This is a genomic window from Ornithinimicrobium sp. INDO-MA30-4 (genome assembly GCF_021535045.1).
Taxonomy (GTDB): domain Bacteria; phylum Actinomycetota; class Actinomycetes; order Actinomycetales; family Dermatophilaceae; genus Ornithinicoccus.
Genome location: NZ_CP091056.1, coordinates 2,061,382 through 2,176,724, shown reverse-complemented (window position 1 = coordinate 2,176,724; position 115,343 = coordinate 2,061,382). Strand labels below are relative to the sequence as shown.

General features: G+C 60.7%; 112 protein-coding genes, 2 tRNA genes, 15 pseudogenes and 1 riboswitch (2 of these 130 only partly in view). Of the genes and pseudogenes, 58 read left to right on the top strand and 71 right to left on the bottom strand.

Features of this window, described 5'->3' with window-relative positions; all coding sequences use genetic code 11:
- The 3 genes and pseudogenes from L0A91_RS13070 to sfnG all read left to right on the top strand — a co-directional run.
- Nucleotides 1–941: the 3' portion of an MATE family efflux transporter gene (locus L0A91_RS13070; RefSeq protein ID WP_235244831.1), read on the top strand. 400 nt of this gene lie to the left of the window's left edge; only the last 941 of its 1,341 coding nucleotides appear in the window; the start codon falls outside the window, past its left edge; the stop codon is at nt 939–941.
- 156 nt (nt 942–1,097) lie between these two features.
- Nucleotides 1,098–1,190: riboswitch (SAM riboswitch) on the top strand.
- Nucleotides 1,191–1,194: 4 nt separating this feature from the next.
- Nucleotides 1,195–1,722, top strand: coding sequence for a flavin reductase family protein (locus L0A91_RS13065; protein WP_235244830.1), 528 nt, complete (start codon nt 1,195–1,197; stop codon nt 1,720–1,722).
- A pseudogene (gene sfnG / locus L0A91_RS13060) lies at nt 1,719–2,842 on the top strand (dimethylsulfone monooxygenase SfnG). The gene L0A91_RS13065 and the pseudogene sfnG overlap by 4 nt, the downstream one beginning before the upstream one ends.
- Nucleotides 2,843–2,917: 75 nt before the next feature.
- Here the strand turns inward: sfnG and L0A91_RS13050 are convergent.
- Nucleotides 2,918–3,649 (bottom strand): response regulator transcription factor, encoded by a 732-nt coding sequence (locus tag L0A91_RS13050; RefSeq protein ID WP_235244827.1) that lies wholly within the window; start codon nt 3,647–3,649, stop codon nt 2,918–2,920.
- 147 nt (nt 3,650–3,796) lie between these two features.
- Between L0A91_RS13050 and L0A91_RS13045 the strand changes: the two genes are divergently transcribed.
- The 5 genes from L0A91_RS13045 (at nt 3,797) to L0A91_RS13025 (ending at nt 6,580) form a co-directional block, all read left to right on the top strand.
- A complete protein-coding gene (locus L0A91_RS13045) occupies nt 3,797–4,105 on the top strand; it encodes a hypothetical protein (RefSeq protein ID WP_235244826.1) in 309 nt (102 codons plus the stop codon).
- Entirely contained in the window at nt 4,102–5,277 is a 1,176-nt protein-coding gene (locus tag L0A91_RS13040; RefSeq protein WP_235244825.1) for a sensor histidine kinase, read from the top strand. The genes L0A91_RS13045 and L0A91_RS13040 overlap by 4 nt, the downstream gene beginning before the upstream one ends.
- An 85-nt stretch (nt 5,278–5,362) precedes the next feature.
- Nucleotides 5,363–5,617: a hypothetical protein gene (locus tag L0A91_RS13035; protein WP_235244824.1), complete on the top strand. Its 255-nt coding sequence runs from the start codon at nt 5,363–5,365 to the stop codon at nt 5,615–5,617.
- 19 nt (nt 5,618–5,636) lie between these two features.
- The gene (locus L0A91_RS13030) at nt 5,637–5,963 is read left to right on the top strand and encodes a hypothetical protein (RefSeq protein WP_235244823.1); all 327 of its coding nucleotides are present in this window, start codon (nt 5,637–5,639) and stop codon (nt 5,961–5,963) included.
- A gap of 23 nt (nt 5,964–5,986) precedes the next feature.
- Nucleotides 5,987–6,580, top strand: coding sequence for a hypothetical protein (locus L0A91_RS13025; protein WP_235244822.1), 594 nt, complete (start codon nt 5,987–5,989; stop codon nt 6,578–6,580).
- A 277-nt stretch (nt 6,581–6,857) separates the two neighbouring features.
- On the opposite strand, the gene rplI is transcribed toward L0A91_RS13025, so the two are convergent.
- The 4 genes and pseudogenes from rplI to rpsF all read right to left on the bottom strand — a co-directional run bounded on the left by rplI (nt 6,858) and on the right by rpsF (nt 8,589).
- Nucleotides 6,858–7,304 carry a 50S ribosomal protein L9 gene (rplI, locus tag L0A91_RS13020; protein WP_235244821.1) on the bottom strand — a complete coding sequence of 149 codons (447 nt, stop codon included), beginning with the start codon at nt 7,302–7,304 and terminating at the stop codon, nt 6,858–6,860.
- A 24-nt stretch (nt 7,305–7,328) separates the two neighbouring features.
- Complete coding sequence (gene rpsR, locus L0A91_RS13015; protein WP_220122269.1) at nt 7,329–7,565, bottom strand: 30S ribosomal protein S18; 237 nt, start codon at nt 7,563–7,565, stop codon at nt 7,329–7,331.
- Nucleotides 7,566–7,649: 84 nt separating this feature from the next.
- Nucleotides 7,650–8,245 (bottom strand): annotated as a pseudogene (locus tag L0A91_RS13010) (single-stranded DNA-binding protein).
- Between the two features lie 56 nt (nt 8,246–8,301).
- Nucleotides 8,302–8,589 carry a 30S ribosomal protein S6 gene (gene rpsF, locus L0A91_RS13005; protein WP_220122267.1) on the bottom strand — a complete coding sequence of 96 codons (288 nt, stop codon included), beginning with the start codon at nt 8,587–8,589 and terminating at the stop codon, nt 8,302–8,304.
- A gap of 217 nt (nt 8,590–8,806) precedes the next feature.
- On the opposite strand from rpsF, the gene L0A91_RS13000 reads away from it, so the two are divergent.
- On the top strand, nt 8,807–9,679 hold the full coding sequence (locus L0A91_RS13000) for an alpha/beta fold hydrolase (protein ID WP_235244820.1): 873 nt from the start codon (nt 8,807–8,809) through the stop codon (nt 9,677–9,679).
- A gap of 84 nt (nt 9,680–9,763) precedes the next feature.
- Here the strand turns inward: L0A91_RS13000 and L0A91_RS12995 are convergent, their stop codons facing one another.
- The gene (locus L0A91_RS12995) at nt 9,764–10,033 is read right to left on the bottom strand and encodes a hypothetical protein (RefSeq protein WP_235244819.1); all 270 of its coding nucleotides are present in this window, start codon (nt 10,031–10,033) and stop codon (nt 9,764–9,766) included.
- On the bottom strand, nt 10,015–11,175 hold the full coding sequence (locus tag L0A91_RS12990; RefSeq protein WP_235244818.1) for a C45 family autoproteolytic acyltransferase/hydolase: 1,161 nt from the start codon (nt 11,173–11,175) through the stop codon (nt 10,015–10,017). Before L0A91_RS12990 ends, L0A91_RS12995 begins: the two co-directional genes overlap by 19 nt.
- Nucleotides 11,176–11,354: 179 nt before the next feature.
- On the opposite strand from L0A91_RS12990, the gene L0A91_RS12985 reads away from it, so the two are divergent.
- Nucleotides 11,355–12,695, top strand: a complete 1,341-nt coding sequence (locus L0A91_RS12985; protein WP_235244817.1) for an NAD-dependent succinate-semialdehyde dehydrogenase — start codon at nt 11,355–11,357, stop codon at nt 12,693–12,695.
- 105 nt (nt 12,696–12,800) lie between these two features.
- Here L0A91_RS12985 and L0A91_RS12980 read toward each other — a convergent pair whose 3' ends face one another.
- Together L0A91_RS12980 and L0A91_RS12975 are read right to left on the bottom strand one after the other, a co-directional pair.
- Nucleotides 12,801–13,586 carry a putative hydro-lyase gene (locus tag L0A91_RS12980; protein WP_235244816.1) on the bottom strand — a complete coding sequence of 262 codons (786 nt, stop codon included), beginning with the start codon at nt 13,584–13,586 and terminating at the stop codon, nt 12,801–12,803.
- 69 nt (nt 13,587–13,655) lie between these two features.
- A complete protein-coding gene (locus tag L0A91_RS12975; RefSeq protein ID WP_220122261.1) occupies nt 13,656–13,871 on the bottom strand; it encodes a biotin/lipoyl-binding carrier protein in 216 nt (71 codons plus the stop codon).
- Between the two features lie 181 nt (nt 13,872–14,052).
- Here L0A91_RS12975 and L0A91_RS12970 point away from each other — a divergent pair.
- Nucleotides 14,053–15,355: pseudogene (locus L0A91_RS12970) on the top strand (UDP-glucose dehydrogenase family protein).
- Here the strand turns inward: L0A91_RS12970 and L0A91_RS12965 are convergent.
- The 3 genes and pseudogenes from L0A91_RS12965 to L0A91_RS12955 all read right to left on the bottom strand — a co-directional run bounded on the left by L0A91_RS12965 (nt 15,352) and on the right by L0A91_RS12955 (nt 18,409).
- A complete protein-coding gene (locus L0A91_RS12965; protein WP_235244815.1) occupies nt 15,352–16,266 on the bottom strand; it encodes an ABC transporter ATP-binding protein in 915 nt (304 codons plus the stop codon). The pseudogene L0A91_RS12970 and the gene L0A91_RS12965 overlap by 4 nt on opposite strands.
- Nucleotides 16,253–17,152, bottom strand: a complete 900-nt coding sequence (locus tag L0A91_RS12960; RefSeq protein WP_235244814.1) for an ABC transporter permease — start codon at nt 17,150–17,152, stop codon at nt 16,253–16,255. Before L0A91_RS12960 ends, L0A91_RS12965 begins: the two co-directional genes overlap by 14 nt.
- Nucleotides 17,149–18,409 (bottom strand): annotated as a pseudogene (locus L0A91_RS12955) (nucleotide sugar dehydrogenase). Before L0A91_RS12955 ends, L0A91_RS12960 begins: the two are co-directional and overlap by 4 nt.
- Nucleotides 18,410–18,525: 116 nt before the next feature.
- On the opposite strand from L0A91_RS12955, the gene L0A91_RS12950 reads away from it, so the two are divergent.
- Nucleotides 18,526–19,692 carry a UDP-N-acetylglucosamine--LPS N-acetylglucosamine transferase gene (locus tag L0A91_RS12950; protein ID WP_235244813.1) on the top strand — a complete coding sequence of 389 codons (1,167 nt, stop codon included), beginning with the start codon at nt 18,526–18,528 and terminating at the stop codon, nt 19,690–19,692.
- Entirely contained in the window at nt 19,689–20,111 is a 423-nt protein-coding gene (locus tag L0A91_RS12945; RefSeq protein WP_235244812.1) for a hypothetical protein, read from the top strand. The genes L0A91_RS12950 and L0A91_RS12945 overlap by 4 nt, the downstream gene beginning before the upstream one ends.
- A 153-nt stretch (nt 20,112–20,264) precedes the next feature.
- On the opposite strand, the gene L0A91_RS12940 is transcribed toward L0A91_RS12945, so the two are convergent.
- Entirely contained in the window at nt 20,265–20,987 is a 723-nt protein-coding gene (locus L0A91_RS12940; protein ID WP_235244811.1) for an ATP-grasp fold amidoligase family protein, read from the bottom strand.
- A gap of 623 nt (nt 20,988–21,610) precedes the next feature.
- Here L0A91_RS12940 and L0A91_RS12935 point away from each other — a divergent pair.
- Nucleotides 21,611–23,149, top strand: coding sequence for a hypothetical protein (locus tag L0A91_RS12935; RefSeq protein ID WP_235244810.1), 1,539 nt, complete (start codon nt 21,611–21,613; stop codon nt 23,147–23,149).
- On the opposite strand, the gene L0A91_RS12930 is transcribed toward L0A91_RS12935, so the two are convergent.
- From L0A91_RS12930 to L0A91_RS12905, 6 genes are all read right to left on the bottom strand, one after another.
- Nucleotides 23,146–24,117: an ATP-grasp fold amidoligase family protein gene (locus tag L0A91_RS12930; protein WP_235244809.1), complete on the bottom strand. Its 972-nt coding sequence runs from the start codon at nt 24,115–24,117 to the stop codon at nt 23,146–23,148. The genes L0A91_RS12935 and L0A91_RS12930 overlap by 4 nt on opposite strands.
- Before the next feature lie 349 nt (nt 24,118–24,466).
- Nucleotides 24,467–24,760: a hypothetical protein gene (locus L0A91_RS12925; protein ID WP_235244808.1), complete on the bottom strand. Its 294-nt coding sequence runs from the start codon at nt 24,758–24,760 to the stop codon at nt 24,467–24,469.
- Nucleotides 24,761–24,828: 68 nt separating this feature from the next.
- Nucleotides 24,829–25,242, bottom strand: a complete 414-nt coding sequence (locus L0A91_RS12920) for a glycosyltransferase (protein ID WP_235244806.1) — start codon at nt 25,240–25,242, stop codon at nt 24,829–24,831.
- A gap of 108 nt (nt 25,243–25,350) precedes the next feature.
- Entirely contained in the window at nt 25,351–25,911 is a 561-nt protein-coding gene (locus tag L0A91_RS12915) for a hypothetical protein (protein WP_235244804.1), read from the bottom strand.
- The gene (locus tag L0A91_RS12910) at nt 25,833–27,398 is read right to left on the bottom strand and encodes a glycosyltransferase family 2 protein (protein ID WP_235244803.1); all 1,566 of its coding nucleotides are present in this window, start codon (nt 27,396–27,398) and stop codon (nt 25,833–25,835) included. The genes L0A91_RS12915 and L0A91_RS12910 overlap by 79 nt, the downstream gene beginning before the upstream one ends.
- Before the next feature lie 70 nt (nt 27,399–27,468).
- A complete protein-coding gene (locus tag L0A91_RS12905) occupies nt 27,469–27,807 on the bottom strand; it encodes a hypothetical protein (protein WP_235244802.1) in 339 nt (112 codons plus the stop codon).
- Between the two features lie 132 nt (nt 27,808–27,939).
- On the opposite strand from L0A91_RS12905, the gene L0A91_RS12900 reads away from it, so the two are divergent.
- The 3 genes from L0A91_RS12900 to L0A91_RS12890 are packed head-to-tail and all read left to right on the top strand — an operon-like array spanning nt 27,940 to nt 29,911.
- Nucleotides 27,940–28,440, top strand: a complete 501-nt coding sequence (locus L0A91_RS12900; RefSeq protein ID WP_235244801.1) for a hypothetical protein — start codon at nt 27,940–27,942, stop codon at nt 28,438–28,440.
- Nucleotides 28,441–28,448: 8 nt separating this feature from the next.
- Nucleotides 28,449–29,081, top strand: a complete 633-nt coding sequence (locus L0A91_RS12895) for a glycosyltransferase family 2 protein (protein WP_235244800.1) — start codon at nt 28,449–28,451, stop codon at nt 29,079–29,081.
- Nucleotides 29,018–29,911: a hypothetical protein gene (locus L0A91_RS12890; RefSeq protein ID WP_235244799.1), complete on the top strand. Its 894-nt coding sequence runs from the start codon at nt 29,018–29,020 to the stop codon at nt 29,909–29,911. The genes L0A91_RS12895 and L0A91_RS12890 overlap by 64 nt, the downstream gene beginning before the upstream one ends.
- A gap of 10 nt (nt 29,912–29,921) precedes the next feature.
- Here L0A91_RS12890 and L0A91_RS12885 read toward each other — a convergent pair whose 3' ends face one another.
- The 6 genes and pseudogenes from L0A91_RS12885 to L0A91_RS12860 form a co-directional block, all read right to left on the bottom strand.
- Nucleotides 29,922–30,839 carry an SGNH hydrolase domain-containing protein gene (locus L0A91_RS12885; RefSeq protein WP_235244798.1) on the bottom strand — a complete coding sequence of 306 codons (918 nt, stop codon included), beginning with the start codon at nt 30,837–30,839 and terminating at the stop codon, nt 29,922–29,924.
- Nucleotides 30,815–31,993 carry an acyltransferase gene (locus tag L0A91_RS12880; protein WP_235244796.1) on the bottom strand — a complete coding sequence of 393 codons (1,179 nt, stop codon included), beginning with the start codon at nt 31,991–31,993 and terminating at the stop codon, nt 30,815–30,817. Before L0A91_RS12880 ends, L0A91_RS12885 begins: the two co-directional genes overlap by 25 nt.
- Before the next feature lie 37 nt (nt 31,994–32,030).
- Nucleotides 32,031–33,476 (bottom strand): hypothetical protein, encoded by a 1,446-nt coding sequence (locus L0A91_RS12875; RefSeq protein ID WP_235244795.1) that lies wholly within the window; start codon nt 33,474–33,476, stop codon nt 32,031–32,033.
- Entirely contained in the window at nt 33,473–34,102 is a 630-nt protein-coding gene (locus tag L0A91_RS12870) for a hypothetical protein (protein ID WP_235244794.1), read from the bottom strand. The genes L0A91_RS12875 and L0A91_RS12870 overlap by 4 nt, the downstream gene beginning before the upstream one ends.
- A gap of 286 nt (nt 34,103–34,388) precedes the next feature.
- A pseudogene (locus L0A91_RS12865) lies at nt 34,389–35,485 on the bottom strand (inositol-3-phosphate synthase).
- A 71-nt stretch (nt 35,486–35,556) separates the two neighbouring features.
- Nucleotides 35,557–36,072, bottom strand: coding sequence for a PadR family transcriptional regulator (locus L0A91_RS12860; protein WP_235244793.1), 516 nt, complete (start codon nt 36,070–36,072; stop codon nt 35,557–35,559).
- 147 nt (nt 36,073–36,219) lie between these two features.
- Here L0A91_RS12860 and L0A91_RS12855 point away from each other — a divergent pair, with 147 nt between their 5' ends.
- From L0A91_RS12855 to L0A91_RS12840, 4 genes are all read left to right on the top strand, one after another.
- Complete coding sequence (locus tag L0A91_RS12855) at nt 36,220–38,556, top strand: transglycosylase domain-containing protein (protein WP_235244792.1); 2,337 nt, start codon at nt 36,220–36,222, stop codon at nt 38,554–38,556.
- Nucleotides 38,557–38,627: 71 nt separating this feature from the next.
- Nucleotides 38,628–38,801: a hypothetical protein gene (locus L0A91_RS12850; protein WP_235244791.1), complete on the top strand. Its 174-nt coding sequence runs from the start codon at nt 38,628–38,630 to the stop codon at nt 38,799–38,801.
- Entirely contained in the window at nt 38,798–39,013 is a 216-nt protein-coding gene (locus L0A91_RS12845; protein ID WP_235244790.1) for a hypothetical protein, read from the top strand. Before L0A91_RS12850 ends, L0A91_RS12845 begins: the two co-directional genes overlap by 4 nt.
- Nucleotides 38,959–39,906 (top strand): glycosyltransferase 87 family protein, encoded by a 948-nt coding sequence (locus tag L0A91_RS12840; RefSeq protein ID WP_235244789.1) that lies wholly within the window; start codon nt 38,959–38,961, stop codon nt 39,904–39,906. Before L0A91_RS12845 ends, L0A91_RS12840 begins: the two co-directional genes overlap by 55 nt.
- Here the strand turns inward: L0A91_RS12840 and L0A91_RS12835 are convergent.
- Complete coding sequence (locus L0A91_RS12835; protein WP_235244788.1) at nt 39,864–41,279, bottom strand: acyltransferase family protein; 1,416 nt, start codon at nt 41,277–41,279, stop codon at nt 39,864–39,866. The genes L0A91_RS12840 and L0A91_RS12835 overlap by 43 nt on opposite strands.
- Before the next feature lie 575 nt (nt 41,280–41,854).
- Between L0A91_RS12835 and L0A91_RS12830 the strand changes: the two genes are divergently transcribed.
- The 3 genes from L0A91_RS12830 (at nt 41,855) to L0A91_RS12820 (ending at nt 43,370) form a co-directional block, all read left to right on the top strand.
- Complete coding sequence (locus L0A91_RS12830) at nt 41,855–42,040, top strand: hypothetical protein (protein WP_235244787.1); 186 nt, start codon at nt 41,855–41,857, stop codon at nt 42,038–42,040.
- A 32-nt stretch (nt 42,041–42,072) separates the two neighbouring features.
- Nucleotides 42,073–42,342 carry a hypothetical protein gene (locus L0A91_RS12825; RefSeq protein WP_235244786.1) on the top strand — a complete coding sequence of 90 codons (270 nt, stop codon included), beginning with the start codon at nt 42,073–42,075 and terminating at the stop codon, nt 42,340–42,342.
- A gap of 872 nt (nt 42,343–43,214) precedes the next feature.
- Nucleotides 43,215–43,370: a hypothetical protein gene (locus L0A91_RS12820; RefSeq protein ID WP_235244785.1), complete on the top strand. Its 156-nt coding sequence runs from the start codon at nt 43,215–43,217 to the stop codon at nt 43,368–43,370.
- A 1,080-nt stretch (nt 43,371–44,450) separates the two neighbouring features.
- Here L0A91_RS12820 and L0A91_RS12815 read toward each other — a convergent pair.
- On the bottom strand, nt 44,451–44,690 hold the full coding sequence (locus tag L0A91_RS12815) for a hypothetical protein (protein WP_235244784.1): 240 nt from the start codon (nt 44,688–44,690) through the stop codon (nt 44,451–44,453).
- Nucleotides 44,691–44,800: 110 nt separating this feature from the next.
- Here L0A91_RS12815 and L0A91_RS12810 point away from each other — a divergent pair, with 110 nt between their 5' ends.
- From L0A91_RS12810 to L0A91_RS20005, 5 genes are all read left to right on the top strand, one after another.
- Nucleotides 44,801–45,091, top strand: a complete 291-nt coding sequence (locus L0A91_RS12810) for a hypothetical protein (RefSeq protein ID WP_235244783.1) — start codon at nt 44,801–44,803, stop codon at nt 45,089–45,091.
- A gap of 208 nt (nt 45,092–45,299) precedes the next feature.
- Nucleotides 45,300–45,440, top strand: a complete 141-nt coding sequence (locus L0A91_RS12805) for a hypothetical protein (protein ID WP_235244782.1) — start codon at nt 45,300–45,302, stop codon at nt 45,438–45,440.
- A gap of 351 nt (nt 45,441–45,791) precedes the next feature.
- Complete coding sequence (locus L0A91_RS12800; RefSeq protein ID WP_235244780.1) at nt 45,792–46,163, top strand: hypothetical protein; 372 nt, start codon at nt 45,792–45,794, stop codon at nt 46,161–46,163.
- Between the two features lie 29 nt (nt 46,164–46,192).
- A complete protein-coding gene (locus L0A91_RS12795) occupies nt 46,193–47,170 on the top strand; it encodes a TniB family NTP-binding protein (protein WP_235244778.1) in 978 nt (325 codons plus the stop codon).
- A gap of 1,326 nt (nt 47,171–48,496) precedes the next feature.
- A complete protein-coding gene (locus L0A91_RS20005) occupies nt 48,497–49,063 on the top strand; it encodes a TniQ family protein (protein WP_397333729.1) in 567 nt (188 codons plus the stop codon).
- Between the two features lie 560 nt (nt 49,064–49,623).
- On the opposite strand, the gene L0A91_RS12790 is transcribed toward L0A91_RS20005, so the two are convergent.
- Nucleotides 49,624–50,001 (bottom strand): hypothetical protein, encoded by a 378-nt coding sequence (locus L0A91_RS12790; RefSeq protein WP_235244777.1) that lies wholly within the window; start codon nt 49,999–50,001, stop codon nt 49,624–49,626.
- Between the two features lie 459 nt (nt 50,002–50,460).
- Between L0A91_RS12790 and L0A91_RS12785 the strand changes: the two genes are divergently transcribed.
- From L0A91_RS12785 to L0A91_RS12775, 3 genes are all read left to right on the top strand, one after another.
- Nucleotides 50,461–51,822, top strand: coding sequence for an XRE family transcriptional regulator (locus L0A91_RS12785; RefSeq protein ID WP_235244776.1), 1,362 nt, complete (start codon nt 50,461–50,463; stop codon nt 51,820–51,822).
- A gap of 424 nt (nt 51,823–52,246) precedes the next feature.
- Nucleotides 52,247–52,420 carry a hypothetical protein gene (locus tag L0A91_RS12780; RefSeq protein ID WP_235244775.1) on the top strand — a complete coding sequence of 58 codons (174 nt, stop codon included), beginning with the start codon at nt 52,247–52,249 and terminating at the stop codon, nt 52,418–52,420.
- 254 nt (nt 52,421–52,674) lie between these two features.
- Nucleotides 52,675–53,313: a hypothetical protein gene (locus L0A91_RS12775; RefSeq protein WP_235244774.1), complete on the top strand. Its 639-nt coding sequence runs from the start codon at nt 52,675–52,677 to the stop codon at nt 53,311–53,313.
- Between the two features lie 265 nt (nt 53,314–53,578).
- Here L0A91_RS12775 and L0A91_RS12770 read toward each other — a convergent pair whose 3' ends face one another.
- The 8 genes and pseudogenes from L0A91_RS12770 to L0A91_RS12735 all read right to left on the bottom strand — a co-directional run bounded on the left by L0A91_RS12770 (nt 53,579) and on the right by L0A91_RS12735 (nt 59,665).
- Complete coding sequence (locus L0A91_RS12770; RefSeq protein ID WP_235244773.1) at nt 53,579–54,019, bottom strand: hypothetical protein; 441 nt, start codon at nt 54,017–54,019, stop codon at nt 53,579–53,581.
- A gap of 17 nt (nt 54,020–54,036) precedes the next feature.
- Nucleotides 54,037–54,741, bottom strand: a complete 705-nt coding sequence (locus L0A91_RS12765; RefSeq protein WP_235244772.1) for an HIRAN domain-containing protein — start codon at nt 54,739–54,741, stop codon at nt 54,037–54,039.
- Nucleotides 54,742–54,959: 218 nt separating this feature from the next.
- Entirely contained in the window at nt 54,960–55,184 is a 225-nt protein-coding gene (locus tag L0A91_RS12760; RefSeq protein WP_235244771.1) for a hypothetical protein, read from the bottom strand.
- Nucleotides 55,184–55,393, bottom strand: a complete 210-nt coding sequence (locus L0A91_RS12755) for a hypothetical protein (RefSeq protein WP_235244770.1) — start codon at nt 55,391–55,393, stop codon at nt 55,184–55,186. The genes L0A91_RS12760 and L0A91_RS12755 overlap by 1 nt, the downstream gene beginning before the upstream one ends.
- Before the next feature lie 698 nt (nt 55,394–56,091).
- On the bottom strand, nt 56,092–56,574 hold the full coding sequence (locus tag L0A91_RS12750; protein WP_235244769.1) for an acyltransferase: 483 nt from the start codon (nt 56,572–56,574) through the stop codon (nt 56,092–56,094).
- Nucleotides 56,567–57,073, bottom strand: a complete 507-nt coding sequence (locus tag L0A91_RS12745) for a hypothetical protein (RefSeq protein ID WP_235244768.1) — start codon at nt 57,071–57,073, stop codon at nt 56,567–56,569. The genes L0A91_RS12750 and L0A91_RS12745 overlap by 8 nt, the downstream gene beginning before the upstream one ends.
- 74 nt (nt 57,074–57,147) lie before the next feature.
- Nucleotides 57,148–58,147: pseudogene (locus L0A91_RS12740) on the bottom strand (quinone oxidoreductase family protein).
- Nucleotides 58,148–58,235: 88 nt separating this feature from the next.
- Nucleotides 58,236–59,665 (bottom strand): annotated as a pseudogene (locus L0A91_RS12735) (CCA tRNA nucleotidyltransferase).
- Nucleotides 59,666–59,779: 114 nt separating this feature from the next.
- Between L0A91_RS12735 and L0A91_RS12730 the strand changes: the two are divergent.
- The 11 genes and pseudogenes from L0A91_RS12730 (at nt 59,780) to trxA (ending at nt 69,574) form a co-directional block, all read left to right on the top strand.
- Nucleotides 59,780–60,262 (top strand): NUDIX hydrolase, encoded by a 483-nt coding sequence (locus tag L0A91_RS12730; RefSeq protein ID WP_220122239.1) that lies wholly within the window; start codon nt 59,780–59,782, stop codon nt 60,260–60,262.
- A gap of 97 nt (nt 60,263–60,359) precedes the next feature.
- Nucleotides 60,360–60,977, top strand: coding sequence for a DUF6049 family protein (locus L0A91_RS12725; RefSeq protein WP_235244767.1), 618 nt, complete (start codon nt 60,360–60,362; stop codon nt 60,975–60,977).
- Complete coding sequence (locus L0A91_RS12720) at nt 60,974–61,762, top strand: hypothetical protein (RefSeq protein WP_235244766.1); 789 nt, start codon at nt 60,974–60,976, stop codon at nt 61,760–61,762. The genes L0A91_RS12725 and L0A91_RS12720 overlap by 4 nt, the downstream gene beginning before the upstream one ends.
- A 38-nt stretch (nt 61,763–61,800) precedes the next feature.
- Nucleotides 61,801–62,649 carry a DUF6049 family protein gene (locus tag L0A91_RS12715; protein ID WP_235244764.1) on the top strand — a complete coding sequence of 283 codons (849 nt, stop codon included), beginning with the start codon at nt 61,801–61,803 and terminating at the stop codon, nt 62,647–62,649.
- The gene (locus tag L0A91_RS17660; RefSeq protein ID WP_260115222.1) at nt 62,646–62,948 is read left to right on the top strand and encodes a lipid II flippase MurJ; all 303 of its coding nucleotides are present in this window, start codon (nt 62,646–62,648) and stop codon (nt 62,946–62,948) included. The genes L0A91_RS12715 and L0A91_RS17660 overlap by 4 nt, the downstream gene beginning before the upstream one ends.
- A complete protein-coding gene (locus tag L0A91_RS17655) occupies nt 62,945–63,265 on the top strand; it encodes a lipid II flippase MurJ (protein ID WP_260115221.1) in 321 nt (106 codons plus the stop codon). Before L0A91_RS17660 ends, L0A91_RS17655 begins: the two co-directional genes overlap by 4 nt.
- A pseudogene (locus L0A91_RS12700) lies at nt 63,262–66,596 on the top strand (lipid II flippase MurJ). The gene L0A91_RS17655 and the pseudogene L0A91_RS12700 overlap by 4 nt, the downstream one beginning before the upstream one ends.
- Nucleotides 66,597–66,604: 8 nt before the next feature.
- On the top strand, nt 66,605–67,138 hold the full coding sequence (gene sigM / locus L0A91_RS12695) for an RNA polymerase sigma factor SigM (protein WP_397333877.1): 534 nt from the start codon (nt 66,605–66,607) through the stop codon (nt 67,136–67,138).
- Between the two features lie 111 nt (nt 67,139–67,249).
- Nucleotides 67,250–68,071, top strand: coding sequence for a hypothetical protein (locus L0A91_RS12690; protein WP_235244760.1), 822 nt, complete (start codon nt 67,250–67,252; stop codon nt 68,069–68,071).
- Between the two features lie 139 nt (nt 68,072–68,210).
- Nucleotides 68,211–69,215 (top strand): thioredoxin-disulfide reductase, encoded by a 1,005-nt coding sequence (gene trxB, locus L0A91_RS12685; RefSeq protein ID WP_235244759.1) that lies wholly within the window; start codon nt 68,211–68,213, stop codon nt 69,213–69,215.
- A 35-nt stretch (nt 69,216–69,250) separates the two neighbouring features.
- Nucleotides 69,251–69,574 (top strand): thioredoxin, encoded by a 324-nt coding sequence (gene trxA, locus L0A91_RS12680; RefSeq protein ID WP_235244758.1) that lies wholly within the window; start codon nt 69,251–69,253, stop codon nt 69,572–69,574.
- A 1,079-nt stretch (nt 69,575–70,653) separates the two neighbouring features.
- Here trxA and L0A91_RS12675 read toward each other — a convergent pair.
- The 8 genes from L0A91_RS12675 to rpmH form a co-directional block, all read right to left on the bottom strand.
- A complete protein-coding gene (locus L0A91_RS12675) occupies nt 70,654–71,835 on the bottom strand; it encodes a ParB/RepB/Spo0J family partition protein (RefSeq protein ID WP_235244757.1) in 1,182 nt (393 codons plus the stop codon).
- Entirely contained in the window at nt 71,828–72,742 is a 915-nt protein-coding gene (locus L0A91_RS12670; protein WP_235244756.1) for a ParA family protein, read from the bottom strand. Before L0A91_RS12670 ends, L0A91_RS12675 begins: the two co-directional genes overlap by 8 nt.
- Before the next feature lie 292 nt (nt 72,743–73,034).
- Nucleotides 73,035–73,235 carry a hypothetical protein gene (locus L0A91_RS19145; RefSeq protein WP_311197825.1) on the bottom strand — a complete coding sequence of 67 codons (201 nt, stop codon included), beginning with the start codon at nt 73,233–73,235 and terminating at the stop codon, nt 73,035–73,037.
- A complete protein-coding gene (rsmG, locus tag L0A91_RS12665; RefSeq protein ID WP_311197824.1) occupies nt 73,232–73,723 on the bottom strand; it encodes a 16S rRNA (guanine(527)-N(7))-methyltransferase RsmG in 492 nt (163 codons plus the stop codon). The genes L0A91_RS19145 and rsmG overlap by 4 nt, the downstream gene beginning before the upstream one ends.
- A 51-nt stretch (nt 73,724–73,774) precedes the next feature.
- Nucleotides 73,775–74,344, bottom strand: a complete 570-nt coding sequence (locus L0A91_RS12660) for a R3H domain-containing nucleic acid-binding protein (RefSeq protein WP_235244754.1) — start codon at nt 74,342–74,344, stop codon at nt 73,775–73,777.
- An 80-nt stretch (nt 74,345–74,424) separates the two neighbouring features.
- Nucleotides 74,425–75,684 (bottom strand): membrane protein insertase YidC, encoded by a 1,260-nt coding sequence (gene yidC / locus L0A91_RS12655; protein WP_311197823.1) that lies wholly within the window; start codon nt 75,682–75,684, stop codon nt 74,425–74,427.
- Nucleotides 75,681–76,049, bottom strand: coding sequence for a ribonuclease P protein component (gene rnpA / locus L0A91_RS12645; RefSeq protein WP_260115220.1), 369 nt, complete (start codon nt 76,047–76,049; stop codon nt 75,681–75,683). Before rnpA ends, yidC begins: the two co-directional genes overlap by 4 nt.
- Before the next feature lie 28 nt (nt 76,050–76,077).
- Entirely contained in the window at nt 76,078–76,215 is a 138-nt protein-coding gene (gene rpmH, locus L0A91_RS12640; RefSeq protein ID WP_220122227.1) for a 50S ribosomal protein L34, read from the bottom strand.
- A 490-nt stretch (nt 76,216–76,705) separates the two neighbouring features.
- Between rpmH and dnaA the strand changes: the two are divergent.
- From dnaA to L0A91_RS12585, 12 genes and pseudogenes are all read left to right on the top strand, one after another.
- A pseudogene (gene dnaA, locus L0A91_RS12635) lies at nt 76,706–78,197 on the top strand (chromosomal replication initiator protein DnaA).
- A gap of 542 nt (nt 78,198–78,739) precedes the next feature.
- Nucleotides 78,740–79,873, top strand: a complete 1,134-nt coding sequence (dnaN, locus tag L0A91_RS12630; RefSeq protein ID WP_235244752.1) for a DNA polymerase III subunit beta — start codon at nt 78,740–78,742, stop codon at nt 79,871–79,873.
- 53 nt (nt 79,874–79,926) lie between these two features.
- The gene (gene gnd / locus L0A91_RS12625; RefSeq protein ID WP_235244751.1) at nt 79,927–80,820 is read left to right on the top strand and encodes a phosphogluconate dehydrogenase (NAD(+)-dependent, decarboxylating); all 894 of its coding nucleotides are present in this window, start codon (nt 79,927–79,929) and stop codon (nt 80,818–80,820) included.
- Between the two features lie 230 nt (nt 80,821–81,050).
- Entirely contained in the window at nt 81,051–81,407 is a 357-nt protein-coding gene (locus L0A91_RS19140) for an AAA family ATPase (protein ID WP_311197822.1), read from the top strand.
- Nucleotides 81,408–81,494: 87 nt separating this feature from the next.
- Nucleotides 81,495–82,286, top strand: coding sequence for a hypothetical protein (locus L0A91_RS19135; protein WP_311197821.1), 792 nt, complete (start codon nt 81,495–81,497; stop codon nt 82,284–82,286).
- A 208-nt stretch (nt 82,287–82,494) separates the two neighbouring features.
- Nucleotides 82,495–82,833 (top strand): DUF721 domain-containing protein, encoded by a 339-nt coding sequence (locus tag L0A91_RS12615; RefSeq protein ID WP_235244750.1) that lies wholly within the window; start codon nt 82,495–82,497, stop codon nt 82,831–82,833.
- 207 nt (nt 82,834–83,040) lie between these two features.
- Nucleotides 83,041–85,129, top strand: a pseudogene (gene gyrB, locus L0A91_RS12610) (DNA topoisomerase (ATP-hydrolyzing) subunit B).
- Nucleotides 85,130–85,219: 90 nt separating this feature from the next.
- A pseudogene (gyrA, locus tag L0A91_RS12605) lies at nt 85,220–87,788 on the top strand (DNA gyrase subunit A).
- Complete coding sequence (locus tag L0A91_RS12600) at nt 87,785–88,570, top strand: DUF3566 domain-containing protein (protein WP_235244749.1); 786 nt, start codon at nt 87,785–87,787, stop codon at nt 88,568–88,570. Before gyrA ends, L0A91_RS12600 begins: the two are co-directional and overlap by 4 nt.
- A 121-nt stretch (nt 88,571–88,691) precedes the next feature.
- A tRNA-Ile gene (locus L0A91_RS12595) sits at nt 88,692–88,765 on the top strand.
- A 47-nt stretch (nt 88,766–88,812) separates the two neighbouring features.
- Entirely contained in the window at nt 88,813–88,938 is a 126-nt protein-coding gene (locus L0A91_RS12590) for a DLW-39 family protein (RefSeq protein ID WP_235244748.1), read from the top strand.
- A gap of 20 nt (nt 88,939–88,958) precedes the next feature.
- Nucleotides 88,959–89,031, top strand: a tRNA-Ala gene (locus L0A91_RS12585).
- Nucleotides 89,032–89,097: 66 nt separating this feature from the next.
- On the opposite strand, the gene L0A91_RS12580 is transcribed toward L0A91_RS12585, so the two are convergent.
- The 22 genes and pseudogenes from L0A91_RS12580 to L0A91_RS12490 all read right to left on the bottom strand — a co-directional run bounded on the left by L0A91_RS12580 (nt 89,098) and on the right by L0A91_RS12490 (nt 107,641).
- Nucleotides 89,098–89,370 (bottom strand): CBS domain-containing protein, encoded by a 273-nt coding sequence (locus tag L0A91_RS12580; protein ID WP_235244747.1) that lies wholly within the window; start codon nt 89,368–89,370, stop codon nt 89,098–89,100.
- Between the two features lie 10 nt (nt 89,371–89,380).
- Nucleotides 89,381–89,836, bottom strand: a complete 456-nt coding sequence (locus tag L0A91_RS20000) for a CNNM domain-containing protein (RefSeq protein WP_397333728.1) — start codon at nt 89,834–89,836, stop codon at nt 89,381–89,383.
- Nucleotides 89,776–90,123 (bottom strand): CNNM domain-containing protein, encoded by a 348-nt coding sequence (locus tag L0A91_RS19995; protein ID WP_397333727.1) that lies wholly within the window; start codon nt 90,121–90,123, stop codon nt 89,776–89,778. Before L0A91_RS19995 ends, L0A91_RS20000 begins: the two co-directional genes overlap by 61 nt.
- On the bottom strand, nt 90,120–91,490 hold the full coding sequence (locus L0A91_RS12570) for a hemolysin family protein (protein ID WP_311197820.1): 1,371 nt from the start codon (nt 91,488–91,490) through the stop codon (nt 90,120–90,122). Before L0A91_RS12570 ends, L0A91_RS19995 begins: the two co-directional genes overlap by 4 nt.
- A 208-nt stretch (nt 91,491–91,698) precedes the next feature.
- A complete protein-coding gene (locus L0A91_RS12565) occupies nt 91,699–92,334 on the bottom strand; it encodes a hypothetical protein (protein ID WP_235244746.1) in 636 nt (211 codons plus the stop codon).
- Nucleotides 92,335–92,375: 41 nt separating this feature from the next.
- The gene (locus L0A91_RS12560) at nt 92,376–96,404 is read right to left on the bottom strand and encodes a cell wall-binding repeat-containing protein (RefSeq protein ID WP_235244744.1); all 4,029 of its coding nucleotides are present in this window, start codon (nt 96,402–96,404) and stop codon (nt 92,376–92,378) included.
- Nucleotides 96,368–96,982: a peroxidase family protein gene (locus L0A91_RS12555; RefSeq protein ID WP_235244742.1), complete on the bottom strand. Its 615-nt coding sequence runs from the start codon at nt 96,980–96,982 to the stop codon at nt 96,368–96,370. The genes L0A91_RS12560 and L0A91_RS12555 overlap by 37 nt, the downstream gene beginning before the upstream one ends.
- 379 nt (nt 96,983–97,361) lie before the next feature.
- Nucleotides 97,362–97,988, bottom strand: a complete 627-nt coding sequence (locus tag L0A91_RS12550) for an LUD domain-containing protein (RefSeq protein ID WP_235244740.1) — start codon at nt 97,986–97,988, stop codon at nt 97,362–97,364.
- Nucleotides 97,975–99,444: pseudogene (locus L0A91_RS12545) on the bottom strand (lactate utilization protein B). The gene L0A91_RS12550 and the pseudogene L0A91_RS12545 overlap by 14 nt, the downstream one beginning before the upstream one ends.
- Complete coding sequence (locus L0A91_RS12540; protein ID WP_235244739.1) at nt 99,441–100,166, bottom strand: (Fe-S)-binding protein; 726 nt, start codon at nt 100,164–100,166, stop codon at nt 99,441–99,443. Before L0A91_RS12540 ends, L0A91_RS12545 begins: the two are co-directional and overlap by 4 nt.
- A 120-nt stretch (nt 100,167–100,286) precedes the next feature.
- The gene (locus tag L0A91_RS12535; RefSeq protein WP_220122215.1) at nt 100,287–100,856 is read right to left on the bottom strand and encodes an NYN domain-containing protein; all 570 of its coding nucleotides are present in this window, start codon (nt 100,854–100,856) and stop codon (nt 100,287–100,289) included.
- Nucleotides 100,857–100,941: 85 nt separating this feature from the next.
- Nucleotides 100,942–101,667: an esterase family protein gene (locus L0A91_RS12530; protein ID WP_235244738.1), complete on the bottom strand. Its 726-nt coding sequence runs from the start codon at nt 101,665–101,667 to the stop codon at nt 100,942–100,944.
- Between the two features lie 37 nt (nt 101,668–101,704).
- Nucleotides 101,705–101,950 carry a hypothetical protein gene (locus L0A91_RS12525; protein WP_235244737.1) on the bottom strand — a complete coding sequence of 82 codons (246 nt, stop codon included), beginning with the start codon at nt 101,948–101,950 and terminating at the stop codon, nt 101,705–101,707.
- Nucleotides 101,951–101,988: 38 nt separating this feature from the next.
- Nucleotides 101,989–102,123 carry a hypothetical protein gene (locus L0A91_RS17650; RefSeq protein WP_260115219.1) on the bottom strand — a complete coding sequence of 45 codons (135 nt, stop codon included), beginning with the start codon at nt 102,121–102,123 and terminating at the stop codon, nt 101,989–101,991.
- Nucleotides 102,120–102,716 carry a Type 1 glutamine amidotransferase-like domain-containing protein gene (locus L0A91_RS12520; RefSeq protein ID WP_235244736.1) on the bottom strand — a complete coding sequence of 199 codons (597 nt, stop codon included), beginning with the start codon at nt 102,714–102,716 and terminating at the stop codon, nt 102,120–102,122. Before L0A91_RS12520 ends, L0A91_RS17650 begins: the two co-directional genes overlap by 4 nt.
- Before the next feature lie 336 nt (nt 102,717–103,052).
- A complete protein-coding gene (locus L0A91_RS12515) occupies nt 103,053–103,730 on the bottom strand; it encodes a hypothetical protein (protein ID WP_235244735.1) in 678 nt (225 codons plus the stop codon).
- Nucleotides 103,731–103,825: 95 nt separating this feature from the next.
- Nucleotides 103,826–104,272, bottom strand: a complete 447-nt coding sequence (locus tag L0A91_RS12510) for a hypothetical protein (protein WP_235244734.1) — start codon at nt 104,270–104,272, stop codon at nt 103,826–103,828.
- Complete coding sequence (locus tag L0A91_RS12505) at nt 104,269–105,060, bottom strand: hypothetical protein (RefSeq protein WP_235244733.1); 792 nt, start codon at nt 105,058–105,060, stop codon at nt 104,269–104,271. The genes L0A91_RS12510 and L0A91_RS12505 overlap by 4 nt, the downstream gene beginning before the upstream one ends.
- On the bottom strand, nt 105,048–105,869 hold the full coding sequence (locus tag L0A91_RS12500) for an acyltransferase family protein (RefSeq protein ID WP_397333876.1): 822 nt from the start codon (nt 105,867–105,869) through the stop codon (nt 105,048–105,050). Before L0A91_RS12500 ends, L0A91_RS12505 begins: the two co-directional genes overlap by 13 nt.
- Before the next feature lie 23 nt (nt 105,870–105,892).
- Nucleotides 105,893–106,264 carry an acyltransferase gene (locus L0A91_RS17645; RefSeq protein ID WP_260115218.1) on the bottom strand — a complete coding sequence of 124 codons (372 nt, stop codon included), beginning with the start codon at nt 106,262–106,264 and terminating at the stop codon, nt 105,893–105,895.
- A 580-nt stretch (nt 106,265–106,844) separates the two neighbouring features.
- On the bottom strand, nt 106,845–107,048 hold the full coding sequence (locus L0A91_RS12495; RefSeq protein WP_235244732.1) for a hypothetical protein: 204 nt from the start codon (nt 107,046–107,048) through the stop codon (nt 106,845–106,847).
- Between the two features lie 20 nt (nt 107,049–107,068).
- Nucleotides 107,069–107,641 (bottom strand): hypothetical protein, encoded by a 573-nt coding sequence (locus L0A91_RS12490; protein ID WP_235244731.1) that lies wholly within the window; start codon nt 107,639–107,641, stop codon nt 107,069–107,071.
- Nucleotides 107,642–107,753: 112 nt separating this feature from the next.
- Here L0A91_RS12490 and L0A91_RS12485 point away from each other — a divergent pair, with 112 nt between their 5' ends.
- Complete coding sequence (locus L0A91_RS12485; protein WP_235244730.1) at nt 107,754–108,275, top strand: peptidylprolyl isomerase; 522 nt, start codon at nt 107,754–107,756, stop codon at nt 108,273–108,275.
- 72 nt (nt 108,276–108,347) lie between these two features.
- Nucleotides 108,348–109,247: a rhomboid family intramembrane serine protease gene (locus L0A91_RS12480; RefSeq protein ID WP_397333726.1), complete on the top strand. Its 900-nt coding sequence runs from the start codon at nt 108,348–108,350 to the stop codon at nt 109,245–109,247.
- Between the two features lie 140 nt (nt 109,248–109,387).
- Here the strand turns inward: L0A91_RS12480 and L0A91_RS12475 are convergent, their stop codons facing one another.
- Nucleotides 109,388–109,669, bottom strand: coding sequence for a cell division protein CrgA (locus L0A91_RS12475; RefSeq protein ID WP_235244728.1), 282 nt, complete (start codon nt 109,667–109,669; stop codon nt 109,388–109,390).
- Between the two features lie 110 nt (nt 109,670–109,779).
- Here L0A91_RS12475 and L0A91_RS12470 point away from each other — a divergent pair.
- A pseudogene (locus tag L0A91_RS12470) lies at nt 109,780–110,564 on the top strand (DUF881 domain-containing protein).
- 63 nt (nt 110,565–110,627) lie between these two features.
- Here the strand turns inward: L0A91_RS12470 and L0A91_RS19990 are convergent.
- The 4 genes and pseudogenes from L0A91_RS19990 to L0A91_RS12445 all read right to left on the bottom strand — a co-directional run.
- A pseudogene (locus L0A91_RS19990) lies at nt 110,628–111,350 on the bottom strand (PASTA domain-containing protein); the annotation flags it as partial.
- Between the two features lie 282 nt (nt 111,351–111,632).
- Nucleotides 111,633–112,553: pseudogene (locus L0A91_RS19985) on the bottom strand (protein kinase); the annotation flags it as partial.
- Between the two features lie 113 nt (nt 112,554–112,666).
- Nucleotides 112,667–114,208, bottom strand: coding sequence for a penicillin-binding transpeptidase domain-containing protein (locus tag L0A91_RS12450; RefSeq protein ID WP_311197818.1), 1,542 nt, complete (start codon nt 114,206–114,208; stop codon nt 112,667–112,669).
- On the bottom strand, nt 114,120–115,343 hold the 3' portion of the coding sequence (locus L0A91_RS12445) for an FtsW/RodA/SpoVE family cell cycle protein (protein WP_235244725.1). Its footprint extends 300 nt past the window's final position; the window shows 1,224 of its 1,524 coding nt (coding positions 301–1,524); its start codon lies off the right edge, out of view; the stop codon is at nt 114,120–114,122. Before L0A91_RS12445 ends, L0A91_RS12450 begins: the two co-directional genes overlap by 89 nt.

Sequence of the window (115,343 nt, the reverse complement as noted above, 5' to 3'; positions counted from 1 at the left end):
TTTACTTGAGAATTAGCGCTCTGGGAATCCCCTCAATGCTGCTCGTGCTCGCAGCCACCGGTGTGCTGCGCGGGTTGCAGGACACCAGAACTCCCCTCATCGTGGCCACTATTGGCTTCACCGCCAACGCCATCCTGTCTTTGCTCTTTGTGCACGCATTTAGCTTTGGTATTGCGGGCGCTGCTTGGGGCACCGTGGTCGCACAGACAGGCATGGCTCTTGCCTTAGCCTGGGTCGTTCTTCGTGGCGCAAAGAGACAGTCCGCCTCCTTGGCCTTTCACCCAGCTGGCGTTCTTCGCTCAGCCCTGGGCGGCATACCCCTGCTTATTCGCACGTTGTCACTGCGCGCGGCGCTTGTGGCAACAACCTGGGTCGCTGCCGATTTGGGCGATGCCCAACTCGCCGCATTCCAGGTCTCCCTCACCGTCTGGAGCGCCCTGGCCTTCGCGCTCGACGCCTTGGCCATCGCAGGTCAAGCCATCACCGGCAAATACCTCGGTGCAACAGATGTGAAGGGCGCACGTGAAGCAACTTCCACAATGGTGCGCTGGGGCATCTGGTTTGGCGTCATCCTCGGCCTGCTGCTGATTGCGTTCCACCAAGTGATCCCGCTCGGCTTCACCAATGACCCTGCCGTCCACGCGGCCCTGGCTGCGGCCCTCATCGTCGTCGGGTTAGGCCAGCCAATCGCCGGCATTGCGTTCGTCCTCGATGGCGTGCTGATTGGTGCCGGAGACGCTAAATGGCTCTCGATCGCGCAAACGGTGATGCTCGTTGCCTATCTCCCTCTGCTGGCGATCGGCCCGCTGATGGGCGCAACCGGTACGACAGGTCTGGTCATCCTGTGGTGCGCTTTCACTGCCTTCATGGGTATGCGGGCAGCAGGGTTGACCTGGCGCGCGCGGGGAGATGCCTGGCTCGTGACAGGCGCCACCCGATAAATTTTCTTCGGCTATAGCGCAAGCCAGCATCCAGCACGAGCCACGTCTCCCGCTATCGACGAGGATTCCGCGCCCCATTGGCCTATCTGACAAACCGCTGTCGCAGATTCTTCATTTTCATGGTTGACAGGCTCTCTGGCTGGTGCAAATCTAAAGTCACCATCCAGAGCGGCTGAGAGATCTGGCTCCTTGACGCCGCAGCAACCCACGACGGCTTGTCAAGGGTGCTCACGCCAGGATCGATGGAGGAATCATGCCACTCGCCACTTTGCCCGCCCGAACCGCAGCCGATGCTGACGTCGACATCAAGCACTGCTTCCGCAACGTCGCCTCGAGTGCCTGGGTCATCACCGGCACCGGCAGCCGCGGACCCGTTGGCTTCACCGCAATTTCGGTGGTTTCGGTCTCGATGGAGCCGGCACTGGTCTCCTTCAACATCTCGCGCACCTCGTCGAGTTTGTCCACCATCGCCCGTAGCGGGTCAGCCGCACTGCACCTGCTGAGCGAGGGTCAAGACGACATCGCCACGCGGTATGCCCGCGACCGCTCAAAGCGCTTCGTCCACGACGGCGTCTGGGGTTTCGGCGCCGAAGGGCTACCCGAGATCCACGGCGCAGCATCCCGTCTCGTCGTCACCATCCATGACCTCGTCGATGCCGGCGACAGCCTGCTCGTCATTGGCCGCGTGACCTCACAGGTCACCAACCCAAATATCCGACCGCTTGTCCATCACGCTGGTGAGTTCGTGCCAGTTCACCGCTCGAATGGAGCCTCCGAATGACCTTGTCGCCCTCATCGGACCCGTTGAAGTTTGCCTACTGGGTCCCCAACGTCTCAGGTGGTTTGGTTGTCTCGACCATCGAACAGCGGACAAACCACACCCCCGACTACAACATCGAGACGGCTCAGATCGCCGAGCAAGTTGGTTTTGACTATGCCCTGACTCAAGTCCGTTACCTCGCCTCGTATGGCGCGGATGCCCAGCACGAGTCGGTGTCCTTCTCCTTGGGCTTGCTCTCCAAGACCGAGAAGTTGAAGGTCATCGCCGCCGTTCACCCCGGTCAGTGGCCACCGACGATCTTGGCCAAGCTGGGCGCGACGGCTCAGGAGTTGCACGACAACCGACTTTGTCTCAACGTGGTCTCCGGTTGGTTCAAGGACGAATACACCAAGCTTGGCTTGCCGTGGTTGGACCACGAGGAGCGCTACCGCCGTGCCGAAGAGTTCATCGACGTGCTGCGCGGCCTGTGGGCCGAAGACGACTTCACCTATCGCGGGGACTTCTATCGCACGCGCGATGTGACGTTCAGGCCAGCACCGAAGTTTGCACCAGAAATCTTCCAGGGCGGCAACTCGACGTCGGCTCGCGCGATGGCCAGCCGCGTCTCGGACTGGTACTTCATGAATGGCGGCAGCATCGAGAAGACCGCCGAGCAGATCCAGGATGTTGGTGCCCAGGCAGCCACCAACGGGCGCGACATTAAGTTGGCCTCAACGGCTTCGCCGTGGTACGCGACACCGAAGAAGAAGCCGTTGCCGTGGTCGAAGAGATCATCGCCAAAGCTGACGTCGAGAAGGTCAACAACTTCGGCACCGCGGTGAAGCAAGCCGGGGCTGCTACGGCAGACAAGAAGGGGATGTGGGCCGACTCGGAGTTTAAGGACCTGGTCCAATACAACGACGGCTTCCGCACTGGCCTGATTGGCACCCCGCAGCAAGTCGCCGAGCGGATCATCGAATACCGCAAGGTTGGTGTCGACCTGATGCTGCTGTGCTTCCTGCACGTCAAAGAAGATGTCGAACGCTTCGGCCGCGACGTCATCCCGCTGATTCGTGAGTTGGAGATCAAGGAAGGCATCGAGCCCAGCCCTGAGTTCTTACAGGTGCCGGTCGGCGTCTAGTCCCCGGCATACCGTTAAGAAACCCCGGCTCCCCCATCCAAGGGCAGTCGGGGTTTCTCGGGTCTTCGACCCAGGCTAAGAAAGTCTGTCCCAAGCTGTCTCCGGGCGGGCCAGCGATGGGGTCACCATCCCCAGCTCGACAGCTCTGACCAGCAATTGCACTCGGTCACGGGCACCCAACCGGTCGCAAGCCTTGCCGAGGTGCAGTTTCACCGAGCCTTCTGAAAGGAAAAGATCCTGCGCGATTTCTTTGTTGCTAAGTCCCCCCGCCAGGCGCTCTAGAACCTCCAACTCGCGGGTCGTCAGTTTTGGCGTGCCGTCATCTCCGGGCGATTTCGATCGGGCCTGCGCCATGTCAGCGGTCACTTCATCCACCAAGAGTTGAGTGACCGCAGGTGATAAAACGGTCTCGTCCTGCATCACTCTGGCAATCGCCTGCAGCAACTCTTCAGGCGCTGCATCTTTGACGAGATAGCCCGAAGCGCCCGCCCGTAGTGCGGCACTCACTTTGTCCATCACCGAAAACGTGGTGAGCATGACAATTCGTGAATGGTTCTGGTGCTGGCTGATCTCACGCGTCGCATCGATGCCGTTCAGTCTGGGCATGTCGATGTCCATCAGAATCACGTCGGGCTTCAGCTCACTCGCTAACTCGACCGCCTCTACCCCATCGGCGGCCACACCCACCACCTCATGCCCAGGCTCTCCCCCATAGAAATCGGCGAGTGCTTGGCGCATCAGTGGCTGGTCTTCTGCTATCAAGATGCGAACGCGCTCAGGCACCGTCTCACTTGATGAATCAACCATGGGCCCAGCCTAGTGACGCCTTGAGCTCTACGGGCCACCCAGATCGCTAACAATCTCTAGACGAACGTCTATTGGTCCGAAGCCTCAAACCTGCCAGCCTGGTAGTCCATGCAGAAACGCCGCTCAGAACACGAAGAGGGAGCACCGTTGAACACTGTCCACCGGATATCTGTTGGCTTCATCGCTTCGATCGCTTTGACCGCGAGCGCTGCGGCACCGAGCCACGCCGTTGAGCAACTCCCAGCATCTGAAGCGGGCGCCAATGACATCGACCCGTGCTGGCTACTCGGCCCCTCTGGGGTGAGCACTGCTAGCTCTGAAGCTCACGCCCAGCGAGTCAAGGAAGCTCCCAACTGCCGCGAGGATCTACGTGTTGTGACTAACCGGGCGTTCGTGATGAGCGGTGATACCTTCGAACGCATGGCTGGCCGACCGAGCGTTCTCTGCGCCAGATGAGCAATACCCGTTTAGCCCAGGGCATCAATTTTCTGCGCGCCACCTACCGGGTCCCCAACTGGTTAGTTGCCGTCGTTGCTGGGGTCGCAATCGTCAGCGTGATCGATGAGTTCGTCCGGGGCTCAGCCGTAGGTGGCCCCGCTGGTTTGCTCGCATTCTTCTTGCTGCATGCCTCCTGGCCTGTCGTGCTGCGTTTGCCGACGTTGGGCGCGCTTATCGGATTGGCCGGAAGCTTCGGCGCGGTCCTTTACATAGACAGAGTCGGCATAGCCATCATGTCCGCCATGATTGTTCTAGTGGCGGGCACCGCACTGAGCCGTCCGGCCTTTTCAATTGCCACCCTGACGGGATTCGTTGGCTGGACCTGGTGGGCGACCAATTACTTCGGTGAAGAAGCACCAGTCTTTTGGGGGCAGGTGCTGCTGTTCCTCCTCAGCGCTGCTCTGGGAACTTTCATCCGTGTCGTGGTCCTCGAGCTCGCTCTCACCAAGCGCCGACTGCACCGCGAGGAGGAACGTGCTGAGCAGGCGCGCAGTGACGAACGAACAGCGATCGCACGAGACCTGCACGACATCGTGGCCCACGAGCTCACTCTGATCTCCCTGCAAAGCGTGAGCCGTCGCCGAAGCGATGACCCACAAGAGCTACAGGCGGTCCTACGCCAGGTCAATGAGACTTCGCGCTCCGCCCTTACTGAGCTGCGCGCCCTGCTCGGCGTGCTCCGCTCCGAAGGGGACGTTGGAACACGGCACAGTCTGGACGCAACGTTCACCACCTTGGGACTTCCCGGGGCCCTTGAGACCCTGGTCGCACGAGTCGCTGCTGTCGGATTCGACGTCAAGGCCGAGTACGCGCTGACGGGCTGGGAGAGCCTGCGCCCCTCAACGAAGCAGGCCACCTTCCGGATTGCTCAAGAAGCACTCACGAATGTCAGCAAACACGCTCCGGCTGGCAGCCGCTGCGATTTTGCCGTCAGGCTGGACAAAGAACAGGTCACGGTCCTGGTTGAGTCCCAGATCGCGCTCGCTCGCAAACGGGAGTCCCTGCATCCCTCCCTCACCTCGGGGCAGGGAATCATCGGTATTGGTGAGCGCGCCTCAGCTTTGGGTGGATCGGCAACAGCGGGTCCGGTCAATGATCACTGGGTGGTTGAAGCCCACCTGCCTGCCTAGACCACCTTTCGGGCTCATCTGGCCCAAAACCTAGACAAATGGTTAGACCCTTTGGCCCTGTCGCCTCAGGTGCTCAATTCATAACGTGAGTGACATCAACATCACCGCCCTCGCAAACTGCTCCCTGAAGGAGGTCGCGATGAAGACGCCATGGCTACTTGTGATCTGCGTGGTCGGACTAGCAATATCCGGCGCCGCACTGATCTGGATGGTCCCGTCACTCTTTGACGCCACCCGACAAAGCAATGGCTGGCTGATGATTGCGCTCGCCGGTTTGGGTATCACCTTTAGCGTCGCTGCTATTCGACTGCGACGTGCAGAATCGTCGTTTCGCCCGTAGTCGGCCAACGCTGGGGTGGATGGCCACCAACATTCGTTTCTCAATACGAAGTACCGAGAAAGAGGTGAACAACTTGACAACAAAACTGAGCAAGTGGCTGGGCCTTGATGGACCAGATGAGCAAGCAGTATTCGGTGACAACCAATCCACGGAGAAGGACACCAAAAGGGAAGCCAAGGTAATACTTCTTGGCATCATTCTCGGGGCTTGCGCATACATCCTGTTCTCCATGGGCATGCCACCTGATGATGGGTTCGGTGGATACATACCGCTGATCATTGCTGCATCTGCCGCGGGGAACGGCATCTTGGCAGGGATCATGCTGACCGGTGAGAAAACACTCTGAAAGAACATTGAAGGGGATCAACGATGCAGACACACCTACGAAACGGGCTGGTCACACTGACCGCTGCGGCGTTCTTGATGACAGCTACTCCTGGCGCCTCCATGGCTAGCGAAGATGCCTCTGGGGCGTCCAGCAATAATCAAACTTTGGCTACTGTGCACAACACTCCTCACCAAGCAGCGAATTTTCCCGGTGCAGCGGAGTCAGTTCATGACGCAGAAGTTCTGACACCCTCCATGGTGGAGACCATCAATACTGGATTGGCTTCGTACGGCAAGGCCACGCTTCCGGACTCAGCACAAGAGTTACAGTATGAAGAATCGGGTGTCATCAGTGTCCTGAACGACCAAAACGAGGTCGTGGCCGAACTTGGCGGGACATTGCCGAGCACCACCACGGTTGGCAAGGACACTATGACCGCTAACGGGATTCTTAACCCCACGGTGAAGAGAGTCATTGGCGCCTGCCTTGGGTTCGGGGGTGCCGGCGCTATGTCATTTGAAGCCCTCGTCCGCTACCTTGCAACCCCTAAGAACGCCGTAAAGTTCGTCGTTAGGCGTCTCGGTGTGTTTGGCGCGGTGAGTTGCGCTGGGGGAATTGTATGGGAGTTCATCTGAGGACCCAACTCCCAAAATGAGGACATCTGGGCAATAACCGCAGTCCAGGGAAGAGGTAAATCCGCGAGGTTTCTCGCGTATCTACTGACTTACTCGCGATAGTGACTGCAGACTAGGTTCTCGCGACCACAGGTGTCGGTGCTTTTGGCAGGCAAGCGTAGGCTCGTCGGTCCTCTTATGCCCCGGATCTCCGTGGAACCGAGAAGTCGCATACGCAACAAGAAGCCCGCCTGACCAAACGGATTGGTCAGGCGGGCTTTTGCATGCAATGCAGCTATCAGCTAGCGACAACCTCGACGGTCACCGTGGCGACAACGTCATCGTGCAGACGAACCATTGCGGTGTGGTCACCGGTGATGCGGATCGGGGCCGGAACCTCGATGCGACGACGGTCAACCTGCGGGCCACCAGCGTCAACGATTGCGTGAGCAATCTCAGCGGAGGTCACAGCACCGAACAAACGACCAGCGGCACCAGACTTGGCGCTCACGACAACGGAGTTGGACTCCAGGCGAGCCTTAGCTGCCTTGGCCTCTTCTTCGTTGTGGTGGTCGCGCTTGGCGCGAGCGTTGGTGATGTCGTCAACCTGCTTCTGACCACCCTTGGTCCAGGGGGTGCCCAACTTGCGGGGCAGCAGGTAGTTACGAGCGTAGCCATCCTTGACGGTGACAACCTCGCCGGCAGTGCCGAGCCCGCTAACGGGCTGAGTCAAGATCAACTTCATGATGTCCTCTCCTTAGTTTTCTGCTCAGCGAGACGAGCTGGAGTAGGGCAACAAGGCCATTTCACGGGCATTCTTGACGGCGTTCGCAATGCGACGCTGTTCCTGCACCGAAACACCGGTCACCCGACGGGCGCGGATCTTGCCGCGGTCCGAGATGAACTTCCGCAGCAGCGGCGTGTCCTTGTAGTCAATTGCTTCGATCTTGGCGGCCTTGAGAGGGTTCGCCTTCTTTTTTGGCTTGCGCACAACGGGCTTTGCCATCGTGGTGCTCTCCTTCAGGAGAGCCCGAGCACAATGCTCGGGATGGGGTAATTCAGGAATGGTGTTGCTGGTGGTGCTCAGTGATCAGAACGGGGGCTCGTCATAAGACGGGCCGCCACCCCAACCGCCGCCGCCGTTGCCACCCTTGTTGCCGCCACCGGAGTTGCCTCCAGTAGCCCACGGGTCCGCGTCGGGCTGGCTGCGCTGAGCGCCACCGGAATTGCTTGATCCAGATCCGCCGGAGTTGCCGCCACCAGAGAATCCTGGTTGCCGCCACCACCGGAGTTGCCTCCGCCGAAGCCACCGCTGCCACCACGGGTCGCCTTAGTGACCTGTGCGGTTGCGTACTTCAACGACGGGCCAACTTCGTCAGCCTGCATTTCCATGACGGTGCGCTTCTCACCATCGTTGGTCTCCCACGAACGGGACACCAAACGACCGGAGACAACAACACGGGTGCCACGGTGCAGCGACTCTGCGACGTTCTCGGCTGCTTCACGCCAGATTGAGCAGCGCATGAACAGCGTGTCGCCGTCCTTCCACTCATTGGTCTGACGGTCGAACTGCCGCGGCGTTGAAGCCACGGTGAAGTTCGCCACGGCGGCACCTGAGGGCGTAAAACGCAACTCGGGGTCACCGGTGAGGTTGCCGACAATCGTGATCGGAGTTTCGCCTGCCATGCTCAGTCCTTTGGTTGATCTGGAAATTCAGCCGGATTCGAGACCCGGCTTAGCAATCAGGAGTCGAGGCGCAGGACCTTGGTGCGAAGCACCTGCTCGTTCAAGCTGAGACGACGGTCCAGTTCCTTGGCGGTGGCAGACTCCGCGGTCATCGTGATGACTGCGTAGATGCCTTCAGCGTTCTTCTTGATCTCGTAGGCCAAACGGCGACGGCCCCAAATGTCGGTCGAGTCAATCGAACCGCCATCCTTGGTGACGACTTCGAGCATCTTCTCCAGCGTGGGCTGCAGGTTGCGCTCGTCCATCTCGGGGTCGAGGATCATCATCATTTCGTACTGACGCATGCGTGAACCCACCTCCTTCGGTCTTAGCGGCCACGGTCTCTCCGTGGCAGGAGGGTTACAAGCGTCCCACCGCGCTTCCAGGCTGCCATGCCTTGAGCTTTCAAGGCGGCAGTTATCCACAGAAAACTTACGGCGAACCCGATCACGATACCGGGCCAATCCGAGCCGGTCCAATCACCAGTTACACCGCGAGCGCCCGAGGTGGGAACATCGAGGTATGCCTGCACTTCCCACCCCCGCCGGGCACGTCCGGTATGCCGTCTCTGGGCCGACCGCCTCGGGTCGCCCTGATCTTGTCTTGCTGCATGGTTGGTGCAACGAGTCGACGTCCATGGCGACCCTGAAGGAAGCCTTCGGCACCGAGCACCGCATACTCGAGATTGATTTGCGTGGGCACGGTGAGAGTTCACGGGTTGAAGATGACGGGTCGATGGGCGTTGGTGGCGTACGCACCGGCGAACTTGGCGAGCCGGTCCCTAAGGCGCTGCGTGAAGTCAAGGTTGGCGACTACACCGATGACCTATGGGAGATCCTGCGCAAAACTCGACTGCGCGACCCGATCTTGATTGGCCACAGTCTCGGCGCGTTGATCGTGCTTGATGCGCTGGCTCGTGGCTATTCGGGACCGCAGGCACCCATCGCTGGTGTGCTGCTCGATCCAGCGCCAGTGGTCAATGCCGAGGTCAAGGCTAAGTGGGTGGAGATCGCCGAGAAGGTTGCAGTCGATCGCAACGGCCGTTTTCGCGCTGATTTTGCCAACAGCCTCTTTTTGCCGACTGACACCGTCGCGCGGCATGCCATCACCGAAACAATGGCCCGATTCCGGCCGGCCGTTGCTGCTGGGTCGGCCCGAGCGATTGCTGACTTCGATGGCGAGGCCGCAGTCCGCAAGGTCAACCACCCTCTGCTGGTGCTGCGGGCAACCACCGTTGAGCGCCAGCTCGTCATGGCAGCCAAAGAGGCTGGGGTGCCATTGACAACCGGCCAGACGGTTGGCGCCGGGCACTTCCACCACCTGGAAGTCCCCGAGCAGGTCATGCCGATGATCCGTCAATGGATGCGGGTCAACGAGTTCGTGAACCCTGACTAGCGGCTGGGCTTGTCACCGACGCTGAGAATCAACAGACCCTGGAATGGCACCGTAGCTAGCGGGTCCCCTCGGAAACGACTGTCATCAGTGCCAGCGCGACCAGGCCGCCTGCTTGCTGGTGCTCGCATACCCGGCGACTTGGCCCCACGACCCTTGTTGGGCCACCGTCCGTGCCGACTCACCGATAGCCAGACCCAAGTGCTCGCTCAGAGCTAGCAAATGCTGGAATCCAGCAGGGTCTGGCCAGGCTGCCAGGGCGTCAATCGCGGCTCGAGCCTGAGCCGCCCACTCTTGCGCCTCGCCCTGCGCATCAGCCTGACCTGGACCGTTTTGCTCTACTTCTGGCTCACCCATACATCCACTTTATCTTCACCGTCATCGAACGTCCGACGCCAAACGGCATCCGGCCATAGATAGGTGACTTCGCCACGGGCCGGGCGATACACGGCGGTGTACATCGTGCCGAAGCCAACACCATAGCCCTCCTGGCGCAGCGGCGCGCTCGTGAACGCCTCGCTCAACACGTCAACATCAACCCAAGCACCGGAGCACGCTTGCTTCAACGTGCTTTGTGCAACCTGCTGACGGGTCACCGAGTCCAGCGGTATCGCGATCTCTGGGAACTCAACCTCTTCCAGGCGGTGGTTCGTCGTGGCCCGCAGGTCGCTGACCAGCGGCTCTTCGCCGGGAGCAACATAGACCGACGCCGCGCCGCCGGCCGTGTCAACCAACGCCAAAGTGTAAGCCTGAGCGATCGGCAGCCGACGCAAGGCCTCAATGGCCGCTGGCACATCAGCGCAGGTCTCCAGCAGGTAGCGCAGGACGAGGGGAATTGCGAAGCCCGGTGCATCATCAGCGCGCGCTGGCCGACCGCCATAGGTCAGCGACACCGCCAGACCGTCTTCATTGGTGCCATCGAGCAAGCCCCACAGCAGATCACTCGTGCCGATGACCTTGCGGCCACCCGAATAGTTCGTGCTCGCAACGACCGACTCAAACAGCGCCGGGTCGTAGTCATAGTTGCGGATCAGCACCGGGTCGGGGCCATCCACGATCACTTGGGTGCAGCCCGCGGCAAAGATCGGCGCGCGCCACATCGTCAGAAACGCGGCCGCGACACTGTCGCCATCGGTCAGGCGGACCAAACGCTTCCACGTCGGCAGCAGCTCGGGCATGTGCTTGCTCAGCGCGGCCTTCGCTTCAGCCAATTCGGGGCGCGCATCAAGTCCGTCGGAGGCCCACCAGGCACGATATGCGGGCCATGTCGCGTCGTAGAGCGCCTTCCAGCGAGCACCGGGTTGGCTCTCGCGGTAGCCCGTCATGCTCAGGTGCTGCTGGCGCGCGCTGGCTGGCGTCTCCCACTTCGCCGGGGACACGACCTCCTGAGCCAGCGTGCGGTTAGCGGTGACCTCTGCCCAGGCCAGTCCGTATTCGATCCAGGCTTGCCAGTCGCTGGGGACGGTGGGCAACTGCGGCTTGTTCGTCAATGTTTGCATGACGTCAAGTCTGCATTGACGATCGCCCTCTCGTCAAGTTTCGATTGACGAGTGGAGCTGAAGGTGCCCGCCAGGCATACCCCACGGCAGGGACAGGCATACGGGAAGAGAGGCGCGAGTCTTGCGCGTTCACCTGGGGAGGGGTTGACTGATCGCAACGCTATAGAAAGGGCAAAACAATGGAGTATGCCGTTACTAACCCGGCCACTGGTGAAGTGGTGGAGACGTATCCCACCGCCACCGACGAGCAGGCAGCAGCCGCGCTCGACAAGGCCGCGGGCGCCTTCCCAACTTGGTCCAAGCAGACCAGCCGCGAAGAGCGCGCGCGCCTCATCTCGCGTGTCGCTGAGATCTACACCGAGCGCCTGGACGAGCTTGCTGACCTCATCGTTCTTGAGATGGGCAAGCCTCGCGAAGAGGCCGTTGGCGAGATTGAGCTCAGCGCAGCCATCTATCAGTACTACGCAGACAACGCCGAGAAGTTCCTGGCCGACGAGCCGATTGAACTGCTCGCTGGCACCGGCGACGCACTGATCCGCCGCTCCGGCATCGGCACACTGCTGGGCATTATGCCGTGGAACTTCCCGATGTATCAGATCGCTCGGTTCGCAGCACCCAACTTGGTTTTGGGCAACACCATCCTGCTCAAGCCGGCTCCGGAGTGCCCGCGCTCGGCTGCGGTGATTGAGCAGATCTTCCACGACGCTGGATTGCCCGAGGGCGCCTACGTCAACGTCCTGGCCACCATCGACCAGGTCTCGACCTATATCGCTGACCCCCGCATTCAGGGCATCTCGCTGACTGGCTCCGAGCGCGCCGGCTCATCGGTTGCTGAGCAGGCTGGCAAGCACCTCAAGAAGGTCGTCTTGGAGTTGGGCGGCTCCGACCCGTTCATCGTGCTGAGCACCAACGACATGGATGCAACCGTCGAGGCCGCTGTTGGCGCTCGAGCTGGCAACACCGGCCAGGCCTGCAACGGTGGCAAGCGAATGATCGTCGTCGAGGACCTCTATGACGAGTTCCTGGAGAAGTTCAACGCTGCCATGAAGGTCGCCATCGAAACCCCCATGGTCAACGAGGCCGCGGCCAAGAACCTGGCCAAACAGGTCGACACCGCTGTAGAGCAAGGCGCAACGCTGACCAGCGGCGACGGCGAGCGCAAGGGTGCTTGGTTCCCCGGTGGCGTGCTCACCGACATCACCCCCGACGACGACGCCTTCACCCAAGAGCTCTTCGGCCCGGTCGCCATGGTCTTCAAGGCTGCCAACGAAGAGGATGCCGTCGAGTTGGCCAACAACACGCCATTCGGCCTGGGTTCGTATGTCTTCACGACCGACGCAGAGCAAGCGCAGCGAGTGGCAGACCAGATCGAAGCGGGCATGGTCTTCATCAACGGCATCGACGCTGATGGCGCAGAGTTGCCCTTCGGTGGCGTCAAGCGCTCGGGCTTTGGCCGCGAGCTCGGCAAGTACGGCATCGAAGAGTTCGTCAACAAGAAGTTGATCCGCACCGTCGAGTAGTCCTCAGCGGAGCAGATGTCTCCTGGCGGAGCGATTTGAGCGATACAAGCATGGTTTCGCTCAAATCGCTCCGCCAGGCGCGCTTTCACCCGCCCATCCAGCCAGTCATGGCACCAGGTAGTCGCTATCCCGCGCATCCGTGATCAGCATGTGCCCCGGCGCATGGGTGATCGCCAACTCTGGAGCGCTCGCAGCAACAGCGGCCTGAGGCGTGACCCCACACGCCCAAAATACCGGCACATCGCCGGGCTCCATCAGTGGAGCATCGCCATATTCAGGCTTTCCTGGGTCACCAATCCCCAACTCACCCGGGTCGCCAATGTGCACCGGCGCCCCATGCACCGCCGGATAACGGCTGGTGATCCGCACTGCATCAACCACCTGATCTGCCGGGATAGCCCGCATCGACACGACGAGCGGCCCGTGAAAACTCCCCGCCGGCCGGCACTCACGGTTAGTCCGATACATCGGCACATTGGTCCCCGCGCTTAGATGCCGCACGGGCACTCCGGCCTCCATCAGCGGGTGCTCAAAGGTGAAACTGCAGCCGATGATGAACGTCACCAGATCATCGCGCCACACTTCACGAGCGTCGTTGACCTCATCCACCAGATGCCCATCGCGAAACACTCGATACTGCGGGATATCGGTGCGGATATCGCCGTCCAGCAATGGCCCCGAAACCTCACCAGCATCAAGCACATCAAGCACCGGGCACGGCTTGGGATTGCGCTGCGCAAACAGCAGGAAGTCGTATGCGAGGGCGCGGGGCAAGGCAATGATGTTGGCTTGGGTGTAGCCACGGCTCCAACCAGAGGTCGGCCTCACGAGGCCATCGGCAAACCGTCGCCGCGCTTGGCTGGGGCTGAGGTCAGCAAACTCTGTGCTCATGCGATCACCCTTGCGCTCGCACGCTGGCCCATTCGTCAAGGCGCTGACCGCCTCAGGACTGTGGCCGCGCTAGTCGATGACGACGAGGACGTCGCCCTCTTGGACAACATCGCCGGGGGTCACGCGGACATCTGTCACCGTGCCGGCATCTTCAATGATCATCGGGATCTCCATCTTCATGGACTCCAAGAGCACGACCTCTGCTCCGGCTTCCAGCTTTTGGCCGACCTCGACATGCACTTGTGCGACGTTGGCGACCAACTCGGAGGCGATGTGCTGCGTCATACCCCGATCTTGTCAGACTCCCGGCTGCCCTTGGGCAAATTGGGCCAAACTGGTGACGCCCGTCACTTATCGAGGTCACAGGCGTGTCAGTCGCATCACAATCAACGCTGCTGGCTAACAGGTTGCGACACGCCCCAGGTAGCGTCAATTTTGTCATTCTCGAGCGTCACGAAGGACTTTCATGCGTATTGCAGTTATCGGAACTGGCTACCTAGGTGCGGTGCATGCCGCTGGGATGGCTGAGTTGGGCTATGAGGTCGTCGCAGTCGACGTCGACGAGTCTAAGATCGAATCTCTACGCAACGCCAAAATCCCCTTTATGAGCCTCACTTCGAACCGCTCTTGGGCAAGCACGTTGACGATCGCTTGACGTTCACCACCGACTTCGCCGAAATCGCAGATGCCGATGTGCACTTCATCTGTGTTGGCACCCCTCAGCAACCAGGCGCTATGGCTGCAGATCTCACGTATGTCGATGCTGCCGTTGACTCCATGCTCCCCTTCCTTAAGGACGGGGCCCTCGTCGTCGGTAAGTCGACTGTGCCAGTGGGCACGGCTCAACGTCTCGCAGACCGCATCAATGAGATCACGCCTCGCGACGTCGATGTCGACCTGGCCTGGAACCCAGAGTTCTTGCGTGAAGGGTTCGCGGTTCACGACACCTTGCACCCCGATCGCCTCGTCCTTGGCGTGACCAACGATCGCTCTGAGCAGATCCTGCGCGAGGTCTACCAAGCCACGATCAGCGGCGACAGCACCCCCGTCGAGGTGACGAACCTGCCAACGGCGGAATTGGTCAAGGTCGCCGCAAACTCGTTCTTGGCCACCAAGATCTCCTTCATCAACGCCATGTCTGAGATCTGTGAGATCACTGGTGCTGATGTCACCAAGTTGGCCGACGCCATCGGGCATGACGACCGCATTGGTCGCAAGTTCTTGAATGCCGGCGTTGGCTTCGGCGGCGGTTGCTTGCCTAAGGACATTCGCGCCTTCTCGGCCCGCGCCGGTGAGCTAGGCGCTGCCTCGTCGCTGGCCTTCCTGGCCGAGGTCGATGCGATCAACCTGCGCCGTCGCGAGCACGTTGTTGAGATGGTTCGCCGCGAGTTGGACGGTCTGGCTGGCCGTCGGGTCGCCATCTTAGGCGCAGCTTTCAAGCCCAACTCAGACGACGTTCGCGACTCACCGGCCCTGGCGATTGCTGGCCAGTTGCACCTCAGCGGAGCCCAGGTCAGCATCTATGACCCCAAGGCTATGCCCAGCGCGGCCCAGATCTTTCCGACGCTGAGCTACGCCGACTCTGTCGAGGATGCTCTCCGGGATGCTGAGATCGTGCTGCACCTAACCGAGTGGAGCGAGTTCCGCGAGTTGGACCCCACCACTTTGGGAGATCTGGTTGCTTCAAGTTGATCATCGATGGCCGCAACTGCCTCGATGTCGATGCCTACCGCGCTGCCGGTTGGATCTATCTAGGCCTCGGTCGCTAGCGAAACACCACTCCAACAGCGAAATGCTCCGGCTGAGTCATCGACTCGGCCGGAGCATTTTTATGATGCTTGAGAAAACTACGGTGCGTCGTCCACGGCCGTGGCAGCCTCTTTGCTGGCGCCGCCTTCTTAGCAGGACGCTTCTTGACTGGATACTTCTTGGCGTAGGCCGAGGCCACTTCTTCGGCGGGACCGTCCATGATCAAGTGCCCCTTGTCCAGCCACAAGCCGCGGGTGCACATGCTCTTAATTTGGCTGGCCGAGTGGCTCACTAGAAAGATGGTTCCGGCACCCTCTCGGATCTCTTCGATCCGCGCCGATGCCCGCGCCTTAAACTCAGCATCGCCCGTCGCCAGCGCCTCATCCACGACGAGAATGTCGGGGACCTTGACGGTGGAGATAGCGAACCGCAAACGAGCAGCCATACCCGAGGAGTAGGAGCTCATCGGCAAGTTGATGAAGTCGCCGATATCCGCGAACTCAACGATCTCGTCAAACTTCTCGCGCACCTCACGGCGGGTCAGGCCCAAAGCTTGGCCACCGATCATGATGTTGCGGGCCCCGCTGAGATTCTTCATCAGGGCAGCGTTAACACCCAGCAATGACGCTGTGCCATTGAGATAGATGCTGCCGCCCGTGGGTGGAATCAACCCGGCCACAGAGCGCAGCAGGGTGGACTTGCCCGAGCCGTTGCGCCCGATCAGACCAACCGCTTCACCCTTGTATGCGGTGAAGGAGACATCTTTGACTGCATGGATTGTGCGGGTTCCGACTTGGGATTTAGCCCGGTTCTTGGCTCGGGATAAAACACCGGTGACGGTCTCGTCCCTACTCTGCGAGCCAGCACCCAGGACTTGATAGCTCACGTCAACATTGTTGGCGATGACGGCCGGGGTCCTACTTATGTCCATAGGTTGCCTCACCTTGCCAGAAAACGATCGTCCCAATAGCCATCAGAGCAACTCCCCAGCCAGCCGCAATAGCCCACATGGTCCAATCCACAGGGAACTGCTCCATCAGCGATTGCCTCAGGATCGACAGACACAGAGCGACGGGTTGATAGTCCAACAGAATCTGCACCCAGCCAGTGGCATATGCGGAGATGACGAAGAACACGCCGGAGATATATCTGAGGACACGCGTTAGCAGTGGGACGAAGTTGCCCGCATCACGAACGGCGTAGACCAGACGTGAGAACAGCAACGCCAGACCGGTGGTCACCATAAACGTAATCAGGATGCCCACCGGGAAGAGCAACCACGACGTGGTCGGGCGCTCTCCCGAAAGCAGAGCCACCCCCACAGCCATGGCGAACGCAGGCAGAGTGGCAAATAGCTCGGTGATGGCCACGGAGATGGGCAGGATGACGCGTGGAAAACGCAGCGCACGCACCATGCCCATGTTTCCGGTGATGGCCTTAGACCCAGCGTTCATGCCGGCGGAGATGAAGATGAAGCTAAAGAGCCCGATGATCAAGAACGTGGGGTAGGTACCCGGCTCGAGACCCCGATCAGTCCCCAGGAGTAACCCAAAAATCAAGTAGTACGCTGCGCCGACCATCAGCGGGTTCAGCACGCCCCAGATCTGACCAAGCACGTTCTGCTGATGCCGGGACGCATAGTCTGCGGTCGACATGGTGATCAAGAACGAACGGTGCCGCCACAGGTCGACCAGATACTTACCCAGCGGCGGGCGTACCCCGACCTGTTCCATCCCGTGATCCTTCGCCAAGGCGGCAGCCTGGGCCGGAGTCATACCCGGGATAGAAGTTTCTTGGTCGGGGCCGCCTAATGTCACAGTCGCGTGACCTTCTCGCCCTCAGTCACCACACCGCGGGTGTCGAAGAAGACGTTGGCCTGCGAGGCCAAGTCATCAACGTCGTAGCCCTTATGGTTTTGCACCAAGACGGTCAGGTCTGCGGCAGCAGCACCGGCACCAGGCTCTTCGACGCGGTCTACAGCGTCGCCGAGTGCCTTCCACTCGCTCACGTGCGGGTCGTGGAACTGGACCGTTGCGCCCTTGGCCACCAACTGCTTGGCCAGCGGAACAGCCGGGCTTTCGCGCTGATCAGCGATGTTTGGCTTGTAGGTCACGCCGAGCAGCAGCACGGTGGATCCCTTCAGCGACTTGCCCTCGTCATTCAAGATGTCCTGAATGCGCGAAACCACGTAGGCCGGCATGCCCGAGTTGATTTCCTGAGCCAACTCGACAAAGCGGAAGGGTAGCCCAAACGCGAGCGCACGTTGTGCGACAGGTAGTTGGGGTCAATCGGGATGCAGTGACCGCCGACGCCAGGGCCGGGGTAGAACGCCTGGAAACCGAACGGCTTCGAGGCGGCTGCATCGATGACATCCCACAGGTCAATGTCCAACTCGTGGCAGAACCGAGTCATTTCGTTGACCAGGGCAATGTTGATGTGGCGGTAGGTGTTCTCCAGCAACTTGGCCGTTTCGGCCTCCTTGGTGCCCTTGGCGCGCACCACGGTGTCGACGAAGTTGCCGTAGAAGGCAGCCGCAATCTCAGAGTCTTCGGGGTGTAGCCACCGACGACCTTGGGGGTGTTCTTGGCGCCGAACTTGGCGTTGCCGGGGTCAATACGCTCGGGTGAGAAGGCCAGGTGGAAGTCCTTGCCAGCGACCAAACCGCCGGCCTCCAACTTGGGCTTCACAACCTCATCGGTCGTGCCCGGGTAGGTGGTCGACTCAAGAATGACCAGCATTCCTGGCTGCAAGTTGCGCGCAACCGCGTCAACAGCACCCTCCACGGCGCGCAGGTCCGGTCCGCCGTCTTCGGACAGCGGGGTCGGCACGCAGATCACGGCCACCTTGGCCTGAGCGATCTCGGACTCATCAGTGGTGGCGCGGAAGCCACCCTTAATCATGTCGGAGATGTCGTCGTTAGACAGGTCGTCCACATGGGACTCACCGGCGTTGAGGGCGTCGACGACGCCCTGGTTGATGTCGAAGCCGAGCACAGTCATGCCTGCCTTGGTGGCTTCTTCAGCCAACGGCAGACCGACGTAGCCCAGTCCGATGATCACAGCGTCAACAGCCACGATTTGTGCTCCTCAGTTTGGGGTCAGACGGGTGGACCGCGTCATCACACATACTCACAGACCAGTCCACATCAACGTGCAGCATATCCCAGGCGGCCCGTGAAATAGTGAATTCAATGAGTGCCAACGACCCCCTCCACCACGATTCGCAGCGTCGCGCTGAGGGCTTGGCCACACCTTTCGGCTTGGACCCTGACCTGCATGTCTTCGCTCAGCCCCTACCGGAGCCGCCATCACCCCTGTCACCTGCACTGATGATGTCTAGCAACGGCACTGGCATGGGGCACCTGATGCGTCTGTTAGCGATCGCCATGCGCATGCCCGCCCAGCAAGCTGTGTCATTCATGTCACTCTCGGGCGCAGCGGATGTGATTGAACGCACCCGGTATGCCTGGGAGCACATGTCCTCCTACCGCCCCGGTTTCTCTGGGTCGGCGTGGGAGCGCCAACTAGCTGCCCGGCTGCGGACCGCGCTCGACCAGTCCGGCGCCGGGGCGCTGATCTTTGATGGCGCTGCGCCGTACCGCGGCTTGCGGATGACCGCCGCTGAGCACCCAGACGTGACGTCAGTATGGATGCGGCGCGGGTTGTGGAAAGAGGGTTTGGGTGGGCGACACCTGCGGCACAGTGACGCCTTTGATCTCATCATTGAGCCAGGCGAGTTAGACGGCCGCCTGAGCGTGCCTGATGGTGGGGCTATCTCGGTGGGACCGGTGACCCTCGTCAGCCACGATCAAGTGCTGTCTCGCGCCGAAGCCAGGCAAGTTTTGGGGCTTGATCCAAGTCGACCAACGCTCTTGCTCTCTCTCGGCGCCGGCAAGATCAACGACACGAGTTCGGTGGCTCGCACGTTGATCGATGCGATTGCCGAAACTGACTGGCTGGTGATGGTACCCAGCAATCCCCTCGCGGTCGGCCAAGCCCCCGACAACGTGCGCACCTTCCGCTCGCTGCCCATGGCACACCTGATGCCAGCCTTTGACGGTGCGGTCGCTGCCGCTGGCTACAACTCCGCTTATGAGTTGCTCAATGCTCGAGTCCCCAGCCTTTTCCTGCCCAACACCGCGACTGGCATCGACGACCAGACCGCCCGAGCGCAGATGTTCGCCGATGCCGGTGTGGGTCTCATCGCCCAGAACGATCCCACGAGCGCCCTAGAGGGCTTGCAGCAACTCCTCGATATCTCCGTCCGGACCGAGATGAAGCGCAACCTCGACAGCCTCAACCTGCAAAACGGCGCGGCCGCTGCTGCCCGCCTCATCACGGAGGCGGTGGCCCGATGATCACTCGCTACTCCTCCGCCATTGTTCGACGCATTCGTTGGCGCATAGAGCTGCAGCGCACAGCGTGGACCGTGGTCTTAGCTATGGATGTCGATGACCCGCAGATTCGAGCTGAGGCCGCCGATGCCTTGGGCGATCAACCGACAATGTGGGTGACGACCTCAGCCACGTTGGGTCCGACGTTCCCCGATACCTGGATCGTTCAGCGCCTCGACCCGGACAACCTGCCCGCTGATGTTGTGCACACCGTGATGCGTTGGGCGCTGGGCACCATGCGGGTCACCAAACTTGTTGACCTGCGCGACCTGGACAGCGACAAGCCAGTGAACTCAGCAGCCATCCGGCTCGCCTGGGCCGCGGCAACGGCGCCTCCGCCCATCCCCCGCGACCCTCTGCTTCAGCGGATCAAGCGTTTGTAGCCGCGTCACTCGCAGAACCACACCAAACGTCACACTTTCGAGTGCGTCCTTCCTCCAAGGGCATCAGCGAATGCGACCAGTGATCCGCCGGATAGAGGTTTTCTGCGGGATGGTCGCCATACGAGCGACCTGCTGGTCTGCCTCGCAGAACGTCTAACTCAAGGCGGGCCGTGGCCTCGTCCCAAACCCGACCCATGTATTCGTCGTGCTCGGGCCGATAGGTCTGTGGGTCTCCCGGGCTCTCGTTATTTCACCCAGAACAGGCCCTACCGTGGTCTGATAGAGGTCCACTCGGGCGAAGGGGACTCCTAGAGCGCGGCTGAGATGGCTGGCGATCTGCACCATCTCGGCATAGTCGACTGGCATTTCGATCGTGTCATCGACATCCATCGCCAACATCACCGCCCCCAAGTCTGTGCCCTCCGCTGACACGTAGCGTCGCCGGTGCTCACCCTGCAGCCCGTGCGTGTCCACGTGTCGCAAGAGCGTCATCATGACTTCTCCATGGCAGACATAAATTTTGACGTCATCCGGAAGCGGCCCGCTATGCGCCTGATCCAAGAATTCTTCAGCAAAGTACGGTCCCGCAATCTTGCCGGTTCCCTCGCGTGCCTCAAAATGTTCAACCACCGACGCCATCGTGAAGCTGCCCTGACCGTCCACCAACTCATACGAGTCGAAGCCGATTCTGCGCAGCGGCAAGACTCCCCGCCCGCTCGATCCTTGATCTGACTTGAGCACAAATAGGTCGGGCATCTCCGCAAGGTCGATGGCACTGGGCGTTGGCCAGACCTCCAGGACTCTCGGGACAGATACACCATGACTCTGGCCAAATCGGTAGTTGTGCAACTTGTATTCGATCTGGTTATAAGGCATGAGGTGCTCTGGGTCCATTTGTGCCCAGGGCAAGACAAAGCGACGCCACCTTCGAAGCGACCGGTGAAATGATGGGGCTTTTGAATCGCCTTGAGCGTCGACTTTTCAGTTTCGGCTTTAGCCCTAGCAACCGCTTCTTTGCGACGAGCCGCGTTTTCGGTGCGCTTCTCTCTGGCCTCAGCCAACCGCGCACGGGTCTTGACCAGCTTGGCGCTTTCTTCGGCTAACGCGGTGCCACGCTGTTCGTGTTGCTGTCGGATCTTTTCATTCGCCTGCTCTAACCGCACGACGTCAGCGCGTAATTGGCGTCGCTGCTGATCCAGGTCGCGTAGTTGGGCACGAACTTCATTCAGTTGAGTCCGTTGCTCCTCCAACTTTTCGTCACGCCAGCCGATAGCGGGCAAGCCACGGACGAAACTACGGGGCAGCTTGCTCATGAAACCTCTTCACCTTGTCCACGGATAGACCCCCATTGTGCTTGGAACAGTAGCCCAGAAAAAGGGGCTCAGCACGCGAGTTTGGGGCACGTGGCGTGGACTTGCGTGCACCACAGCCCTGATGGCACTAGCCTCGGTCGTGACTCCGGTTGACCATAGAAGGAGAGTCCGATTAGCGACATCACGATGGATCCTCAATGGCAACACGCCGTCACCCAGGGCGCGTTTGGCCACGGCTATCTACTGACGTCGGGGGCGCTGTCGTCGTCAATCTTGGTTCAGGGATGGGCGCACCGCAAGGTTGAGGGGCTCCACCTTCATACCAATCCACGCACCAAAGTCACCACCTCAACTGAGCGCTCGCTGGGCACGGTGATCTTCCTCGGCGACCCGCTTGACGTGGATCACGATGAGAACGATGCAACGATCATCGCCGACGCCATCTTGTTCACTCTGCGCACGTCAGGCCCCGAGGCAGCGGTGCGACAGGCCGCCTATCTGAGCGGCCGATGGACCTTGATCCTCCTGCACGGACGCAAACGACTGTCGATCGCTGATCAGGTGCGCTCTCCGTTGTGCTGGATAGTCCCGGACACCATGGGGAGCCAAGGCTCGTACTACAACACAACCCCTCAGAGCTTTGCCTACGCTTCATCTGCATCCCTGGTAGCCATGGCAGCAGGTTCGCCGACCTTGGACAACCTTGAGGGCATCCGCGATGAGATCAAGCGGATTCGCCCCAAGGGCGTCACCTACTTGCCGGGCACGATGACGGCGTACGAGGGTGTGCAGCCCATCCTGCCCAACTGCCTCCTCGAAATTGACCGGCGAGCGCCCGACCAATCACGACACCGTCGCTTTTGGCCGTGGAAACCCAATGAACCTACCGATGACATCGACGAGGTCTACGGACAATACAAAGAGCAGTTCGGCGCCTATCTACGGCTCGCCGCTCGCGATAGGAGAGTGGGCGTAAGCCTGACTGGTGGCCAGGACAGCACTGGCATGTTGGCCCACCTGTTTCCATACCTGGGCAAGGACGCCTTCGCCTTCACCTATTTCAACCCCAACAATACGGAGCCCGGCACCGCCAGCGATGTCTTCTTGGCAAATGAACTTGCGGGCAGACTCGGTCTACAACATCGGGTCCTGCAGTGGCGTGGCCCGGAACCTGAGTCGCCCTACAACGAGATTCACCGGCGAATGAATCCGACGCACTACGTTTCCCATGGGGCAGCCCATGCCATGTGGGCTGATCTGCCGAGCAACTTCACCCACATCAACTCCCTCGGTGGCGAGATCGGAACCACCTACGCGCGTGCCCGCGACTACCGGGAACCGGACCCCATCTGGTTCACCAGGTTTTGGATGAGCGACAAATTCACCAAGTACCGTCGCTACCTCAACAGCTTTGAGCACTACTTGGACTACACCGACTTCTCGGTCGAGAACATGGCTGACTACGACCAGCACAACGTCGCTTACTGGGAGTTGCGGGTCGGCAAGTGGGGATACACCAAATTCCTCGACGCCGACCAGGGGCACCGCTGTATCCCGGCCTTTAATGATCGCCGGTTGATCGAGATCATGCTTCGTCTGCCTCAAGAGCACTTAGAAGGTAAGGCCCTCTATCAGCGGACCTTCGCCGAGCGACCGCGATTTCAGCCTGTCAGCGCACCCTCAGCCGGGCGCAAGGTATGGCTCACCGGGGACGACAGCCTCTAGTCAGGGACTCCGCACCAGCGACCGCAGGCTTGAGTGTGTTCTGCCGTTTCACGAATATCGAGGCGGTGGGACCAATGTTGGGGTGGGTAGCGATTAGGTGCATGATGCTCGCCATACAGACGGCCGTATGGACGCCCGTGGGCGACATCAAGATCGACGTAGTAGCGCGCTGCATCCCATGCCTCACCTAGCGCCTGATCGACCTGAGGTACATAGGCGAACTCACCGCCTGGACCGCGGGTCAACTCCCCAAGCACTGGACCAGTGCGCGTTTGATAAAGGTCAACCCGGACGAAAGCGGTGCCAATCGCCCGGCTCAGATGCCTCGCGATCTCAACCATCTCTTCGTAGTTGGCCGGCAGTGGGATGTCTGCATCGACCGGCGCACCCTCCATCGCCTGTCCCACATCATTTCCCTGCGCATCGACATACCGCCGACTCACGCTCGATGGGTCTCCGTGGCGGCCGACTCGGCGCAGCAGCGTGTGCCCGATATTTCCATAGAAGGCATAAATCTTGATGTCATCTGGGATGTCGCCACCACCGGGCTGATCCAGAAATTCCTCGGCAAAGTAAGGTGCCATCACACTGCCCTTGGCCGCCTGAGCCGCAAAGAAAGCCCTGATCCCCTCGGCCGAGTAGACCTTACTGCCATCAGCCATCTCGTATGTGTCGTCACCAACGCGAATCAATGGCAGCACGCCCTGGCTTCCGGCTCCTCCATCTGCCTTAATCACAAACCTGTCTGGGAGAGCATCCACCTGAATCGAGGCTGGGTTGGCAAAGACTTCAAAGACTTCCGGAACAGGCACGCCGTGGCTCATAGCAAGCCGGTAGTTGTGCAGCTTGTTCGGCATCTGTCGCAACGGGTGGACATGCTCTCGGTCCAGGGTCCGCAGCATGGCCGTCGTGCGACGAAACTCGAACAGTGAGCGAGTGAACGAAGAGGCCTTCCCAGTTGCTACCAAACCTGGAGCCAGCGCTTGTGACCGGCTCTTGCTGAGTTCTTTTCCAGAGCCCCCAGTTCACGGTGGAGTTCTTTGCGATCTGCCACCAACTCCTCAAGCCGGCCCTGGCGCGTCCTCGCATGCTCTCGCAGCTCGAGAATCGTGGCTTTCCGCTTGGCCAGCTGCTCGTCGCGCCAGCCGATACCCGGCATCGACTTGAGGACTCTATCTGGCAATTTGCTCACGGATCACTCACTTCACAGCGCAGGGGAAACCTCTAACGACAGTATCTCGATGGTCGCGAGGCCGCACTCGCGGCACCCGCAGACGCCAAGCCACGCCAGCGTGTGGCGCTCCTTCAAATCACCCGTCAGGAGAGGGTGAACATGCGCGGCAGATCACTCAGCCAGTAGATCTTCGTTGACCAGCCATCCGCCACCGAATCGTCTCGCAGCATCAACGTGGCAAGGCCATCGCGGCAGGCCAGGAACGCGAATGCCTCGGGCGGTGCGGAAGATCTCAAATCGAGCGCTAGGTCGTCGCGGGAGAAGTCAACAATCTGCGCGCTAGCCCACTTCAAGACAACCTGCTCTGAGCCTGTATGCACCACGGTGAACGAATCGGCTAGCTCGGCATCTGCCAGCCGTCTGACGGGGATATTCACCAATGCGAAATCGGCGGGCGCGCCCGCGAACTGAAGTTCAGCGGTGCCGGGCAAAGTCGGTGATCGACTTACCTCGACGGTGACCGAGGGTCGACCCATATCCGCCCTGGGCGCACACCACCAGCGACCGAGTCCGATCGCTCTGGTTCGGTGAGGGAGGCGAGACGGTCTGCAAAACCGGCGCGCCCATACCGGCGCCGTACTTCGGCCAGCGTGCGCTCGACGCGTTCTTGGTAGGCGACAGAATCTGCGGCATACCTCCCGATCAGGGCTTGCGCCTGCCCGGGCAGCGCGTAATCCACCGTGTCCCCAAAAGTGCTGCGGTGCTTGGGGTGAACGATCGTGAGCACGCCACTGGCCGCCGCTTCCAAGATGACCCGGCCAAAGGCTTCGTTGGCATCGGCGTGATCGAGGTAGAGGAAGAAGTCCAATTCCGCAGAAAGTCGAGAGTTTCCATGCTGCGGTGGGGCACGAGCTGCCAATTATCCGGCAGGTCATCCAGGGTCTGCTCTTCCAGAGCCGCTAACTTTTCAGCGTCGCCTGCGCGCCCATCATCCGGACTTCATATCCTGGACCAAAGGCATAGCCTTCTAGGACCTCGGCAAAGGTCTCACCGAACTTGATCCGGTCATCACGGGAGTAGCGACCGATGACAATCGGATCGCCCATGGGGCGGGCTGGGCGGGCCAGCCACTCAGCGGGATCGATGAGCCCTGGGTTGTCCCAGTCAGTGAGTTGCACATCCGGGTCTTGAGCTTGCAAAACACCCCTAATGTGCGGGCTCTGCGGCACCCAAGTGGGCTGACTGCCAAAGAGCTCAGCGGTGCGATGCGTGACATCGGAGACGACGTAGCGCTGGTCGCTTCCATCCGGCTCAAGGGAGCCTGGTTAGCCATCACCAGGACGTGCTTGGCCCGGACAGTCCGCGCAGCATACGGGGGGTATTGCAGGATTGGCGGGTATCGGATCATCAACACGTCGATGTCCACATCGTCGTCCAGTTGCAGCCAGTCCACTTCACCAGCCGCAATCTTGGCCAGCACGGCATCACACAGGGGCAGGTCGCTGGTGGTCATAAACCGCAACGCCTCAAGGTGCATGATGCCGACGCGCAGGCCTGCGGCTTTGGCGGCCTCGATCTCTTCCAGCATTGAGCGCTGCGGGCCGCCATAGCGTCGCCAGTCACCAGCGAACACCACGTCGTAGCGGCGCGCTGGCCCCATGCCCGCCCGGGTGGGGCGGTTCCAACGCCGAGGTTGAGTGAACTGACGCGGCGCGTCCGGGTCCAGGAAAGGACGGCAAGGCCAGTCGCGATCTGTTTATGCCAGGGGCCATAGCTCGACTTGTATTCGTGCCGGGCGCCGTGCCGCCAGCCATTGGAGAACTCTGCTGCCGACAACGTGTCGCCGCCGCGCACGATCGTCAATACTTCGCTGATGTCCCGCAACCGTTTGGGGCCGAAAGCTGCTTCCATCCGGCGCAGGTATTCGGTATCAGCACCTTTGTATGTGGTGTCGAAGAACCCGATCCGGCTCACCACACCGGCAAACCGAAACATCAACGATGTAGCGACGGTGAAGCGCGGCCGGTAGCCCGGACGCGTGAACTCCAGGTTCTCCGAAACCCGGACTCCCATCGCGCGGGTAGCAAGTAAGTGGTCGCGTTTGAGCAGGGGCCTGACGAGGACCTCTACAGCCTGGGGGTGCAGGTAGTCATCTGAGTCGAGCACCATCACAAAGTCACCAGTGAGCTGCCGCAAAGCCGTGTTGCGAGCGCGATAGGTCCCGCCATTGACGGCCTTGCGGATCACTCGCACCCTGGAGTCCAAAGCCCCCGCTGCGTCCAGCGTTGCTGCATATTCGGGGCCTGAGCCGTCATCAATCACGAGCAACTCGATGTTGCTCCAGGTCTGCGCCATCGCGGAGCGCACCGCCGTGAGTAACTGGAGACCCGGCTTGAACGCACTCATGATGATGGTGACCTTGGCTGGAGCGGTGACCGCTTCAGCACCCTGCACGGTCAGTCGGTCAAACAGCGTGTCTTCACCCAGCCGGCGTGGGTCATCGCTGGCCATCAACGTCAGCGGCAGCAAACGCTCGGTGTTCATGAGTCGTTCAACCGCAGCGAACCACGCCTGCGGCTCTTGGTCCGCGTGCGACCACGGATTCATCAGGTCTGCTTCAGAACTTGCCCGGACATCGGATCGGACCTTTGGATGATTGAGCAGAGACAGCGCAGCCGTGCGCTCACCCAACACGACATGCAGGTTCAGAAGCAGTTCGACGTAGTTGGGCTTTAGGTCCTCTTCGGCCGCTTCACCCACTGCGAGCGCCAGGATTATTCTCGCCAAAGCGCGGTTCTCTTGGCTAGCCACCTGAACGGCTACCAGTCGCGCGTAATCCATCAATGAGCGAGGGTCCATCTCCGGCTCCAGCCCGGAGGGCTGTTGGGCTGCCCAGCCATCCAGCTCGGCTGGTGTATGCCCTGGCCATGCGCGTTCAGCAACAATTTCGCGCGCATACAGCGACTTAGTCCGCAGTGCCGTCGCCACTAACGCGTTCGTGCCAGCTGTCGCTAGACGCGCGTGGTCAGCAGCAACGGCGCCAGTAGTGCTGCGGGCTGGCTGACCGGAAGTCATTGAGCGTGAGCGTTGTGCTGGGTCCGCTGATCGGCAGGAGCGTTGGCTGATGCGCTGGCTTCTAGTTGCCTTACTGCCTGGTCAAGCTGGCCTGCATCCGGTCCAGCCGACCGACATACTGCGCCTGCATGAGACGGACCGAACCCACCACATCAACATCGGCCACCGTTGGCCCAGGTATCTCTTTGGACTCAGTGACAGCAAGGCGACGGACCTCTTGTCGCACGAAGCGACGCATTTGGCGCACCCGGCGCCAAGAGTCCAAAGCAACGACCAAGATGAGATTGAGGACAACGGCAAATGCCACGCCCGCTAGCACCCATTGCTCACCTGACACCGCAAAGATCGCGACGAGAGAAAGTGCTAGCGATCCGGCCACCAGCACGGCAAGCATCAATGTGGATCGCACGTGGCAACTCCTGTTCTGCGTGATTGGCCCCCATGAGAGGGCGCATAAAATCCGTTCTCAGCAACCACACAATACCGCGTAGGCTCCTGGCCAGAGCAAAAGCAGGAAAATGGTCGTGGCGCATTTCGTGAGGTGAGAGACATCAACAGCACAGCATCGTGGTTTGGGTTCAACCGAGGCATTGCCGCACCAGGGGCGGCGACGAAGGCCACTTTCGTTGCGCAAGCAGCGAAGTCACCCGATGCAGTGGCTCAAGTTGGGCTTCGTTTCGGCACTGAACTTAGCACCGATGGGCTAGCCATGCAGGCCACCCATGGACTGCATACCGCTGAATCTTTGCTTGAAATCGTGCGACCGGGCGCAGGCCGAGCACCCCGATCAGCCGGCTGGGACCACCGCGCGTTGGCCTCCCTAGCGCTCCTCTGGTGCGGACGAGGCCGGACTGAGCGCGAATTAGCTGCCGGAGCCGAGATCTATACCTGGCTTGAGTCGATTCAGGGCACGTGGGCCCAATTGCCCGCCAACCACCATCAGGTCGCTGCCCAAGCGATGTTTTTAGTGGGGCGCAACCAAGAGCTAAGTGCCATGATGGCCAGCCTCACCAAGCTTCCGGGGTTGTCGCCGACTACCTGAAAGTCGATTTGTTAAACCCAACCCAGGTTGAATCTCCTGACAACAATGCTTGGCAGACCTGGGTTAAAGCGCTCTCCGCCCCCTTCATCGAGGCTGGCCTGGCTCCGCTGGCGATCCCCCAGCAGGAGCAGTTTGGCTCGCTGCACTACTTCGATCGCCTCAGTGCCCCCGACGCCGTCGCTGGTCGCGCAACGGGTGAGTTAGTGACGGTGATCATTCCCTGTTTCAGCCCCGATGAAGGCCTGTTGACCTCCGTCGATTCGATCATCAAACAGACCTACCGCAACCTCGAGATCATCATTGTCGACGATGCCTCAGGCCCAGCCTTCCAAGACGTCATCGCCCAGGCGGAAGCGATGGACGAACGGGTCTCGGTGTTGCAGATGGAGCACAATGGCGGCAGCTATATCGGACGCCGTGCGGCTCTAGCCCTCACGAAGGGCACCTATGTGACCACCCAAGACGCTGATGACTGGTCACACCCCCAACGCATCGAGCATCAAGTGGCCGCCTTCACCGACGAGGCCGCTGCTACCCGCAGCGACGCGGTCCGCGCCAAAGATGACCTGACGCATCAGTGGCTGGGCTACCCGGCGATCCGCAACAACGCCTCGTCCCTGATGTTCCGACGCTCCTTCTAGCCAAGATTGGCTCGTTCTTGCCCCTGCGTAAGGGCGCCGACTCCGAGTATGCCGAGCGCCTCGTCGCGTTGGCAGGTCCAGTGATCGACACCCGGACGCCGCTAGCCATCACTCGGCTTCGGATGGGGAGCCTGTCTCGAGGCGACTTCACCTACGGTTGGAGCACCCCGGACCGCAACGCCTTCCGAGGGGCCTACCGGGCCTGGCATCGAGAGCTGCTGGCTCACCCCGAACAAACTCCCGATTCGACACTGGGCGATGACCTCCCGATCGGCGTGCCCACCAGTTTTGTACGAAATTTGCCTGGCCATCCGGTCCCTCGCGATCTCGATGTCGCAGTGCTCGGTGATTTCCGCACGGCAAACCACAAGTCCGGCATCGATGAAGCGGTGCGCAATGTGCTCGCAGCGCTTCCTGCTGAGCAACGCATTGGCGTGTGGCACCAAGAAGCCTTTGGGCGAGCCGGAGCCAAACGGGCCGACATGCATACCGCATGGTGGGACATCGTTCAGTCAGACTCCCGGCTCTCGCCCCTGACTCGACTGACTCAGGCCAGGGTTGGGCGTTTGATCATCACTGACCCGGCCGCGCTATTGCTGCTCGGGCATGCCGACTGCACCGTTACCGTTGGCAGCATCGAGATGTGGCTCACCCCTGCGCCTCTTGAGGTTGCTGCCGGAGAGCCACCACTGGATCTCTTAGCCGCCTCAGACGTGTGCTTCGACTGGTTTGGCCGGCGACCGCGTTGGGTCTTTGCGCCCCACCTCTCAGCGGATCAGCGTGAAGCCGTCGCCGAGGCGATGCCACAGTTGGACGTGTCAGGCAGCTAGACAGCAGCGCCTAACTCAACGACGCTTCAACTGCCGGCACCAGCTGATCGGCGAGAGTCTCGCGCAGCAACTCCACGAAGGTGACGGTGATGTGCGAGCCCTGACGGTAGGTCAGAACGTTTCGATAGACCGGGGAACAGACGTCCTGCTGGCAGACGAACTGATTCATATCGAGGTATGTCGCGGTGGGCACCTGGTCAACGGCAGCGAGGAGGGTGTCACTACCGCTGCCTCCATCGGAGGGCCACGAGCAAGCCTCGTTCGGGTTGTCCATATTCTCTGCCACACACTCATACGGAGTAACCCCTGGCTCCGGCTGCGGGGTGTCAGAGATGACCACCACCGGTATGCCCAGTTCACCCATAGTGTTCCACTTCTCGACATACCCGGCGCTCATCGCCTCTTGGCTTTTGCCGTCGCCGTCCACCGCTTGCGAAACCACCCCGCTCGTCACGATGAAGTCAGGTTCTGCTCCGACCAACAGCCCCTCAAGCTCCTCGTTCCAAGTCACGCACTCGGGGTAGGTGTCGTCGCCGACGGTTTGTGTGGCGCTACTAAACGCACAACCACTCTTGGTGTAGCTCGTCAACTGCCAGCCCTGCTCAACAGCAATCGCATCGAGAGCCGGCAGCCACTGAGCAATTTTGGAGTCGCCAACAACCGCCACCGAAATATCACCCGTCGTGGCACTCTCACTCAAGCACGGAACGACCTCGGTGTCCTCAACTGCGACCTGGCACCCACGTGCGTACACGTCTGGCACGTCGGCAGTTGCTTGACCAGGGTCAGGGGTGATCACTGGAAACAGCGGGGTGTCATCCGGTCCAGTGCCCAGACCGAAGTCGGCCTCCGCCACCTGAGTTACTTCTTGTTGCTGGGCGCCCACAGCAGCGGCGCTCAACACTAAACCAGCCACAGCACCCAACAAGGTGAAGTTGGCGCCGATAGAAAGTGCGTATCGAGGGGAATCAGACATCGCCTTCGAATACCGGAAACGCTTCTCCACCAGGTGATATCCAGCCCAGGCCGGCACCACGGAGGCTGCAGCAAGCACGAGGCCTTGCAGCAAGCCCGCATCGCCCCAGATCCAGACGCCAGCGGAGAGAATCGGCCAGTGCCACAGATACAACGAGTAAGACAGCCCACCAATCCACACCAGGGGCTAAGCCCCAGCACGCGCACCGGCCCTTGCTCTTCGGCCTTGAATCCACCGACGATGATCAAGGCGGTCGCTAGCGTCGGGGCCAAGGCTGCCGCTCCGGGCCAGGGAGTTTCAAGAGTGATGAGTGCCAGGCCAACAAACAACAGCAGCAAGCCGAGCCACGCGACGATGGCGCCAACCCGCTGACTCAACCGATCCCACGTCGGGGCGAGGACTGCAACAAGCGCACCGATACCCAACTCCCAGAGCCGAGTCGTCGTGACAAAGTAGGCACGCTCGGGCGACGCCATCGTGTAGTAGATGCCCCAGGTCAGCGAAGGCACAACGACAAGCGCGAGCAGGCCAATGGCCAACGTGCCCCGTAGCGGCAACCGGAACTCGCCAGCGGCCTCACTTCGCCGCACCAGCCAACGGCTCACCAGTGCCAAGCCAATGATCAGCAGCGGCCAGATCACATAGAACTGTTCTTCAACCGCTAGCGACCAAAAGTGCTGGACGGGTGAGGGCTCGACGTCCTCAGCCAAATAGTCGACGGAGCGGGCAGCGAAAACCCAGTTGACGACATACAGGGCCGACGCGGCGATATCGGTGCCAATCAGAGACCACTGAATGCGCGAAGCAAAGAGCCAACTGACGATGGCGGTGAAGACCAGCACCATGGCCGCAGCGGGCAGAAGGCGTTTTGCTCGCCGAGCATAAAAACCTGGAAGGTTGACCGTTCCAGTGCGTTCCACTTCGCTGACCAGTTGGGTCGTGATGACGAAACCCGAAACGACGAAGAACATGTCCACGCCGATGAACCCGCCGGGCAACAGTGATGCGCTTGCGTGGTGAATCAAGACGAAGACAACCGCCAGGGCACGCAAACCCTCGATATCGCGTCTAAAGCGCCGGGGCGGTGGGGCGGTTTCGGTGCTCACAACCAGTTAGTTTCTCATGCCTGCCGAAGCTAGGGCATCAGCGGCGCATGACCACTTGCAAGAGCCGATCTCGGGTCGCGGAATGGTCAAAGTGGGCAAGTGCCTGCTCACGCGCCAGGCCGCTAGCCTGCTCCCAACCCGACTCCACCACTTCACGTATGCGCTTGTCGGCTTCGGCGACATCGTTCACCACCCACTCAGCGGGGTAAAACTGGGCGGCACCGCCGTGGGTGTCTAGCAAAGGCCAGTCGCGCACGATGGGCACCGACCCTGAGGCTGCGCCCTCAATCAAACCTAGATGCCACCCCTCACGGGTGCTGGAACTGATGATGAAGCCGATATCGGCAAGGTGTGAGCGCACATCTGAGGTCTGGCCCACCACCTGCACACGATCACCCAGCGTCGCTATGCGGTGTTGCACCTGCGCCTGATAGGTGCACGCGTCCCTATCACTATTCACATCAAAGCCCGGGCCAATCAGCACCAGCCGGCGGGCAGGGTCGCGCTCAAGCAGGTCAAGAGCAAAGTCGACGTGCTTCACCTTGCGTCCCCAACCGACCATCCCCAGATTGCCGCTAGCACCGGCAGTCTTGGGTGCTGGCTCTTCGCTGAGGTCGGGGCGGTAGGGCTGCACTACCTGGGGTCGTTTGCTCTTTGTCCGATCCCCCACCAATTGCGTGAACAATGACCCCATGGACGGATTTGCGACAGCAACTGCGTCGACTCCACGCCAGTCGATCAAGTGGATCCATGGGTCGAGCAAGTCGAGGCTGTGCAGGCGGGTGACATAGCGCGTGCCCTTAGGGCGCAGGTGGGAGGCCCACATGGTCGCGGCATCTCCCCAGTCGCCCAGGACGACGTCGCGACGGCGCAACAGCTTGGCCAGATGAGCGAGGGCAGCGACATACCGGGCAAGCAGTGGGTCATCGACAGGCTCCCCGTCAATGGTCTGCTCAGCCAGATCGACCCTGCCTTGCCGCATCGCATCCAGCAGCAGCAAGTCGCTCGAGCTGGGACGGCGCTTGGTGAAATCGCGAAAGCTCAGAGTTTTGGCAACCTGGATGCTGGCGAAACCACCCACAGCGTTAACGACATCCTGATGGAACTGGCCGTAGGCACCAGGCATCACCAGCAGCCGAAGCTTACCTGGGGACACACGTCTTCCCCGGACCTTGGCGGCTCCAGGTCGTGGACGTGATTCATCGCCCAAGCGCGTCCACGTGTGTGAAGAGCGCAACGCGGCCAAATGGCGCGCGGTATCGCTGACTAAAGGCGACTCGTCGACTTCCGCAGTTCGCGAGCGGTGGAAGATGAGCTCCATGGCTGCGGCGGTCAGGATGATCGCGAGAGCGGGATCTCGTGGCAGTTGGCAATCGGCCGTCGCGAGCAGAGCACTGCTTTGTTGGTCCGACTCTTGGTCGCTCGGCGGGTTCTCGGACTTCCAGCGCAGCACGGTCTGCCAGGCCTCCAGAGTCTCGATCACCCAGGCGGGCCCTGCGCGGCATTGGCTTTAACCCGATCCAAAGCCACACCTGCCTGCGTTGCAGGCAAATATCTGCAGAGGGCCTCAGCCAACAGGGCCATCTCGCGCCACGGAGCTAATGCGGCTGGGGCTGCGGCGAGGTCCAAGGTGTCGAGGGTCTGCAGGGCTGAACGCGTCGCTTCTACCTTGATCGCAGAAAGGTGGGTGTCGCTCAAGACGGAGGTTGCCTGTTCCAGACACTCAGTCCAGGCGTTCAGCGTTGCCCGCGATGTCTCGCCTATCGCTGAGACCGAAAGCACCGTCGCCGCCGTGTCGATCAGCGCGAGCGCGCGTTGGGACACCTTATCGAGTCCGACAATGACATCGCTTTGGGCCACCGCATTTCGCCAAACCTCGTCGCCGCCTAGCTGCTTGGCCCATCCCCTAGGACTACGTGAAGGGCGGCTGATGACGCGGGTCAGGCTGGAAGGCCGAGCAACCCAGAAAACTTCTGCTCCCTCGATTTCCCCCAACTCATCAGCGCCATCTCCACTCACCCAAACGCTGAAATGCGTTGGCGCACAAGCACTCCACTGGCTCATCTGTTCTTTGACGACGGCCAGCGAAGGCTGCTGAGCGACCAGCATCACACGGGTGGCTGGTCCTCTCACGAGGACGGAACTGTGCACAATCGGCACTGTAGTGCACCGAGCATTGCCCAAGCGGGGAAAGCCGCTGACTCCCAGGTCGCACGGCCTGGCGTCAGCGGCGCGCGGGGCGGAGAGGACAGGGGCAACATATCCAGCGTCGGACCCTCATTAAACGGGTCCGGTGGATCTGCTGGGATCGGGTCAGCATTCGCGGCTAGCGCGGGTATGACGGAAACTTTAGTTCCGGCACACCCGCGCTTGAAGAAGTGCTTACGTGGCAGTCCTAGTTGGCTGCGGCCACGGTTGCTGGGTCTTCACCACGGATGAAGGCCTCCACGGCTGCGCGACCCTCGGAGTCGGGCAGCTGCTGCGGGGCGACTTCATCAGGTAAGACGACGCCGACAGGATCGGGCCACCGAGGCCACGGTCCTTGGCGATCTTGGCGGCGCGCAGGGCGTCGATGATGATGCCAGCGGAGTTCGGGGAGTCCCAGACCTCAAGTTTGTATTCCAGGTTCAACGGGACGTCACCGAAAGCGCGGCCTTCAAGGCGGACATAGGCCCACTTGCGGTCATCCAGCCACTGCACGTAGTCGCTAGGACCAATGTGCACGTTGCGAGCGCCGAGGTCCTTCTCAATGTTCGAGGTCACGGCCTGCGTCTTGGAGGTCTTCTTGGACTCCAAGCGCTCACGCTCGAGCATGTTCTTGAAGTCCATGTTGCCGCCAACATTGAGCTGGTAGGTGCGGTCCAAAGCCACGCCACGCTCTTCAAACAAGCGAGCCATCACGCGGTGGGTGATGGTGGCGCCGACCTGCGACTTGATGTCGTCACCGATGATCGGGACACCGGCCTCTTCGAACTTGGCGGCCCAGACCGGGTCGGAAGCGATGAAGACGGGCAAGGCGTTGACGAAAGCCACACCGGCGTCGAGTGCGCACTGGGCGTAGAACTTGTCAGCCTCTTCGGAGCCAACAGGCAAGTAGGACACCATCACATCGGCGCCAGATTCCTTCAGCGCTGCGACGACGTCGACCGGCTCGCGCTCAGACTCTTCAATGGTCTCGGAGTAGTAGCGACCCATGCCATCCAAGGTCGGACCACGCTGCACGGACACACCTGTCGGCGGGACATCGGCAATCTTGATGGTGTTGTTTTCGCTGGAGCCAATGGCCTCGGCCAGGTCGAAACCGACCTTCTTGGCGTCCACATCGAACGCAGCGACGAATTCAACGTCACGGACGTGGTACTCACCGAACTCAACGTGCATCAAGCCCGGGACGACCGCCGTAGGGTCGGCGTCCTTGTAGTACTCCACACCTTGCACCAGCGAACTGGCGCAGTTACCAACGCCGACAACGGCGACGCGCACAGATCCCATTGATTACTCCTTGTCCCGGGTGTCACCACGGTGGGTGGCAACACGATCGTGTGTGAGTTGCTCGGCTTCGATCATGCGGGTGATCCAACGAAGATCGGCTTCGGCGGATTCCACACCATGCCGGTGCAACTCGGTGATGTAGTTGTCTTGAGTAGCGCTGCCAGCCCGCGCCGGGCCATTGGCCCGCACTTGCTCCAGCCGCTCCTCCAACCGCGCGCAACGACCCTGCAGGATTCGCAAGCGCACGGTTCGGTCGGTGCGGCCAAAGAAGGCAAAGTGCACCGCAAAGCATCGTCTTCCCAGGCGCTGGGGCCAGCGCTGGTGAGCAGTGACTCAAAGTACTCACGACCTGCGGGCGTCACGGCATACGTAATGCGTGCTCGACGACCTGCAACGGGACGGTCAACCTCCATGAGGTGACCTCGATCCACCATCAGGCGCAGCCGCGGATAGAGCGTCCCGTATGACAGGGCGCGCACGGGGCCGAGCACTCGGTGAACTTCCTTGCGAAGTTCGTAGCCGTGCATCTCGGTGTCCTGCAGCAGCCCAAGAATCGCCAATTCGAGCATGTCTGAACGACGACTCAAGTCAGGTCTCCCGGGCAGTAGTGGATGAAGACAACTGCTCGAATATATCGCATCGATACATTTATGACGAATGCACAGGTGATCCGCGTAGACTCATAAATCGGGCTATTGCCTTGACCGAATTACCGCCGACACAGGAGGACCCGCGTGAGCCGGCGTTCACAGAATGGCTCTACCAAGCCACCGCAGACTCGAGCCAGCGCCAAGAAGGCGCAAAAGCACAAGAAATCCCTGCCCAAGAGGCTGCTGCTGTGGTTTATTGGCCTCGGTTTCGTCGGGTTGATCTTGGGGGCAGGCGCGGTTTTCTTGGCGTACTCCGCCACCGACATCCCGGACCCGAATGAGTTCGCAACCTCTGAGAGCTCCATCATCTACTACGCCGATGGTGAGACCGAGTTGGCCCGATTCACGGGTGGCAACGACCGAGAATCCATCCCGTTGAGTGAGATTCCCGACACTGCGCAGAAGGCGATGCTATCTGCTGAGGACCGTTCGTTCTACGAAAACCAGGGTGTTTCGATCACCGGCACGGTCCGTGCGGCGTACAACAACTTCACTTCAGACTCGACTTCTGGTGGTTCAACGATCACGCAACAGTACGTGAAGAACTACTACCTCACCTCCGAGCAGAGTTACACGCGTAAGTTCAAAGAGTTGATGATCTCGGTCAAGATCGACAATGAGCAGACCAAGGATGAGTTGCTCGGCAACTACCTCAACACGATCTATTACGGTCGCGGTGCCTACGGCATTCAGACCGCCTCGCAGGCCTACTTTGGCAAGGACGCGAGCGACCTGACGCTGTCTGAGGGCGCCTTCCTGGCCTCCGTGACCAACGCTCCGTCGTTGTTTGACCCGGCCCTGGGCGAAGAAAACCAAGAGCGGGCGCAGGAGCGCTTCGACTACGTCATCTCTGGCATGTTGGAGCAGGGCTGGATCGATGAAGCAGCCGCAGACAGCGCCTCCTTCCCCGAGATTCAGGACCCGGAAGAGACCACAGCTACGCAAGGCACCTCCGGTTACATCGCTCAGGCACTCAAGCTTGAGTTGATTAACGATCTTGAGATTCCCGAGACTGACATCGACCGCGGTGGGTTGCGGATCACCAGCACCATTGAGCTAGAGCACCAGGAAGCCGCCGAACAAGCCATCGCTCAGGAGATGCCTCAGACCGAGGACGCTTCTGAGTTGAAAGTTGGTCTGATTTCGGTCGTGCCCGGTGACGGTGCCATCACAGCCATGTATGGCGGTGCGGACTACCAGACCGAGCAGTTCAACATGACAACGGACACCCAGGCTCAGGCCGGTTCCTTGTTCAAGGTCTTCACGTTGGTTGCCGCGTTGGAGCAGACCACCAGCACGTATGACACGTATAACGGCAATTCACCGCAGATCATCGGCGACCCGAACGCTGCGGAACCGTACGAGGTCAACAACTTCAAGAACGAGTCGTTCGGCAACATCAACTTGGTGCGGGCTACGGCCAACTCCGTCAACACGGTGTATGCGCAGTTGAACGCCGATATTGGTGCAGATGCCACTCGGCAGGCAGCCCTTGATCTGGGTCTGCCCGAAGACACCACCGGTTTGACCGATGACCTCGCTAACGTGCTGGGCACGGCCTCGCCGCGAATGGTGGAGATGGCCAACGCCTACGCTGCGATCGCAGCCGAGGGCGAGTTGGCCGACACCTACCTGGTGCGCGACGTGTCGAGCACCAACGGTATCTACGACTACACGGCAGACCCGCAGACTGAGTCAGCCATTGATGCCGACATCGCAGCTGACGTCACGGACGCCATGACCAGCGTCGTCACCGAAGGTTCAGGCACCGGCGCAGGCGATCTTGGTCGCCCCGCAGCCGGCAAGTCGGGCACCAGTGAAAACAACAAGTCAGCGTGGTTCAGCGGATTCACCCCGCAGTTGCAGTCGACTGTCTTGATGATTCGCGGCGATGGCACCGAGTCAATGCAGGACATTGGTGGCATTGACCAGATCACTGGTGGCTCCTTCCCAGTCGCGATCTGGGGTGAGTTCATGCGCCTCGCCCTTGATGGCGAAGAGGTGCTGGAGTTCCCGGCTCGCGTCGGTGTGAACGATGGCTATCAGGACAACGAAGGCAATGGCGTCGCTCCTCCGGCCCCCGAGCCTGAGCCCGCTCCGGAGCCGACCACCGAGGAGCCGACTACCGAGGAACCCACCACGGAAGAGCCGACCACCGAGGAGCCGACCACCGAGGAACCCACCACGGAAGAGCCGACCACGGAGGAACCGGCCCCCGAGCCGACCACGGAAGAGCCCGCCCCCGAGCCTGAGCCTGCTCCGGAACCTGAGCCAGCACCCGCGCCCGAGCCCACAACCCCCGTTGATCCTGGCGGCGGGAACGAAGGCGGCGGGAACGCGGGAGGCAACTCCGGCGAAAACGGCAACTCCGGCGGCAACGCAGGAGGCAACTCCGGCGGCAATGCTGGCGACGGCGGCTAGTCTGCAGCAGTGAGTAGTACCGCTCCATCAAAGGGTGGGGCAGCGCATCGGCGCAGCCCCCACCCTTTGATGTGCCCTCTCATTCCGACCCGGTGGTGGCGATGGCCAGCAATGCCATCGGGGGCCCGTTAGGCCGGTATGCCGTGGTCGGCCGTGACGGGGTGGGCGCCATCATGGCGGCGCTCATGGTGATGGCTTCAGCGGTGATGGCTCTGGGCGTGTTCCAAAAGGTCACTGCCTCATGAAGGGCTGGGTTTCGCCCGACCAATTCTGGCGAGCTTGCTACAGCGATGTGACCGTCGTGAATGTCAGTTCCTCGCTCGCCACCCGCGACTTCCCGTATGCCGGTGAGACCCCCGTTGATCAGCCCCTCTTGAGTGGCTTGGCGATGTGGGTGCTCTCGTGGCTCTCCCCTTCTCCGGCGGAGATATCGCGGCCCAACGCTCGCTCTTCGTGATGTGGGCCCTGGTCTGTCTGATCCTGCTAGCCGCCGGAATCGTGGCCGTTGTGGCGATGCAGCCTGGCCGGCCGTGGCAGGCCGCGCATCTAGCCGCCAGCCCCGTCTTGGTGTTCTTGGCCCTGATCAGCGTTGACCTGCTGGGCGTCATCTTGGTGATCTACGGCCTCTGGGCTTGGCAACGCCGGCACCCTGTCCTCGCTGGGGCTTTACTCGGGGTCGCCTTCCTGATGCGGCCCTATCCGCTGGTCTTCTTGTTAGCCATCGTGTTGGTCTCCATCCCCGCTCGGCGGGTCAACGATGCCCTGCAGGCCGCGCTGGCGTCGGTGCTATCAGCCGTCGCGATCTATCTGCCGATGCTGCTGCTGTATGACAACGCCGTGCTGGCCTCCCCACGCGGATGGCTGACCGCGGGCCCCGGCTATGGCTCACTTATGTTGGTGGTGGAGTCTGCTGGGGTGCCGATCTCCAGCGGCACCGCCACGGGCATTTCCCTGCTGGGCTGGCTCGTCGCCGCAGGTGTGGGCTATCGACTGGCCACCACCAGGTCTCATCCCAGCATCCTGACGATTGCTGCACCGATGACGCTGATCGTGGCGTTAACTGCCCAATCAGTCTCTGCTCAGACGGGCTTGTGGCTGTTGCCCTTCGTGGCGCTTAGTGCTGTGTCGTGGCGTGATCACTTGATCTGGGCCGCGACGGAGATCATCCACTTTGAAGCAGTGTGGCTGCGGATCGCCGACGCCTCCGACCCTGGCCGAGGCCTCGACCCTGGTGGGTACGGCATCTTCGTGGTGATCCGATTTATCGGATGGGGTTGGTTGCTCTGGCAGGTCATGCGGACGCAGCCTCATTTCGTGTATTCAAGCAGCGCCCCCTCCAGCGCGTCTTGAAGGGTGAGGATGTAGGTGTTGGTGACGTGGTTGCTATCTCGATAGACCACAGCCCCACCGATGACAGGCGCGCAGGTCTCCTGCGGGCAGATCCACTCATTCAGGTCAATGAAGCCAGCGCCGCTCGCCTGGGCAGCAAACACGCTGTGCCCGGTGCCTGACCGCGACAACCCGCCAGCGCGATCAAAGGCGCAGGCCGACATGGTCGTTTCGTTCTTGAGCAAACAATCGCCCATGTTCTCCTCTGGCCGAGGAGTGTCGCGAATCAGGGCAACATCAGTGTCATCATCCGTGTAGCGATCGGCCGAAGCGACTAGGCCGTTGCCGATCACTTCATCCCCCGAGGATAAATATTTGGCGCTCGACATGAGGACCAAGTCCGGGTTCAGGTCGTCTATCGCGGCCGACAGGTCACGGTTCCAGGCCAAGCAAGAACTCGCCACGTCACTGCCCACATCCGTGGTTTCATAAATCGGCGGGCACGAGGACTTCGTCATCGCCACGACGCGCCAGCCGTTGACCAGGCCCAATTGATTCAGCGCACTGGTCCATTGGCCCGCGTGCGAATCGCCAACGACAGCCATGACAAACTCCCCGTCGGGATCGCCGCTGAGGCACTGACCGACCGTTGGGTCCTCGAGACCGCGGCGGCAACCTTCTGGCACATAGCTCGGAATATCTGCTTCGAGGTCACCCAAGGACGGGGTCGCTGGGCCCGGATCATCAACCACTGCGCCCGCCGGTGACACGGCCGGGTCTGGAGCCAGAGCCTTCGCGCCATCGAGACCCTGGGCAGCCAAAACGTTGCTTGGGGTGGCCCACGTGGGATCCACCTGAGGAGCCGTTACCGGAGCGGCCACCACCAACAGTGCTCCGGCGGTCACCCCAGCAAGGGTGCATCGAGCGCCAAGGTGCAGGGTCGCTGTCGTGGAGGCCTTCTTGCCCGCCCGGCGGGTGGGCTGCTCCACATACTGGTAGGACAACCACGCGGGAACCAAGGACAAAAGCACGGCGCCCACGCCATACCCCAGTGGCACGTCGTGCCCGGTGCCAAAGAGTGACATCGCCACCACGACAAAGGGCCAGTGCCAGAGATACCAGCTGTAGGAAATCGAGCCCAGGAACTGCATCGGGGCCAGATTGAGCAGCACGCCGGGCCCTGGCCTCGACGCCGAACTGCCCGAGACCAGCACCAACGCCGCACCGAGGGTGGGGATGATCGCTATCCACCCGGGGAACGCGGTGGTGTTGTCCATGCGCAGGATGGAGCCGAAGATCATCACCAGGCCTAGCCAACCCACGACATTTGCCAGTCCGGTTGGGATTCGATCCCACTGAGCAACCCATAGCGCGACGGCCGCGCCAAGGGCCAACTCCCACCCCGAGTATGTGTCACCAAATACGCCGTCGAGGGATCGCTCGCCGTGACTGCGATGGAAAGTCCGTATGACGTGGCAAAGTGGCCGCCACCAGGAGAATCATCACCAGGTGGAGCTTGAGCCGCAGGCGGCGAGCAACGAGTACAGCGATCACGATCATGTCAGCGGGGAGCGATTAGAGAAATACTCATGAGTATGAGACGTCATGAGACAAAAGTGGGTTTCAGAAGGAAAACTGAGATATTCGACCCAGATTTTGAGACACGGCATTCGAATGAGTCGTTGGCTCTAAGCGGGCCGAAGTCGCTAGCGCGCACAGGGAACGCGGATCTATGGGTGCGTGGATCCAGCCTGAACCCCACAGTTGCGTTCGAGGTGCCTTTGTTTCGCGGAGAGCCCATTCAACGGTTGAACGTGGAGGTATTGGTGGCGTCTAGGCCCTTGGATCACTTGAGTTTGGATCAGTCGGTCGCGTTTCTTGCTGAGGTGGAGTCGACGCGGAACTTGCTGGGGTATGGGGTGCGGGTGCTGCGGGATACAGAGTTCTTGGAGACGACCAGGACCCGATCATGACGATATTGTCGATCGGGGTGGAGAAGCTGTTGAAGCTGACGTTTGGTGTGATCGCGCTGGATGAGGACCACGAGTGGCCGTCAACCAAGGTGATGAAGCGTTACAGCCACAGCATCGGGGACTTATACGCCACGGTTCTTCCGAAGTTAGAAGAGCGGGGGCAGAGGGCACTGACTATGTGAGGGAACTGGTCGAGGGTGTTAGGGAGGATCCTGTGTTGATTCCCATGCTCGATGCGTTGGCCAACTACGGGAAGTCGGGGCGGTTCTATAACTTGAACAAGATGGGGGAGATGATCCTCCCAAGGAGTCATCACCAGTACAAATGTGGTTGGCCGTGGAAAAGGCTGCCCGGAAGAGTCCTGGGGTGGCGGATCTTTGGGCGCAATGCTGGCAACAGCCCCTCCGAGCGGGTGCGGGTGATGAGGTGGTGGTGGCTGTTCAACGCTGTGTCGCTGAGAGCGTTGAGCGGTTGTGGGTCATGATCTCGAAGTTGGGGATGAACCATCTGTTGGGATCGGTGGGGGATGTGCTGGGAGCAACTTTGTCGCCTGATGCGGTGGGCCGTCAGGGCATGAGATAGGTCAACCGCGGGGAGCATGGCCAGGGCGGGCGGTGTTCGGCCTGTGTTGCACGGCAACCCTGCCCATGGGCGCCTAACTGTGGGCCGTGAAACGGGAGCCGAGCCACGGTGATCTCAGTGCCGGCTCTTCCCATCCCAAAGCAATACCGGTAAGTTCCATGACATATCCACAGTGAGGAGCCTTGGCTCGCTGTGCACTGGACGGAGTTGACCGACCCGTATCAGGAAGAACGGCTACGGACCCTCTGGCCTCATGGAAACATCGAGCGCCGCCGGAGGTCATGATGGTCGATCAGGAGTCCAAAATTCGCGTCGCGGTCGTCCGCGACTGCATCCGTTGGAAACCGACGGCCACGTGCGAGTCGAGCTGCGCCTAGCGCCCTCAGTCGCTCGACTTCTCTATGACGCCGCTGATGACACGGGACGAACGGTCAGCGCCGTGGGTGAGTCAGCGTTGGTCGCTGGCTTGGGAGGTGCAGGCGATGTAACGCGTACCGGGCGAAGTGCTGGGAGCCCATTGCCCCCCAGACGCGACGAAAGCCGGGCTGCTACCCGGCTTTGACGCGAAGGCGGTGACATCCGCCATCTAATTCTTTGACTGCCCCGATGGGGCTACCTGTCTCAGTGTGGCGATGAAACACGCCCAAGTCAACGGTAGCTCCTCGCGATTGGAGCTAACCCATGAACACTCTCGAAACCGCCGTTCCTCATCGTCTTGGACGGAGGGTCAGTTTCATCCCTGCCATGGACGTCAGACCAGCGAGCTGGTCTGACGTGATTGACGCCGCCTCGGACTCCGCGCAGTGCAACGAAGTTGCTGAATCGGCCCTTGCCACCACACTGACCCGCGGTGCAGCGAACGAGCCCGTCGTCAGCACGGTCAATGTCGAAGGGCTTAGGGTTTTCGTCCAGACGACCTATTCGCTGTGAGGCGTCCGGCATCGCACAAAGGCATGACCAATTACCTCTCCAGGGTCGTGGTTCCCAATGAACTCGAGGGCGCCCGTTCAGTGTGGTGCGAGGTTTCAACGAGCAAGAACACCTTCGAGATTTGCTGCTTGACCGCCAACCTTCGCAGGTCTCCACCCAGTTCGCGCGACTGGAGTGGGTGTTCAAAAGCGGGGTGCGCACCCACATACCTGACTTCCTTTTGAGGTGGGACAACAGAAATGCCGTCGTTGACATCAGCACAGTGTCCAAGGTGGAGGATCCACGTCTACTTGCGATCCTGCGGCTGACCAGGGCCACGTGTGAAGCGATTGGTTGGAGTTTCCAGCTCAGAACAGAGCTGACGCCTCAGAGGGTATGCAACGTGAACTTCCTGCGTGCCGGTGCACCGACATCCGCCAAGACCGGATGTCCGCGGCGAGGTCGTTGCGCCAAGCAATTGGGGGCCTGGACGTGCAACGCGCTTCACAGATCCTCGGAGGTGGGCCCTCCGGGTATGCCCGGCTCTGGGACCTCATTTCGCATGCGTGTGTGTTTATTGATCTGGATCGTCCCATCGAACGCGACACCAGCATCAGGTTCACTCGCCGAGGAAGGGAGCAACCCCATGGCTCAGAGCCCTGTGAACAAGACTGGCCGGCGCACGTCCCTGGGCATTGGGTCGGACGTTTCATTGCCGTCGGGGCCAGCAAAGATCGAGGCCGTCGTGAGAGATGACGACGGCAGAGTTGTCGTGCTCCTAGACCATGGAGATCACCGCACCAGAGTTCCATGGATTTCCCTGGCACGTGACCGGCTGTCATGCCGCCAGGCGCCGTCCGGAGACGTCTTTGGGGTGCACCATTCCCCCATGCTGTGTGAGTTGCCTGAGCCCAGCCAGCGGCCCATCCTCAAGCGATACCGAGATCTGCTTCAGATCCAGTGTGGTTCTCCCCGAGGCGATGCTGAGGGTGACCGGCGTGCCGGGACACTGAACCCTGAATACGATCCGAACACGACCACTTCGGCTCAACGCTTGATGGTGAAGTCACGAGAACTCCGCGCACTGGGAGAGGCGGTGCGTCAAGAGCGCAGCTGTACAAGCAGCTCGGACGGATTGATGAAGGGCCAGATGCTCTTATTCATGGAAACAGAGTTACACGTTCGCAGCGGTTGGACGAGTTCGATCCGGCCGTATTGGAGGTCGTCAGGGCTGAAGTGATCGATGAGCAGAAGCGCCCTCACAAGACGCAGCGAAAACTCCTCGCGAAGGTCCGGAGCCGCCTCGTGGATGAAGGCGTTGGTGTCGGCATCACGCAGCATCAGTTGTCGTATTTGGTAGGTGAAGTTTCCAGGGGCTGAGCTTGCATCATGCAGCCAAGACACGTCGCAGTGAGGCGAGCAGGCCGGTGGCTGTTTACGGCACCCGGCGTGTGAGCCGGCCCGGTGAGTTGGTTCAGATTGATGCGACTCCAACAACCGTCGCCATTTTGGGACCACAGGGCGTGTACGTGCCCGCTGTCATTCTCAGCGCCATCGATATCTACACCAGGTGCTTTGTCGCACTACGTGTGTGCGTGGGTGCCGCCACATCACGCGAGGTGTGTGCGCTGATTGCACAGATGGGCAGACCAACGGTTTCGCGGGCTGGTTACCCCTATGAATTGGAGCACTGGCACGGCGTACCGCAACTTGTTGTGATCAACGACGACCAGATGGGGTAAAAGCAACGCCGACGAAGGTCATCGGCAGCAAACCGAAGATTCACCCGGGCACGATTGTTTTCGATCACGGATCCGAGAATGCCAGTGACCATGTGTTGAGGTACGCAGCGGAGTGTGGCATTGACGTGGTTTTTTGCCCGCCTAGGCGTGGGCATGCCAAGGTGTCGTCGAAGCAGTCCACCGCGTCCTTGGAGACGTCGAGAGCACCATGCCAATCCACAAGGGTCAGAACGTTCTCAACCGTCCCCTCGAGTTGGAATTGGCTGTTTCGATCAGGCCATTGGACCTTCAGGACATGCTGTGGGAGTACATCATCGATATCTACTCCCACGAACCCCACCGGGGCTAACAGACGCACATGGCTCAGATCGCGACCTGAGTCCCGCGGGGGTCTGGGCTGACTATGTGACTACCTTTGGTGAGATCGATGTTCCAACAGATCCTTTCGCATATTTGAAGGGCCTCCAGCAGGTTGAAAGACAGCTCAGCCCGGCGGGCATACGAGTTCACAAACTACCTACAACTCCAGCGACCTCCAGTCGCTGAGATCGGTGGTGATGTCAGGAATCGGTGCGAGAGGGCGAAAATTGACAGTGTTCTTTGACCGACTCGATAGGACCCGGATCTTCCTCGTCCACCCTGTTGAGCGGCGGTGGATGGTCGTGATGCGTGCCTTTGACCGCAACCAAGCACTCGGCCCATGAGCGGGCTCGTTCAAAAAATTGCTGACGAAGATCGGGGCCAAGGAACCCATCGGGTCTCAACCGAGGATGAGCGTCACAGGGCAGAGGCAGCCTTGATCTCTCGCTGGCGCGAGGGTGTATTCGCCAGCCCGCGCGACGCTCGGTACGCCTCCATCGAGGGAGCTCAACAACATGCGCTTGCTAGCGACCTGGAAGAGGCGAGCGAGGAGGTCCGGGCCCTTGCCTTCCCTCCGCCCGAAGAGGCCCAAGAGCCGCCCACGTACGTAGATGCGGGGCCTGTCGGTTTTCCCGGAGAACTCGACCTGGACGACGAGATCGTCTTCGACGACGAATTCGCCGACATGGAGCCTGGCTGGGGGCTGACATGAGCGGCCAAACTCAGATCTCGCGCCGGCTCATGCCCCAGAACATCGATGACTGGAAGGAACTCGTTAGCGGCATGAACCCGCCGCCACAGCAGGGACCTGTCGTGACTGATGCGCTACGACGCAAATTCGATATTCACAATCAGCGAGTGGGGACCATTGCCACGCGGGACACTCACTCGGTCCGCACGGCCATCCGCAGGGCTCACTTTGAGAATGACCATTCGGCTTACGGGAGCGCAACGTGCGTCATCCTGAATGGCCAACCCCTGAGCGGGAAGACGCACGCTGCGCTTTTCTGCGCGTTCAGTGAGACCCGCGAAATCTGGAGCGCGCTACCCCACGAACCTGACGACCCCCGACACGATCGCTGTATCCCGTGGATCTATGTCGAAGTACCCAAACTGGCCCGAGGCTTGTCCCTCCTCAGAGCAATCTGGACTTTTTGTGGTTGTCCTCCACTGAGGGCGAGCTCCTCGAGTGCTGACTATCTGGAAGCGATTCGGAGGCTAGCTCCACGCATCGGCCTGCGGGGAATCATCATTGACGATGGCCACGGTATCGGAGCCCGACAGAGCAAGGAATCACGGCTCTTAGCCGACATCCTCAAGGGGCTCATTACCGGGCTACCGGCAACGATCGTATTGGTCGGCACTGGATTTCATGAGTCGGGAGTTCTCCAGGGATCTGCTGGAGAGCAAGTTCGACTTCGCGGAGCGTGCTGGATCGACATCGGCCAGTGGGCGCTCCCGAAACCTGGGGAGGTGGGCGACTGGGAACGCCTTGGTCTGGGCCTCACCCAACGACTCATGCTTCCTTCTCCTCGGGGCGCGGTCCATCTCACGAAGAGACGTGTTCTCCATCGCCTCGTTGACGGTAGCCAACATCGACCTGGCCTCGCTGTCATTTGGGCCAAACGAGCAGCCTCATACGCGATCTGGCACGACACTGACCTTGACCTTGACGCACTCAACGCCACACATGCCGGATTGCCTATGGGGACAGAATGACTGAGCGCCTACCGTTGTGTGTTAGACCCTGCCCGGGGAGTGGTGGCGTGGCTACCTTGGCCGCGTTGCCAGCGTCTATTCGTCGAGCCCGGGACGTCTCTTGGGCCGAATCGATAGCGAGACTCAACAAAACACGTGGAGCGGGATAACAGCAGGTATTTCCGTGTCCGACCACGGTGCAGCCCGGTTGGGGGCGCTGTTCAACATCGAGCCTGAGGATGTTGGTGCAATGCATTTAACGGCCTACAGCGGGTCCGTGCTGCGCTTTAGAGACGGGGGCGGGGGCCTCGGGCTAAGGGAGCATCAGAGGTTCCGTCCAACCCTCGAGTGCGGCCGCGGGGCTCTTTGGTCAACTCTCTCTTGGACCGAGTTTGCCGCCAATGTGCGCTGGAGTCTCCTGGGTTCCGCGCGATGAGTTGGCGACTTCGAATTCATTTGGTGTGTATTCGCCACCGAATAGTGTTGCGGTCAACCGAAGCCTCGAGTGCCGATGTGGATGTTCCTGCTGCCGTTGTGGCCGCGCAGGAGGAGGCGCTCACCCGGCTGGTGCCGTCGGCGCGGAACGTCCAGTACTACGCCCAGTTGAACTTACAGATGGCTCAGCTATTCGCCGGGTCAGGTCTTGCGTGGGATCGCCTTGTTGAGGAGGCACCCGAGACGACACTTGAGAAGTTCTGTGAGGCTGTAGCTAGGACCGGATCGAATGGATACCCGGATTACCAAGGAATAGCAGATTTGCCGATCGGAAAGGCAGCCAAGTTTTTTCACGCCCCGGGCCCCTTGGGCACACGAATGCACCGTCCTTTTCCCCCACCTGCTCCCGATGCATCACTTTGATCGGGGGCTAGGAGATCTGCTCCAACCAGCGGATTTACAGCAGGCGAGAATGGTCGCGGCGCTCGGAGTTGTTCTCGCCTCGAATGGGGCCACTCTCGATGCAGTCGTAGATTCGTTGCCAGCACGTCACCGGAGGGGAACTGCGACGCTCTTCCTCAAACACCTTGTTCGAATCGAACGAGAGGGCCGCGCCGAACAGTTCTGGGGTTTGTGCCAAGCGTCATCCTCGGCGCTCGTTCTCGAAGCGGTTGACTATCGGGCCCGCGCTTCGCTGGTGCGGGATAGGCGCACTTTCAGTTTTGGCCAACGGGCTGTGGGCCCCTTGAACCTGACTCTCTTTCGCGCATGGCTAATCGACCAGTGGGCTTGCACCTTCTCTCAAGGGAAAACTCTAAGAGTTTCAGTCCGCGATGGAACCATGGTCCACTTTGAGGCTCAGCACGGCCAGTTGCTTCGCCGGGCTCTCGGCAAACTTTGGGGTGAGCAATCTTGACCCGCCTCCCATTAGCTCTGGAGCCACTGGCTGATGAATCTTGGGCGTCCTACCTCAACCGGCGAGCAGCCCAACACCGAACTACCCTCGCATGTCTGGGTAGCCACCTGGCCCTTCGCGGTCGACGTGGTGACTGGCCAGGCCGATTCGGCGTCGACATGTCTCGCGACAACATTGAGCGCGTAGCACCGGTGCTCGGGCTGCTGCCGAAGCGGGTGGCAGAGATGCATCTGAAGTCATATGACCAGTTGGCTTTTGATCTCAGTGGGTTGGCGGACGGGAACACCCTGGCTGGAACGAGGGCAACGGTCCATCGCTCCTGGGTATGGCTCGCCGGTAGCTCCTTCTGCCCGAATTGTTTGGCTGAGGATGGAGGGTGTGGCGTATGCGGTGGCGGGTGCCATGGATCACTGCGTGCGTGCAGCACCGCACTCAATTGCGCGGAGCCTGTCACCAGTGTGGAGGCGTCCCTGGGTTGGGCAATGGACTTCACGGCTCGGCGCCATCCCGCAGCAGCGTTGTGCCCGACGGCCGACTGTGTACCCATGCCCAACCAGATGTAAAAGTCTGCGGAGCGGACCTCTCCGAACAGGCGACAGCCAGTGCTGAGCCAGGCAGGCTTAGGCGTGCCCGACTCATGACCGAGACCATCACTGATGGTCGGGGTAGGTTCGCGGGTTCGAAGCGAACCTCGCTACAAGTGCTCAGAGGATGGCAGGCCGCAATCGGGATCGGCATTGGTCTGGGTGCTATAGATGCCGGAGAATGGGGCCGAACCCACCGGTGGGCCAACCCACCCCGGGATCCCGACCTCATCGATCACTTGCTCGCGGCTGTCGAACCGATCGCCACGGCGCCGGGCGTCGTGTCCGCTGCTGATGTTGTCGCAGAGTGGGTGCGTTCCGCCGGAATCCGATCCCCGAACGTCAATACCTTTGATCGCATCACGCAACCATCCGCTGCGCTACGGCCGGTCGTCGACGAGGTTCTCAGCCGGCATGGTCGGGCCCACACCCTGATTCAGCGCAAGCTCACCATTGCATGCGCAAGAACCGTGGTTGAGCAAGACTGGGATGTCGACGACGTTCCGCAACTGGTCTGGCCATGCGCACTGCCCGATCACCTACGTGATTCCACCCGACCGGACCAGCGAATTCTCCGTGCCGTCAGCGCGTTGATCCTCGTCAGAATGAGGATGGATGCGAAGGGTTGGGAAGAGGCTGGGGCCGTCCTCGGGTTTCCACCAGACAAATCCCGCAACTGGACGCGTTACTCGTTCGCCGGGCAGTTCGGCATCAGAAACGACCTCATCGCCTGCGCCGATCGACTGGCCAGCCAGATCGGTGACCAGCCTCGGCGGGCCGCTTGGGTGAGCCGCCACGATGTACGCGGGCATGGGGCCTTCTCGCTTGAAGCCGCTCAATCGCCAAGGTGTGGAAGAGACAGTAGTGGCTGGTGTCCCTGCGAAGGTCGGCGTCACCGTGAGAGTGATTGACAGCACCTCTGAAACTTTGACGCGTGTGCCCGCAGCGTGTTTCAATTGTGGTTATTATATAACCAGTTTCTATGGAAGGGTTCATATATGACCAACGAAGACATGCGTCGCCGCGTGGAGCGATGCGTTGATGCTGTTTCAGTTGAACTGTACGAGGGGTTACGACTGGGTTCGCGGAGGCACAGGCGATGCTTCGGCCTCTCTCAAATGGAGGTGATTACCCCTATCTGGTCCCCCTAAGCGCGCGGGCTTTCATGCGCGAGCACTGGCTGGCCAATGGACTGCCCGGGCATTGGCATATAACGGGTAATCCCCGTCTGATGGGGCAGACCATTCTTACGAACGCGCAGGAGAATCTCGAGTTGCGCCTCCTCAAGGAGCGTCGCGGTGCGTATCCCGGGGTGTGCCGGTTGCAGGTGCGAGCAACGCTCGCAAGCGTGCTTGGCGACAGGAGCCTTTGGCTTCGTGGCGGAAAGCCAGCGCGCAACGAGTGAGCAGGTTCGCTTGCTCGCTCTCTGGGACACGGCCGAGGACGGCGCGGCGGTGAAGCTCCGCGTTGTCCACCCCCTGGTGCCGGGGATCTACGGCTCGAAGGTTCCAATTGACCTGAGCTATGAGATTGTGCCCTCCGGGGGATCTTTGCCTCGCTGGAGTTCGTCGGGGCGGCGCAGGATGATGACCTTTTCGCAGAGATTGACCGTGATGAGAACGAGGGCGATGTCGCCGCTAGTTGAGAAGCAGCCGCGCGGCGCTAGGCTGCTGGCTCTGCGCCACCTTGAGGGGCTTAGCCAAGGCGATCTTGCGGTGCGCTTGTCCGTTTCGCAGAGCTTCATTTCACAAGTTGAGAAGCACCTTAAGCCGCTTCCGCGGGAGGTTATTGAAGTCGCCTGTCGTGAGTTCCAACTGCCCGAGCAGTTCTTTGGCGTGTCTCCGGGCCCATCAGAGACGGGCGTTGCCACGTTCCGTAAGTCGTCGAAAGCAAGTGTGAGAGACGAGAACTACGTCAAGGCCATGTTTGGCGAAGCAGCCCGCCTTTTCCGCATCGCGTCCCAATCTTCCGGGTATCGAGCCGCGGACCTTTCCCGCCTGTCCATGCCCGAGGAAGAGGAGGCCGCTGAGTTGATCAGGGAAAGCTTAGGACTCGATCCTCACGTCCCGATTCCGAACGTGACCAGGGCTCTTGAGCGACTCGGGGTTGGAGTTATACACCAACTCGCTCCGCGAGATGTCTGCGACCTGGATCATTTCGGAATGTCTCGCCCCAGTGCAAGCAATGATCGGCCTTTGGTGACGACGGTTGGCTCCCTCCCTCCAGCAGTAAGCCGAATGACTCTGTTGCATGAGCTCGGTCACCTCATCTACGACGAGTCCCTCTCCGTGCCTATTCCAGGCACTCGCTCCCCAGAAGAACTACGGGCCTTTCGATTCGCTAGCGCCATGCTCATGCCAGCGGCGGTGGTACGTTCTCGAATCACTGAGTCCCTTACGCTCCATGGCTATCTCCGGGTGAAAGCTGACTATGGGATTAGCGTTGCTGCTTTGATCAAGCGAGCCTCAGATTTGCGGGTCATTAGTCGCGCGCGAGCGCGAAGTCTGTACATCCAGCACTCTTCTCAGGGTTGGCGACGAGTCGAGCCAGTAGCGGTCGCGGCGGAAGAGCCCCGCCTCTTGTCTCAAGCCATCAGACGTGGCCTGGGTAACGATCCTGAATTCGTCGCTTCACGCACGGGCGTGAAGCAGTCTCTCGTTCATCACTGGACAGATCTTGATTTTCACCAAAGCGAGCAGGCTAAGGTGCTTCCGTTCCGCCGGCCAACGCACCAGTGATCTACTAGCACAACCACGCGGGTTAGGTGTGCGCAGTGCACGGTTGAGCGATCGTCGGGTGGACACCTTCTACGTAGGCTTCTACGTAGGCGCGTTAGGGCTTGAGTGGGGAATTGTTCTCTTGTTCCTTACCTGCATTTATTTCCTCAGGAAGTCACAGGTGCTGGTTGCTGAACCGCAACCAGTGGTGAGGGTCTCGCCGGTGCATTCGCGACCTGCAGCAACCCATGGTCAGAAAGGAAGTGCTGTGATCCCTTGGCATCAGGTGAGGCAGCGGATCAACATGCGGTCTCCGTCAACGCCTGCTCACGGAGATGAGTGTGGCAAGGCACCCGTCGCCGAACCATCCAGGTCGCCAGCCCATAGCGCCCCCGCTCCGGCCTGTCGAACTTCGTCGGCGTGGCGTGCATGGAAAAATGGGGGTATGAATTCTGAACCAGGAAAGGTCACTGTCGTTGGTGGCATGCCGACGGCCCAAGGGGCGACTTCTCCTGAATCGCTGCCGTCCTCTACCACCAACTTCGTGAAGTTGCTCGAGGAGCAGGGCTTCGAGGTTGACGTGGCGGTTCCCAGGAAGACCGCAATTACGTCGATTTAAACTCATTAGAGATTTGGCTTCCCATTCTGGTCTTCGCAGTGCAGCCAGCGTGGGACATGGCGGTCACGGCTACTATTTCTGCGATTAAGTCTTTGTATAGCAACAGGAAGGTCTCAGCCGGAGAAGAGGCTGATCTCCCGCCGGGCAGGCTTCATCTTCGATGCTTTTCGAGGAGCCCGATGGTGCCCGCCGCGAGTTTGATGCACACGGCCCCCCGTCAAGTGTGATCCAGTCTTTGAAAGAGTTCAGTGAGATTGACTAGCAAGGAACGTGGCCTCGCCGCGCTCAAGTCGGGCTCGCAGATGTACGGCATGGCGGCGCGACTCATCGAAACAGTTCCGATCGGGCAGAGGGCTCAAGACGCGCTTATCACCAGTTTGCGCGAGTTGCGGTCTGCTATGAACTGGTTGGAAGACACCTCGGATTTTGAGACCGCCCATCAACGCCTTGACGGCGCGGGCAGGTTGCAACGCAGACACTTTGCGGACAACTGCCGCCTAACCTTCAAGGATGGGGGCTATGTGCAGGAGTGCCCTGTTGCGCTCGCCCACAACCGTACTGGCTTAAGCGTCGGCGCGATCGTCCAAGAATCGGAATGTTCGATTTGTAGCCGTGATCCTGACGATTGTGAGCATATTGCAGGAAGGCTCTATGACGGAGAGGTGTGCGCAACTCGCATCACAAAGTTCGGAGTCGACCATGTGGCCATCGTCGGGCGCCCTAACATGCCGGACGCACGCATTGGAGCCATCTCGGTTGATCTTGAACATATTCGCGCTGAACTAGGGCCAGCCTTCGAAGTAGGTATGGACGTACTCTGTGATCGCTGTTTAGAGCCCTGCGCCGGCGTTGTCAGGCCCTTCGAGACTTCCGGGCAGTCTTTCCGAGCCTGACTCGCGGTCCATGCAGGCGCTGTAACTCGGTACCTTTGGGCTGTGGAGGCTTGGCACCGTTGGATGCACTGATGGCGCTCTTCCGAGTAGTGGAAGCGGAGAACGAGTTACTTGGGCACGGTCTTGGCTCTTCCTAATCATTGGATCTCAGGCGCCATCGGCGTTGACGTCGTGCAGTAATTCACGAAACCACAGTGGCGGCCCAGTTCTAGCGGCCTCGCATTGGCAGTGAACCGGCTGCTTTGCGGGACCAGAGTGAGAGACGTCAGCCCGCAGGTTCTTCGGGCGTGACATAACCGCCGAAATCAACGACCTGTCCGTCCGCTTTTCTCAATCGGGTCACATGTAGCACACCGCTGTCTGGGTAGTTCATTGCAAGGCCGGACCGTTGATCAATCTTTCCGCTGTCGGCGAGTCGCCAACGCAGCTTCCCGAGGACAACGCCGTCGGGATCGAGCGCTACCCAGTGCTTATCCAGGCGCTCGACGCGTAGTCTCTGACCCGTGTCCACGTTCGCTAGCTCAGGTGCTTTCTCAGACTGCTTGGCCAGGCCGTGAACTGGGGGCGTCCCCGCTTTCCAGCGATCTTCGGCCAGCACGTCGGGGTCAGTTTGGACTGTCTCCTCGCGTGTTGGTTTCTCATCAGGCTTCGGCGCTGCCTGCTGAAGATGGAGCAGCAGTTCAGGACGGGTCACAAGCGCCACCACCGGGTCCCCATTCATCTTTAGGGGCTGCCGCGTAGCGATACGGCCGCGAAGCTCTCTCCGCTGTCCATCCTCTTTGATAGCCGCTTCGCGTTCACTTTGTTAACCCATCCGATTTGATGGACGAAACTCGAGTCCATCACTGCTATTGCGTTGATGTCGTGTTCATTGTCCGGATCTCGGCGTAGGCCAAGGTGGGTTCCCGCAGTTGTTGAGGTCGCAAGATTTCCATCTTCGTAATAGGCGCGTCCGCGCACGGTGATGATGAAGAGGTCGTACCGGTAGATGGAGGTTGACTTGGGGCTGACGATCCGGCCATCCGGGACAGTGAGAGCGTATTGTCCGTTGATTCGAGTGAGACGTAGATTTGGCAGTCCCGCGGTATCCACATAGACCGTGTCAGCTTCCGCGGCCTTGGTGAGCAACCTTGATTGGGGCAATGAGCCCGTAGTCGGCTCGTACCGTGACCCTTCGTCTTGCCCAGCCGCGAGGTCTTTCTCGGACGATGCTTCACGCGTTCCACGCTGGTTGCTCGATTCCGGCGCTGGCCGCGACTCGTCTACAGAATTCGGCTCATTCAAGGCGGCTACCTTTGGGGTGAGCTCAACCGCAGACACAGGTCCGCTCGTCGTCCCACTGCGGTTTGGCATCACCTTTTGCTGCGCGTGGGGTTTGCTTGCTGAAAACCGCGATCGGATCCGATCAAAGAGCGGACGAGGCGTCATGTCTCAACCTTAGTCAATTACGTCTCAATGTAGGGCAACTGGCGCCGGGGCCGTTCGTCTCCAGATCCTATGCTTCCCAGAGAACTCGGCATACATCCGATCGCCCCGGGGTCGTCTTAGAGTGAGTAACCGCTGACAACCAGCCCCCAACAACGGATAGGTTGCCCATCATTCGAAGCACGGTCATGGGCTTCGGTGTGTCCGGTGGCAGTTCTTGCCTAGCGCCAGGGCACGTCTCGTTCGGGTGCGGCGGCGCGATCGAAGATGGTGAAGTCCAATCCCTTGACCCAGTCCTGAATTTCGACGCCGTGGCCAAAATAGAGAAACGCAGCTGCGCAGATCCAAAAGTTGTAACGGGACCTCTCGCGCCATTGTAGGTCAAAGAAGTAGTAGGCTCTTTGCGTTTCGTAGTCGATTTCCTTGGAGAGGATCTCAAACGTCATCAGTTCCTGGAGAGCGCAATCGACCGAGTTCTTTTTGCCGATAAGAACGCGATTTCCAACGGCCTCCGCAGGCAGGCTTGGACGTTCCCCGGGTCCCCGAAGTCGATGTCGGGGGTGCCGTGGTCCATGAACCTGCATTGCTGCAGCCACAGGTTCATCAGCTGCGAGAGGGTGTCGAGCGCGGGCTGAGAGAGTCGTTGCAACTTCACTCTTACCTCCTTGAGCCCAGTGACCACTAGCCCTTTCTCACCTAAATCACTGATGCACATTGCTTCCAGGAGTCCCTCTGCCGCGGCGGCCGCGTTGGAGGATCGAAGGCCAGTATCGATGGCACCTGTTCCTGTCTTCACGCCAGAGGCTTCCTGGTCAATCGCCGCCTTTATCGCATCTGTGACTTTAGATTCATGCGCCGTCTTCATATCGCGCAAAGTGGCAATGGGGAAGTTCGCTTCCCCCGTCGTGGGTGCATCTACCTCTCGCCCATGCGTGGCGCACATCAGGATGAGATTCTCGAAAGACGCCCTTTCTTGCGGCGTCTCTGGGCCCGCCCCACGCGGTGCCGTGTACTCTGCGCCCACAATGTGAGCCACGGTACCGATCCACCCACCACTGGAAGCAGTGAGCGGCTGTCCGCAATCGGTCATAGCGCATCGACCGCCTGAGTCGGACATCAACCTGCGCATGGTCTGTGTCGAGATCGTCTGGCGAGTCTTGCTTGTCGGCATCGGTACATAGTGCCAGACCTGTGGTTCCTGCCGCCTAGTCCGACAACCCGACATTGAATTCTTGTGTGCGCGACTGATCTCTCCGCAACGAGTGCCGCTTCCGCATGCTCGGTCAGTCTCGGAATCATCCCCAGATAAGGTCTCAGAATCAGCCGCCCAGGCGTTCACAGTCTCAGACTCGGTCACCGCTGACAGATCAGCAACGGCCAGACAAAATAGAACTGTTCTTCAACGGCAAGTGACCAAAAGTGTTGCAGCGGGCTGGGTGGGTCGTCCTGGCTCAAATAGTCGACGGCTCCGCCGGCGAGACGCCAGTTCACGACATACCCAGCGCTAGCGACGATGTCTGCGCCAATCGAGGCCCACCGTTGGGGCGGCAACAAGATAACCGTCAGGAGCGCGGTTCCGCTCAGGGCCGCGAGCGCCGCGGGCAACAACCGGCGCGCTCGTCGGGCATAGAACTTCGACATCGAGACTGAGCCGTGCAATTGGGCTTCTCGAAACAGCACCGAAGTCATCAAATAGCCCGAGATCACAAAGAAGACATCGACCCCGATGTATCCGCCTGGGAGCCAGCCGATGCCGGCATGCCACCAGACGACCGCCAGGACAGAAATAGCTCGCAGCCCCTCAATGTCGGGGCGGAATGCGCGACGTTCAGCCACGAATCGACCTTTCACTCTCACGGTCGTGACCAGTCCGAGCACGGGTCCGGCTGCGGGTGAGTCGCAATGCCACACCCACTCCCAGCAGACCAACAACGAACACGACGAGACGTATCAGTCCCCCCGTCCAGGCATCGACGCTCACGGTCGGTTCCAGTTGAATGTCCACCCCTACCGCCTCCGCGACCGTGACGGCCGACGTCTGCGCTGCGGTTGTCGCCACTCGTGGGTCTGCCGCTGTTGCCGACCACCGGATCCGGGTGGACTTAGCCGAATCACCCGCGACCACCTGAGCCTGCAAATTCAGTGATGAGGCCGTCTCTGGGGTGATGCCCGTTGCTTCCCGCACCGCGGCCTCATTTTCAGCCGAGGAGACCTGGCTCAGCATCGTGGCCACCTGCGCTGGAGTTGCCTGGATCGAAGAGTCGACCTCCACGTTCACCGACCTGGGCCACAAGGCCAGCAGGCAGGCGAGGGCCGCGACCACCAGAAGTGCCACCGTCAATCGTCTACGGCGCGGGCCATCGACGGTTCGCGCACGCCACTGGGAGCGAGTCGCTTGCGGGCTTTGCGTCACTCTTCGCCCGCGATCACCAGAATGCTCTTGCCAGTGGTCCGACCGGCCTCTAGATCCCGGTGGGCTTGGCCCAATTCACTAAGGGCATAGCGCTGACCAATACGGACATCGAGCGTGCCACTCGCGACCGCCGCCAGCACTTCGCCCGCCCGCCACTGCAACTCTTCGCGATCGGCCACATAGTGCGCCAGGCTGGGTCGGGTTAAGAACAGCGATCCCTTGGCGTTCAGCACTTGGGGGTCCAACGGGGCACCGCGCCACTGGCCGCACCAAAGAGCGCCATCGTCCCGCGCGGCTTCAACAACTCCAGTCCCGCAGCGAAAGTGTCCTTGCCGATGCCGTCATACACAACGTCCACACCGACCCCGTCGGTCAATTCGCGAACCCGATCGATCAGGTCTTCGTCGCGATAGAGCACCACAGCATCAGCCCCAGCGCCCATCGCTAGGCCGGCCTTGTCCTTGGTTGAAGCAGTTCCAATCACCCGAACACCCTTGGCGCTGAGCCACTGCGTCAACAACAACCCCACGCCACCAGCAGCCGCATGAACCAAGGCGATATGCCCCTCGCGCGCGACAAAGGTCGACTCCGCCAAATAGTGTGCCGTCATCCCTTGCAACATGACGGCCGCAGCCTGCTCAAACGACACACCCTGCGGTATGCGCACAGCGCGGCCACCAGGCACGGTCACCACTTGTGCTGCCCCGGTCCCACCAACCATCGCCCAGGCCACTCGGTCGCCGACGGCCCATTGATCGGACGACACGGCGTCCTCGCTGACTTCCCCACTGCGATGACGGTGCCCGCGCCTTCGGAGCCAACGACATACGGCAAATCCATCGGGTATGCCCCGGTGCGCTGATAGATATCAATGAAGTTCACTCCCGTCGCTACGGCTTCAATCAACAACTCGCCAGGCCCGCAAACCGGTTCAGCGATCTCTTCAACCTGCAAGACTTCCGGGCCACCGTGGGCGTGCACTCTGACTGCATCCATGGCTTTAGTCTGCCATCAGCGGCAAGGCCAGTAGGAGAAGGTTGAAGACCACCGCGGACGGCAAACACGACCACGGCGAGGTCGCTGGTCAACCCGTCAAGTTCTCCGGCTGCTCAGCCCACCACCGACGAAGTTCGGCCTCCGCCACATCGCGACCCGTCGGCCCCTGGTCTAGCCGCATCGCCAAAAGGTGCTTGTAGGCACGCCCCAACACTGGCCCCGGCGAGATACCCAAGATCTCAGCTATCTCATTGCCGTTTAGCTCAGGACGGATCGCCTTGAACTCTTCCAGCTCGCGAAGTTGATTGATCCGCTGCTCAAGGTCGTCATAGGTCGCCGCCAACATGGTGGCCTTGCGCCGGTTGCGAGTGGTGCAGTCTGATCGAGTTAGCTTGTGCAGCCGCCCCAGGAGCGGCCCAGCGTCGGTGATGTAGCGCCGCACAGCCGAGTCGGTCCAGGCCCCCGAGCCATACCCGTGAAAGCGCAAGTGCAATTCCACGAGTCGCGACACCGAAGCGATGGTTTCTTTGTCATAACGCAGGGCACGTAGCCGCTTGCGGACCAATTGGCGCCGACGACTTCGTGGTGGTGGAAACTCACTCCGCCACCGGACTCAAACCGGCGAGTGGCTGGCTTGCCGATGTCGTGCAACAACGCTGCCAACCGCAACGTCAGGTCTGGGCCTACGACGACGTCTTCACCTGTCGCTCCGGGCTCATCTTCCAGATCAATGGCCTGCTCCAACACGATCAAGGAGTGGTCATAGACGTCCTTGTGCCGGTGGTGCTCGTCGACCTCTAACTTCAAGGCGGGCAACTCAGGCAGCACGTGCTCGGCCAGGCCGGTGTCGACCAAGACCTCCAAACCTGCTCGCGGGTGGGCACCCAGCAGCAGTTTGTTGATCTCATCGCGCACTCGTTCAGCCGAGACGATGCCGATCCGGTCGGCCATTTGCGTCATCGCTCCGGCGACATCCGGAGCCACTCGCACGTCCAATTGAGAAACAAACCGAGCCGCCCGCATCATTCGCAACGGATCATCGGAGAAGGAGATCTCAGGAGCGTGCGGCGTCACCAGGAGTTCGTGCGCCAGGTCGTCGAGGCCCCCGTGCGGGTCAACAAACTCCAACTGCGGCAAGCGCAGAGCCATCGCATTCATCGTGAAGTCGCGGCGCACCAAGTCTTCGGTGAGCTTGTCACCAAACGCCACGATGGGCTTACGGGAGTCTTCCTCGTAGGCATCGGCGCGGTAGGTCGTGATCTCAAGCGTGTGCTCGCCGCGGCGGGCTCCGATGGTGCCAAATTCACGGCCGACATCCCAGGTGGTGTCCGCCCAACCTGCCAACGTTGACTCGATCTCCTCCGGAGGCGCGGAGCAGGTGAAATCCAGATCGGGTGAGGTGCGACCCAAGAACGCATCGCGGACGGGGCCACCCACCAGCGCCAGTTCGTGCCCAGCGTCAGCAAAGAGTTGGCCAACCTCAACCAGCAATGGCGTCACCGGTTGAAGGTGACGCACGGCCTGGGCTAGGAGTTCGGGAGCGGGTTCAGACTTTGACACAAGAGACCAGACTACGCGCCGCTAGCGACACCAACTCAGCAATTACTCGGTTGGGCTGGCTAGAGTGACCCCATGACCACCCTGCCGCGACCCACGCGCCCTGAGCGAAGGTTGCCCGCAGTGCGCGAAACCTCTGCTGGTGGCGTGGTTGTCGACGTGCACGAGGGCCGCGCTCGGATCGCGATCATTGCCCGCCGCAACCGCAGTGGCCGCGTCGAGTGGTGCCTGCCCAAGGGCCACGTTGAGGCTGGCGAGACCCTGGTGCAGACGGCTGAGCGCGAGGTTGCTGAGGAGACCGGCATCAAGGGCCGCGTCTTGATTGACCTGGGGATAGTTGAGTATTGGTTCTCCACCCCGAGCCACCGCATACACAAAATGGTCTATCACTACCTTCTTGAGCGCACCGGCGGACGACTCACCATCGAAGAAGACCCTGATCACGAGGCCATCGATGCTGCCTGGGCTCCGTTAGATGAAGTGCATCGCACCCTGACCTTCCCCAACGAGCGACGTATCGCCCGCGTGGCGTGGCAGCGGCTCGCCGGCACCGCCTAACGCCAGGCGCCCTTTCCGTGCCTTCACTTCATCGCACCCCTTCCGCTGGGTGGCCTTGCCGCTCGCCGCGTTTGCCCTCTCTACTCTCGGTCTCGAGGTGAGCCCCGCCGCCGCGCTGCCCACCCAACCGGAGGACCCGCGAGCGCTGGCCATCACCCTGGATGCCGTGACCCCCGCGGTCGCTCAACCGGGCGAGTCCATCACGGTCACGGGAGCGGTGCGCAACGTCGGCACCGACGTCGTGATGCTGGATTCGGTTGATGTCAGCATGGCCAACGTCGGGCTGGACACGGTCGAGCGCATCGAAGAATGGTCGGTGGGCGCAGAGGCGATCTCTACACCCATCACCCTCGGGACCGATAACACCAACGCTGAGCTGGCACCGGGCAACTCCTTGGACCTGTCGATCACCATCGACCCTGATCAAATCAACCCCGGCTTTAACTTTGGCACTTTGCCCTTGCGGATCAGCGCGTCCAATCAATCCGGCGCCACCAGCGGTCAGATGCGCACCGTCCTGCCTTGGTATGACGCTGAGCCCGCCGACGAGCCGGTCCAGGTCTCTTGGGTGGTCCCGTTGACGGTGCCAGCCGAGCCCGAGCTGCTCAGCGGGGACGTTGACACCAGGACGCAGGCGTGGCTGGACACGTTGGCCGACGACGGGCCGACGCGTTCGTGGGTGTCCGCGCTGTCCGACGAAGACGCCACCTTTTGATTGACCCAGCGTTGTTGCTGCCGTTGGCGCCGGTGGGTTCGTTGGATGCACCGGCTGAACAACTGCCGATGCCACTGCCCACCGATGTCATTACTCTGGGCCCCGAGCCAAGCAGCGACGCCGGATCTGGCGACGATGCGAGCGCATCAACCGAGGGTGGCAACAGTGATGAGGCAGCCGAGACTTTGGTCCCTGGCCCGACCCTGCCAACCCCCGAGCCACCCGCGGTTGAGCCCACCCCCGGAGATGGCCTCAATGCACTCAACATCACTGAGCTACAGCGCGCTGAGCTGGAGTTTTATCAAGAGTTAGCGGACGTCGGCTCCGACCGGCTGTGGTTCTTGCCAACCGCTGATCCGGATGTTGCTGCTTTGCTTGACCTCGACGCCGACGCTGACTTGGTCGATCACCTGCTCACCGAGCGACGCGCGTCCGGCTCCAGAGTAGGCAGCGACATCATCGATGCCGGCCGCCACGACATTGCCTTCCCGCAGTGGTCCCAGGTAGCCACGGAGGATCTTGCTGATCTCTCCGCTATCTGGCCAACGGCCCAGACGCCCAGCGTTTTGGTGCCCTCCGAAGCGGTCGCTAACTCCAAAGACGCCGGTGTGAGCACAGTCGCCGTTGATGGCGAGCCGACGAAACTCTTGGCTTACGACACCGCCGTGGCTGGCCTGCTGAGCCAGGACATGACCGCGGACACTGATGGAGATGCCATCCAGCAGACGCTCGCTCAGACGATGGCCCGCTATCAGCGATCCCCGGGCGCCGAGCACTCCTGGTGATCACCCCACCGCGGGGCAGCGAAGTCTCCGGCGCCACCATGACCTCCTTGAGTGAGGCCTTTGTCGAGGCTGGCTGGGTGAGCACCGTCGACGCGGAGTCGTTGATGGTTGATGCTCCGGCCAGCGAGTTGACCGGAGAGCCACTGTCCCCGCAGTCACCCGGCGACGTCACGGCATACCCCATGCCGCAGGCTAGTCCGTTGAGCGCCGAAGGCATCGAGCAGATCGAGACGCTGCGCGATCAAAGCGCCGACGTCGCCGAGGTATTGCCGGCGACCTCTAGCGCCTCCCGTTGGGGGCCAGTGCTCGACAGCCTGTATTCGACACGATGGCGGCAAGACAGCAGCCAGTGGATGGCACCGCTCTCGGATGTCGAAAGCCAGGTTGATGAGGTGCTGACCGGTGTCTCGATCACACCCACGACAGTGAACTTCCTCGCCGATGAAGGCCAGATCCAAGTCACCATCACCAACGACTTGCCTGTGGACCTGCAGAACCTCAACCTCACGCTCAACCCAGGGAACGGACGACTGCGGATCCTGGAAGAACCGACCGAGCCGCTGTCGATTGGCGCCAACAGTCGAGCCAGCGTCCACTTCCGCGCCGAAGCCATTGCTGGCGGACAGGTCCCGATCAACGCATTCTTGAGCACACCGCGCGGCACCGTGCTGGGCAGCGAAGAGACGATCTCGGTGCGGGTGCAGCCGACTGGCGACTGGATCTATTGGGTGCTCGGCATCCTCGGTGGCGGCATCCTCATCTTGGGTCTGGCTCGACTTGGCAGGCGCCCGAAGCGCTTTGATGACTCCGATCAAGGGGACACATCCGCGGCTAAGGCACTAGATTCGCCTGAGGCCCCGACCGATCAACCCAAGGATTCTGCGTGACGCAGGCCAACGAACAGCCCTCAACAGCCGGCAACAGCACCGCCGCGTTGGGGCGTGCCAGTGCCTTGATGGCCTCTGGCACCCTCGTTTCGCGCATCTTGGGGCTGGTCCGGACAGCCATGCTGGCTGGCATCTTGGGTGCCACTGGGTTGCTGATTGATGCCTGGACGACGGCCAACACGCTGCCCAACACGATCTACATCTTGCTGGCTGGCGGCATTCTCAACACCGTCTTTGTCCCACAGATCACCCGGTCCCTCGCCCGCGAAGACAAGGGCGAGATCTCACCGATCGATTGATCACGCTGACGCTGGCTGCCCTCCTGGGTGTCACCATCATCGTGACCGCTGGGGCCTATTGGGTCACCAAGCTGTATGCCCTGAGGTGGGACGGCGACCAATTAGCTCTAGCCGTCGCCTTTGCCTATCTTTGCCTGCCTCAAGTCTTCTTCTATGGCCTGTATTCGGTGCTCGGCCAGGTGCTGAACGCTCAGGAGAAGTTTGGCTGGTTTATGTGGGCACCCGTGATCAACAACGTGGTGTCGATTGCTGGCCTGGGCATTTTTATCGCCAAGTTTGGCGAAGGGCTTACGGCTGGAGAGTGGACCGGGAGATGACCTGGTGGCTGGCTGGCACCGCAACACTGGGTGTCGTGTGCCAGGCACTGGTGCTCATCCCGCCAGTCGTCATGAGTGGCTTCCGCTATCGCCCGCGCTGGGGTTTCCGTGGGGTTGGCTTGGGTGCGGCCTCAAATATGGCGCTATGGACCCTGGCCATCATTGGCATCTCGCAATTGGGTCTGCTGGCCTCCACCAACTTGATGAACGCCGTCGCCAGCAGCGCGCAACAAGATGGCATGCCCGTGCCAGGTCGCGGTGCCTACGACTTCGCGTTCTTGATGTTCATCCTGCCGCACTCGTTGGTCGCGACATCGCTGCTCACCGCGATGTTCCCAGCGCTCTCCGCGCGGCCGCAGCCGATGACAAGGCGTCGCTAGCTCGGCAGTACGCACACGGCCTGAGGCTGCTCGCCACCGCGATGGTGCCAATCTCTGTGGCACTCGTCGTCTTGGCGCCGCAATTGAGCAGTCTGCTGCTGCTGTTTAGCGACCTGCGCGACACCCGAGCCGTCGGCGACATTTTGCGAGTCCTCGTCATTGGCCTGGTGCCCTACAGCATTTATCTGCTCTCACAGCGCATCTTCCATGCTTATCAGGAGGGCAAACCGCCCTTCATGTTGCAGATCATGATCACTAGCGTGATGTCCGTGATGCTGGGCGTCGCGCTGCTGCTGCCGCCGCAGTTCACCGCCGTCATGGTTGGTCTTGGCCAATCGCTGGGGCAGACCGTGGCCGCGATCTTCGCCGTCATCTGGGTGCGCCGTCGGATGGACGATCCACCGTTGCCGGGCGTGCGCAGCACCTACGTCGGTGCTGTCTCAGCGTCGTTGATCGCCGTCGTTCCGCTGCTTCTCTTCACTATCTTTGGCATGCGTCTGCTCGATGATGTGATGCCGCCCAAGTTTGCCAACCTGGTGATCCTGGCCATCGGTGGCACCCTCTTCATGCTCTTGTATGGCGTGCTGGCCCACCGCCTCGGGGTGCGCGAGCTATCCGAGGTGCTTGGGCCGTTCCTGCGGCGGCTGCCCGGCGGACGCAAGGTGAAGATGCCGGCGGCCGGGAGCGGACGGCATACCCCTGATGCTGCTGTCGAACAAGAGCTCATCGAGGCCGAAGACGACTCACCAGCAGGCGAGCCAGAGCACAACGACGACACCATCAACTTGCCCAGGCCCGTCTTAGACGGGCCCGGCGCGCGACCCAGTTCGCGCCTCAGCGACCGACCGACACCAGGCTCAGACACCGAAACCGGCGCCAAGGATGACGGTGTTGACCCGGACGGCGAAGACTTTGACGGCGAAGACTTTGACGGCGAACCCGAGTTTGGTGGGGAGTACGGGATCGTCAATCCGACTGGCGGAATCGCCAGTTACGGCGGCGCGGGCCAAGATGTGCCCTTTGTGCCCGCCACGCCGGACTCGGATACCGGCACTGTCCCACTAGTGTGGAGGCCGAAAGAGGTTTCCACACGCCTACGAGAGGAGTCACGGGTGCACGGCATCGACACAGGCACGGTTCTAGGGGAACGCTACGTCCTGGAGGACCTGCTCGCGCAACGTGACGACTCGCTCCACTACTGGTCGGCCAACGATCAGACGTTGGACCGGTTGGTCGCTATTACCGTCTTGCCCGCCACCGGTGAGTTCGAAGAGATGGCGCAGTCGGTGTTGGACGGTGCTCGTCGCACCGCAGCCGTCGATGATCCTCGACTCGTGCGCGTGCTTGATGTCGGCATCGAAAACGACATTTGCTACATCGTTGAAGAGGGCCTGACCGACGCTGCCGCGCTGTCGACCCTCGTTGCCGAAGCACCGCTGCCCCCTGAAGAGGCCCGACGCGTCGTCGGTGAAGCCGCCTCCGCGCTGGAGTCCGCACGCCGTCGCGGCCTGCATCACCTGTACTTGAACCCCTACGCCGTGCTGCGCACCGGAGACGGCAGCATCAAGGTCTCGGGTGTCGGCGTTGCTGCTGCGATTGAACAGGCCGAGGATGTCTCAGCTATTGAGGCCTCTCAGACCGACACCAATGACTTGATCGCTTTGCTCTACACCGGGCTCACTGGTCAGTGGCCAGGTGAAGAGATTGAAGGGTTGACCCCGGCTGAGCCACTTGCTGACAACTCGCTGCGCAGCCCGTCGGAGATCGCTGGCGGCATCCCGGGAGACCTGGATGCTCTGTGTCGAGCCGCCTTCGGCTCCGAGGTGCGAGCGGAGCAACTGCCCAAGACGCCCGGCGCGTTGGCTCACCAAATCGGCCCGTGGCCCTCCGACGTTGTGGCTGGGGTAGGCGAAGCCCTCCCACCGCAAGGCTGGGGAGCCGTGCCAGCTGGCGACGAAGACTCAGAAGACCACACCATCGTGGTGGCGCCAGTGTCGATGGAAGACGCTCAGGCGGCCAAAGCCGCCGAGCACGAGACTGAGTCATCGTCCGCTGACGAGTCTGGATCTGATGGCGACGGCAACCATCGCGCTATGGCTGGTGGAGCGGTTGCTGGAACTGCAGGGTCCGCCGGTGTTGGCGCCGTGGCCGCCAGCGATAGCGCCGCTGCACAGTCGGCCGATTCAGTCGATGCCTCGTCTGCCGACCAGAACGGCGACTATGACTCCGCTGGTGGCGCGGTCGACGACTCGGAGGACTATGACGGCAACGATGTCACCGGCCTGAGTGCGTTGGGTAGTGAAGAGCCCACCGATGACCGCAAGAAGTCGGGATTGGTTCTTGCACTTATTGCAGCGATCCTGATCGTCGTGATGATCGTCGTGTTTGGCCTCATCCGCGGCCTGATCGCTGGCTCCGATGATGAGCCTTCCGACAACGCCACTGACACGGCTGCTGCGAGCGCCGAGCCTGACGAGGAGCCCGCGGAGGAGACGACTGCTGCCGAAACTGACGCCGAGCCGGAGCCGATCGACATTGTCGGCGTTACGTCATACGACCCTGAGGGTGACAACGACGAGCGCAACGACATTGTCGATCTCGCCGTCGACGGTGACACCACGACGGCTTGGAACAGCCACACCTACTTGGCTGCCGACTGGGGCAACCTGAAGAGTGGTGTTGGCCTGGCCATTGACCTGGGCGAGAGTCAAGACGTCTCCTCGGTCAACATTGACTTCCCCGAGGGCGACTACGGCATTGAGGTCTACGTGACCGATGAGGTCAACCGTGAAGACGGGACTTTGATCGGCATCCTGGACGATGCTTCCGGCGACACAACGGTTGAGGCCGATGAGCCAGTGAGTGGCCAGTACGTCTTGATCTGGTTCGACCGTGCTTGGGCCGGTCCTAGCGGTGAGATCGTCTACGTGTCTGAGGTCACTGTGCAGTGATGTCGTCCATGGTCTCGTTGACGGGAGCCTCCGACGCGGAGCTGATGCGCCTCCATCAGGATGGGCATGAGGAAGCGTTCGGAGAGCTCTTTCGACGGCACAAGGACCGTATGTGGGCTGTGGCGTTGAGGACTGCGCGCGACCCCGAGATCGCTGCGGACGCTGTGCAGGATGGCTTTATCAACGCTTTTCGTCGCGCTGATTCCTTCCGAGGAGACTCCCCGGCAACGACCTGGCTGCACCGGATCGTGGTCAATGCTTGTCTTGACCGGCTTCGTAAGATCAAGCCGACCTCAAACCTGGACGACCACGAACCCGTGGAGACGCGCGATTATCACCAAAGCGTTGAGGTTCGGATGGACATCCGAGCGGCTCTTGATCGGCTGCCCGAAGGCCAACGCCTGGCGCTGATCTTGGTTGATATGCAGGGCCTCAGCGTGGCCGAGGCCGCGATTGCGTTAGACGTGGCACAAGGGACGATCAAGTCTCGTTGCGCTCGTGGACGTTCCGCGATCGCCCAAGATCTTGGACTTTCACCATGATGGAACCACTCAGCGTCGGCACTCGTCGTACTCGCGTGAGGTGTTCTGCTCTGGTGTCCCCAAGCACCACCTCTTTGACCTTGCACCTCGGCCTCAAGAAAGGATCCGGTCTTGAATCCCTCGACAGGCGGCGACGGCTCTGAGCCGGATCCCACTGGTGTTCGCGACCTCCTGCGCGCACTGCCCGATCCGGGGGCTATGCCTGCAGGCCTTGAGGCGCGCATCGACGCTGCCCTTCGCGCCGAGCAGGCTCAGCGTTCGCGCCAGGTCCCCGTCGCGCCACCGGCAAACTTAGAGTGCATGGCACCGGTCGCAGACCTTGCTGAGCACCGCAGGCGCCGTGTGCACCCACTCCTGGTAGCCGCCGCTAGCGTGGCCGCCTTTGCCGGTATTGGTGGCCTCGTGGTCAGCCAGGTCCTGGGCAGCAACTATGACGTCACTGCGCTGTATGGCAACTCAGCTGCTGAAGACTCTGGCCCCCAGGTGGTGCCGAACGCCAGCGACGAGGGCAACTTCGCCGACAACGACGCTGCAGGCGGCGATGCCGCTGCAGAGGGTGCCGAGAGCGCGGCACCCGCCCTTGACCCAGAGGCCAACAACGGGCTGGGGACCATTCAGTATGCTGACTCGAGCGTCACTATCGAGGAAGACACCTTTGCCGAGGATGTCAGTGCCATGTTGCCAGTGGCTGACTACTTTGTCCTCAGCCCTCGCAACTACCCGACCCAGACGGATCGCTTGGGCTGCATTGACGCGACCGGAGAAGAATTGGCCTCGGGCGAGTGGTCGTTGGTCTACACCACCTTTGATGCCAATGCAGCCGTCGTTGTTGTCCGCGATCAAGGCGAAGGCGTTTCGCAGGCTTGGGCCATCTCGAGCAATGCCTCCAAGGCGAGACCAACCCTGAAATCTTCGTTGACCGCACTGCGCTAAACGACTTGTGAAAGCAAGCCTGGCCCGCACCTGAGATAACCTCGTTCTGGTTGTCTGCCTGAGCCTCGGGAACATGCACGTGGTGCTCATGGTTGATACCACTGCAATACTTTTCGCGCCCTCAGGAGAGACCCAGAACATGACTGCCATCAGTGGCATCTCGCTCGACACCGCTGCTACCAGCAGCCCCGAGCAGGTTGACAACGACAAGGTCCACGAAGTCATCATCATCGGCTCTGGCCCCTCCGGCTACACCGCTGCGGTGTATGCGGCGCGAGCAAACCTTGAGCCTCTTGTGTTTGAGGGCGCTGTGACCGCTGGTGGCGCCTTGATGAACACCACCGACGTCGAGAACTTCCCCGGTTTTGCGGACGGCATCATGGGCCCGGACCTGATGCTCGCCATGCGTGCTCAGGCCGAGCGCTTCGGTGCCAAGTTGGAGCGCGAAGACGTCACTTCAGTTGAGCTGGAGGGCGACATCAAGCGTGTGACGGACGCCGAGGGCGTCACCCACCTGGCTCGCTCTGTCATCTTGTCAATGGGTTCGGCATACCGCGATCTTGGATTGCCCAATGAGCAGCGTCTGTCCGGGCACGGAGTGTCCTGGTGCGCCACCTGCGACGGTGCCTTCTTCCGCGACAAGGACATCGCGGTTGTCGGTGGCGGTGACTCCGCAATGGAGGAAGCCACCTTCTTGACGCGTTTTGCTCGCTCAGCAACCATCTTGGTGCGTCGCGACGAGCTGCGCGCCTGCAAGATCATGGCCGAGCGTGCGATGAATGACCCAAAGATCAACATTGCCTGGAACACGGACGTCGCTGAGATCCACGGCGAAGACAAGCTGACTTCACTGACGGTGCGTGACACCCGCGATGACTCCACCCGCGAGCTGGAGGTCAGTGGCCTCTTCATCGCTGTCGGCCACAACCCGCGCAACGAGTTGATCCAGGGTCAGATCGATCTCGACGATGAAGGCTACGTCTTGGTTGATGGCCGGAGCACCGCGACCAACATCCCCGGTGTCTTTGCCGCTGGCGACCTCGTGGACCACACTTACCGCCAGGCAATCACCGCTGCCGGCACTGGCTGCTCGGCCGCTCTTGACGCAGAGCGCTACCTCGCCGCACTTGACGCTAACTCATAATATTTAGTTACAACACGAACCCTACTGGAGGTATCATGGCAACAACGCAGACGGACGACGCAACCTTTGACCAAGATGTGCTGAAGAGCGACATTCCCGTGCTGGTGGACTTCTGGGCACCGTGGTGTGGCCCGTGCAAGGCCATCGCACCGGTCCTCGAAGAGATTTCCGAGCAGCTCGATGGCAAGTTAAAGATCGTTAAGCTCAACACTGACGAAAACCCGCAGATCACGCAGCGTTATGGCATCACGGGCATCCCGACGATGAATGTCTACGTGAAGGGTGAACTGGTCAAGAACATGGTGGGCGCAATGTCGAAGCAGAAGATCCTGCGCGACCTCGAGACCGTGGTCGGCTGAGCCAGACTCCAACTCCATCCTGAAACGCTGCGGCTGACGCAGCGCACGCGATGGCCCGGACATCAACTGATGGCCGGGCCATCGCTATGTTCTGGAGTCAACACCACCAAGCGACGCCACTCAGCCCTGGGCTACCGAGCCCCTGCCGACTATGCTCGCCACTGCGCCCACCCAAATTGAACCCGATGACTCACACAGCATCAGCCATGACGCCTGCCATATCCCACAGGTCTGCGGAAGTTGCGCGGCGAATGCTGGATCGATCTGTGGCCGGTTGGGCCCTGTCAAGGTTTAAGACCATGTATGGCCGGGTTTCCATTCGTCTACGATATCGACCGCTGACACAGTCACCTAGTGCGTGGTGCCCTGCGATGCCCATCTGGGGCAACTGTCAGAGTTCCACGTGAAACAACGCACTTCTTTGAGAGAAATGCGTTTGATAAGTAGGACGTCACAAACACGCCCTACGTAGTACCTCGTTTCACATGAAACAAACCCCGTAGCAAACTCAACGCCAAGTAGCGTTTCTGACAACTCCTCGCGCCCGAGACCAGATTCTAAACGTGCTCCCGCAAGTGCCCAACGCGCAGGATCTGGTTACGCGCCTTGGTCTTTGAGTTTTCGCAGTCGCCGATGCAGACGCCCCCAACTCCACAGATGTCGAACTGTTTCTGCACCCAATTCGGGCACAGTAGGTAAGCCACGATCAGACAGGCGTCTATCAGTCTGTGGCTGGCTTAGATCTGGCGCCTCGGCCACGACAGAATCGGCCTCGACTCTGCGCGCACTCGAAAAGGGGTGCTGTTCGATCTCTACCAAGATTCTTGCTATTTCTAAATCAACCCTCTGGCTAGACCGTCTCTTCCTCGTGCTGTCCCTCCCCATCCTGGTTCTGTGCCACATCTGACGGGCAAGGGCAGACCTAGGTTCCCTTGTATCGCAACCACACGAGTCCCAGTTACACACGGCACATTCGTTTCACATGAAACATTCAAAGTACAAGTAAGGGGCCTAACAGGCAATCCAGTTAGGCCCCTTACATACGCACGCAACCCATCAGTGGGCGCGTTTCACGTGAATCAGTGGCCTGTCTTTTCTGCCGCGAGAAGCGCGAGAATACGGTCCAGATCATCCTGACCTGCGAATTCTACCGTCAACTTACCCTTGCGCTGACCCATAGCAATCTGAACTCGCGTGTCTAAGCGGTCGGACAACGAACGGGATATCTGCTCAAAACGCGGGTCTGCGACCGAGCGGGACCGACGGCGACCCGCCGCTGGCTGTGCATCTTCACCAAGGATGACAATCTCTTCGACGGCGCGAACCGACAGCCCCTCGGCCACAATCCGTTGCGCTAACCGCTCCATCGAAGCGCCGTCGCTCAAGCCAAGAAGCGCTCGAGCGTGCCCGGCGCTCAACACACCCGACGCAACGCGTCGTTGCACCAGGGCAGGCAATTTCATTAAGCGGAGAGTGTTTGAGATCTGCGGACGCGACCGTCCGATTCGCTTGGCCAACTCCTCATGCGTGCAGCCAAAGTCTTCTAGCAACTGTTGGTAGGCAGCAGCCTCTTCAAGTGGGTTGAGTTGGCTCCGGTGTAGGTTCTCCAACAATGCATCTCGAAGCATGTCGTCATCAGAGGTGTCTCTGATAATCGCTGGGATAGTGGCTAGACCAGCCGCTTTGCTTGCCCTGAGGCGACGTTCACCCATGATGAGCTCAAAACCGGCGCCGTCACCGAGGCCTTGTCGCACCACGATTGGCTGCAACACACCAATCTCTTGGACGCTGTGCGTTAACTCTGCTAAATCGTCGTCGTCAAAGACTTGTCGTGGCTGACGCGCATTCGCGACAATCTCACTGATTGGCAGCTCAGCGAAGGTCGCACCCGGCACTGGCGCTAGACCCGCACCGAACTCAGCGGCGTCCGCTCCCTCAAATGAAGTAGTCTGGTCAGCCGCAACGACCTCATTAGCCCCGACAGGGGCCATGCTCTCTGCATCACGGTGACCTATGCTCTCCGCAGCCCCGTCATTTTCACTGTTTCCCGTGAAACCTTCGTCGAAGCCTGGCGTTGAGCCCGCTGTGGAGCTGCCAGTGCTCTCCGCGGCTGACCTGTTTCCCGTGAAACGGTCTTCTGGGTGCTCGATCGGCGTGCTTCCCCGTGGAAAGAAGACATCCGTGGGGCGGTCATTAGTGCTCGGAGTCGGTGGGATGAGCGCTCCTAGCCCCTTACCTAGTCCACGTCTACGCTCAGCCATGTTGTCCCTCTCCAGTCTCTTCGCCGGCGGATGGACCTGAGGCCTTCACCGCCGTCATCTCTAGTGCAGCCTCACGGTATGACAGCGCACCGGTGCTAGCCGGGTCGTAGGTCATGACGGTTTCCCCGAAACTCGGTGCCTCGCTGATTCGCACCGATCGTGGGATGAGCGTCTTCAGAACTTCGTTGGGGAAATGCTGCCGTACTTCTTCAGCCACCTGTGCCGACAGGCGTGTCCGCGCGTCATACATTGTGAGCAGAATCGTCGAGACCCGCAGGTCAGGGTTCAGGTGCTCGCGAATCAGGGTGATGTTATTCATTAACTGGCTTACGCCTTCAAGTGCGTAATACTCAGTTTGAATGGGGATCAAAACTTCTTGTGCCGACACAAAGGCATTGACCGTCAGCAGCCCCAAGCTCGGTGGACAGTCGATGAAGACAAAATCGATCCGGTCATCGCCCGTGCGCTGGGCAAGGAACTTCTCCAGAGCTTTGCGCAGACGCGCCTCACGCGCGACAAGCGGCACGAGCTCAATCTCAGCACCCGCGAGATCAATCGTTGCTGGAGCACACCAAAGGCGCTCCACCGTTGATGCTGGTTGCACGACGTCCGCCAAAGGCACACTGTCAATGAGGACGTCATAGATCCCAGGGACACCTGAGTGGTGCGGAACACCCAGGGCTGTGCTCGCATTGCCTTGTGGGTCAATGTCGATGACGAGCACGTTCATCCCCAAGAGTGACAGTGCTGCAGCAAGATTAACGGTGCTGGTCGTCTTGCCGACGCCGCCCTTTTGATTGGCCACCGTGAATACTCGTGTGGCTTCGGGTCGGTGCGCTGTGGCCGCCTCAGCTGCCCGACGCCGACGCGCTTCGTCCGCAACTTGTCTCGCTAGTGGTGTAGCCATTGGATCCTTTGCAGCGGGCGATGTTTCGCGTGAAACATTGGTGTCCTTATTCTCTACCACTGGCTGCGGAGCACTCACCATGGGTGGAGTGTGGACGGCTCAACTGTCTCAGCCTCAGCTTCAGTGCTGTGGTCAGCCTGTTTGTCGTTTGGGCTTGGCCAACCAAGCCCTTCTCTAACCACGAAGGAATCACCACGCTCGAGCCCGGAGCCTTGAGGCCATCCCAGCCCCGTGGCAACAGACTGAGGTGAAGAATCTGTAGAGTTCATTGACTTCATTATCGACCATGAAGTCAACGATCGCGACGAGGCCTGCCCGACTTCTTGCCCTTGGTTTGAGCCACACCGCGAGTTACTTCAATGATCCTCGAGGGTGGGTCCACCAAACCCTCGCCAACCGAGATGACGTTGGCGTTCAGTCCACCCATCCGGGTCAATCGAGCCGAGCACTCCGCCAACTCTTCACCAGCAGACTGGCCCTTGAGCGCAATCAACTTGCCCCCTCAGGCAAGAGTGGCGCCGCCCATCCATACAGCTTGTCCAGTCGAGCAACTGCACGTGCGGTGACGTAGGGGACTTGCACCCGGCCGGCAAACTCCTCGGCCCGCCCTCGCCACACTCGCACGTGAGAGAGACCCAACTCCTTTACCGCGACCTCAAGCCAGTTGGTCCGACGTTGAAGCGGCTCAATGAGCGTGACTTGCAGGTCGGGTCGAGCGATGGCCAACACTAACCCCGGCAACCCGGCGCCGCTGCCGATATCTATCACTTTGCTCAGGTGAGGGAGCAACGACTCCATAACGGCGCAGTTAACGATATGCCGATCCCACAATTTCGCCGTCTCGCGTGGGCCGATCAACCCATGCTCGATACCCGTCGTCGCTAGCAACTCCGCGTAGGCGATGGCGATCGGCAGGCGGTCGCCGAACACTTCTGACGCAGACCTCGAGGGTGCGGGCGCAATAGACCCCTCATGTTTCACGTTAAACACCCTCCAACGGATCGAACATATCGAACATATGTCCTAAATAAATCAGGCTGGCAACACGACGACGAACCGCTTGGGCTCTTCGCCCTCCGACTCGGACGACAGCCCCGAGCGCAACACCTCGTCGTGCACGACCTTGCGCTCAAACGCGGACATCGGCTTGAGCTCTGCACGCTCACCATTAGCCTTCACGGCCTCAACCGTCTTCTTTGCCAGGTCAATCAGCTCGAGTTTGCGTGCAGCACGATGGCCGGCCACGTCCAGCATCAATCGCGTGCGGTCACCCGTCTCCGCTTGCACAGCCAACCGGGTCAACTCTTGCAGTGCCTCAAGCACCTGGCCGTTGCTTCCCACCAGTTGCTGAGGAGCTTCTCCATCCTCGGAGTCAACCAACGACACAGCAGCACGGTCGCCATCCACATCAACCTCGAGGTCGCCATCCAGATCCGCGATGTCTAGCAGCGTCTCTAGGAAATCCGCAGCGATCTCACCCTCGCGCTCAAGTGCTTCCTTGCGCGAGGTTGCCTTCGACTTGGACTGATCGGCAGCGTTCGTCTGCTGGCCATCTGTGTCAGCCTGGGAAACGTCATTGTCGGTGGTGCTCTCGGTGCTCATCTTGTCTGCTCCTGCTTGAGACTCTCAAAGGGTCTCGTGATCGTTGGTGGCTCGGAAGCCATGGATTGCAATGAGGGGAACTAGCGACCTTTGGGTCGGTTGTTCTTTCGTTTGGCCCGCTTCTTGGAGGTGGGCTGAGTCCGTTGACCGCCGGTTGGCTCAGGGTCCACGACATCCTTGGCGTCTGGCTCAATGGTCAACGTGCTCGACGGGGCGGGCTTGCCCTTTGCCTTGCGGCGTTCAGCAAGTGCCTGCTCGGCAGGAGAGCCGGGGGCGGGCATAGATCGGATCACATAGAACTGCTGGCCCATCGTCCACAGGTTGGTGGTCGTCCAGTAGATCAAGACACCAATGGGGAAGTTCACACCAAAGACGCCGAACATCACCGGAAGCACATAGATCAAGATCTGCTGCTGACGCGCCATCGGGCTATCCAACGCAGCCGCCGACATGTTCTTGCGCATCAACTGGTGGCTAGTGATGAACTGCGTGACCGACATCGCGACGATCAGGACGGCGGCAATGATCTTGGCCGAGCCGTTGCTGTCATAGAGGAAGGTGTCCGACAGTTGCGCCCCCAGCACCGTCGAGTTCTCCATCTGAAGCGCGAGCTCTTGGGTGAAGAGGCCACGTCCAGTGCGCTCACCTGCAGCAAGTTCATCGGCATAGTTCAACACCCGGAAAAGACCGAAGAAGAACGGCATCTGCACTAAGAGTGGCAAACACGAACTGAAGGGGTTGGTGCCGTGCTGCTTATAGAGAGCGAACGACTCCTCAGTCATCGCCTTACGAGACTCTTCGTCTTTCTTGCCCTTGTACTTCTTCTGGATCTTCATTAACTCGGGCTGCAGCTCCTGCATCCGTCGCTGCGACCGAATCTGGCGCACAAAGAGCGGGATCAGCAAGATTCGCATCGTGATCACCAAGCCCACGATGGAGAGGACCCACGTCCAACCAGAGGTCGGCGCCATACCGAGCGAGGTCAGCAGCATCTCGAAGCCAACCATGATGTTGGCCACGAACCATTCAAAGGGGAAAAGCAGGGTATCGAAGAAGCCCATGGAGTCCTCAGTCTCGGGGTGAGCTTGGCTCACCCTGGTGGTCATACGTTCTTCCTTGGCCGGGACATGGTCCACGCCCCCATGACTCCACGGGTGGCAGCGACCCAGTCGTCGCACGGTAAGCCAAGTGCCACGAATCGGTCCGTGGATCCGCAGTGCATCCACGCCATACGCCGAACATGACGGATAAAACTTGCAGGTCGGGCCGAGCAGCGGCGAAATCGCCCACTGGTAAACCCTGATCAGCCAGATCAGTGGCAGCGAGAGCACGCGACTCATTCGCCAGCCACCTTGTCTAAGCAACGATCCAACTCGGTCGATAAGTGCCCAAAGTCGGCGGACGCCGCATCTGGTTGGGCACGAACAACGATCCCGGCGCCAGCCGGCAGCGACTCCATCCGCGAAGCCATCAAGGCCCTCAACTGTCGCGTCACCCGGTGGCGAACCACCGAATTTCCGACAGCCTTAGACACCACAAAACCCACGCGTGGTGAACGCGTGGGTTCGGATGACTCCGTGGCCTCAAAGTCGCGACGATGCACGACAACGAGTGGACCGCCAGCACGGCGACTTACTCCTCGGCCGCCTCGCAGCACAGCAGAAAACTCGCCGGAGCGAGTTATTCGCTGATACCTAGGTAGCACCTGTGAGCTTCGCCGAGACCTAGCGAGCTCAGGCGGAGATGTTCGCGCGGCCCTTGCGACGGCGACCGGCGAGGATCGAACGACCCGCACGGGTGCTCATACGCAGGCGGAAGCCGTGGACCTTGGCCCGACGACGGTTGTTCGGCTGAAAGGTGCGCTTGCTCATAACTGCTCCATATACCGTGACGATCACATCAGGACCGCCACTGACCAGAGGGTTGGTGGTTTCGGTTGGCGCTAAATCAGCCGCCATCGTTCGCCCACGAGGCAACTCAGACGTACTGAGCGGATTCACGGGCAGGCGAAAACGGCCGAGTCAACGGCTGTCTAAAGGTACGGGAGTGGCTAAGGCAGGGTCAAACTCACCCAAGCCACCGATCATCAGTGAGATCAACCTCACTACTCTGAGGCACGGCTGGGTTCAGGGCTAGCGTGACACGCCGATTCAGTGCAAGATAGAGAGCCTGTTCGGCCTGATTGCACTTGCCGCGAGTAGTTTGGCTTGTTAGCGTCAAGCCCCGGTCATGTCCTTCCACGTGTTATACACAGGTTGTGGATGAACTTGTGGACTAAGCATTCCGGTTCACTGACCATCAGGACCGGGGGACGCCTCTCGCGGACAGTGGGTGCGGTCAATTGCGGAGGAGAAACAGTCAATGCCCGATGATTCGATCGATTATGACGTGATCTGGGCCAAGGTCGTTGAACATCTTGACTCCTCCGGAATCCGCCCCCGTGAACGCGGCTTCCTGCGTCTGACCCGACTGGTCGGTCTGATCGAAAACACGGCCTTGCTTGCTGTGCCCTATCAGCACACGAAAGACTCCCTTGAGTCGACGCTTGAGTTGCCGGTTTCTCGCGCACTCTCCCAACACCTCGACCGAGATGTTCGGCTCGCCATCACCGTTCAAGAAGATCTGCGCCAAGAAGTCGAAGGCGACTATCCCTCTTCTGCAGCCGAGGGCGAGCAGCCCACGCCGACCTCATCCCAGGTCAACGAGGACGCTTCAGCAGCGGAGATGCCAGTGTCGGTCGGTGACTATGACGACAAACCGGATCGTCCGCGTGAACACCGAACCACCTCAGGTGCGGTTGTTGCCACAACGACTGATGGCGACTCTCGGCTAAACCCCAGGTACACCTTCGACACGTTCGTGTCTGGCTCGTCAAACAGATTTGCCCACGCAGCATCACTCGCGGTGGCAGAAGCCCCGGCCCGCGCATACAACCCGCTGTTTATCTACGGCGAATCAGGACTGGGCAAGACCCACCTGCTGCACGCCATCGGGCACTACGCACGCAATCTCTACCCTGAGACTCGAGTGCGCTACGTGAACTCCGAAGAATTCACCAACGACTTCATCAACAGCATTCGTGACGACAAGGCTGGCGCCTTTCAGCGCCGTTATCGCAACGTCGACTTCTTGTTGATTGATGACATCCAGTTCTTGCAGGGCAAAGAACAGACAGTGGAGGAGTTCTTCCACACCTTCAACACCCTGCACAACAGCGAAAAACAGGTCGTGATCACGTCCGACCAGCCGCCGAAAAAGCTGTCGGGGTTCGCCGAGCGGTTGCGTAGCCGATTTGAGTGGGGCTTGTTAACTGACGTTCAGCCCCTGACTTGAGACTCGCATTGCCATCTTGCAAAAGAAGGCTGCACAAGAGCGGATGACGACCCCGCCGGACGTCCTCGAGCTCATCGGCACCAAGATCACCACGAACATTCGTGAACTTGAAGGTGCGCTGATTCGAGTCACGGCCTTCGCTTCCCTGAGTGGCAAGCCCGCGGATCGTGAACTGGCTGCGCATGTCCTGAAAGACATCATCCCGAACGCCGAGGCCGGCCGCATCACTGCGGCAACGATCATGGATGAGGTCGCTGCCTACTTCCGGATCAGCATTGATGATCTGCAGGGCACGTCACGGTCACGAACCCTGGTCAATGCGCGCCAGATCGCGATGTACCTCTGCAGAGAGCTCACGGACCTGTCTTTACCCAAGATCGGGCAGGCCTTCGGCGGTCGCGATCACACCACAGTGATGCACGCTGAGCGCAAGATCCGCACTCTCATCGGCGAGCGCCGCGCTCTCTTTGACCAAATCACTGAGCTGACAGGAATCATCCGCAAATCTGCGGCCCATTAGTCCTGCAACGGTTTTCCCATCCTTTATCCCCAGCTTGTGGATAAAGCTGTGGGTAATGACGTGAATTCACTTTCATATGTCTTGTGCAGTCCTGACCTGCGATGATATCGAGCTGCCAATGGCCTTTTTGGTCTCTGCGCCGATAATCGACGGCTCGATGCTACGTCCACAGGCCCTGTGGACAAGTTGCGGATAACCCACACAGACATGGGGAGCGGTCAGTGCTAGCCGACCGTGGTCATGTGGACGGTCTTTGCGGATCCACAGCACCTCTCTGCTATCCACGGCGCTCATCCACTGGATACCCACACCGCACCACGCGAGTCCACCTGGGCAGATACCGAGATATCCACACCATGCACACCCCCTATGACGATGACTAACTCTTACCTAGATGAGATCCCGTCCCACGTCCCTGGGGACAAATGCCAAAAAATGAGCAGGGTCGCTAGGGTTGGCCCACCCCGTTGGGGCGACTAATGTCATTCTCCGAAGTGCTTGCCCACTGGCAGGCACCCAAACGACGAAAAGGCTGACCTCACGTGAAGTTCCGTGTTGAGCGCGAAGTACTTGCCGAGGCCGTGACTTGGGTTGTCCGCGGCCTCTCCAACCGCCCCCCAGTGCCGGTCCTGGCAGGCGTGCTGATGAAGGCAGACCCCGAGGGGACGCTCACCCTCTCTGCGTTCGACTACGAGATCTCAGCGACTGTCACAGTCGAGGCTGACGTCTCTGAAAGCGGCGAAGTGCTGGTCCTAGGCAAGCTCCTCGCGGACATTTCGCGCAGCCTGCCCGCCAAGCCGGTCGACGTCAGCACCGAAGGGTCCAAGGTTCAACTGCACTGCGGCTCGAGCCGCTTCTCGCTGATTCAGATGCCGGTGGCGGATTACCCCACCCTGCCCACAGCCGCCGATGCCAGCGGTTCGATTGCCGGAGACACGTTCACTCAGGCGGTCCAGCAGGTCGCCATTGCCGCAGACCGCGGCGACACTCTGCCCATCCTGACTGGCGTTCGCGTCGAGATCGATGGCGAAAAAATCGTGCTGCTAGCGACTGACCGCTATCGACTGGCTATGCGTGAGCTGACCTGGACCCCAGACGCCACAGATATTTCACACGTGGCTTTGATCCCGGCCCGCACGCTTTCGGAGACAGCAAAGGCGTTGGGCAGTTCTGGCTCTATCGGCATCTCGCTGGGCGACTCCAGCCGATCTGATGGTCTGATCGGCTTCGAGGCGGGCTCACGCCGCTCAACGACCCGATTGCTGGATGGCGAATACCCCAAGGTCACGTCAATCTTCCCCAGCAGCTCGGACTCGATTGCCGTGGTGCCGACCGCGACCCTGATCGAAGCGGTGAAGCGTGTGTCTCTGGTGGCAGAACGCAACACCCCGATTCGACTCAGCTTTACCGACGGTCAGGTATCGATTGAGGCTGGCACCGGTGACGACGCGCAAGGCAGCGAAGCACTGGAAGCAACCTTGAGTGGCCCTGAGCTGGAAATCGCCTTCAACCCCTCCTTTTTGCTGGAAGGTCTTGGCGCACTAGGGACTAGTTACACCCGCCTGGCCTTTACACAGCCCTCCAGGCCAGCAGTATTGTCGGGGCAGAAAGAAATTGACGGTGACTCAGATGAGTCGTATCGCTACGTCTTGATGCCAGTTCGCTTCGCGGGCTGACCTAAGAACCACTGACAGAACCCGAACGTCTCACACAACGAAGGAACTGCCTCATGCAACTTGGACTTATTGGACTCGGCAAGATGGGCGGCAACATGCGCGAGCGTCTGCGCGGCGCTGGCCACGAAGTCATCGGTTATGACCTCGATGAGAACGTGCGCGACGTTGACAGCATGGAAGCCATGGTCCAGGGCCTGCAGGCGCCTCGCACCGTGTGGGTCATGGTGCCGCACGGCGAGCCGACCCGTTCCACGGTCGTGACCCTGTCGGAATTGCTTGACGAGGGCGACATCGTTATCGACGGCGGCAACTCCAAGTACACCGATGACGCCATCAACGACGCTGTGTTGGAGTCCAAGGGCATCGGCTACGTCGACTGTGGTGTTTCCGGTGGCATCTGGGGCCGGGAGAACGGCTACGGCCTGATGTGCGGCGGCCGCAATGAGCACGTCGAAAAGGTCATGCCGATCTTTGACGCACTTCGCCCCGAAGGCCCCCGCGAGGAGGGCTTCGTCCACGCGGGCGACATCGGTGCTGGTCACTACGCCAAGATGGTCCACAACGGCATCGAGTATGGCTTGATGCACGCCTACGCCGAAGGTTTCGAACTGCTCGAAGCCAAGGACATCGTCAAGGACGTTCGCGGCTGCTTCCAGGCGTGGAGCCGCGGCACCGTCGTGCGTTCCTGGCTGCTAGACCTGCTGGTCAACGCACTGGGTGAGAACCCGAGCCTCGAGGGTGTCAGCGAATACACCACCGACTCCGGTGAAGGCCGTTGGACCGTCGAAGAGGCCATCGAGAACGCCGTGCCGATGCCGGTCATCTCGGCAGCGCTGTTTGCTCGCTTTGCATCACGTCAGACCAACTCCCCCGCAATGCAGGCTGTTGCCGCCTTGCGCGGCGAGTTCGGTGGGCACCACGTCCGCATGATTGGCGACGAAGAGTGATCTGGTAGCGCGTTAGACTGCGGCCGGCCAAACCTCACGGGGTTTGGCTGGCCGCAGTGTTTTGTCCCCACGGGACGGGCCATTGCGTGGGTATGCCTACCCGCCGCAGCCTGGACCGTCGGTGAACTGAGCTGCGACGTCACAACCGTTGACAGGGTCCTGCTGGGCCGCCCAGGCTCTGATGCAGCCCATGGGCTAGTGGGTTGGGCGGGATCTGGCACGCTAGGCAGGTGCATGTCCGCGACCTCACCCTGACGAACTTCCGGAGTTATCCGGGCGCTTCGTTGACCCTGAGCCCAGGAGTGACGACGCTGCTGGGCCGAAATGGGCAAGGCAAGACCAACATCATCGAGGCGATTGGCTACGTCGCGACCCTAGGTAGTCACCGGGTCGCTTCCGACCAGCCGATGGTGCGGTTTGGGGAAGACTCGGCGATCGTGCGCTCCACCGTCATTCGAGACGGTCGAGAATCGCTGGTCGAGCTCGAGATCATCCCAGGCAAAGCCAACCGAGCGCGGCTCAACCGTTCCCCCGCTGGTCGGCAACGCGATGTGCTGGGGACCCTGCGTACCGTCCTTTGCCCCTGAGGACTTAGCCCTGATCAAAGGTGATCCCGGTGAGCGGCGCCGCTTCTGGATGACCTGCTCGTTGCGCGTCAGCCGCGATGGTCGGGAGTGCGATCCGACTACGACAAGACGGTCAAGCAGCGCACCGCGTTGTTGCGCTCGGCCGCACACTTGTGGCGAGAGCGTCGATCGAGCAAGAAGCGCACCCCAGATCTGCCCGCAGGGATGACGTTAGAGCAGGCCAGAGACTCGGCACTGTCGACTTTGAGTGTCTATGACGATCAACTGGCGGCCATCGGTGCCTCGCTGACCTATGCCCGGCTTCGGCTGATCCGTGACTTGCTCCCCTACTTGAGTGAGGCATACCGCTCCATTAGTGATGCCGATACGCCAGCGTTAGCTCACTACAAATCGTCCCTGCATGAGGAACTAGCAGCGGCCCTGGCCAATGGTGAAGTCCCCGAGATCGAAGAACTCAGGGCTGGGATCTTGGCCTCGATCGAGCAGGTCAGTCTGCAAGAGAAGGAACGGGGAGTCACCCTCGTCGGGCCACACCGCGATGACCTCGTGTTGGCGCTAGGGGAACTGCCCGTCAAGGGGTATGCGAGCCACGGTGAATCGTGGTCCTTTGCCTTGGCATTACGGCTGGCTGCTTTTCGACTGCTGCGGCACGACCTCGGCACCGATCCGGTGTTGATCCTGGACGATGTCTTTGCGGAGTTGGACTCTGGCCGGCGCGAACGCCTCGCCGAGATGGTGGCTGACTGCGAGCAGGTGCTGGTCACCGCTGCAGTGCCCGCCGACGTGCCGCCCGAATTGCGCGCCGGGGTCATCTTTGACGTGACAACTGGATCCGTGACTCAGCGCGATAGCGTTGAAAAGGCTGATGAGTCCGCATGAGTCGGGATGATCAGGGTCGCACTGAGACGCCGGAGCCAGACGGTGATGATCTCGACGCGGCCAGGGAAGCGTTAGCCAGAGCCAGAAAGCAAGCTCGTGAGCGAGGCTATCGACCCGGCGCAGCTGGGCGGGCACTCAAAAGGAAGCTTCGGGGCTCGGTGAGCAGCGTGGCGCCAAACATGACCCCAATGCCCGGGAACCGCAGACTATGGGCAATGAGATGCAACGCCTCTTTTCCCACCGAGGCTGGAAGGTGGATGTGCAGGTCGGATCGGTGATCGGCCGGTGGCCCAACATCGTCGGCGCGCAAGTCAGTGCCCACATTGAGCCGATCTCGTTTGAGGGGACCGTGCTGACAGTCCTGGCGGACTCCACCGCCTGGGCCACCCAGATGAAGTTGCTGCAGTCATCGATTCTGACGCGGATTGACGCCGAAGTCGGGCCTGGGATCGTCACCGAAATCATCGTCAAGGGGCCGGGCGGGCCCAGTTGGAAGAAGGGGCGTTTGCGCTCCAGCGGTCCGGGTCCCAGGGACACCTACGGCTAAGCCCTAGAAGCCACCTGGAGGGCACTTAAAACCCCTTTCGCATGGTTGATCGTCAAAATGGGGCAAATTGCCGTCAAATAGGCCATTCTGAGGCTGTGAATGGCATGTTTTACCTCGATTGACAGGTAAACTATTGGATGGTTCTGTCCCCACTGTCGAAGGAGCCACGTGGCTTCGGTTGAATCTGACGACAACAGCACGCCCGCTATGCCAGAGTTGCCGCAAGCGGAAGTAGAGTCCGGTCAAGCCGGCTCGCTCGCTAGCGCACCGGCATACGACGCAGCAGCCATTACGGTGCTGGAAGGCTTAGAAGCTGTTCGTAAGCGCCCCGGTATGTACATCGGCTCGACCGGTGAACGCGGTTTGCACCACCTTGTGGGGAGATCGTCGACAACGCGGTTGATGAGGCCTTGGCCGGTCACGCGGACAAGATCGAGATCCGCCTGCGAGCCGATAAGGGCGTCCAGGTGATTGACAATGGCCGAGGCATCCCCACCGACATCCACCCCAAGGAGCAGAAGTCTGCTGTTGAGTTGGTTTTGACCCAACTGCACGCCGGCGGCAAGTTCGGTGGCGGCGGGTATGCGGTCTCCGGTGGTCTGCACGGTGTCGGTTCCTCGGTGGTCAACGCGCTGTCTGAGCGACTCGATGTCGAGGTGCGCCAGCGCGGCCACGTTTACCGCCAGACATACCGACTGGGTGTGCCTCAGGCGCCGCTGTCTGAAGATGAGTCCATCCCGATGGATGAGACCGGCACGATGGTTGTCTTCTGGCCCTCGTCAGACATCTTCGACACCGTTGACTTCGACTTCGAGACGCTGCGTGCGCGCTTCCAGCAGATGGCCTTCCTGAATAAGGGCCTGACGTTGACGCTGATCGACGAGCGCGTGATGAGCGATGAGGTCGAGGACGAAGACGCCCTGGATGAGGAGCCGCTCGAGGGTTCCGATGAGATGGACGACAACCCGCACCCCAATGCGGGCAAGGCGACCGGCAAGACCGTGACGTATAAGTACGACAACGGCTTGCTCGACTACGTCACTCACCTCAACAAGACCAAGCGCACCGACCCTGTGCACGACGAGGTCATCGCGTTTGAGAGCGAAGACAAAGACCGCCTGATGTCGCTTGAGGTCGCGATGCAGTGGACCGGCTCCTACAGCGAATCGGTGCACACCTACGCCAACACGATCAACACCCACGAGGGCGGCACGCACGAAGAAGGCTTCCGTGCCTCGCTGACCCGTTTGGTGAATGACTTTGCTGTCACCAACAAGTTGATCCGCGAAAAGGACACCAAACTCACGGGTGAAGACATCCGCGAAGGCTTGACCGCGGTTATCTCGGTCAAGCTTGGTGAGCCGCAGTTTGAGGGCCAGACCAAGACCAAGTTGGGTAACTCCGAGGTCCGCGGCTTTGTGCAGCGCGTGATGACTGAAGAGTTCAGCCATTGGCTCGGCGCACACCCTCGTGAAGGCCGCGAAATCGTCAACAAGGCGAGCCAGGCTGCTGCGGCCCGGATGGCAGCCCGCAAGGCTCGTGAAGCAACCCGTCGTAAGGGCCTGTTGGAGTCTGGTGGTCTGCCCGGCAAGTTGCGTGACTGCCAGAGCAACGACCCAACCATCTCTGAGGTCTACATCGTTGAGGGTGACTCCGCTGGTGGTTCGGCCGTGCGTGGTCGCAACCCGTTCAACCAGGCCATCCTGCCGATTCGAGGCAAGATCCTGAACGTTGAGAAGGCTCGCCTGGACAAGATTTTGTCGAACCAGGAGGTCAAGGCCCTGATTTCTGGCTTTGGCACTGGCATTGGCGAAGACTTCGACATCACCAAGGCGCGCTATCACAAGATCGTTTTGATGGCCGATGCTGACGTCGACGGTATGCACATCCGCACCTTGCTCTTGACGCTGCTGTTCCGCTTTATGCGGCCGCTGATTGAGGCTGGGTATGTCTACCTCGCTCAGCCGCCGCTCTACCGGATCAAGTGGACGAACCACGAGCACGACTATGTGTTCTCTGACCGTGAGCGCGAAGTGGTGACTCGTGAGGGTCTGGCCAATGGGCAGCGGTTGCCCAAGGACAGCGGCCTGCAGCGCTACAAGGGTCTTGGCGAGATGGACTACAAGGAATTGTGGGAGACCACGATGGACCCTGACTCGCGGGTTCTTTGCAGGTAACCCTCGATGACGCCGCCGCGGCCGACGAAATCTTCTCGGTGCTGATGGGTGAAGACGTTGAGTCTCGACGCAACTTCATCCAGCGCAATGCCCGCGACGTTCGTTTTTTGGACATCTGAACTGCGTATTACTGAACCAAGCGAAGGAAAAGCGTGACTGACACGACTCCGATCACTGACCGTATTGAGCCGATTGACCTCAATGCGGAGATGCAGCGCAGTTATATCGAATACGCCATGAGTGTCATCGTGTCGCGTGCTTTGCCGGACGTGCGCGATGGCCTCAAGCCGGTGCACCGCCGCGTGATCTACGCAATGTTCGATGGTGGCTACCGCCCCGATCGTGGCTTCAACAAGTGCGCTCGTGTTGTCGGCGACGTGATGGGTCACTATCACCCACACGGTGATTCTGCGATCTATGACGCGTTGGTGCGACTGGTCCAAGATTGGACGCTGCGCTACCCGTTGGTGCAGGGGCAGGGTAACTTCGGCACCCCAGGTGATGACCGGCCGCTGCGCCGCGATACACCGAGTGCCGGATGGCGCCGCTGGCCATGGAAATGGTCCGCGACATCCATGAAGACACCGTTGATTTCGGCGACAACTACGACGGTAAGACCCAAGAGCCTCAGGTGCTGCCGGCTCGCTTCCCGAACCTGCTGGTCAACGGCTCCGCTGGTATTGCCGTGGGTATGGCCACGCAGATCCCGCCACACAACCTGCGCGAAGTTGCCGACGCCGTGCAGTGGCTGCTGGCTAACCCCGAGGCCGACCGCGACCAGTTGCTCGAAGCAACGATGGACCGGATTCACGGACCTGACTTCCCGACCGGCGCTCAGGTGATGGGCAAGACCGGCATCGACGACGCATACCGCACGGGTCGTGGCTCGATCACGATGCGCGCGGTCGTGGAGGTCGAAGAGATCCAAACCGGCAGTGCCTGGTGGTCACCGAGTTGCCGTATCAGGTCAACCCGGACTCCCTGGCGAAGAAGATCGCTGACCTGGTCAATGACGGTCGCCTGGGTGGCATCGCGGACTTGCGTGATGAGACCTCGGGCCGCACCGGTCAGCGGTTGGTGATTGTGCTGAAGCGCGATGCAGTCGCCAAGGTGGTGCTGAACAACCTCTTCAAGCACACCCAACTGCAGCAGACCTTCGGTGCCAACATGTTGGCGCTGGTCGATGGGGTGCCGCGCACGCTGCCGATCTCGGCCTTCATCCGACACTGGGTGGACCACCAGATCGAAGTCATCGTCCGCCGCACTCGCTACCGCTTGCGTCGCGCCGAAGAGCAGATCCACATCCTGCGGGCGCTGCTGAAGGCGCTGGATGCCCTCGACGACGTCATCGCGTTGATTCGCCGTAGCGCCACGGTGGATGTAGCCCGCGAGGGCTTGATCGAGATGCTGGGGATCGATGAGATCCAGGCACGCGCGATCCTGGACATGCAGTTGCGCCGATTGGCTGCACTGGAGCGGCAGAAGATCATCGACGAGCACGACAAGCTCGAAGCGATGATCATCGACTTCCAGGACATCTTGGATCGCCCGGAGCGCCAGCGCGACATCATCAGCACTGAACTCGGCGAGATCGTCGACAAATACGGAGATGACCGCCGCACCGAGATCTTCCCGTTCGATGGCGATGTCTCGATGGAAGACCTGATCACCCAAGAAGACGTTGTCGTGACGATCACTCGAGGCGGCTACGCCAAGCGCACCAAGGTGACCGAGTACCGCCCGCAAAACCGTGGTGGCAAGGGCCGTCGCGGTGCTGCCCTGCGCGCTGATGACGTGGTCGGACACTTCTTCACCACCAGCACACACCATTGGCTGCTCTTCTTCACCAATAAGGGCCGGGTTTATCGCGCCAAGGCGTATGAGATTCCCGAGGGCGGGCCGACCGGCAAGGGGCAGCACGTCGCGAACCTGATGGCCTTCCAGCCGGGTGAAGAGATTGCGCAGGTCATGGCGCTGCCTAATTATGAAGAGCACAGTTATCTGCTGCTGGCGACTCGCAATGGTCTGGTCAAAAAGACCAAGCTCACTGACTATGACTCCCCTCGCTCCGGTGGTCTGATCGCAGTCAATCTGCGCGACGGCGACGAACTCGTGAGCGCCGGCCTGGCCGAGGCCACCGACGACGCGGTGCTGGTGTCGGTCAAGGGGCAGTCGGTGCGGTTTAAGACAACCGATGAAGCACTGCGGCCTACGGGTCGTGCGACCTCGGGTGTCACCGGCATGAAGTTCCGCGAAGACGACTACCTGTTGGCGATGCAGATCGTGCCCGAAGGCACCGATCCATACGTCTTCGTGGTCTTTGAGACGGGGATGGCCAAGCGAACCCCGCTCTCGGCATACCGAGTGCAGGGTCGTGGCGGTTTGGGCATCAAGGTTGCCAAGGCAACTGAGCGGGGCGGCGATTTGGTTGGCGCCCTGACGGTCAGCGATGGTGACGAGGTCTTGGTGGTGATGGAGCGAGGAAACGTGGTGCGCTCGGCAATTGACCAGGTCCGAGCCACGGGACGTGACACTGCCGGCGTGAAGTTTGCGACGCCGGGCAAGAACGACTCAATTGTTGCTGTTGCGCGCAATGCCGAGACCGCGCTGTCCGATGAGGTTGAGACGATCGAGAGCGAGATCGCATCCGCGGAATCTGGTGCTGAGACTGCGGCGACATCGACTGATGGCGTAACGTCGGGTCAAGTGGAGCCCGACTCGGGCGCCGAGCCTGAAGCTCAGGCACCGGAAGAGCCCGGCACAGGAGGCGAGCTGTGAGCACGACCGAGCATGAGGCTAAGGAACAGGGTTCCAAGGCCGACAAGGAAAAGACCGCAAAGTCTGGGGATGCTGACAAGGCTGTGTCGAGCGCCGATCCGACCGAAAATGTCACGCCAGTGAAGGACGGGTCTATGGCTCGCACCGCACCGCGTCCTGGTCGGCGGACTTCAGGCAATCGACCGTTTGTCGGCTCTGCTGCGGCCGCTGCTGCTGCGACCCGGTCTCGGACAGGCACTGCGCCTGCTGGGGCCACCGTGGGTGCTGAGCGGCGCGCTAGCGCACCAACGAGCGATGGCACGGGTCCACAGCCCCGACAGCCGCGTGAGGCTGCGTATGCGGATGCTCGCTATCCCTCGGGTGCGGCCAGCGTTGGTGCCGCCGCTAACGGTCGTGTTGGTCGCGTGGTTGGCCCTCGTCGGGTCAAACTCACGATGCAGCGGATCGACCCCTGGTCAGCCATGAAGATTTCGTTCTTGGTGTCTGTTGCCCTTGGAATTGCCAGTGTCGTCATGGTTGGTGCCGTCTGGTTGGTGCTGCAGGGCATGGGTGTCTTTGGGACGGTCAATGACTTCATCGTGCAGGTCACCAGCGGTGAAGATGCTGCCTCGTCGTTCGACTTGATGGACTACATCGGGCTGGGCCGCGTCTTGTTGTTGGCTGTCGTCTTCGGCGTCATCAACGTGTTCCTTCTCACTGCACTGTCGACCCTCACGGCCTTCCTCTACAACGTGTGTTCTGCGCTCGTTGGCGGAATGGCTTTGACCTTGTCGGACGAGTAGATCTGCTGACTTAACTGCCCCTGTCGCGGTGTGGCCACTCAGTTTGGTCCAGCCGCGCGGGGTGAGGTAATGTCATGCGTCGCCGGTCAAGAACGTTTGCGCGTTCGTGGCTAGCGGGTAAGGGCCTATAGCTCAGTCGGTTAGAGCGCTGACCTGATAAGTCAGAGGTCACTGGTTCAAGTCCAGTTAGGCCCACCCACCAACTCACTGCAATCGCAGTGAGCAGTATCTGAGGAGGAAGCATGAAGCGCCTTTTGGTTGTTGCAGCTGCCGCCGCAGGTGCGCTGTTCGTCGCTAAGAAGAACAAGGACGCTCAAGCCGAGCGCGATTTGTGGGCCGAAGCGACTGACTCGGTGGGTAGCAACTAAATAGTCTCCCTGAGACGTCAGGGGCCTTAGCTCAGTTGGTAGAGCGCTGCCTTTGCAAGGCAGATGTCAGGAGTTCGAATCTCCTAGGCTCCACAGGAAGAAAAGCCCCGGCCATTGGCCGGGGCTTTGCTTGCGCGCGCGTTGTCGTTCTAGATGCGCCTAATTGGCGACTAACCCAGACCCGCTGGCATGCGGCAAAATGCGGTGCATGATGTCGGTGACACTCACTAAACCGACCAGTCGGCCATCGTCGCGCAGGACAACAAGTTGTTCACCAGATTCACGCATTTTGGCTAGAGCTTCGTAAACCGGAGTGTTGGAGGGCAGGACTAGGGCTGGCCGCGCCAGGGCTTCGGCTTGCTCATCACCGGTGTGCAGCAAAGTGTCGCGGACATGGATCACCCTCGGCGGCGCCACGTCGTCATCAAGCATGAGGATCCGCTTATGTCCTGTTCGTACCCCAGCAGCCCTGACGTCGGCGAGCGATGCACTGCTGCCCACCGCTGCGATATCGGGGTTTTGGGGCCAATTGAGCCAAGGTAAGTTCTTGCAATTCTAAGGCTCGCGAGATCTGTTGCTGATAGTCAGCCTCTAGTGCGCCCTTGGCCGCAGACTGCTCAACGAGCACGCGGATGGTTTGCGCATCTTGGCCCCCTACGGCGGCCCTATCCACCGGCGTGACCCCACTGGCCGCTACCAGCTTGTTGGCGATGGCGTTGACCCAAAGCAGCAGTGGACGAACGAGCCAGATAAAGACACGCATGGGTGGTGAGACCAGTTTGGCGGCCCGCTCAGGATGCGCTATCGCCCATGATTTAGGAGCCATCTCACCAACCACTAGGTGCAAGAAGGTGACAAAGAACAGGAAAGGGCAAAAGACGTGCCGCCAGCGACCCATCCCGGCAAACCAGCGTCGGAAAGAATAGGCCCCAGCCAGTAGTCCATGGCGGGCTTAGTCACCGCTCCCAGCGCAAAAGTGCACGCGGTGATCCCTAGTTGTGCACCGGCAAGCATCACGGTGAGTTCGTGCATGCTGCGTAGGGCCGAGCGGGCCGACGCAGAGTGCTCAGCCTCGGATTCCAGACGGCTTTGTCGTGCACCGAGCAGAGAAAACTCAACGATCACGAAAAGTGCCGTGAGCACGATCAACAACACAGTAATTAGCGAAACAATCAGACCACTCATCGCTCCTCCTCGGGCGTAGCGGACGACTCTTCCCTGTCGGGAGCGTCCTCATCAAGGGACGTCTCAACCAGCATGATCTCGAGAAGGCTGGGCACATGGCGATGAATTTCAAGCACTTCGATCTGCAGCTCGCGGCGAACTCGTTGCTCTAGAACCATTTCGGAGGTCTCTTCTGCCAAGTTGACTACCACTTCTTGACCCACCTCTGGCAGAGAGCCCAGCTCGGCGATCAACAGGCCTGAGACTGTTTCGAAGTCCCCCTCTGGCAAGTCGTGCCCGATTGCTCGTTGCATTTCATCAACATGCACATCGCCAGCCATCTGCCAGTGGTTTTCGCCGACCTCGATGATTCCCTCCGGCACCTCATCATCATGTTCATCGGTGATCTCACCGACTAGCTCTTCGGCAAGGTCCTCCATGGTCAAGACACCAGCGAAACCACCATATTCATCGACCACGCATGCCATTTGATGTCCATGTTGACTGAGTTTCTCCACTGCATCGGGTAACTGCATCAGCGTTGGCACGATAACCGTGTCATGCATGATGTCGCTCGCTGTCCCCTCCTCGGATGCCTGCAATAAATCGACGAGGTGAACCACCCCAACAGGTTGACCTTCAGAGTTCACCACCGGATACCGGCTATGCCCGTTTGCCATCAGCACGCGCAACTCACCGAGAGGGGTTTGAGGATCGATCACGTCTACTCGGGATCGTGGAATCTGGGCGTGCTCAACATCTTGGTTCGGAAAGTCCAAAATTCGTTCGAGTAGGAGAGCAAGGTCTTGAGGCAGGTCACCGCTATCGCGAGAGTCGGTAAAGATCTGCTCGAGCTCTTCGGCTGTGGCGGTGCTGTCCAGATCGTGAATTGGTTCAATCCGCACGAGTCGCAGCAGAGAGTTGGCTGACCAGTCGAAGACCTTGATGAGCCAACCGAACATGGCGAGATAGATCAGGGTTGATCGAGCCAAAGTGCGAGCAAGCGGGCCGGCGTTCGCTATCGCCAAGTTTTTGGGGTAGAGCTCGCCGAAGATCATTTGAACGACCGTGGCAATCGCCAGCGCTGAGACTGTCCCAACGGTGATGCTCAACGCTTGGGGCACACCGACACCGCCCAGGACGATGGATAGGCCCCGGCCCACCAATGGTTCTGCCACATATCCAACCAGCAGACCGGTCACGGTGATACCTAGTTGGGCACCAGAAAGCATGAACGAGGTGCGTTGAGTGACCTTGAGAGCTTTGGCTGAGGCGTCATCCCCTTCCTCGGCTTCGGCAGCGAGACGCATCCGGTCAACCGACATGTAGGCAAATTCTTGTGCCACGAAGTAGCCATTCGCCGCAATGATCACGGCGATGGCAAGCATGCCCCCAGTATGAGAAGAACCGCGACCGTCACTCCATCACACCGATCGCCAAATCTAAGGAGTGGAAACCGCGGAATTTGTCAGATGACATGTCGAGATAGTATCTCGCGGCTCTGAGGCTCACCGTCAGACGCGACGAACAGGCATACGCGTTGGGGCCCACCCCCGAAGGTGTGGGCCCCAACTTTCACGTTGTCCTATGAGTTCGCTAGTCGGTCGGCAGCACCTCCGAGGTGATGCTGCGTAGGACACCTTCGTCATCTTCGAAGGTGACAACTACACGAATAGTTGAGGCCCCGTCACCGTCACTGGGTGTGAAGGTATCCGTGTTGTCGGCAGAGGGCTCCGGCATGGAATCGACGCTGGGCGAGGGTGCTAGCGCTTCTGCATCCTGCCAGTTGAAGCGGACCGATTCGGGGTTAGCGACGGTCTGCTCACCATTTTCATCCTCGAAGATCACGGTTGCCGTTACTGACCCGGCTTTCGCGGCGATCTCGACGACACCTAGCGGTGCGCAGGCTGCCCAGGCAGTGGGATCTTCGGCTGCGTCGACAATCAAGCAGGCATCTGCGAACTGCAGTTCCTCCATATTGCGGACGACATCCAACCCGTCGTCTCCCACGTTGTCTTGCACCTGGTAGTAGCCGTCGCCGAGGTTCGCTATGGAGTAGTCCGCGAGAGCCTGAGCGAAAACGGCCGTATCCGTGCTGCCGTCATCCTCGATCACGATGTCGCGAACGACATCGATTTCACCGGGATTGATCGAACCGTCGAACACTGCGGCTGATAGATCAGCTGCACTGTTGTAGAAGTTACCGTCGTGCGTGAGCTGCACTCGCAGCATCGCGTCGCCGTCTATGAAGTCGTCTCCAAAGCGACCCTCAATCAGGTCATTTCAGGACCACCCAGCAACAGATCGGCATTGCCGTCATTATCAGCATCGAAAACCATAAATCGCTGCGAATAGTCCTCGGCACCAGGCCTCAAAAGCTCTTCAAGGCCACCGATCAGGTCAATGCCGTCCTCGGTCAACAAGTTAACGTCGCCGTCCAAGAGATCGTCCGCTGGCACACCAAGACCTCGCAATACGTCGTCACCTGAACCTCCGGACAAAGCCTCAACCTGCGTGAAGCGGTCCCGGATTGCGGTGATGTCGGGCGGCTGCAGCAGATTGAAGTTCAGATCTGCATCGACACCACTAGTCGTGCCGTAGTAGGTCACCGAGTCCCAACCAAACATTCCGTGGAAGCGATCGGTGCTGCCCGGCGAACCGACGAGAATATCGTCGCCACCTTCAGCGTCGTAGTCATCTGATCCAGGGCCACCGATGAGGACATCGTCGCCGCCCATGAGGTCGTTCTGGAACTGCTGACCATTATCCGCGATCAACAAATCAGCGTGCGGGCCGGTCTCTAGCCAATCGTCGCCTTCATTGCCGAATGGAGCATCGCGACCAGTGCCACCAAGGAAGACGTCGTCACCGGGTCCAAAGAAGCCTGTCGCCCCGTCGGCGTTGTCCTGCGTCTTCCGGATGAAGTCATCGCCAGGGCCGGGGAGCAGGAGGTCGATCCCTGCGCCACCGTCGATAGCGTCATTGCCTTGTTGACCCTTGATGTTGTCGTCACCAAATGTGTCAGTCAGGATGTCGTCACCGGTGCCGCCGACGATGGAGTCGTTGCCCGAGCCGCCAATGATGCGGTCATTGCCTCCGTAGCCCCAGAGAGCGTCATCACCTTGGCCACCGCGAATATTGTCGGCCTCGGTGCGGACTCCGTGGATCTCGATGTGCTCGTCACCGTCCCAGCGCCACTGACCACCGGTGAAGATCAAGCCAGCAGGGAGTGGGTCGGGCAGGTTTTCCAGGTCAATGGTCGGATCCTGTACGACAAAGATCTCAGCCGGCAGCAGTGATGCATCCGTATTGCGCTGGATCAGTGACGAGAAGGAGTTAGCTTCCAGGGACTGGAACAAGGTGTTTCCCTGGTTGCGGAACAGGTAGTAGAACCGGTCTCCGAACTGCAGGTCTTCGAGTTGGTTCTCGAAAACGTAGTTGAAGGTGGCGCCCAACATGCCGCCAAACGGCTCGACTGCCTCAGCGAGGCCACCGACCCAGAAGTCGACTTCTTCCAAACCTGTCGTGGTCAGACCATCAACATTGGCCCATTCACTTCCAGCGGCGCTGGTCATGAACGCGACACCATCTGCTGGGGCTTCAGCACTCGGGAAGAGTGCCTCCACTGCAGCCATGAGGTCCGGGATCATTGATGTCTCGCCACCAAGGACCACGACTCGGCTGGGGTTCAGACGAAGAATCTCGTCAATCACCGAAGCCGGAATGGTGGCCGAATTGCCAGGGACCAACAACACGGGTGAGTCGGAGGTTCCAGCCACTGGTGCCGCAGTCAGCGCGTCCGGGAAGCTCATGCCTGAGGCCAGGTATAGAGTTCCGCCGGTGCTAGCTGGGAATGAGTTTTCACTGATGGAGACCGCCGTTTCGTAGCGGTTAACGCCAGCGAGACGCTCTGTGGTGCCGAAATCACCCAAGGCCGTCAGGGTGGTTGCGCTGACCGAGTTGGGTCCACCCAGCACCTTGATGTCGGTGACACCAAGTCGCGTGAGTTCATCGGCCGTTGCTGACGGGATTGAGGTGTCACTGACCAACAGCAGGGGAGCTCCCGCGGAGGCCGCAGCAGCACCACCTGCGAGTGCGTCCGGGAAGTCAAACCCATTCGCGATGTATGCGGTGCTCGCCCCAGTGGGGAAGGCCCGCTGGCTGACTGCAGTAGCGGTCAGGAAGCGGTTGTCACCAGAGATCCTGGTTGCGGTTTCCGTGGTGGTGTACGTCGCCAGTGATTCCACAACTTGATTGGTGATGACGCCCGAGCCACCCAGAACAACGATCTCTTCTGGTTGCAGTCGGTTCAGCTCAGTAGCGGTCGCTGATGGGATCGAGTTGGTCCCAACAAGGAGCAATGGTGCTCCCTCGACAGCCGCTGCCGGTCCGCCGGCCAGAGCATCTGCGAAGCCCAAGCCGCTTGCCACGTAAACCACGGGTGCCGTGCCTGGGAAGGCCGATTGACTCACTGCTGCCGCCGTGGCGTAACGGTTATCGCCGGACATCCGCTCAACGCGGCTGCTTTCGTCCGCAATTCCGTACACCAACACTTCTGCAGCAGCACGCTTGTCTTCCAGGGTGACTGCGTCGACCACGGTTGGGTGTGTGCCGTAGGCAGCCACGAAGTTCACCAGGGCTGCTTTGCTGTCGCCGCGGCCGAAGTTCTCTCCGTTGCGCAGGGCTAGACCGTAGTCTTCCCAGCTGGTGTAAGGCTCCAGGTTGGGGTCACCTGACTCAGCGAAGAAGGTCCTCCTGGCCTCCTGGAGTCCGGGCACACCCACATCACGGCTACGCATGATGTTGACGGTGGCCAGGTCAAGTGGCAGTCCTAGCAAGTTATTGCGAAGGGTGCTGGTCATCAGTTCATCGATCTGATTCGCCGTCTGGTTTGTGGTGCCGTTAATCAGTGCTCCAGCGGCCTCCTCAGAGTTGAGGGACTGACCATCAGGACACACGCTGACCGGGGTGCCATCAACAACTTCGGTGACCGGCGGCACAGCACAGTGGAAGGCGACCGGGTTGAGGAAGCCATCCAGCAATGATGTGTTGGTGGTGCCGAAGCCTTCGCGGTTCAGATCCTGCGTCAGCATGGAGTGACCGAACCGGTAGACGACGTGAGCAAACTCTGCCTTGATCGACGGGTCAATCGTGCTGTCGTAGCTGTTTTCGTTGAAGACCACGGTGTCGATGGTCGGCTGGATGGTCCGGGCAAACTCCTCGAAAACGAGGTGCTGGTACTGCATCTCGTTGGCGAAGCGTGCCGACTGGAAGACGCGCTCGTTGTAGCTCCAGTCGTCGGACTCTGACTGATCCTGGTACGCCGCGAGGAGATCCTCGTTGCCTTCTGCGTTCAAGGTGGCGTTGATCTGCGTGACCAGGCGGTTGTGCTCAGCGTGGAACACGTGGTGGACCGAGGTCAGACCGATGTTCTCGTTGCCGCGTCCATCTCCGCTGATGAAGTGCTCGCCAAGCAGCACGTTGTCGTACCCAGCCAACTCAGGGTTAGCTGGGTCTTCTGGGACTGGGACAGCACCGTGAGCAATGTCGTCAAGGAATGCCTGGTCCAAGTTGATCGCCGAAGAGGTATCGACGGGAGCGGAGTCGTTACCCTCAACGAGGCCGTCCTCGGTCATCAACTGTGGCATCCCACGATCTGGGCCAGGTGCGAAGTTGCCGTAGAGGTCGACGGCAACCTGCGGTACGGCGAGAACGTCTTCGTCGACGAGGTCGATACCGAGAACGTCCCGGGCCTGGGTCTTGACGTCGTTCCAGGTCGCGAGGCCGTCACCAAGTCCGTCACCGTTGGTGTCTTCGCCACTAAGAAGGCGACCGGTGGCCACTGGGCCTGCCGGTGAGCTTTCGTACTCGCGCAGGAACACGTGGTGCGAGGGATGTGAGGTGTAGGTCTGGTTCTGATCAACGAACGGTGTCGTGCGGTTTTCGTGCTCACGGTCACCGTTGGGTTGGTTAGTTGCCCTGTTCAGCATCATGAAGCGCAGTTCGGGCGGGGTCGAGGCATAGAGCGGGTCATCCTCGGCGAGCGGCACAATAATGGCGCCGTTGCCACCCTTGCTCACCTGGTCTAGGCCGTGGTCGAAGAACTGGCCGAACAAGACGAAGAAGAGGTTGGTTGGTGCCGACAGGCCTTCATCTGGGCGGATATTCGGTAGGAAAACCTCTCCAGTGTCAGGGTCTGTCACGGCGCCATCGTGTGACTCAGCGGCTTCGGCTGCTGCCGGGTTGGCCGTGGTCGAGTCGACAATCAGGTTGCTGATCGTGCGTGGCTCAGCGTCGTACACCGTGCCATCGGTCTGGGCGTAGCAAGAGTTCTCCGGGCTCCACAGACAGAACGGTCGCCCTCGGGAAGCGGCGACCCTGGTGTTGTGGGGCCGGCCTCTCGCCAATCAGTGCCCAGGAGTCGCGGCATGATTTCGTTGGCGCTGCCCCAGTCGGTGTTGAACTCGAGGTTGTTGAAGGACCCATCCACGGTGCGAAGACCGTGCGGCAGGCTGGGGTCTCGAACACATTTGCCAGAGGTGTCGTTGCGGTCTTCACATAGAAGGCCGGCAGCCGTGGTGTCTCCAGCACGAACGCGTTCTGAGTGAGCCTCAGAGATTTCGATCTGCGCCAGGATGAACTCAAGGTCTCCCTCAGACAGGTCGAAGACGGGGGTTTGGTCTGTCGCGAGAGGAGATGCCTCGTTGTCTTGGCTCGGCGCGACCACGGCGACTGCGGCTACTGGGCTGACCAGTAGAGAACTCGCCGCAAGAACAGCGAGCAGCGATCGTCGCCTTGTTCGTCGGAAAACGGTGACGAGGGCGGCTGTTGCCCCGGCTAAGAAGAGGATGGCAAGGCATATCCACAAGGTTTCTCGCATGATCGTTTCCCTCGATCGCGGTGCTAGGAATCCACTAGCACAAATGGGTGTATCTTCACGGGTTTTATGCGATGTAATTAAAAACACACTAGGGAATACTTACCTTCCGCGGGGGAAAGGGCCGATTTCGTTACCATTTCTTTATCAAATACCGGAACAAACGTGAGGGAAATATGATCCACCGGACTCCCTCGTAGGTCGCTCACCTGCAGAGTCTTGCAATGTGGCGATCCCTTGTGACGGGTGGGGTTTGTGGGTCTCGGGGTCGAGAAGGCACGAGAGAGGCCGTGGTGAGGTCACAACGTCGACCCGGTTGAGATCTATTGCCGCAGTAAGGATCTGGCGAAGAAGAACGAGCGACTAACCTGGCCCGCAGTAGTTAGTAGACGACAAGAACCACGAGTTTGCGTGGACCGTGCACACCTTCAACTCTGGTGAGTTCGATGTCGCTGGTGGCTGATGGGCCGCTAATCCAAGTTTGGGCGCGCTGCGGGTTTAACTCAGCTATCGCTTCGGGGACTCCCGCCACGATCTGGTCGGTCCGGATGACGCAAATGTGCCGGTCCGGCACCAAGGTGATGGCACGACGGCCCTGATCGCCTTGATGGTCAAGCACGATGGTGCCGGTTTCGGCTATGCCGACCTGGGCTCCGGTCACCACAGCGTCATAAGTGTCGAGTTCATTGGCTGTCTGCAGCTCATCGACGTCAGCATTTGAAAGGTCCCAGGGCAGGTCAACCGGCACGATGCAATGCATGCCTTCGACCTCGGCAGCAATCGCATCAGCAACTCCAATGGCCGAAACTAGCCGCACTGTTGCCTGGTAGTCGGTCACGCGCTCAACGAATAGGCTGACCGGGTCAGGGTGAGTGGCTACGTCGCGATAGGCCCGGGATATCTGTCGTGATCGCGGCTTCTCTTTGCTGGGAGCCAGCGCAGCCCGCACTCGTCCCAGAATCTCTTCGCGCGCACCTGTGCCGCCGACGCTTGACTCACTTGATGTCACCGCCGGCGGTCCGCTTCATCCACGCTCGGAACGACTCCTTCGGAACATCGGGTATGTCGCGTGCTCCGGTCCATGCGCCCGCTGCGCCGGGCAGCGACTTCAGGGCAGAACTGCCAAACCTGCCGGCAAGTGGCCCTGTCAGGCGGCCAGCCACCCCGAAGCGCTGGTCATCAACTTCCACCGAGTGGCTGAGCCAAACGAGAAGCCAGCACCGGCCATCGCCGCTGCGTAGCCGTCCAGGCCATCGCCTCGGTGACTGTCGACCACCTGACTACGCAGGTCAACCAGCACCGAAGGGATGTCGATGGCAACCGGGCACACGTCATAACAGGCACCGCACAGCGACGAGGCATAGGGCAGCGAGTCTGTTTGCTCATCAACCCCGACGCCTTTCAGCAGCGGATTCAAGATCGCGCCGATCGGTCCTGGGTACACCGAGCCGTAGGCCTTGCCCCCGGTGCGCTCATAGACCGGGCACACGTTGAGGCATGCTGAGCAGCGAATACACCTCAAGGCTTGGCGGCCAACCTCATCGGCCAAGGCCCGGGTACGGCCGTTGTCGAGCAGCACCACATGCACTTCCTGTGGCCCATCGGCCTCGTTCACACCGGACCACGTTGAGGTGTAGGGGTTCATCCGCTCGCCGGTCGATGACCTCGGCAACGTCTGCAAGAAAACGTCGAGATCTTCCCAGGTGGGCACTATCTTTTCGATGCCGACCACCGAAACCAACACTTCGGGCAGGGTCAGGCACATTCGGCCATTGCCTTCAGACTCCACGACCACCAAGGTGCCGGAATCAGCGACGGCAAAGTTGGCCCCAGAGACAGCCACCTTGGCCCGCAAGAACTTTTCGCGCAGGTGCAATCGCGAAGCATTGGCCAGCGTGGCCGGGTCATTCGTCAGACCTTCGGGGGCAGGCTTGCCTGCGCCGCCCATCGACTCGACAAAGATGTCGCGGATCTCATCTCGATTGCGGTGAATGGCCGGCACCAAGATGTGGCTGGGCAGGTCATCGCCCAACTGCACGATCAACTCAGCCAGGTCGGTCTCCCAGGCAGCGATGCCGCGCTCAGCCAGAGCTTCGTTGAGGCCGATCTCTTGGGTGGCCATCGACTTCACTTTGACCACTTCATCGACCCCGTGGCCTGCGGCGATATCCCCACGATTTGGCAAGCCTCGTCTGCATCGCGCGCCCAATGCACCGTCGCGCCGGCCGAAACCAGCGACTCTTCCAACTGCACCAGGTATTCATCGAGGTGGAACAACACCTCGTCTTTGATCGCTGCTCCCGCCAGGCGCAGCTGCTGCCAGTTGTCGACCTCCTCGACAACTTCAGCGCGCTGGGCCGAATCACTCCGGTCGCATTGGCCAGATTGCGCCGCAACTGGTCGTCCTGCAGAGCCTCGCGAGCGGCGGAGGGGAACGCTGGCATACCCACGAAGGTGCCGCTCATCGACTCACCTCCTGGGTTGAGGCCAAGATTTGAGCCAGATGAATCGTCTGCACTCCCGTTGATTGTCGCGACATCATGCCGCCCATGTGCATCAGACATGAGTTGTCGCCAGCCACGAGATATTCAGCGCCGGTGGAAGCGACATGATCGATCTTGTCTTGGCCCATCGCGGTGGATACATCGGAGTTCTTGACCGCGAAAGTCCCACCAAATCCGCAGCATTGATCTGCTCCCGGCAACTCGACCAAGTCGATGCCTCTGACCTCTCGCAACAGGCGCAGTGGGCGCTCGCCGACGCCCAACATACGCAGAGAGTGGCAGGTGGGGTGATAGGTCACCTTGTGCGGAAAACTCGCACCCACATCGGTCACGCCCAGCACGTCCACCAGAAACTCGGATAGCTCATAGACCCGCGGTGAAACCTCGGCGACCGCATCAGCCAACCCGGCGTCCTGACTGCGTGCAGCGACGAGTTTGTGCTGGTGGCGGGCTGATCCGGCGCACGATCCCGAGGGTGTGACGATGGCGTCATAGCCCGAAAAGGCCTTGGTGAACTGCCGAACCGCTGGCACGGCCTCATCGAGATAGCCCGTGTTGACCATCGGCTGACCACAACAGGTCTGTGCGTCCGGAAAATCGACGGCGACACCGAGCCGCTGCAACAAACGCATCACTGCTTTTCCCGTCTCGGGAAAGAGCGCATCGTTGATGCACGTGACCATCAGGGCGACCTTCATGCCCCTACCGTGCTTTGTTTCGCGTTCGGTGTAAAGGCCCCGATCTCGCTGGTCGTGTGCACCAACTCACGCGCGGGACATCCGCGGTTTCGCACGAGTGGCGGGTTACAAGAATTCGAGTGGGTTGAACTCTTCGATCGGGATGATCCGCAGACGAGGCAGCCGGGTGTTGAAGGCACTGGCGTCATGCTCCAGGTCAAAGAACTCCATGCCGCGAGCCTCAAGGGGAGCAAAGCCGCTGTTGCGGAACTCCTCAAAGGCCATCAGGCCAACGCGCCGACGACCATTGACCAGCGGGTCCATCGCGTCAACGAAGTCACCGTCGTGGCTGACCAGCATCACATCGGAGTCTCGCTGCGACAGCGCCTCGAGCGTCTTGATGATGGCCATGTCGACGACCTTGTCGTCGCTTGAGCCCGACAGCGGCACGGTCGTGTAGCCGATCGCGCGCAAGGCTTGGACGAATGCCATCGGCAACCCCGAAGAAGCGTTGAGGAAGAACAAACCCTTGGCGGGTTGCTCCCACTCGCTCTCGGTGAAGCTGAGCAGGCGGTCCCAGCGCGGGCGTTCTTCTGGCTGTGGCCGGCGGTTCAAGATCGAGTTGCCGATGGTGGCGTCGATGTTCTCGCCATCCACCAGCAAATAGGTCACGCGGCCGTCTTCGTGTTCGTTCATTCGTGTTCCTTGATAAATAGATCCAGAGCCCATGTTGGCTTTGGTGCCCCCAGGCTACTCGCCTGGATGCCGCAGTGGCGAGGGCCTATTCGTAGACAAATCGTTGCGGGCCGGGATAGATCCACGACAACGCGTCTTGCAAGCGGTCACGCCAGTTTTCCCAGGAATGGCCATCTCGTGCTTCGACGTACCGCACCGTCATTCCGGCCCCTTCAAAGACGGGCACCATCGAGCGGTTCGGCACGATTAACTCTTCATAGACGCCGCAGGACATATAGATGTTGTCGGTGACCTTTGTGGGCTTGTCCCGATAGCGATTCATGAACTTCACGACCGGGTCAAAGGCTGGGCCGCCCTTGTGATAGTTTCCGATATCTGTGAAGACGAAGGATCCCGACTGCAAGATCAGCGATCCGAACATCTCGGGGTTGCGAAAGGCCACCGAGAAGGAGGCAACGGCCCCGAAACTGGCACCCATTAAGGCACGGGCATCAGCACGGTCGACCAACGGCACGCGCTCGGCGACATAGGGGATCAACTCGGTCGTGATGTGCCGAGCATGCGCTGCGTAGTTGGGATACTCCCGAATGCGGTCGCCGGGATTGCTGAAGACCACCACCGTTTCGGCCATATCCAGGCGGTGGATGAGATTGTCGAGCACCGTGCGCATCGCGGAGTGGTTGATGTAGTCGTCGCCGTCATGCACAACCAGCAGTGGGTATGTCGAGGTCTTGCGATAGCGCGCAGGCAGATACACCCGAGAGGTGGTGTTGCGGCGTAACGCTTTGGAGTAGAACTCGATGGTGTGCAACTCGCCGCGGCGACACCCTGGATCGTGCTGGACCCATTCAGGGTCTTGTAGCCGACGGCCTGCGCGACAGAGGACGATCCCAGCGGGCTTGAAGCCAGTTGGGGTTGAGCGGGTCGTTGAAGTCGCTGTGGTGCTCACCAACCCGCGTTTCCAGGTGGTAGTCGACGCGCGAGCCCTCAGGCAACTCGATGACAACCCACCAAAGAGAGAAGCCGGGGATGCGCTTCATCGCGACGCGCTGCGGTTGGTTGACGATCCGGTGCTTGACCCAGACCTCATCCACCTCGCCGCGGAACAGGAAGGTGCACCTAGCACCCTCGACTAGGGAGCCTGGTGCTCAGCCAAAAATTCGTCGATGACCTGCTCTGAAAGATCTTCGCGCTCACGAAGTTGGTTGATCAGGAGCTTGCGCTGTTGGCGCTTGCGACCAACGCGTTGAGTCGTGACGGTGCTCATGCGGCCTCCAAACTTTCTGAGGTCGTCGCGGTGCCATCGACCGCCAAGACGGGCGAGCCAGCCGGGATCAGGCCATCGGCGCAGACACCGACGTGTGCTCCTGCATCGAGTAAGAGGCATTGCGATGGCGCAAAGCGGCGCGCGATCGTCGCCATCCGGGTCTTGTCGCTGAGGTTCAGCCGATCCCGAGCCGAGGGCAGCGCCACTGCGTTCTTCACCAGGCCCAAGCCCTCGGCATACACCTCGGCGAGGGTTGGGCCATGGGTGGCGCGATCGTTGAACAACACCACGCGTTCAGTCAGTGCCATCGCTCCCGCGCCCCAGGCAATGATCGGCTTTCGTGCCAGCACCGGGGTGATGTTGAACAGGTGCAGGCTATTGAGCAGCACCCGAATATCGCCGCCGGTCATCACGACAGCCTCGACATCAGCCAATTGCTGAGCGACCTCGGCGCGGGCGCGGGCGATGGCTGGCCTCTCGTGCGGCGCCGTCTGCGCCCAAAAGTCGGCATAGACCTTGGTGACCTGGTCAATGTGACGAGTGTCCAGGTCGCGGACAACCCGTTCGGCATGTTTGAGCGCGGAATCGCGCACCCATTCACGACGCGGGACGTGATCGCGAATATCCGCAAGAGCCAGGTCGCGTGGTCGAGACCGCGCAGGTACAACTCCTGCATCTCAACCATCGTGCGTCGACGGTCCCGGTCAGCTTGGGTGAACTCTGGATCGTTGTCCCAGATTTGCTGCATCCGACGCCACAAGCCGAGATTGCGGCTGCGACCGCTGAGCATGCTGTCGAGCAGGGAGTCGTCGGCTTCGCGGTCCTGCCAGCCAGCATTGATGGTCGCAATTGGACCCGTCATGCCAAGATCGCGGACTACTTCGTCCAGTTTGGGTTTGCGTTGCGGGCCGAGCAGGGTGATTCGCGGCTCAGCCGACATGTACATGCACCGATCGGCCGACGTCGTCGAGCATGTCGTGCAGAACGTCGTAGTCGGGGTGACGCATTCGCACCCAGGCATTGGCCATGTAGCCATTCTCGATGGGCTGCGTCAGGGTGCCAGCGCTCGGGATGTGGGCGTCCATGATCCACCGACCCAAGCGGTTCTCGACATCCTCAAGGCCCGCGTAGCCACTGATGTTGCCATCGCTTTCGGGGCGCAAGGCGATGATGCCGGCGGAGTGGCTGCGGCTGGGGCGGATATCCGTGCCGTTGTAGAGGATGGCTTCGGCCCAGGCACGATATACGTCGATGTCGTTGGCGGCGCTGTAGAGATCCCAGCAGCCAACACCGGGCGGGCGCGCGCCGATCTCGCTGAACTTCAGCCCCTTGGGCCCATCGAACCATTCCATGTGAGTGGCTGCGGTTTCGATGCCCAGGGCGGCATTGACGCGACGGCCCATCTCGCGCAGTTGGTCGTACAACCCACCACCCTCAATACGGTTGGTGGTGATGTATTGCGGCGAAATCCAACGGGTACGCATGGCCTCAAGCACACCTGGGAAGTAGTGCGAGGCGAAATCAAGGACGGGTTCGCCGTTGATGCTGATGGTGTCGTAGAAGCCTTCGTGGCCCTCAACGAACTCTTCGACGGCAATCGACGTCACACCTGGGCCAAACTGGCTGAGGGCCTGGTCAAGCTCGGTGTCGTTGTCGGCCCGACTCGTTGCGGCAGCCCCCGCGCCGTCGCGTGGCTTGAGGATCAGGGGTAGCCAACCTGAGCAGCGAAATCCTTGATCTCCTGCAGCGAACTAGCAGCGATCGACGCAGCCGTCGGCACCCCAACCTCACGCAGTGCCGCCTTCATCGATGGCTTGTCTCGGCACAGGTATGTTGTGTGCACCGAAACACCGGGGATCCCGGTTGCTTCCCGCACCAAGGCGGCCGGCATGGTGTGTGACTCAATGGTGGCTTCCAACCGATCGATCCACAGCCAACTCTGCAGGCCGCGGACCTTGGCGGTCATCTCATCAACGTTCGTCACCGAGCCCACTTGCTCGTAGTGGCCCAACCAACCACGCAACTCGTCGTCGAGATAATCCCAGGGGGTTTCGCCGATGCCGATGACAAAGGCACCAGCCTCCGCCAGCGCCCTGGCGAACTCGCGCTGATTCTTCGGGAAGTGTGGCTCTACGAAGACAATGTTCACCCGCTAACTGTCCCACCGTGCTCCGCCAGGTGGGGTGTTTTGGCGCTATTGCGACAACTCGTAGAGGCTGTCGAATCCTTCAGCCACGGCTTGCGCGTACAATGCATCCCGTCGATATCGGGGTGGATGCGATCTGACTGCAGCGTCTCTGGCTGCGCGGTTGCCGCCGCCTGCCAATCGCCGATCACCACATTGGGGTATTTAGCCGCAATGTCGTTCAGTTGGTCGTTGGAGTCGGGGATAAAGGACGAACTTCCATAGAGGTTCATCAGCACCACGTGGCGATCAGCACCGAGCGCATCAAGCACCGCTCGCGTCTGGTCGGCGTCCACACCCGCATTCGTGCCGAAGTGCAGGATCACGTTGTCTCGCAAGACTCCATCTGCGTCCGCCTGCTCGACAACGGCGAGGGCGTCCTTCCATTGCCGGTTGGATTTAGCGGCGTAGTTCATCTCTGGAAAGCGGTAGGTCAACCCATCAGCGCTGGTGACAACCAACGAGTCGCCGATTGCGGTGATGTCTTCACCGGAGGGGACCCATAACCCATCCTCGTCCTGGCTGTAGTCCCAGTCATCGCGCGCGGCGCCTGCGTCGTTGTCGGCTTCTACGGCGTCCTCGGTGCTGACCTGCTGTGATTGTTCAGATGTGGCGTCGCTTGGCGGCGTCGTAGCCGGGGCGGGGCCACCCTGAGATTGCTCTGCCAACGCCGCCTCGGCAGTTTCAATCTGCTGCTGGGTCTCGGACTTCTCGGGTGCAGTGAAGAGGGCCGCTGCCGTCAGCAGCAGCATGACGACGACCGCCCCAGCGGCCAACCGAGGCACGCGGTTGTTGGCCCAAGGGTGCCAAACCACGTGATTCCGGCACGAAGTGCCGCTGCGAAGCCTTGCTGGCGAATGGGGGTCTCAATGAGGCGGTAGCTGACCTCAGTGAGGGCCAATGTGATGAGTAGCGACATGGTGAGCGCAGCCGCCCCCCGGAGAGTGCCATTCGCATAGGGGACCAGGGTGGCGACGATGATCAGCACGGGCCAATGCCACAGATAAAGTCCATACGACCGGCTGCCGAGCCAGCCGAGGAGCGGGATCGACATCACGCGACGCCAGGTCCCGCCATACTCCAGCAGTCCGGCGATGAGCACGACAGTAGCGAGGCTCGCGAGCAAGATGCCACCGCGGAAGGTGATCGGTGAACTCTGGGAAAGCAGGAGCATGCAGGCGGCCAGGGTGACCATTGCCGTGCCCACAAACCAGTGGCGATGTTGGCGCCAGACTGGGTGGTGGAGGCCGGCGCGGGTGGGTGAGGCCCAGGCGAAGGCAAGGGCGGCGCCGAGCATCAACCCGAAGGCATGGGTGTCTGTGCCGTAGTAAACCCGAGTGGCGTCAGCGCCTGGGACATAGAGCAACGCCATAAACGAGGCAGAAACAAAGGCCAGCGCCAAGGCGATGCCGACACGTTGTCTCGCCTGAGCGGTGAAGCCCAAGACCGCCACCAAAACGAACGGCCAGAGGAGGTAGAACTGCTCCTCGACCGCCAACGACCAGAAGTTCACAAAGAGTTGTGGCGAGGTGGAATTGAAATAGCTCGATCCAGCCGAGATCTCGACCCAGTTGGTGCTAAAAGTCAGCGCACCAATGGTTTGACGAGTGATGCCGACGAGCAGGTCCCCGCCGAGAATTCGGAGAGCGCAACACAGGTAATGACGACCGTGATCAATGCGGGCAGTAATCGGCGTGTGCGGCGCAGCCAGAACTGGCCTAGGTTGATTCGTCCGTGTTTTGCAACGTCTCGAAGCAAAAGCGTGGTGATCAGGAAGCCAGATACGACAAAGAACACGTCAACGCCGAGAAAACCACCGGGAAGCGCGCTGGGCGTGAAGTGATAGATCAGCACCGCAAGAATGGCGATCGCCCGTATGCCGTCCAGACCGGGGATGTGGCCCAGGCGCGGGGTGAGGTCACTGGGGCCACGGGGGCCGCGCCGCTTGGGCTTCACGGGCGCCGGTTGGCCCCCGGCGGGGTCAGTTTTCGTGCCTGTTGGATAGGCGTCGGCGCTCGCAGTGGTGCCTGAGGCGGCGCCGTGGGGCCAGGCGAGAGGTCAACTGGCCCGGACGGCTCGCCCCGGGCAGGTGAAGTCATCGACTGACTCCTTTCTGGCACAGGAGAAGTCGCCCATCGACTGCCCTTACGTCAAGCCTATGAGAATGGAGTGACTATTGGGGCGAGGCGCGCTGGTGGCTGAGACAGACAGAAAATTAAGAAATCGGGCCCGAAAATGGAGTGAAACAATGCCGTTTCCCGATCTCCCGATTCCTCGTTGCGTAATCGCCGGTGCTGTAAGGGACAACAGCAAGACCATTGCTTGGCCAGGAGTAAGGTCTTCGACCTAGATGGGGAGAGTTTGTCGTCCGCCCGAGAAGGCCAAAGCAGTGTCTCGATCGACAATTGGGACGGTCGCATACTGTCCGTCCTGCCGGGCCTCAAAAGACACAAAAGCGGGCCAAACCCCTCAAGGTTTGACCCGCTTCGACCCTTGGCTCAACTCCGAGGAGTTAAAACCAGGTGGGCTGTCCTACTCAGTTCTTTGCGTCGTCTGCCTTGTCCTGGTCAGCGTCTGCAATCTCGGTTACCTCGACTGCGGCAGGCTCGGTGGTGACCTCAGCAGGGTCAACCTCAGGCGCCTCGACAGTGGCTTCGGTTTCGCCAGTGGAGCCAGCCCACGGGTCAACCTCAGGCTCGTCCTTCTTCTGGCTGACGACATACGCGACAGCAGCGCCCACCGCGGCCAGGACACCGAAGGTCAGCAGCGCGCTGCCCTTCTTTTCTTAGCCTTGGGTGCACCGGTGACCGTAGCGATCGGGCCGTCAGTGCGGGCCAGGATGTCGTCCTTGCCGGACTGGACGTTGCCGAGCATCTCTTGCAGCCGGGGCAGCAAGTCGTCGATCAGCGTGTCGCGCGCTGAGTCAACAGCGGAGTCAATGGACTTGCCAGCAGCGCCGATGCGCTCCTGAGCCCTGGGCACAGCGCTGTCGATGCCCTTGTCTGGGTTGCTCACTGCCCGGTCCCGAGCGCTAGTCGCTCGTTCGGTGGCAGCTGAGCGGAAGTGGGAGGTACGATCTGCAGCCTCTTCGCGTGCTTCAGCAGCGCGGTCGGCAGCAGCCTCACGAGCCTTAGCTGTGCGCTCCTTAACGACCTCGGATGCGTGCTCAGCCTTGGGGGCGACAGCCTCAGAGACAGAATTTAGGACCGACACAGCGGCGGCGCGGATGCTGTCGGTTGCTTGAGTCCCGGCCTCGACGGCCGACTCTTTGGCTTCGGTGGCGCGGGAGACAGCCTTATCGGTGGCCTTCTCGGATTTTGTGCGAAAGAACACTGAACCCTCCTCGTGGATTTATATGTCTATTCTGCCTTGTTGTGGGGTGCTAATCCACTTTGTCACCACCCTACGCTGGGGCTGGGGTCTTTCGCGTGGGAGGATAGTCGACATGAACGTGACTTTGCATACCAACCACGGTGACATCGCGCTGACGCTTTTTGCGGATGCAGCGCCCAAGACGGTCGCCAACTTCGTCGGTCTGGCCCAGGGGTCGCTGGACTACAAGGATGACGCGGGCCGTACCAACCCCACGCCGTTCTTCGATGGTCTGAACTTCCACCGGATCATCCCGGGCTTCATGATCCAGGGCGGCTGCCCGCTCGGTGAGGGCATGGGCGGACCAGGCTTCACCTTTGACGACGAGATCAGCCCCGACCACACCTTCGGTGGCCCTTACATCCTCGCGATGGCCAACGCGGGCAAGCGCATGGGCAAGGGCACCAACGGTTCTCAGTTCTTCATCACGCTAGAGGCCACCCCGTGGTTGCAGGGCAAGCACACCATCTTTGGTGAGGTTGCCGACGAGGCCAGCAAGGCCGTTGTCGACGCCATCGGTGCAGTCCAGACCGGCCGCAACGACAAGCCTGTCGACCCAGTTGTGATCGAGCGGGTCTCGGTCGACGAGTCCTGATCTACCTTTTGATGAGAGCGCCGAGTTCGGATAACTCGGCGCTCTCGCTGTTTGAGCGATAGGCGAAACGTCGTGACTGAATCTGCCTCAGGGGCACCAGGCGAGCCCGCTAGCCCTCCTGTCTGCCCCCGCCACCCCAATGAGGTCGCGTATGTCAGGTGTCAGCGGTGCAACCGACCCACCTGTCCATCGTGTCAGCGACAAGCTGCCGTGGGAGTGCAGTGCGTTGATTGCGTCGCGGAGTCGACGAAACAGGCGCCGAGAGTCACCTCGAGGTTTGGCGTCACCCCGCGCGCTGACCAGCGCCCGTTGGTCTCGTGGACGATCATCGGCATCTGCGTGCTGCTCTATATTGGCCAGCGAATCAACCCGGCAGTGACGTCAGAGTTGTGGTTTGTGCCCATCCAAGCTGGCACGGAGCCCTGGCGGATGTTGACCGCGGCGTTTATCCACAACCCCAACGGCTTTCTGCACATTGGGTTCAACATGTATGCGTTGTTCATCGTTGGTGGATACCTCGAGCCGTTGCTGGGCCGACTGCGCTTTGCGTTGCTCTATCTGATCAGCGGGTTGGGTGGATCGGTGGGCTACCTCTTGCTGGCAGTGCCTCCCGAAGGGTGGTTCACCCCGACGTTGGGAGCCTCCGGTGCGGTCTTTGGCTTGTTCGGTGCGATGCTCGTGTTGAACTGGCACCTGAAGCGACAGACCGGCGGCGTCGTTGCATTGTTGCTGATCAACGGGGCTATTGGCTTCATCATCCCCAACATCGCCTGGCAAGCCCACCTCGGCGGTGCCGTCACTGGTGCAGCGATCGCGGGAGTCTTGGCGTTGACGGCGGCCCGGGGGCGCGACGAAGAAGCCGTGCGCCGCCGCAAGTGGCAGTGGCCCGCATACGCACTGATTGTGCTGGTGCTGCTGGGTTTGGCTGCCTGGCGCGTATACGCGGTGCTCGGCACCGCTGGATTCGCCTGAGTTACACCAGTGTAGTTATCCCCACGCTGTGGATAACATGTGGACTCAGTAGATGAATCTGGACATGGGTGTGGATAAAAACAGGTATCCCCAGCTCTCCTTGTGGACAACTGGGGATACCGTGCGTTTGTTTGGGGAAACTACTTCCACTTCGTGGTCATAAAGAACCCAGCCATGATCAGTCCCATGCCGATGGCGAGGTTCCAGTAGCCAATCGTCAGGGGGTAGAGGCCCTCTGAGATATAGAACGTGGCCACCCAGATGACGCCAGCGATCATCAGCGCGGACATGGTGGGGACCCACCAAGACGGGTTGCCAACCTGTTGTTTCTTGGGCTCTGGGCGGCCCTTGGCCTCGCGACGGTTAGCCGGGTTGCCAGAATTCTTCGGCGTCTTGGCTGGGCTGCCAGATGACTCGGGCACGGTGATGACTCCTGGTCTTGGGGTGCTTTCGCCGGGGCGATAGAGCGGTGGGGAGTCCAGGATACTGGTTGGGCGCGTCGATTGGCCTCATCGGCGTACTCTGGAAGGGTATGAATGACGAGTTGAGCACCCCGCAGTCCAGTGCTGGCCGGCCCGATAGCGAGCAGGCCACGGACAAGGCGACCCGCAGCAGTGTGTGGCGGGTTGCCGTTCCGGTGATGGCCCTCGGAGCCGGACTCTTATTTGGCACTTCGGCTTCCCTGGCGTATGTCACTGACTTCGGTGAAGACCCAGTTGACCTGCCTTCGCTCATTCAGCAGCGCGCGGACAAAGTTGAGACGCTCAGTGGCGATGCATCGTCTCTGCGCGATGAAGTCGATCAGTTAACGAAGGCCAAGGACGCTTCGACCCAGCAGGTCAGCGCGACGGATCAAGCAGATGATTTGGCCCCGTCGGTGGGGTTGGGCCCGATCACTGGGCCTGGTGTGACTGTCACCCTTGATGATGCTGGCTACACCCTTGAGACCCTGCCCAACGGGTTCACGGTTGATGACGTCGTCGTGCACCAGCAGGATGTGCAGAGCGTCGTCAACGCCCTTTGGGCCGGTGGCGCCGAGGGCATGATGATTCAAGGTCAACGCATCGTCGGCACGAGTGCCATTCGCTGTGTGGAAACACCCTGTATTTGCAAGGCCGCGTGTATTCACCGCCCTACACGATCACCGCCATTGGCGATCCAGCCGGGATGAGCTCAGCCCTGGTCCAAGACCCGGTTGTTGCTAACTACCGAGGCTGGGCACAAGAGCTTGGTTGGGCTACCTCGTTGAGTCCAAGGACGATATTGAGATGCCTGCCTATTCTGGCTCGTTCCGACCTGAGCATGTCGAGATCCTGACGGAGCCCGACGTGGCACGGCTCGACACTCGCTGAGGCGCTTTCGCTTGCCGTCAGCTCCTGACTACGGAGTTGGCTCTTCATCGGTCGGCGTGGGCGTCGGGTCCGGCGTGGGGTCTTCTGTCGGAGTCGGATCCGGCGATGGAGTCGGGTCCGGCGATGGAATCGGCGTTGGTGTGGGCGTCGGGGTTGGCGTCAACGTGACCGTCTCAGTCTCCGGCGGAGCTTGAGCCACGATGATGGTCACCTCGGTGCCGTAGTCGACGACATCTCCAGGGGTCACTGATTGCTCAAGCACCGTATTTGGTGCCGACTCAGAAGACTCCCGGTAGGTGGTGGCAACCTCAAGTTTTTGGTCGCGCAAGTCGCTGACGGCTTCTCCCGCTGGCTGGCCAACCACATTGGGCACTTCGGCTTGACCGCTGGCGATCACCAGGGTGACGTCATCGTCGGGGCTGATCTCTTCACCAGCGGCAGGTTCAGTGCGGATAACCTCGCCGGCCGCGTAGTTGACGTCATCTTCCTCGTCGGCAGAACTAGCAACCTTGAGGTTGTCTGACTCAAGGCGGGTGCGCGCAGCATCCTCCTGGAAGCCCTCAACATCAGGGATGGTGATGGCATCTGGCCCGCTGGAGATCACCAGGTCAACAATAGAGTTGGGGTCCACCTGCGAGTTAGCGCCCGGGTCCTGCTCGATAACGGTGCCCTCCGGGTCGTCACTAGCCTCCTGGGTCACTTGCGGAGTCAGGCCAGCCGCTTCCAGCTTGCCGACGGCAACATCCTCTTGATCGGTGAGGACATAGGGGACGGCGGTCTGTGCGACCGGCTCAGCTTGGTTGAACCAGACTTGCCAGACAATAAAGCCAACTGCGGCCAGAGCAATGAGACCAAGCGCGCTCATCACCCAAACTCCACCGCTATGGCGCTCCTCGCGAACTGGAATCTCGTCCGTCCGCTCATAACCGTCATACCCCGTCGGTGTGCCTGGGGCAGGCGGGTTCGTGGCGGGGACCGCGCTAGCGGCGCGCATCTCGCGCCGAGCGGGGAGATCCATGGTCGGTTCACTGGTGACGGGAACGCCGACGACCTCGGTCGCAGACCCGCCCGAGGAAGCCAGCGCAGCAGCAGCACCTCCAGCAGCGGCCGCAGCAGCAGCGCCACCGGCAATGCGGGACAAACTGCGTTGAGCGCCAGAGGAGATGCGCCCGCCCGTTCGGGCAGAGATCAAATCGTCACGGAACTCGCCAGCGCTTTGATAGCGGGCCTGGGGAGTCTTCTCCAGGGCATGCAGCGCAATCGCGTCTAGGGCCTTGGGCAAGTCCTCGTGGTGGGTCGACGGCGCCTTCGGGGTTTCGCCCAAGTGCTGATAGACCAGCGAAACGGGGTCGCCTTGGAACGGTGTGCGGCCACACAGCAACTCGTAAAGCATGCAACCGGTCGAGTAGAGGTCGGATCGAGCATCGACGTCTTGGCCCTGGGCTTGCTCGGGCGAGAGGTAGCGGGCAGTGCCCAAGACGGCTTGGGTTGCGTCATGGTTGCCGCCGTGTCGGCCAGCGCGCGGGCGATGCCAAAGTCCATGACCTTGACCGCTCCGCCACGAGTGACCATCACGTTGGCAGGCTTGATGTCGCGGTGCACGATGCCCTTGGAGTGGGCATAGTCCAGACCTGAAAGCGTGGCTGCAGTGATGCGAGCAGCCTCATCCGCCTCAATGACTTTTTCCTCGTTGAGCAGGTCACGCAGCGTGCGGCCCTCGACATGTTCCATCACGATGTAGGGCACTTGGACGGGTGCGCCGCCACTCTCGTAGGCAACTTGTTCGCCCGAGTCGTAGACAGCAACGATTGAGGGTGGTTTAGGCCTGCTGCTGCTTGGGCCTCGCGCCGGAAGCGCGCCAAAAGCTGGTGTCGCGAGCGAGGTCAGAGCGCAAAATCTTGATGGCGACAGCACGCCCGAGTCGCAGGTCGTGACCAACGTGCACTTCAGCCATACCGCCACGGCCGATCAACTCGCCGACCTCATAGCGGCCACCGAGAACCCTTGGCTCAACGAATCCGTCGCCAGAGTCTTTGTCTGGTCCTGAAGATGCCTGTGTCTCGTCGCTCATTGACCCACTCCTGCCTGCAGGACAGCCTGAGCGGCTGGGGCGGCAAGAGTGCCACCACTGCCTCCGGCCCAACTGTCCGTTGCGCTTTCGATGATGACGGCCACAGCAATTTGTGGGTCGTCGGCCGGGGCGAATCCGGTGAACCAAGCGTGTGCTGCCCCGTTGCTGCCGAACTCGGCGGTGCCGGTCTTGCCAGCAACAGAAACGCCCGGCAAAGCCGCCGCGGTGCCCGAACCTTCGTCGACAACGCTGACCATCATGTCGGTCAGCTCCTGGGCCGTCGTGTCTGAAACGGCGCTGGATAGCTGATTGGGTCGGGTTTCGCTCATCACATCAAGGTCGCTGCCACGCACCGATTCGACCAGGTATGGCTGCATCACCTTGCCGTCGTTGGCGATGGCCGCCGACGTCATGGCGACCTGCAGCGGGGTGACGCGCACGTCGTACTGGCCAATCCCGGTCAGGGCGACCTGCGCGTCGTTAAGTTCATTCGGATAAACGCTGGGCGTCACAGCCATCGGGATCGACAAGTCCTGCTCAAAGCCAAACTTCTGCGCCTGCTCGTCAATTGCCGTCGGTCCCAGGTCATTGGCCAGTGCGGCCATTGAGGTGTTGCACGAAACGCGGATGGAGTCGGCCAAGGACACCTGATCGGTGGGCCCACACGTGCCGCCCTCGAAGTTGGGCAACTCAGTGGTGGTGCCCGGCAACGTGTACGTCTGCGGACCGTCCAGGATGGAATCGGGCGTGTACTCCTCGGACTCCAGGGCAGCAGCCGCCACCACGAGCTTGAAGACTGAGCCCGGTGGGTAGAGGTCTCCGGCGATGGCGCGGTTGGTCAGCGGTTGTCCCTCGTCATCAGCCAGAGCGTTATAGGACTCTTCGACCGAGGTCAGGTTGTGCGACGACAACGCATTCGGGTCGTATGTCGGGTGGCTGACCATGGCGAGAATCGCGCCGGTGCTGGGGTCCAGGGCCACGACGGCACCGCGTCGATCGCCCAGAGCGCTCTCAGCGGCAGCCTGCACATCGGGATCGATGGTGAGCTCAAGCGCTGCGCCGGTGGGCGGGGTGCCGGTGACCATGTCAGCGATCCGGCTGTAGAAGAGGCTGTCGTCGGTGCCAGCCAGCACCGAGTCGCGTGACGATTCGAGCCCGCCACCGGCGCCATAGATGAAGGAGTAGTAGCCCGTGATGTGCGAATACTGTGCGCCCGAAGGGTAATTGCGAATCCGGCGGAGCTCGTCATCCGTCTCGGAGGAATCGGCGATCGCGGTGCCGTCAACCAGGATCGCCCCACGGTCGCGGCTGTAGGAATCCAGCAGTGTGCGTCGGTTGCCGGGTTGATTGCGCAGGTCATCAACCTGGATGAACTGGATCAAGTGGTAGTGAGCAGCAACACCGTGAACATCGTGAAGACCACCAAGGCGAGACGGCGAATAGGTGTATTCATTCCTTCTCCTCCTCAATCGTGGTGGTTGTTGTCCGTGGGCGTTGCGCCTCGGCGTCACCTGAGTGGGTGTCTGCGGAGTGCTCAATCTCGGCTGTGTCGGCGCTGGCTGCCTCTCGGTCGGCCTCACTCTTGGCTCGCGCTTGCGCCTCAGCGCTTTCGCGAGCAGCACGCTTAGCTTGCTTGCGCGGCTTCTCGATCGGACGCTCGGACTCGGGCCGACGAGCGTGATCGCTAATCCGCAGGAGCAAGGCGATGATGATCCAGTTAGCCAACAGCGAGGAGCCACCAGCCGAAAGGAAAGGCGTGGTCAGACCGGTCAGCGGGATAGCGCGAGTGATGCCACCGATAACAACGAATGCCTGAAGGGCGATCGAGAAGGCGAGACCGGCAGCGAGGAGTTTGCCGAAGCCTTCGCGGGCACCGATTGCGGTGCGCAGACCGCGCTCGGCGAGCAGCGCATACAACATGATGATCGCAAAGAGGCCGACCATGCCAAGCTCTTCGCCAAAGCTGGCGACGATGTAGTCGCTGTTGGCGAAGTACGTCTCATACGGGTAGCCCTCGCCGAGTCCGGTGCCAAACATCCCACCGTGGGCCATGCCCATCAGCCCCTTGGCCACCTGGTCAGATAGGCCAGGCGCGAACGGGTCGAGCCAGAGGTCGACGCGGGTTTGCACGTGCGAGAACAGGCGCCAGGCGACGAACGCGCCGCCGACAAAGAGGCTCAATCCGATGATGATCCAACTCAGGCGCTCGGTCGCGAGATAAAGCATGGCGACGAACAAGCCAAAGAAGAGTAGGGAGGAGCCGAGGTCGCGCTGAGCCACCAAGATCAGGACCGACAAACCCCAAGCAGCCAGGATCGGGCCGAGGTCGCGGCCACGAGGCAGTTGAAGTCCCATAAACCGGCGACCGACCAGTGACAAGGCGTCGCGCGTTTGCACGAGGTAGCCAGCAAAAAAGACCGTCAGGCAAATCTTGGCGATTTCACCAGGCTGGAACGTGAAGCCACCGATGCTGATCCACAAACGCGAACCGTTCACCGTTTGGCCGATCACCGGGAGCATCGGCAACAGGAGCAGGGCGAAACCGGCAGCCATCGCGGTGAAGGTGTAGCGGCGCAGGATGCGGTGATCGCGCAAGATCCACAGCACGGCACCAGCCAGCACAATCGAAAGCACGCTCCAGAGCAATTGCCTGGTGGCAGCCCCGTTGCCAGC

Excerpts from the sequence above, each read along its gene's own strand:
- L0A91_RS13065 (WP_235244830.1), top strand. The coding sequence starts at position 1,195 with ATGCCACTCGCCACTTTGCCCGCCCGAACCGCAGCCGATGCTGACGTC.
- L0A91_RS13050 (WP_235244827.1), bottom strand. The coding sequence starts at position 3,649 with ATGGTTGATTCATCAAGTGAGACGGTGCCTGAGCGCGTTCGCATCTTG.
- L0A91_RS13040 (WP_235244825.1), top strand. The coding sequence starts at position 4,102 with ATGAGCAATACCCGTTTAGCCCAGGGCATCAATTTTCTGCGCGCCACC.
- L0A91_RS13030 (WP_235244823.1), top strand. The coding sequence starts at position 5,637 with ATGGCCACCAACATTCGTTTCTCAATACGAAGTACCGAGAAAGAGGTG.
- L0A91_RS13025 (WP_235244822.1), top strand. The coding sequence starts at position 5,987 with ATGCAGACACACCTACGAAACGGGCTGGTCACACTGACCGCTGCGGCG.
- rplI (WP_235244821.1), bottom strand. The coding sequence starts at position 7,304 with ATGAAGTTGATCTTGACTCAGCCCGTTAGCGGGCTCGGCACTGCCGGC.
- rpsR (WP_220122269.1), bottom strand. The coding sequence starts at position 7,565 with ATGGCAAAGCCCGTTGTGCGCAAGCCAAAAAAGAAGGCGAACCCTCTC.
- rpsF (WP_220122267.1), bottom strand. The coding sequence starts at position 8,589 with ATGCGTCAGTACGAAATGATGATGATCCTCGACCCCGAGATGGACGAG.
- L0A91_RS13000 (WP_235244820.1), top strand. The coding sequence starts at position 8,807 with ATGCCTGCACTTCCCACCCCCGCCGGGCACGTCCGGTATGCCGTCTCT.
- L0A91_RS12995 (WP_235244819.1), bottom strand. The coding sequence starts at position 10,033 with ATGGGTGAGCCAGAAGTAGAGCAAAACGGTCCAGGTCAGGCTGATGCG.
- L0A91_RS12990 (WP_235244818.1), bottom strand. The coding sequence starts at position 11,175 with ATGCAAACATTGACGAACAAGCCGCAGTTGCCCACCGTCCCCAGCGAC.
- L0A91_RS12985 (WP_235244817.1), top strand. The coding sequence starts at position 11,355 with ATGGAGTATGCCGTTACTAACCCGGCCACTGGTGAAGTGGTGGAGACG.
- L0A91_RS12980 (WP_235244816.1), bottom strand. The coding sequence starts at position 13,586 with ATGAGCACAGAGTTTGCTGACCTCAGCCCCAGCCAAGCGCGGCGACGG.
- L0A91_RS12975 (WP_220122261.1), bottom strand. The coding sequence starts at position 13,871 with ATGACGCAGCACATCGCCTCCGAGTTGGTCGCCAACGTCGCACAAGTG.
- L0A91_RS12965 (WP_235244815.1), bottom strand. The coding sequence starts at position 16,266 with ATGGACATAAGTAGGACCCCGGCCGTCATCGCCAACAATGTTGACGTG.
- L0A91_RS12950 (WP_235244813.1), top strand. The coding sequence starts at position 18,526 with ATGAGTGCCAACGACCCCCTCCACCACGATTCGCAGCGTCGCGCTGAG.
- L0A91_RS12945 (WP_235244812.1), top strand. The coding sequence starts at position 19,689 with ATGATCACTCGCTACTCCTCCGCCATTGTTCGACGCATTCGTTGGCGC.
- L0A91_RS12940 (WP_235244811.1), bottom strand. The coding sequence starts at position 20,987 with ATGCCTTATAACCAGATCGAATACAAGTTGCACAACTACCGATTTGGC.
- L0A91_RS12935 (WP_235244810.1), top strand. The coding sequence starts at position 21,611 with ATGGATCCTCAATGGCAACACGCCGTCACCCAGGGCGCGTTTGGCCAC.
- L0A91_RS12915 (WP_235244804.1), bottom strand. The coding sequence starts at position 25,911 with ATGCTGGAAGAGATCGAGGCCGCCAAAGCCGCAGGCCTGCGCGTCGGC.
- L0A91_RS12910 (WP_235244803.1), bottom strand. The coding sequence starts at position 27,398 with ATGACTTCCGGTCAGCCAGCCCGCAGCACTACTGGCGCCGTTGCTGCT.
- L0A91_RS12870 (WP_235244794.1), bottom strand. The coding sequence starts at position 34,102 with ATGCTGGTCGCTCAGCAGCCTTCGCTGGCCGTCGTCAAAGAACAGATG.
- L0A91_RS12845 (WP_235244790.1), top strand. The coding sequence starts at position 38,798 with ATGAAGGGCTGGGTTTCGCCCGACCAATTCTGGCGAGCTTGCTACAGC.
- L0A91_RS12830 (WP_235244787.1), top strand. The coding sequence starts at position 41,855 with ATGACGATATTGTCGATCGGGGTGGAGAAGCTGTTGAAGCTGACGTTT.
- L0A91_RS12815 (WP_235244784.1), bottom strand. The coding sequence starts at position 44,690 with ATGCTGCGTGATGCCGACACCAACGCCTTCATCCACGAGGCGGCTCCG.
- L0A91_RS12805 (WP_235244782.1), top strand. The coding sequence starts at position 45,300 with ATGCCAATCCACAAGGGTCAGAACGTTCTCAACCGTCCCCTCGAGTTG.
- L0A91_RS12800 (WP_235244780.1), top strand. The coding sequence starts at position 45,792 with ATGAGCGGGCTCGTTCAAAAAATTGCTGACGAAGATCGGGGCCAAGGA.
- L0A91_RS12795 (WP_235244778.1), top strand. The coding sequence starts at position 46,193 with ATGCCCCAGAACATCGATGACTGGAAGGAACTCGTTAGCGGCATGAAC.
- L0A91_RS12780 (WP_235244775.1), top strand. The coding sequence starts at position 52,247 with ATGAATTCTGAACCAGGAAAGGTCACTGTCGTTGGTGGCATGCCGACG.
- L0A91_RS12765 (WP_235244772.1), bottom strand. The coding sequence starts at position 54,741 with ATGACGCCTCGTCCGCTCTTTGATCGGATCCGATCGCGGTTTTCAGCA.
- L0A91_RS12760 (WP_235244771.1), bottom strand. The coding sequence starts at position 55,184 with ATGACGTTTGAGATCCTCTCCAAGGAAATCGACTACGAAACGCAAAGA.
- L0A91_RS12730 (WP_220122239.1), top strand. The coding sequence starts at position 59,780 with ATGACCACCCTGCCGCGACCCACGCGCCCTGAGCGAAGGTTGCCCGCA.
- L0A91_RS12715 (WP_235244764.1), top strand. The coding sequence starts at position 61,801 with ATGACCTCCTTGAGTGAGGCCTTTGTCGAGGCTGGCTGGGTGAGCACC.
- sigM (WP_397333877.1), top strand. The coding sequence starts at position 66,605 with ATGGTCTCGTTGACGGGAGCCTCCGACGCGGAGCTGATGCGCCTCCAT.
- trxB (WP_235244759.1), top strand. The coding sequence starts at position 68,211 with ATGACTGCCATCAGTGGCATCTCGCTCGACACCGCTGCTACCAGCAGC.
- trxA (WP_235244758.1), top strand. The coding sequence starts at position 69,251 with ATGGCAACAACGCAGACGGACGACGCAACCTTTGACCAAGATGTGCTG.
- L0A91_RS12675 (WP_235244757.1), bottom strand. The coding sequence starts at position 71,835 with ATGGCTGAGCGTAGACGTGGACTAGGTAAGGGGCTAGGAGCGCTCATC.
- L0A91_RS12670 (WP_235244756.1), bottom strand. The coding sequence starts at position 72,742 with ATGGCTACACCACTAGCGAGACAAGTTGCGGACGAAGCGCGTCGGCGT.
- L0A91_RS12660 (WP_235244754.1), bottom strand. The coding sequence starts at position 74,344 with ATGAGCACCGAGAGCACCACCGACAATGACGTTTCCCAGGCTGACACA.
- yidC (WP_311197823.1), bottom strand. The coding sequence starts at position 75,684 with ATGAGTCGCGTGCTCTCGCTGCCACTGATCTGGCTGATCAGGGTTTAC.
- rpmH (WP_220122227.1), bottom strand. The coding sequence starts at position 76,215 with ATGAGCAAGCGCACCTTTCAGCCGAACAACCGTCGTCGGGCCAAGGTC.
- gnd (WP_235244751.1), top strand. The coding sequence starts at position 79,927 with ATGCAACTTGGACTTATTGGACTCGGCAAGATGGGCGGCAACATGCGC.
- L0A91_RS12615 (WP_235244750.1), top strand. The coding sequence starts at position 82,495 with ATGGGCAATGAGATGCAACGCCTCTTTTCCCACCGAGGCTGGAAGGTG.
- L0A91_RS12590 (WP_235244748.1), top strand. The coding sequence starts at position 88,813 with ATGAAGCGCCTTTTGGTTGTTGCAGCTGCCGCCGCAGGTGCGCTGTTC.
- L0A91_RS12580 (WP_235244747.1), bottom strand. The coding sequence starts at position 89,370 with ATGCTTGATGACGACGTGGCGCCGCCGAGGGTGATCCATGTCCGCGAC.
- L0A91_RS20000 (WP_397333728.1), bottom strand. The coding sequence starts at position 89,836 with ATGGGTCGCTGGCGGCACGTCTTTTGCCCTTTCCTGTTCTTTGTCACC.
- L0A91_RS19995 (WP_397333727.1), bottom strand. The coding sequence starts at position 90,123 with ATGAGTGGTCTGATTGTTTCGCTAATTACTGTGTTGTTGATCGTGCTC.
- L0A91_RS12570 (WP_311197820.1), bottom strand. The coding sequence starts at position 91,490 with ATGCTTGCCATCGCCGTGATCATTGCGGCGAATGGCTACTTCGTGGCA.
- L0A91_RS12565 (WP_235244746.1), bottom strand. The coding sequence starts at position 92,334 with ATGCTGCGAGTGCAGCTCACGCACGACGGTAACTTCTACAACAGTGCA.
- L0A91_RS12555 (WP_235244742.1), bottom strand. The coding sequence starts at position 96,982 with ATGCGAGAAACCTTGTGGATATGCCTTGCCATCCTCTTCTTAGCCGGG.
- L0A91_RS12540 (WP_235244739.1), bottom strand. The coding sequence starts at position 100,166 with ATGGTCACGTGCATCAACGATGCGCTCTTTCCCGAGACGGGAAAAGCA.
- L0A91_RS12535 (WP_220122215.1), bottom strand. The coding sequence starts at position 100,856 with ATGAACGAACACGAAGACGGCCGCGTGACCTATTTGCTGGTGGATGGC.
- L0A91_RS17650 (WP_260115219.1), bottom strand. The coding sequence starts at position 102,123 with ATGAGCACCGTCACGACTCAACGCGTTGGTCGCAAGCGCCAACAGCGC.
- L0A91_RS12505 (WP_235244733.1), bottom strand. The coding sequence starts at position 105,060 with ATGCTGCTGCTGACGGCAGCGGCCCTCTTCACTGCACCCGAGAAGTCC.
- L0A91_RS12485 (WP_235244730.1), top strand. The coding sequence starts at position 107,754 with ATGAACGTGACTTTGCATACCAACCACGGTGACATCGCGCTGACGCTT.